The organism is Microbacterium sp. NPDC089189 (genome assembly GCF_040685095.1).
GTDB lineage: Bacteria > Actinomycetota > Actinomycetes > Actinomycetales > Microbacteriaceae > Microbacterium.
The window spans coordinates 1-93,935 of sequence record NZ_JBFBHG010000015.1 but is presented as its reverse complement, the minus strand read 5'-3'; the positions used below and the strand labels follow the sequence as shown (position 1 = coordinate 93,935).

General features: G+C 71.6%; 98 protein-coding genes, 1 tRNA gene and 1 pseudogene. 56 read left to right on the top strand and 44 right to left on the bottom strand.

Annotated elements, in window-relative coordinates:
* Positions 1-61 precede the first annotated feature (61 nt).
* Positions 62-1,987 carry an acyltransferase family protein gene (locus tag AB0N73_RS10455; RefSeq protein WP_363563115.1) on the bottom strand — a complete coding sequence of 642 codons (1,926 nt, stop codon included), beginning with the start codon at positions 1,985-1,987 and terminating at the stop codon, positions 62-64.
* 89 nt (positions 1,988-2,076) lie between these two features.
* Here AB0N73_RS10455 and truA point away from each other — a divergent pair, with 89 nt between their 5' ends.
* Entirely contained in the window at positions 2,077-2,916 is an 840-nt protein-coding gene (gene truA, locus AB0N73_RS10450) for a tRNA pseudouridine(38-40) synthase TruA (RefSeq protein WP_363563113.1), read from the top strand.
* 65 nt (positions 2,917-2,981) lie between these two features.
* Positions 2,982-3,680, top strand: coding sequence for an endonuclease/exonuclease/phosphatase family protein (locus AB0N73_RS10445; protein ID WP_363563111.1), 699 nt, complete (start codon positions 2,982-2,984; stop codon positions 3,678-3,680).
* 6 nt (positions 3,681-3,686) lie between these two features.
* Here the strand turns inward: AB0N73_RS10445 and AB0N73_RS10440 are convergent, their stop codons facing one another.
* Entirely contained in the window at positions 3,687-5,468 is a 1,782-nt protein-coding gene (locus AB0N73_RS10440) for a DUF4012 domain-containing protein (RefSeq protein WP_363563109.1), read from the bottom strand.
* A 69-nt stretch (positions 5,469-5,537) separates the two neighbouring features.
* On the opposite strand from AB0N73_RS10440, the gene AB0N73_RS10435 reads away from it, so the two are divergent.
* The 3 genes from AB0N73_RS10435 (at position 5,538) to AB0N73_RS10425 (ending at position 8,680) form a co-directional block, all read left to right on the top strand.
* Complete coding sequence (locus tag AB0N73_RS10435) at positions 5,538-6,155, top strand: hypothetical protein (protein WP_363563107.1); 618 nt, start codon at positions 5,538-5,540, stop codon at positions 6,153-6,155.
* Positions 6,156-6,311: 156 nt separating this feature from the next.
* Positions 6,312-7,031, top strand: coding sequence for a fructose 1,6-bisphosphatase (locus AB0N73_RS10430; protein WP_363563105.1), 720 nt, complete (start codon positions 6,312-6,314; stop codon positions 7,029-7,031).
* 233 nt (positions 7,032-7,264) lie between these two features.
* Entirely contained in the window at positions 7,265-8,680 is a 1,416-nt protein-coding gene (locus tag AB0N73_RS10425; RefSeq protein WP_363563125.1) for a glycosyltransferase family 2 protein, read from the top strand.
* Position 8,681: 1 nt separating this feature from the next.
* Here AB0N73_RS10425 and AB0N73_RS10420 read toward each other — a convergent pair whose 3' ends face one another.
* Positions 8,682-9,677 carry a response regulator transcription factor gene (locus AB0N73_RS10420; RefSeq protein WP_363563103.1) on the bottom strand — a complete coding sequence of 332 codons (996 nt, stop codon included), beginning with the start codon at positions 9,675-9,677 and terminating at the stop codon, positions 8,682-8,684.
* Between the two features lie 112 nt (positions 9,678-9,789).
* The gene (locus AB0N73_RS10415; RefSeq protein WP_363563101.1) at positions 9,790-10,821 is read right to left on the bottom strand and encodes a glycoside hydrolase family 6 protein; all 1,032 of its coding nucleotides are present in this window, start codon (positions 10,819-10,821) and stop codon (positions 9,790-9,792) included.
* Positions 10,822-10,879: 58 nt separating this feature from the next.
* Here AB0N73_RS10415 and AB0N73_RS10410 point away from each other — a divergent pair, with 58 nt between their 5' ends.
* The 7 genes from AB0N73_RS10410 (at position 10,880) to AB0N73_RS10380 (ending at position 18,063) form a co-directional block, all read left to right on the top strand.
* On the top strand, positions 10,880-11,704 hold the full coding sequence (locus AB0N73_RS10410) for a universal stress protein (RefSeq protein ID WP_363563099.1): 825 nt from the start codon (positions 10,880-10,882) through the stop codon (positions 11,702-11,704).
* A 244-nt stretch (positions 11,705-11,948) separates the two neighbouring features.
* Entirely contained in the window at positions 11,949-12,086 is a 138-nt protein-coding gene (locus tag AB0N73_RS10405) for a hypothetical protein (protein ID WP_363563097.1), read from the top strand.
* 70 nt (positions 12,087-12,156) lie between these two features.
* Positions 12,157-13,194 (top strand): LacI family DNA-binding transcriptional regulator, encoded by a 1,038-nt coding sequence (locus AB0N73_RS10400; protein ID WP_363563095.1) that lies wholly within the window; start codon positions 12,157-12,159, stop codon positions 13,192-13,194.
* Between the two features lie 65 nt (positions 13,195-13,259).
* Positions 13,260-13,982, top strand: coding sequence for an L-ribulose-5-phosphate 4-epimerase (locus tag AB0N73_RS10395; protein ID WP_363563093.1), 723 nt, complete (start codon positions 13,260-13,262; stop codon positions 13,980-13,982).
* Positions 13,979-15,580 (top strand): FGGY-family carbohydrate kinase, encoded by a 1,602-nt coding sequence (locus AB0N73_RS10390; protein ID WP_363563091.1) that lies wholly within the window; start codon positions 13,979-13,981, stop codon positions 15,578-15,580. The genes AB0N73_RS10395 and AB0N73_RS10390 overlap by 4 nt, the downstream gene beginning before the upstream one ends.
* Positions 15,581-15,607: 27 nt before the next feature.
* On the top strand, positions 15,608-17,119 hold the full coding sequence (gene araA / locus AB0N73_RS10385) for an L-arabinose isomerase (protein WP_363563089.1): 1,512 nt from the start codon (positions 15,608-15,610) through the stop codon (positions 17,117-17,119).
* Entirely contained in the window at positions 17,119-18,063 is a 945-nt protein-coding gene (locus tag AB0N73_RS10380; protein ID WP_363563087.1) for an aldose 1-epimerase family protein, read from the top strand. The genes araA and AB0N73_RS10380 overlap by 1 nt, the downstream gene beginning before the upstream one ends.
* Before the next feature lie 24 nt (positions 18,064-18,087).
* Here AB0N73_RS10380 and AB0N73_RS10375 read toward each other — a convergent pair whose 3' ends face one another.
* The 3 genes from AB0N73_RS10375 to AB0N73_RS10365 form a co-directional block, all read right to left on the bottom strand.
* Positions 18,088-18,645 carry a hypothetical protein gene (locus AB0N73_RS10375; RefSeq protein ID WP_363563085.1) on the bottom strand — a complete coding sequence of 186 codons (558 nt, stop codon included), beginning with the start codon at positions 18,643-18,645 and terminating at the stop codon, positions 18,088-18,090.
* The gene (locus tag AB0N73_RS10370; protein WP_363563083.1) at positions 18,642-19,043 is read right to left on the bottom strand and encodes a DUF4383 domain-containing protein; all 402 of its coding nucleotides are present in this window, start codon (positions 19,041-19,043) and stop codon (positions 18,642-18,644) included. Before AB0N73_RS10370 ends, AB0N73_RS10375 begins: the two co-directional genes overlap by 4 nt.
* Positions 19,044-19,154: 111 nt before the next feature.
* Entirely contained in the window at positions 19,155-19,352 is a 198-nt protein-coding gene (locus AB0N73_RS10365; RefSeq protein ID WP_363563081.1) for a hypothetical protein, read from the bottom strand.
* A 126-nt stretch (positions 19,353-19,478) separates the two neighbouring features.
* Here AB0N73_RS10365 and AB0N73_RS10360 point away from each other — a divergent pair, with 126 nt between their 5' ends.
* The 4 genes from AB0N73_RS10360 to AB0N73_RS10345 all read left to right on the top strand — a co-directional run bounded on the left by AB0N73_RS10360 (position 19,479) and on the right by AB0N73_RS10345 (position 21,247).
* Positions 19,479-19,910: a YdeI/OmpD-associated family protein gene (locus AB0N73_RS10360; protein ID WP_363563079.1), complete on the top strand. Its 432-nt coding sequence runs from the start codon at positions 19,479-19,481 to the stop codon at positions 19,908-19,910.
* A 100-nt stretch (positions 19,911-20,010) separates the two neighbouring features.
* The gene (locus tag AB0N73_RS10355; protein ID WP_363563077.1) at positions 20,011-20,709 is read left to right on the top strand and encodes an asparagine synthase; all 699 of its coding nucleotides are present in this window, start codon (positions 20,011-20,013) and stop codon (positions 20,707-20,709) included.
* Positions 20,710-20,786: 77 nt separating this feature from the next.
* Positions 20,787-20,859, top strand: a tRNA-Arg gene (locus AB0N73_RS10350).
* A gap of 73 nt (positions 20,860-20,932) precedes the next feature.
* Positions 20,933-21,247 (top strand): hypothetical protein, encoded by a 315-nt coding sequence (locus AB0N73_RS10345; protein WP_363563075.1) that lies wholly within the window; start codon positions 20,933-20,935, stop codon positions 21,245-21,247.
* A gap of 6 nt (positions 21,248-21,253) precedes the next feature.
* On the opposite strand, the gene AB0N73_RS10340 is transcribed toward AB0N73_RS10345, so the two are convergent.
* Positions 21,254-21,688: a MarR family transcriptional regulator gene (locus tag AB0N73_RS10340; RefSeq protein WP_363563073.1), complete on the bottom strand. Its 435-nt coding sequence runs from the start codon at positions 21,686-21,688 to the stop codon at positions 21,254-21,256.
* A 120-nt stretch (positions 21,689-21,808) separates the two neighbouring features.
* Here AB0N73_RS10340 and AB0N73_RS10335 point away from each other — a divergent pair, with 120 nt between their 5' ends.
* Entirely contained in the window at positions 21,809-23,092 is a 1,284-nt protein-coding gene (locus tag AB0N73_RS10335) for an MFS transporter (protein WP_363563071.1), read from the top strand.
* 302 nt (positions 23,093-23,394) lie between these two features.
* On the opposite strand, the gene AB0N73_RS10330 is transcribed toward AB0N73_RS10335, so the two are convergent.
* Positions 23,395-23,640 (bottom strand): hypothetical protein, encoded by a 246-nt coding sequence (locus tag AB0N73_RS10330; protein ID WP_363563069.1) that lies wholly within the window; start codon positions 23,638-23,640, stop codon positions 23,395-23,397.
* Positions 23,641-23,665: 25 nt separating this feature from the next.
* On the opposite strand from AB0N73_RS10330, the gene AB0N73_RS10325 reads away from it, so the two are divergent.
* Positions 23,666-24,196: a CGNR zinc finger domain-containing protein gene (locus AB0N73_RS10325; RefSeq protein WP_363563067.1), complete on the top strand. Its 531-nt coding sequence runs from the start codon at positions 23,666-23,668 to the stop codon at positions 24,194-24,196.
* Between the two features lie 83 nt (positions 24,197-24,279).
* Here AB0N73_RS10325 and AB0N73_RS10320 read toward each other — a convergent pair whose 3' ends face one another.
* Positions 24,280-24,828, bottom strand: coding sequence for a small multidrug efflux protein (locus AB0N73_RS10320; protein WP_363563065.1), 549 nt, complete (start codon positions 24,826-24,828; stop codon positions 24,280-24,282).
* A 161-nt stretch (positions 24,829-24,989) separates the two neighbouring features.
* On the opposite strand from AB0N73_RS10320, the gene AB0N73_RS10315 reads away from it, so the two are divergent.
* Together AB0N73_RS10315 and AB0N73_RS10310 are read left to right on the top strand one after the other, a co-directional pair.
* Complete coding sequence (locus tag AB0N73_RS10315) at positions 24,990-26,195, top strand: histidine kinase (RefSeq protein ID WP_363563063.1); 1,206 nt, start codon at positions 24,990-24,992, stop codon at positions 26,193-26,195.
* Positions 26,192-26,794, top strand: a complete 603-nt coding sequence (locus tag AB0N73_RS10310) for a response regulator transcription factor (protein WP_363563061.1) — start codon at positions 26,192-26,194, stop codon at positions 26,792-26,794. Before AB0N73_RS10315 ends, AB0N73_RS10310 begins: the two co-directional genes overlap by 4 nt.
* Before the next feature lie 376 nt (positions 26,795-27,170).
* Here AB0N73_RS10310 and AB0N73_RS10305 read toward each other — a convergent pair whose 3' ends face one another.
* From AB0N73_RS10305 to AB0N73_RS10285, 5 genes are all read right to left on the bottom strand, one after another.
* Positions 27,171-28,052, bottom strand: coding sequence for a DUF1295 domain-containing protein (locus AB0N73_RS10305; RefSeq protein ID WP_363563059.1), 882 nt, complete (start codon positions 28,050-28,052; stop codon positions 27,171-27,173).
* A 75-nt stretch (positions 28,053-28,127) separates the two neighbouring features.
* Positions 28,128-29,933 (bottom strand): AMP-dependent synthetase/ligase, encoded by a 1,806-nt coding sequence (locus AB0N73_RS10300; protein ID WP_363563057.1) that lies wholly within the window; start codon positions 29,931-29,933, stop codon positions 28,128-28,130.
* Positions 29,934-30,177: 244 nt separating this feature from the next.
* Positions 30,178-31,041, bottom strand: coding sequence for a hypothetical protein (locus AB0N73_RS10295; RefSeq protein ID WP_363563055.1), 864 nt, complete (start codon positions 31,039-31,041; stop codon positions 30,178-30,180).
* A complete protein-coding gene (locus AB0N73_RS10290; protein ID WP_363563053.1) occupies positions 31,038-31,730 on the bottom strand; it encodes a response regulator transcription factor in 693 nt (230 codons plus the stop codon). Before AB0N73_RS10290 ends, AB0N73_RS10295 begins: the two co-directional genes overlap by 4 nt.
* Positions 31,718-32,983, bottom strand: a complete 1,266-nt coding sequence (locus tag AB0N73_RS10285) for a histidine kinase (protein ID WP_363563051.1) — start codon at positions 32,981-32,983, stop codon at positions 31,718-31,720. Before AB0N73_RS10285 ends, AB0N73_RS10290 begins: the two co-directional genes overlap by 13 nt.
* Before the next feature lie 146 nt (positions 32,984-33,129).
* Between AB0N73_RS10285 and AB0N73_RS10280 the strand changes: the two genes are divergently transcribed.
* Entirely contained in the window at positions 33,130-34,509 is a 1,380-nt protein-coding gene (locus tag AB0N73_RS10280) for an MFS transporter (protein WP_363563049.1), read from the top strand.
* 1 nt (position 34,510) lies between these two features.
* Here AB0N73_RS10280 and AB0N73_RS10275 read toward each other — a convergent pair whose 3' ends face one another.
* Together AB0N73_RS10275 and AB0N73_RS10270 are read right to left on the bottom strand one after the other, a co-directional pair.
* Positions 34,511-34,954 (bottom strand): carboxymuconolactone decarboxylase family protein, encoded by a 444-nt coding sequence (locus tag AB0N73_RS10275; RefSeq protein ID WP_363563047.1) that lies wholly within the window; start codon positions 34,952-34,954, stop codon positions 34,511-34,513.
* A gap of 46 nt (positions 34,955-35,000) precedes the next feature.
* Complete coding sequence (locus tag AB0N73_RS10270; protein WP_363563045.1) at positions 35,001-36,002, bottom strand: GTP-binding protein; 1,002 nt, start codon at positions 36,000-36,002, stop codon at positions 35,001-35,003.
* Between the two features lie 120 nt (positions 36,003-36,122).
* Between AB0N73_RS10270 and AB0N73_RS10265 the strand changes: the two genes are divergently transcribed.
* Positions 36,123-36,938: a Cof-type HAD-IIB family hydrolase gene (locus AB0N73_RS10265; protein ID WP_363563043.1), complete on the top strand. Its 816-nt coding sequence runs from the start codon at positions 36,123-36,125 to the stop codon at positions 36,936-36,938.
* A gap of 22 nt (positions 36,939-36,960) precedes the next feature.
* On the opposite strand, the gene AB0N73_RS10260 is transcribed toward AB0N73_RS10265, so the two are convergent.
* From AB0N73_RS10260 to AB0N73_RS10240, 5 genes are all read right to left on the bottom strand, one after another.
* Positions 36,961-38,559, bottom strand: a complete 1,599-nt coding sequence (locus tag AB0N73_RS10260; RefSeq protein WP_363563041.1) for a hypothetical protein — start codon at positions 38,557-38,559, stop codon at positions 36,961-36,963.
* Positions 38,541-39,341, bottom strand: coding sequence for an ABC transporter ATP-binding protein (locus AB0N73_RS10255; protein WP_363563039.1), 801 nt, complete (start codon positions 39,339-39,341; stop codon positions 38,541-38,543). The genes AB0N73_RS10260 and AB0N73_RS10255 overlap by 19 nt, the downstream gene beginning before the upstream one ends.
* A 72-nt stretch (positions 39,342-39,413) precedes the next feature.
* Complete coding sequence (locus tag AB0N73_RS10250; RefSeq protein WP_363563037.1) at positions 39,414-39,638, bottom strand: hypothetical protein; 225 nt, start codon at positions 39,636-39,638, stop codon at positions 39,414-39,416.
* 36 nt (positions 39,639-39,674) lie between these two features.
* Positions 39,675-40,655 (bottom strand): DNA-3-methyladenine glycosylase 2 family protein, encoded by a 981-nt coding sequence (locus AB0N73_RS10245; RefSeq protein WP_363563035.1) that lies wholly within the window; start codon positions 40,653-40,655, stop codon positions 39,675-39,677.
* Positions 40,656-40,845: 190 nt separating this feature from the next.
* Positions 40,846-41,574 carry a winged helix-turn-helix domain-containing protein gene (locus tag AB0N73_RS10240; protein ID WP_363563033.1) on the bottom strand — a complete coding sequence of 243 codons (729 nt, stop codon included), beginning with the start codon at positions 41,572-41,574 and terminating at the stop codon, positions 40,846-40,848.
* Between the two features lie 346 nt (positions 41,575-41,920).
* Here AB0N73_RS10240 and AB0N73_RS10235 point away from each other — a divergent pair, with 346 nt between their 5' ends.
* The 5 genes from AB0N73_RS10235 (at position 41,921) to AB0N73_RS10215 (ending at position 44,896) form a co-directional block, all read left to right on the top strand.
* Positions 41,921-42,085, top strand: a complete 165-nt coding sequence (locus AB0N73_RS10235; protein ID WP_363563031.1) for a hypothetical protein — start codon at positions 41,921-41,923, stop codon at positions 42,083-42,085.
* Between the two features lie 449 nt (positions 42,086-42,534).
* Entirely contained in the window at positions 42,535-43,980 is a 1,446-nt protein-coding gene (locus AB0N73_RS10230; RefSeq protein WP_363563123.1) for a GH1 family beta-glucosidase, read from the top strand.
* Between the two features lie 52 nt (positions 43,981-44,032).
* Complete coding sequence (locus AB0N73_RS10225) at positions 44,033-44,326, top strand: N-acetyltransferase (protein ID WP_363563029.1); 294 nt, start codon at positions 44,033-44,035, stop codon at positions 44,324-44,326.
* Between the two features lie 91 nt (positions 44,327-44,417).
* Positions 44,418-44,606, top strand: coding sequence for a hypothetical protein (locus AB0N73_RS10220; RefSeq protein ID WP_363563027.1), 189 nt, complete (start codon positions 44,418-44,420; stop codon positions 44,604-44,606).
* A complete protein-coding gene (locus AB0N73_RS10215) occupies positions 44,603-44,896 on the top strand; it encodes a hypothetical protein (RefSeq protein ID WP_363563025.1) in 294 nt (97 codons plus the stop codon). The genes AB0N73_RS10220 and AB0N73_RS10215 overlap by 4 nt, the downstream gene beginning before the upstream one ends.
* 34 nt (positions 44,897-44,930) lie before the next feature.
* On the opposite strand, the gene AB0N73_RS10210 is transcribed toward AB0N73_RS10215, so the two are convergent.
* The gene (locus tag AB0N73_RS10210) at positions 44,931-45,428 is read right to left on the bottom strand and encodes an 8-oxo-dGTP diphosphatase (protein ID WP_363563023.1); all 498 of its coding nucleotides are present in this window, start codon (positions 45,426-45,428) and stop codon (positions 44,931-44,933) included.
* Positions 45,429-45,510: 82 nt separating this feature from the next.
* Between AB0N73_RS10210 and AB0N73_RS10205 the strand changes: the two genes are divergently transcribed.
* From AB0N73_RS10205 to AB0N73_RS10190, 4 genes are read left to right on the top strand one after another with little or no spacing between them, the layout of a single operon-like run.
* Positions 45,511-46,671 carry an exonuclease SbcCD subunit D gene (locus AB0N73_RS10205; protein WP_363563021.1) on the top strand — a complete coding sequence of 387 codons (1,161 nt, stop codon included), beginning with the start codon at positions 45,511-45,513 and terminating at the stop codon, positions 46,669-46,671.
* Positions 46,668-49,643, top strand: a complete 2,976-nt coding sequence (locus AB0N73_RS10200; protein ID WP_363563019.1) for an SMC family ATPase — start codon at positions 46,668-46,670, stop codon at positions 49,641-49,643. Before AB0N73_RS10205 ends, AB0N73_RS10200 begins: the two co-directional genes overlap by 4 nt.
* Positions 49,644-49,652: 9 nt before the next feature.
* Entirely contained in the window at positions 49,653-49,835 is a 183-nt protein-coding gene (locus tag AB0N73_RS10195; protein WP_363563017.1) for a hypothetical protein, read from the top strand.
* Positions 49,832-51,334: an MFS transporter gene (locus AB0N73_RS10190; protein WP_363563015.1), complete on the top strand. Its 1,503-nt coding sequence runs from the start codon at positions 49,832-49,834 to the stop codon at positions 51,332-51,334. Before AB0N73_RS10195 ends, AB0N73_RS10190 begins: the two co-directional genes overlap by 4 nt.
* Before the next feature lie 12 nt (positions 51,335-51,346).
* Here the strand turns inward: AB0N73_RS10190 and AB0N73_RS10185 are convergent, their stop codons facing one another.
* From AB0N73_RS10185 to AB0N73_RS10175, 3 genes are all read right to left on the bottom strand, one after another.
* Complete coding sequence (locus AB0N73_RS10185) at positions 51,347-51,904, bottom strand: nucleoside phosphorylase (protein ID WP_363563013.1); 558 nt, start codon at positions 51,902-51,904, stop codon at positions 51,347-51,349.
* Position 51,905: 1 nt separating this feature from the next.
* Complete coding sequence (locus tag AB0N73_RS10180; RefSeq protein WP_363563011.1) at positions 51,906-52,049, bottom strand: hypothetical protein; 144 nt, start codon at positions 52,047-52,049, stop codon at positions 51,906-51,908.
* Positions 52,050-52,110: 61 nt separating this feature from the next.
* Positions 52,111-53,061, bottom strand: a complete 951-nt coding sequence (locus tag AB0N73_RS10175) for an aldo/keto reductase (protein ID WP_363563009.1) — start codon at positions 53,059-53,061, stop codon at positions 52,111-52,113.
* Positions 53,062-53,190: 129 nt separating this feature from the next.
* On the opposite strand from AB0N73_RS10175, the gene AB0N73_RS10170 reads away from it, so the two are divergent.
* Positions 53,191-53,772 (top strand): hypothetical protein, encoded by a 582-nt coding sequence (locus AB0N73_RS10170; RefSeq protein WP_363563007.1) that lies wholly within the window; start codon positions 53,191-53,193, stop codon positions 53,770-53,772.
* A gap of 1 nt (position 53,773) precedes the next feature.
* Here AB0N73_RS10170 and AB0N73_RS10165 read toward each other — a convergent pair whose 3' ends face one another.
* Complete coding sequence (locus tag AB0N73_RS10165) at positions 53,774-55,840, bottom strand: NAD(+) synthase (RefSeq protein ID WP_363563005.1); 2,067 nt, start codon at positions 55,838-55,840, stop codon at positions 53,774-53,776.
* A 115-nt stretch (positions 55,841-55,955) separates the two neighbouring features.
* On the opposite strand from AB0N73_RS10165, the gene AB0N73_RS10160 reads away from it, so the two are divergent.
* Positions 55,956-59,510, top strand: coding sequence for a TM0106 family RecB-like putative nuclease (locus AB0N73_RS10160; protein ID WP_363563003.1), 3,555 nt, complete (start codon positions 55,956-55,958; stop codon positions 59,508-59,510).
* Between the two features lie 76 nt (positions 59,511-59,586).
* Positions 59,587-60,591, top strand: a complete 1,005-nt coding sequence (locus tag AB0N73_RS10155) for a magnesium and cobalt transport protein CorA (protein ID WP_363563001.1) — start codon at positions 59,587-59,589, stop codon at positions 60,589-60,591.
* 10 nt (positions 60,592-60,601) lie between these two features.
* On the opposite strand, the gene upp is transcribed toward AB0N73_RS10155, so the two are convergent.
* On the bottom strand, positions 60,602-61,234 hold the full coding sequence (upp, locus tag AB0N73_RS10150; RefSeq protein ID WP_363562999.1) for a uracil phosphoribosyltransferase: 633 nt from the start codon (positions 61,232-61,234) through the stop codon (positions 60,602-60,604).
* A 116-nt stretch (positions 61,235-61,350) separates the two neighbouring features.
* On the opposite strand from upp, the gene tadA reads away from it, so the two are divergent.
* Positions 61,351-61,782: a tRNA adenosine(34) deaminase TadA gene (gene tadA, locus AB0N73_RS10145; protein WP_363563121.1), complete on the top strand. Its 432-nt coding sequence runs from the start codon at positions 61,351-61,353 to the stop codon at positions 61,780-61,782.
* A gap of 13 nt (positions 61,783-61,795) precedes the next feature.
* Here tadA and AB0N73_RS10140 read toward each other — a convergent pair whose 3' ends face one another.
* From AB0N73_RS10140 to AB0N73_RS10130, 3 genes are read right to left on the bottom strand one after another with little or no spacing between them, the layout of a single operon-like run.
* Complete coding sequence (locus AB0N73_RS10140) at positions 61,796-62,722, bottom strand: LLM class F420-dependent oxidoreductase (protein WP_363562997.1); 927 nt, start codon at positions 62,720-62,722, stop codon at positions 61,796-61,798.
* Positions 62,723-62,756: 34 nt separating this feature from the next.
* The gene (locus tag AB0N73_RS10135) at positions 62,757-63,716 is read right to left on the bottom strand and encodes a cation diffusion facilitator family transporter (RefSeq protein WP_363562995.1); all 960 of its coding nucleotides are present in this window, start codon (positions 63,714-63,716) and stop codon (positions 62,757-62,759) included.
* A gap of 9 nt (positions 63,717-63,725) precedes the next feature.
* The gene (locus AB0N73_RS10130) at positions 63,726-64,853 is read right to left on the bottom strand and encodes an alpha/beta fold hydrolase (RefSeq protein ID WP_363562993.1); all 1,128 of its coding nucleotides are present in this window, start codon (positions 64,851-64,853) and stop codon (positions 63,726-63,728) included.
* An 87-nt stretch (positions 64,854-64,940) separates the two neighbouring features.
* Here AB0N73_RS10130 and proC point away from each other — a divergent pair, with 87 nt between their 5' ends.
* Positions 64,941-65,768 carry a pyrroline-5-carboxylate reductase gene (proC, locus tag AB0N73_RS10125; protein WP_363562991.1) on the top strand — a complete coding sequence of 276 codons (828 nt, stop codon included), beginning with the start codon at positions 64,941-64,943 and terminating at the stop codon, positions 65,766-65,768.
* A 108-nt stretch (positions 65,769-65,876) separates the two neighbouring features.
* Here proC and AB0N73_RS10120 read toward each other — a convergent pair whose 3' ends face one another.
* On the bottom strand, positions 65,877-66,815 hold the full coding sequence (locus AB0N73_RS10120) for a helix-turn-helix domain-containing protein (RefSeq protein WP_363562989.1): 939 nt from the start codon (positions 66,813-66,815) through the stop codon (positions 65,877-65,879).
* Between the two features lie 116 nt (positions 66,816-66,931).
* Here AB0N73_RS10120 and AB0N73_RS10115 point away from each other — a divergent pair, with 116 nt between their 5' ends.
* The gene (locus AB0N73_RS10115; RefSeq protein WP_363562987.1) at positions 66,932-67,633 is read left to right on the top strand and encodes an alpha/beta fold hydrolase; all 702 of its coding nucleotides are present in this window, start codon (positions 66,932-66,934) and stop codon (positions 67,631-67,633) included.
* Positions 67,634-67,744: 111 nt separating this feature from the next.
* On the opposite strand, the gene AB0N73_RS10110 is transcribed toward AB0N73_RS10115, so the two are convergent.
* Together AB0N73_RS10110 and AB0N73_RS10105 are read right to left on the bottom strand one after the other, a co-directional pair.
* Positions 67,745-68,416 (bottom strand): TrkA family potassium uptake protein, encoded by a 672-nt coding sequence (locus tag AB0N73_RS10110; protein ID WP_363562985.1) that lies wholly within the window; start codon positions 68,414-68,416, stop codon positions 67,745-67,747.
* A complete protein-coding gene (locus AB0N73_RS10105; protein WP_363562983.1) occupies positions 68,409-69,851 on the bottom strand; it encodes a potassium transporter TrkG in 1,443 nt (480 codons plus the stop codon). Before AB0N73_RS10105 ends, AB0N73_RS10110 begins: the two co-directional genes overlap by 8 nt.
* Positions 69,852-69,936: 85 nt before the next feature.
* Between AB0N73_RS10105 and AB0N73_RS10100 the strand changes: the two genes are divergently transcribed.
* Entirely contained in the window at positions 69,937-70,341 is a 405-nt protein-coding gene (locus AB0N73_RS10100; protein WP_363562981.1) for a metalloregulator ArsR/SmtB family transcription factor, read from the top strand.
* 7 nt (positions 70,342-70,348) lie between these two features.
* Here the strand turns inward: AB0N73_RS10100 and AB0N73_RS10095 are convergent, their stop codons facing one another.
* Positions 70,349-70,711: a hypothetical protein gene (locus AB0N73_RS10095; RefSeq protein ID WP_363562979.1), complete on the bottom strand. Its 363-nt coding sequence runs from the start codon at positions 70,709-70,711 to the stop codon at positions 70,349-70,351.
* A gap of 158 nt (positions 70,712-70,869) precedes the next feature.
* Here AB0N73_RS10095 and AB0N73_RS10090 point away from each other — a divergent pair, with 158 nt between their 5' ends.
* From AB0N73_RS10090 to AB0N73_RS10070, 5 genes are all read left to right on the top strand, one after another.
* Positions 70,870-71,061: a helix-turn-helix domain-containing protein gene (locus tag AB0N73_RS10090; protein ID WP_363562977.1), complete on the top strand. Its 192-nt coding sequence runs from the start codon at positions 70,870-70,872 to the stop codon at positions 71,059-71,061.
* A gap of 83 nt (positions 71,062-71,144) precedes the next feature.
* Positions 71,145-71,243 (top strand): AURKAIP1/COX24 domain-containing protein, encoded by a 99-nt coding sequence (locus AB0N73_RS10085; protein ID WP_003792170.1) that lies wholly within the window; start codon positions 71,145-71,147, stop codon positions 71,241-71,243.
* A gap of 73 nt (positions 71,244-71,316) precedes the next feature.
* Positions 71,317-71,610, top strand: a complete 294-nt coding sequence (locus AB0N73_RS10080; RefSeq protein ID WP_363562975.1) for a rhodanese-like domain-containing protein — start codon at positions 71,317-71,319, stop codon at positions 71,608-71,610.
* Positions 71,611-71,679: 69 nt separating this feature from the next.
* Complete coding sequence (locus AB0N73_RS10075; protein ID WP_363562973.1) at positions 71,680-71,967, top strand: glutaredoxin family protein; 288 nt, start codon at positions 71,680-71,682, stop codon at positions 71,965-71,967.
* Positions 71,964-72,263, top strand: a complete 300-nt coding sequence (locus AB0N73_RS10070; RefSeq protein ID WP_363562971.1) for a Dabb family protein — start codon at positions 71,964-71,966, stop codon at positions 72,261-72,263. Before AB0N73_RS10075 ends, AB0N73_RS10070 begins: the two co-directional genes overlap by 4 nt.
* On the opposite strand, the gene AB0N73_RS10065 is transcribed toward AB0N73_RS10070, so the two are convergent.
* The 7 genes from AB0N73_RS10065 to aspS form a co-directional block, all read right to left on the bottom strand.
* Positions 72,212-73,423, bottom strand: coding sequence for a mechanosensitive ion channel domain-containing protein (locus tag AB0N73_RS10065; RefSeq protein ID WP_363562969.1), 1,212 nt, complete (start codon positions 73,421-73,423; stop codon positions 72,212-72,214). The genes AB0N73_RS10070 and AB0N73_RS10065 overlap by 52 nt on opposite strands.
* 98 nt (positions 73,424-73,521) lie before the next feature.
* Positions 73,522-74,628 (bottom strand): ABC transporter ATP-binding protein, encoded by a 1,107-nt coding sequence (locus tag AB0N73_RS10060; protein ID WP_363562967.1) that lies wholly within the window; start codon positions 74,626-74,628, stop codon positions 73,522-73,524.
* On the bottom strand, positions 74,625-75,428 hold the full coding sequence (locus tag AB0N73_RS10055) for an ABC transporter permease subunit (RefSeq protein WP_363562965.1): 804 nt from the start codon (positions 75,426-75,428) through the stop codon (positions 74,625-74,627). Before AB0N73_RS10055 ends, AB0N73_RS10060 begins: the two co-directional genes overlap by 4 nt.
* Positions 75,425-76,303, bottom strand: a complete 879-nt coding sequence (locus AB0N73_RS10050; RefSeq protein WP_363563119.1) for an ABC transporter permease subunit — start codon at positions 76,301-76,303, stop codon at positions 75,425-75,427. Before AB0N73_RS10050 ends, AB0N73_RS10055 begins: the two co-directional genes overlap by 4 nt.
* A gap of 50 nt (positions 76,304-76,353) precedes the next feature.
* Positions 76,354-77,490, bottom strand: a complete 1,137-nt coding sequence (locus tag AB0N73_RS10045; RefSeq protein WP_363562963.1) for an extracellular solute-binding protein — start codon at positions 77,488-77,490, stop codon at positions 76,354-76,356.
* 178 nt (positions 77,491-77,668) lie between these two features.
* Positions 77,669-78,499, bottom strand: a complete 831-nt coding sequence (locus AB0N73_RS10040; protein ID WP_363562961.1) for a tyrosine-protein phosphatase — start codon at positions 78,497-78,499, stop codon at positions 77,669-77,671.
* Positions 78,500-78,524: 25 nt separating this feature from the next.
* On the bottom strand, positions 78,525-79,868 hold the full coding sequence (aspS, locus tag AB0N73_RS10035; protein ID WP_363562959.1) for an aspartate--tRNA(Asn) ligase: 1,344 nt from the start codon (positions 79,866-79,868) through the stop codon (positions 78,525-78,527).
* A gap of 46 nt (positions 79,869-79,914) precedes the next feature.
* Here aspS and AB0N73_RS10030 point away from each other — a divergent pair, with 46 nt between their 5' ends.
* The 7 genes from AB0N73_RS10030 to ccsB all read left to right on the top strand — a co-directional run bounded on the left by AB0N73_RS10030 (position 79,915) and on the right by ccsB (position 86,171).
* Positions 79,915-80,430 carry a hypothetical protein gene (locus AB0N73_RS10030; RefSeq protein WP_363562957.1) on the top strand — a complete coding sequence of 172 codons (516 nt, stop codon included), beginning with the start codon at positions 79,915-79,917 and terminating at the stop codon, positions 80,428-80,430.
* A gap of 90 nt (positions 80,431-80,520) precedes the next feature.
* Entirely contained in the window at positions 80,521-81,204 is a 684-nt protein-coding gene (locus tag AB0N73_RS10025) for a DedA family protein (RefSeq protein ID WP_363562955.1), read from the top strand.
* A gap of 65 nt (positions 81,205-81,269) precedes the next feature.
* Positions 81,270-81,899: a histidine phosphatase family protein gene (locus AB0N73_RS10020; RefSeq protein WP_363562953.1), complete on the top strand. Its 630-nt coding sequence runs from the start codon at positions 81,270-81,272 to the stop codon at positions 81,897-81,899.
* The gene (locus AB0N73_RS10015; RefSeq protein ID WP_363562951.1) at positions 81,896-82,501 is read left to right on the top strand and encodes a TlpA disulfide reductase family protein; all 606 of its coding nucleotides are present in this window, start codon (positions 81,896-81,898) and stop codon (positions 82,499-82,501) included. The genes AB0N73_RS10020 and AB0N73_RS10015 overlap by 4 nt, the downstream gene beginning before the upstream one ends.
* Positions 82,498-83,232 carry a cytochrome c biogenesis protein CcdA gene (locus AB0N73_RS10010; protein WP_363562949.1) on the top strand — a complete coding sequence of 245 codons (735 nt, stop codon included), beginning with the start codon at positions 82,498-82,500 and terminating at the stop codon, positions 83,230-83,232. The genes AB0N73_RS10015 and AB0N73_RS10010 overlap by 4 nt, the downstream gene beginning before the upstream one ends.
* Positions 83,213-85,144: a cytochrome c biogenesis protein ResB gene (locus AB0N73_RS10005; RefSeq protein WP_363562947.1), complete on the top strand. Its 1,932-nt coding sequence runs from the start codon at positions 83,213-83,215 to the stop codon at positions 85,142-85,144. The genes AB0N73_RS10010 and AB0N73_RS10005 overlap by 20 nt, the downstream gene beginning before the upstream one ends.
* 4 nt (positions 85,145-85,148) lie before the next feature.
* Entirely contained in the window at positions 85,149-86,171 is a 1,023-nt protein-coding gene (gene ccsB, locus AB0N73_RS10000; protein ID WP_363562945.1) for a c-type cytochrome biogenesis protein CcsB, read from the top strand.
* 107 nt (positions 86,172-86,278) lie between these two features.
* Here ccsB and AB0N73_RS09995 read toward each other — a convergent pair.
* Positions 86,279-87,204: pseudogene (locus tag AB0N73_RS09995) on the bottom strand (o-succinylbenzoate synthase).
* 144 nt (positions 87,205-87,348) lie between these two features.
* Between AB0N73_RS09995 and AB0N73_RS09990 the strand changes: the two are divergent.
* From AB0N73_RS09990 to AB0N73_RS09975, 4 genes are all read left to right on the top strand, one after another.
* Complete coding sequence (locus tag AB0N73_RS09990; RefSeq protein WP_363562943.1) at positions 87,349-88,155, top strand: LLM class F420-dependent oxidoreductase; 807 nt, start codon at positions 87,349-87,351, stop codon at positions 88,153-88,155.
* The gene (locus AB0N73_RS09985; RefSeq protein ID WP_363562941.1) at positions 88,152-89,054 is read left to right on the top strand and encodes a 1,4-dihydroxy-2-naphthoyl-CoA synthase; all 903 of its coding nucleotides are present in this window, start codon (positions 88,152-88,154) and stop codon (positions 89,052-89,054) included. The genes AB0N73_RS09990 and AB0N73_RS09985 overlap by 4 nt, the downstream gene beginning before the upstream one ends.
* Positions 89,055-89,115: 61 nt before the next feature.
* Entirely contained in the window at positions 89,116-90,204 is a 1,089-nt protein-coding gene (locus AB0N73_RS09980; protein WP_363563117.1) for an AMP-binding protein, read from the top strand.
* Positions 90,205-90,270: 66 nt separating this feature from the next.
* On the top strand, positions 90,271-91,248 hold the full coding sequence (locus AB0N73_RS09975; protein ID WP_363562939.1) for a 1,4-dihydroxy-2-naphthoate polyprenyltransferase: 978 nt from the start codon (positions 90,271-90,273) through the stop codon (positions 91,246-91,248).
* 18 nt (positions 91,249-91,266) lie between these two features.
* Here AB0N73_RS09975 and AB0N73_RS09970 read toward each other — a convergent pair whose 3' ends face one another.
* Positions 91,267-91,560, bottom strand: coding sequence for a DUF4229 domain-containing protein (locus tag AB0N73_RS09970; protein WP_363562937.1), 294 nt, complete (start codon positions 91,558-91,560; stop codon positions 91,267-91,269).
* A gap of 72 nt (positions 91,561-91,632) precedes the next feature.
* Between AB0N73_RS09970 and AB0N73_RS09965 the strand changes: the two genes are divergently transcribed.
* The gene (locus AB0N73_RS09965) at positions 91,633-92,037 is read left to right on the top strand and encodes a PLDc N-terminal domain-containing protein (RefSeq protein WP_363562935.1); all 405 of its coding nucleotides are present in this window, start codon (positions 91,633-91,635) and stop codon (positions 92,035-92,037) included.
* A gap of 1 nt (position 92,038) precedes the next feature.
* Positions 92,039-93,859, top strand: coding sequence for a 2-succinyl-5-enolpyruvyl-6-hydroxy-3-cyclohexene-1-carboxylic-acid synthase (gene menD / locus AB0N73_RS09960; protein ID WP_363562933.1), 1,821 nt, complete (start codon positions 92,039-92,041; stop codon positions 93,857-93,859).
* Positions 93,860-93,935 lie beyond the last annotated feature (76 nt).

Below are 93,935 nucleotides of genomic sequence, written 5' to 3'. Positions count from 1 at the left end.
GGGTAAGACCCACTGTCTCGGCGCGAAAGTGCTGTCTCGCGGGTCTGGCGGCGCGCGGGGGTCAGGAGAGGGCGGGGGCGCCGGGGGGCTGGAAGAGCTGCTGACGGCGCAGCTCCTGCTCGAAGAGGCGCTGCTCGGTGAAGGCCGCGAGGCGGGCGCGGGCACGCTCGGCGCGCATGATCGCATCGGCCACCGCGGAGGCGTAGATCTCGCCGCCCGCGTCGCCCGGATGCACCTGGTCGCCGGCCAGCAGGTCGGTGCGCGGTGCGATCGCCGCCGCCCAGTCTGCGACCTGCACGCTGCGGTGCGTCCGTGCGAAGGTCGCGAGATCGGCGTTGACGCCGGCGATCCAGTCGCGGGGCGCGGATGCGGTCACCACGATCAACTGTCGATCGGGCCCGATGATCTGGACGATCTCGTCGAGGGTACGCGTGGAGATCGACCCGTTCGTGCCGAGACCCACCACGACGTAGGGGCGCAACGCTCCGGCGGCGGCGAGCGTGCGAAGGATGCCGGGCGCGGCATACATGGAGCGCGAGACCGCCGCGTCGACCTCGATGCCGGGAAAGCGCGCGAGAAGACCGGATGCGGAGGCCAGCATCACGGAGTCGCCCACGGCGGTGATCTGGTCGCCCGAGACGGTTGTCCCCGCGGCGTCGCTCTCGGGCTGCGCGGGTTCCTGGTCCTCGAGCGCGTCGATGCCCGCCTCCACGACCGCCTCGCTGGTCGAGACGCTGGGGGCGGCGACGATCGCCGCGGTCGTCCCGGCCAGGAGCACGACGGTGACGACGCCGGCGGTCAGCGGGACGGGGCGCACGGCGCGGATGCCGCGCCACAGCGCGCGGGCGGCGGCGCGCAGACCATGGCGGCGGATGGGGGTCTCGACCAGGCGGTAGGACACCTCCGCGACTACGACCGTGATCAGGAGCGTGAGCGCACCGATCCACACCGGGAAGGCGTGGTCGGCGCCGGTGCCCTGCGTGGCGGCGACGACGAGCACGAGTACCGGCCAGTGCCAGAGATACAGTCCGTACGACCGATCGCCCACCCACCGCAGCGGCCGGACGTCGATGGCGCGGCCGAACCACGACCCCGGCCAGCACCCCGCGACGATCGCGAGCGCCGTCAGCGCGCTGGCGCCCAGCAGCGCGCCCGGGAAGGTCGCGATGCCGCTGGTCTCGGGCAGCGCCGCGATGAGGATGATCCCGACGGTGGCGGCGACGCCGACGACGAGGGACCCGCCGCGGGCGAGCGGATGCCGCATCCACCCGGGGGAGAGGCGGCTGGTCCGCTGCCAGACGAGGGCCAGGGCGACCCCGAGGAGCAACCCGAACGCGTGGGTGTCGGTGCCGAAGTAGGCCCGCGTGACGTCCCCGCCGATCGCGAGCGGATCCTGCGCGCCCTGTGCCACGGTGACGCCCATCCAGGCGGCGGATGCCAGCGCGACGACCGCGGCGGCGCCCGCCCGCATCCACGTGCGAGGAAGGAGCAGCAGGACGGGGAGCAGGAGCGGCCACAGCAGGTAGAACTGCTCCTCGACGGCGAGCGACCAGAGGTTGCGGAACAGCTCTCCGCCGCCCGAGGAGAAGTAGTCGGCGCCGTCGACCACGGCGAGCCAGTTGTAGCTGAACGTGACCGCACCCAGGAGCTGGCGGCGCAGGTCGACGAGCACGTCTCCGCCGATCGCCCACGCGACGCTCGAGCAGACGGCGAGCAGCAGCGCCAGGGCGGGGAGCAGGCGTCGCGCCCGTCGGCGCCAGAACGCGCCGAGCGAGATCCGCGACGTGTCCTCGCGCTCTCGCAGCAGGAGCGACGTGATGAGGAATCCGCTGATGACGAAGAAGACGTCGACGCCGATGAAGCCGCCCTTCAGCCACCCCGTCGGGAACAGGTGATAGACGATCACCAGGGTGACCGCGACGGCGCGCAGGCCGTCGAGTCCCGCGAAGCGGGCGCGCGGCAGCGTATCTGTGAAGTGGGGGAGCATGTCCGGAGGGGGCCGGGAGCGACGGCCGGTACCAGTGTAGGCGGCGGGCTCCGACACGGCCCTGAGAGCGCGGGCCGTAGGCTGGACGGGTGCGCATCCGGTTCGATATCGCCTACGACGGGACGCATTTCCGCGGCTGGGCGCGCCAGCCGGGGCTCCGCACCGTGCAGGGCACGCTGGAAGCCGCCCTCGCCCGCATCCTGGCCGGCTCTCCCACGCTCGTCGTCGCCGGACGCACCGACGCGGGAGTCCACGCCAGCGGCCAGGTCGCGCATCTCGATCTGGACGATGCGCAGGTCGGGCGCCTGGCGCAGGGGCGTCGAACAGCGGGCGACCCCGTCGAGGCGCTCGCGCGTCGGCTGCGCGGCGTGCTCGGGGCCTATCCGGATGTGACGGTGCGCCGCACGAGCGCCGCGCCCGCCGGGTTCGACGCGCGGTTCTCCGCGGTGTGGCGGCGGTACTCGTACCGCATCGCCGACGAGATTACCGGCTACGACCCCTTGCAGCGCGAGCGCACCACGTCCGTCCGCGCCGCGCTGGACGTCGAGGCGATGGATGCGGCCGCGCGTTCGCTCATCGGACTCCACGACTTCGCCGCCTACTGCAAGCCGCGCGAAGAGGCGACCACCATCCGCACGCTGCTCGAGTTCGACTGGAGCCGTGACGCCGACGCCGCGATCGTGGCGAACGTGCGGGCCGATGCGTTCTGCCACAGCATGGTGCGCGCCCTCGTCGGCGCCTGCGTGGCCGTGGGCGAAGGACGCCTCTCGGTCGCGGATGCCGCCCGGCTCCGGGACGAGGGCGCGCGCACGAGCGCGTTCAAGGTGCTCGCCGCCCGCGGCCTCGTGCTCGCCGAGGTCGGCTATCCCGCCGACGACCTGCTCGCCACCCGGGCGGAGCAGACACGGGCTCGGCGCGAGATCGAATGAGTCTGCTCTGCGTTCGCGCAAGCGTCATGCCGTAGCCACGCCACGGGCCTAGGGTGGGGATTCTGATGAAGGTGATCTCGTACAACCTGCGCAAGCACCGTGCCGCCGGCGAGCTGGGCGAGCTGGCAGAGAGGCACGGCGTCGACGTGCTGTGTCTGCAAGAGGCCGACACCACGGACATCCCCGCCGAGCTGGGCGGGCTCCGGTTGGCCGACGCGACCAGCCGCAATCGTCTGGGGCTCGCGGTCTACTACCGCGAGAGCAGTTTCCGGCTGCATTCGGTGCGCGCGCTCTCGTTGAAGAAGTCGCTGCACGATCGGGTGCTCAAGCCCGCCGAGGAGCGGATGCTGGGCGTCCGGCTCCACGACATCGACGCGGGACGCGAAATCATCGTCGCCTCGTTCCATGCGGCCCCGCTGACCGCGCTGAACTCGCTCCGGCGCCATCAGATCCGCACCGCGCTCGCGGAGCTGCAGGACCTCGGACCCGGGCTTCCCGCTCTCATGGTGGGGGACTACAACTACCCGGTCTTCAAGGAGCGCCTCGGCCAGCAGGTGCGCGACCAGGGCTACGAGCTGACGCTGAGCGATGCGCGCACCTACACCCGTTACCGCTTCTTCCGAGGGCACTACGACTTCGCGACCTCATCGGGTTTCGACATCGCCCACATCCGGACGCTCCCGCAGGGTCTGAGCGATCATCTGCCGATCGTGGTCACCGCGACGGTCACCACTCCTGCGCGGGCGACGTCGCCCGAGGGCTGAGCCTGGTCAGCCGATCTCGGCGCAGGGCGCCGGCACCGTCCCCGACATGGCGGGGATGACGGGCGTCGCACGGACGGCGAGGGCATCCGTCATCGGGGTACGCGCGCGCAGCTGTGCCGTCGCCGTCTCGCCCGGGGCGAGCTTCGTGGCCCAGGTCAGGACGGTGCGTCCGCTGTCGGTGGACTCTCTGAATCCCGCGCCGCCCTCGTTCGCCGTGAGCCGGGACGAGAGCAGTTCCGCGCCCTCGGGCAGGTAGAGGTACGCGATCGTCTCGGTGATACCGGGCTCGACCCCGAAGCTGCCGTTGCCCGTGATGTACGCGGGAAGCGTGGCGGCATCCGCGGGCGCCTCGCTGCGCAGCGTCACGGTGAGTGTGGCGTCGGTTGCGCCGGTGTCGTCGGTGCACCACGCGACGCCCGTGTCGAGTCCCGTGTAGTAGTCCATCTTCGAGCCGGTGCCGTCGTTGACGTACACCCCGAAGCTCGTCTGCTCCGCATCGGTCTGGGGGAGCAGGCCCTGAAGGTTCGTGCCGTCGAGGATCGCCTGGTCGGCCTCGTCGGCGTTCCAGATCAGCAGACGGTTCTGCTCGCCCGCCCCCGCCAGCGCGCCCACGAGCTCGCCGGGGGATGCCGCGCCGTTCGCGAGCGCGTCGAAGACGGATGCGGCGGCCGCTTCGAAGAAGAGGTCCTGATCGGCGGGCCGCTCGTACCGTAGATAGACCTCGTTGAGCAGCAGCGAGACGGCGTTGTCGCTCGAGAGGACGTCCCCGGTGGGCAGCGTGATCGGCCCGGTCGCCCGCAGCAGGTAGGACAGGGCCACCGGGTCGAGCGAGATGACGCCGTCGACGCGTGTGCCGAACTGCCGCGCCCACATCTCCTGGGCGATCTGGCCGGCCACGGGGAACGATGTGACCTGCGTGGCGTTCTGGATGTAGCGGGCCGCCTTCTGATCGGTGAGACCGGCGAGCTCGGGGCCGATGTCGATCACGGGATCGCCGAAGGGGTCGAAGTCCGCGGTCGAGGCCTGCTGCGTCAGCGAGAGCGAGCCGCCCTCCGTGCTGATCATGGCCATCGCGCCCACGATCCCGCCGAGCGAGCGCCATTCGGCGTTGTTCTGGAACACGACCAGATAGTTGCGGGGGCCCTCGGCGCCGAGCATCGCCGGCATCAGCGCCGTCGCCCGGCTCACCGCATCCGCGGCCGTCTCGACCGTGCCCAGCAGGGTGTCGAGCTCGGTCATCGCGTCCGCGAGGGGCGGGAGGAGTGCGGAGCGATCGATGTCGTCGAGGTCGGCCATGGCGGAGGAGACCTGCGCGGCGCTCGCCGAGGCGGCGTCGTGCATGGCCGGGAAGTCCGTGAGGTCGATCCGCCCGTCGACGGGACGAAGGCCGTCGACCGAGAAATCCGACGCGACGGCGACGAGAGGCGAGAGCGCATCCCCGGCGACGCGGTCGAGCGCGACGGTCACGGCGGAGACGGCGCGGAGCTGGTCGCCGATCCAGGGGAGGGTCTCGGCGGCCTGCCACACCGGGTCGGAGGTCAGCGCACGCGCCGCGGCGGTGTCTTCGGCCACGGCGGGGATGGCCGCCGCGAGGGCCGCGGGGTCGTCGACGGTATCGGCGAGATCGCGCGCCGCCGACTCGGCGGCGCGCAGGTGACCGTAGGCCAGGGTGCCGCGCACGCCGAGCCACACGGCGCCGGCGACGGTCAGCAGGACGAGGGCGACGAGCACCCAGACCGTCACGCGTCCCGCGGTCCGGGCCGGGCGCGGCAACAGCGGATTGGTCACGCCTTCACCCTACGCGGTGGGGTGGCCCCCTTAGAATGAGAGCCACGCTCACGGCGAGAAGGGGATCGGATGGCGCGCGCACGGATGAGGTCGTTCGTCGTCGCCGGGGTTCTCCTCGCGGCTCTCGCAGCCACCGGCTGCGGTCCGGCCCCGTGGAACGCCGACGGCGCGGGCCCGACCCCGAGTGCCACGCCCACCCGCACGAGCACACCGGTGCCGACACCCGTCTCGAACGACCTCTCGAGCGGGTCCACCCAGCGCCAGGTCACGGCCGGCGCCGTGTCGGCCACGATCGACTACTGGTCGACGCTGTCGATGGACCGGTGGACTCCCACGGCCCTCAAGCCCATCAGCGTCTCGATGGTGACCACGGTCACACCTGATGACGGGCAGAAGGTCTTCCTCCAGAAGGCGACGATGGTCGCCGTTCCCGGCAACGCATCGACCTCGTTCGACCCGCTCGCGCCGCAGAGCGACCAGTCCTCGGTCAGCCCGGGGTATCTGGTCCTCTCTCCCTACAGCTACTCGCAGACCTTCAACGTGGGGGATGTGCCCGCCGAGGCGACGATGGTGACGGTGCAGTTCACGTACGACTTCCTCGTACAGACGACCCCCACCTCCACCGAGTACGCGAAGCAGACGGGCAGCGACACGCTCACCATCGCGATCTCCGGCGGCGGTCAGTAACCCCGCCCGGCAGAGCAGTTCGACGTCCTCCGGGGTCGATGCGGCGAATCGTCGCGTATACTTTCGGCGCTGTACGAGATTTCGTCGATCCCGACGCGTCAGCGATACCCGAATCCCTGCCGCCGTCGCCGGCGGCCCCTCTCCGAGGAGCGGCCCGTGAGCCTTCCCGTCCCTTCCGGTCGCCGTGTGCGCCGGGTCGCCGTGGGGGCGACCCTCGCACTCGTCGCCGGCCTGGCCCTGTCCGGCTGCTCGCAGCTGGTCGACACCTTCAACGGTCTCCAGGGCATCGAGTCCACGCCCGCGCCCGAGCCGACGGTCGTGCGTCCCTCCGCCAGCGCGGAGCCGATGGTGTTCAACTCGCAGTTCACCTACGACGGCTCCGTCGAACTGCGCACGGACGTCGCGGATGAGCTCGAGCTCGTCCTCAACGTCTGGGCGGTGAACCCCAAGCGCACGAACGAGTGGACGCCGTCCAACGAGAAGACGTTCGGCCTGTCGGTCAACGTCTACGACCACCGCACCGATGAGAAGGCCGTGCTGACCGAGAAGCGGCGGGTGTACATCTCGTCGATCCAGATCCGCTCGACCACGACGCAGACGTCGGGTCAGATGCAGTCGCCGTACCAGTTCAGCGCCGATCCGCGCACGCTGGTGCCCGTCGACACGCTGCGCTCCGACCGCGGTCTGCTGCTCAACAGCTACCAGGGCGGTCTGTACGTCCCCGAGCAGTCGATCCACCAGCTGCCGGCCGACACGACCGGACTGACCCTCGAGTTCGCGCTGACGATCTCGGTCGAAGGCACCGCCAACACCGACTCGTCGTTCCAGCAGCAGACGGTGTACCAGTACCTGCCGATCGCGATCTTCGCGGATTGACCGTGGGCTTCCGGCGGGGCCGGGGGTAATCTTGCGGGAAAATTGCAGTTCCCCTCGGGAGAACTGTGGCGACGGTTGCGGCGGGACGGGCATTGTGGGTCCTGCGTCACTCGACGCACCCGCATCGGCCGCACGGTGGCCGTAGACACTCAGGAAGTGAAATCGTGTCGGATCCTCGGATGACGTACTCCTCGCAGCCTCAGCGCGGCCAGATCGAGCCCGCCCACGAGCCGATGGCGGGAGCCGAGCTCGAGGGGCACTTCGAGCAGGACTTCATGTCCGTGCTCGAGAACACCACGGTCCACCGCTCGACCATCGGCTGCATCATCCCCGCGTACAACGAGGAGGAATCGATCGCCGATGTGATCCAGGGCCTCCTGACGCAGACCCGTGTGCCCGATGTCATCCACGTGGTCGTGAACAACACGTCCGACAACACCGTGAAGATCGCCTCCGAGTTCGCGGGACCCCACGAGGTCACCACCGATCTGGGCGAGCAGTTCACCGAGGTGTTCGTCCACGACATCGGCAAGAACCCCGACAAGAAGGTCGGCGCGCTCAACTACGGCTACTCGCTGGTCGAGGGCTGCGACTATCTGCTCGGCGTCGACGGCGACACGATCGCGGACTCACGTGCCGTCGAGTACCTCGAGACCGAGGCCGTCAGCGACTCGCGCATCGGCGGGATCTCGGCGATCTACTCGATCGACGACAAGCCGATCAAGGGCACGATCGCGAAGTGGCTGATCGCCGGCCAGCGCACCCAGTTCGCCGCCTTCAACCTGCAGAACCTGCTGCGCGGGCGCAACATGGCCGTGCTGGGCGGGCAGTTCTCGATCTTCTCCACCAACGCGCTGCGCGACGCCATGAAGGCGAACCACCAGAGCACGCCGTGGGTCAAGGACAGCGAGGTCGAGGACTCGCTCCTCTCGCTGCAGATCAAGAGCGCCGGCTACCTGACGAAGATCAGCCCGTACGCCCGGGCCGACGTGGGCGGGATGACGACGCTCAAGGGCTACGACGCGCAGCAGGTCAAGTGGACCTTCGGTGCCATCGAGCTGATGTGGCCGGGTCAGCGCGGCGACACGAAGGGCCAGCCCTTCCACCCGAACCTGCGCCTGCGATGGTTCGAGAACTTCGGCATGCTCACGAACCTGTTCGTGCGCGTGGCCTTCCTCATGCTGCTGGCGGGATCGCTGTCGATCAACGCCTTCGTGTTCTCGCCGCTCTGGTTGATCCCGGTCGGCGCGGCCATCCTGCTGAACATCCGCATCGCCCGCACGATGAAGAACTGCAACCAGCGCGACATCGCCTTCGCGGCCCTGGGGTTCCCCGCCGAGATCTTCATGTGGATCCGGCTGAGTCACTTCATCCGGTCGTGGACGCGGTTCCTCTCGCGCAAGAAGGTCGACAACTGGGCGATGCAGGCCAAGGCCGAGCGCGGCGGTGCGTCGATCGGGCACTGGGCGCCGTTCATCATCCTGGCCCTCGTGCTGGTCGCGACGGCCGTGATCTGGAACATGCTCGGACCCGTCGTCCAGTCCTCGATCCTCTGGATCGGCTGGCCGATCGTCGGTGTCGTGACCGTGCTGCAGACGCTCCTGATGCTGACGAAGCTCTTCCGTCGCTACCAGGGCTACAAGGTCTGACTCAGGGAGCGAGCAGCTCCGTCGTCAGGCGATACCCGACACCGCGCACCGTCTCGATGTAGCGCGGGTTCGTCGGGTTGTCGCCGATCTTGCGGCGGAGGTTGGTCATATGGGCCTCGACCGCGCGCTTGTCGGCTTCGCCGACGTAGTACGAGGTGACATACGACTCGCCGCGCAGGACCAGGGTCAGATCGGCCTTGCTGCGCACCCGGCGCTTGGACTCGAGCAGCGTCGCCAGCAGGTCGAACTCGGTGCGCGTCAGCTCGACCTCCTGACCGCTCGACATCACGATGCGCGTCTCGGGGTTCAACTGCAGATCGCGGTGCGTCACCCAGTAGCCGCCACCGGGCACCACGGCACGCGAGGGCTGCGCGACGAGCTCGGTGCCGGCCGCCGGCGCTGAGGCGGCGGGGACGACCACGGCACGCGTGGGCTCGGGCGCGATCGGCTCGGGCATGGCCGCCGCGGGCGGATAGGCGTTGACGTCGGGGTAGTCCTGCGCGCTCACGATCGGGCGCGCCTGCTGCACGGGAACGGCCTGGGTCTGCGGACGTGCGCCGGGGAACGAGGGGCCCACGCTCTCCTGCCGCGGGCTGGCCTGCGACTCCGCCTCGGGGCGCGGGCGGCGCAGCAGCGCCTCGACCCGCGCGCGGAACTCGCGCGGCCGGAAGGGCTTGACGATGTACTCGTCGGCGCCGGCGCCCAGCCCCAGGACGACGTCGGCCTCGTCGGCGAGGCCGGTGAGCATGATGATGAAGGTGTTCGACTTCTCGCGGATGCGGCGGGCGGCCTCGAAGCCGTCGATGCCGGGCATGTTCACGTCGAGCGTCGTGATGAGCGGCTGGTAGGCGAGCACGGCGCGGACGCCGTCGATGCCGTTGCCCACCGACACGGTCGAGAATCCGGCCGCTTCGAGCACCTCGGCGAGCAGGTGCCGGACGTCCGGATCGTCCTCGACGATGACGGCCGTCTTCGTTCCGTCCTGTCCGTCGCTCATATCCCCCGGTCCTCGCTCTTCCCTGAGTTCGTGCCCCGCCCTGCGGGAACCCATGGGAGGTAATTGTTCCACACTCCTCCGCCCCTCCCGTCGTCCGAGAGCGGTCGGGTGGTCAGCGTGCGTCGCGGGTGAGCTCGACCGATCCTTCGGGCCACCACTGACCGGCCCGCGGTCCGCCGTTGCAGGCTCCGTCGCTCTCGCCCGGAGGCTTGATCCACAGGTTGGTGTCGACCACGTCGTCGCCGTACATGCCGCCGGCATCGCCCACGCGTGCCCCGGGGCTGTTGCACCACTCGCTGGTCGAGACGCCGGCGCCGTTGCGCGAGGTGTCGATGAGGGCGTGCGCGCCGCCGAGCTGCTGCGAGAGCTCGTGCGCATAGGTGAACTCGGAGGCGGTGGGGTTGTAGTTCGAGACGTTGGTGGCGAAGCCGCGGATGCGGTCGGTCACCCCGACGCGCTCGATGAGCTGCGCCATCTCGGTCGCCGGTCGCCAGTTGGAGTGACCGCCGTCGAGGTACACCCACGTGTCCGTCCCGGTGAGCCGCAGCGTCGCGTCGTGGAGCGCCGTCATCCGCGCGTCGATGTTGGCGTCGCAGTCGGGGGCCTGGGCGAGGCTGTCCGGCTCGAGGATCACGATCTTCTGGACGTCCTTGATGCTGGACAGCGCCTCGCCGATCTCGGTCGTCCACGTCGCGTACGCGGCGTCGTCGAGTCCGCCCGCCGATTCGCTGCCGCAGTCCCGCTCGGGCAGCCCGTAGACCACGACCGCGAGCGACGCGTCCTGCGCCCGCGCCTCGACCGCGAGGTTCAGCACGCGCGCGCCGACCTCACCGACCGGATCGATCTCGGGAGTCAGCCAGTAGGCGGTCGGCTGCGCGGCGAGATACTCCGCCGCTGCCTGCTGCTCGCCCGCCAGCTCGCCCGATGTCGCGGCCTTCGCGGCCTTCGACTCCTCGGGGGTGACGATGCGCGTTCCGACGGCGGGTGCCTGCGCCCCGAGTGCCTGGATTCCTGTGGTCACGAGCCAGCCGATCGCTCCGATGATGACGAGCACGAGCACGAGCGCCGTCGCGATGAGGGTCAGCAGCAGCCAGCGAGGCATCCCGCGGCGCCGCCGACGAGCCGAAGCGGGGGCCGAGGTCACCCCGCGATTGTAACCCGACGCCGCGCTACCCTGACGGGAGATGCGAGGAGGGTTTCTCATGGCCAACACGATCATCGTCGGCGTCACGGACGACGCGGCGTCCCGCTCGGCACTCGAGTGGGCGACCGAACGCGCTCGCGCCGGTGCGCAACCGCTTCTGCTGGTCTCCGTCGTGGGCGGCGCCGTGGGCGCGGTGGGCGAGGAGGAGGTCGTGGATGCGGCCGTCGCCGGCGTGCGCGAACGACTCGAGGCGACCGCCGCCACCGTGCGGGCGACCGGACTCCCGGTCGAGGTGCGCGTCACGCACGGCAACCCGGTGGCGGAGCTGATCGATGCCTCAGAGGACGGTGCCCTGCTCGTCATCGGAGGCGCGCCGCGCGGCCACGGTCGCGGGCGTCACGGCGGACGCATCGCGGCGGGAGCGAAGTGCCCGGTCGTCATCGTTCCGGCGGCATCGACGCCCGGCACGGGTGTGATCGTGGGCGTGGACGGTTCGGAGGTGTCGGATGCGGCGGTGACCTTCGCCGCCGACGAGGCCGCGCGCGCGGGCGAGACCCTCACGGTCGTGTCGACGTGGATGCCCGTCGCCGTCGCCGGGGACTTCGGCGTCTACCCCGACCTGTACCTCGCGGATCTGAACGGCATCACGGCGTCGGGCGTCGACCGTGTCGTCGAGGCCGTGCGCGCCGCGCACCCCGACCTCGACGTCCACACCCACGTGACCGAGGGCGATCCGGCCACCGTGATCGTCGAGCAATCCGCCGGCGCGAGGCTCGTCGTGGTCGGCTCGCACGGCCGCGGCGCGTTCGCCCGGTTCCTGCTGGGGTCCGTCAGCGAAGAGGTCGTCGCGCATCTGGTCACGGCCACCGCTGTCGTGCGCTGAGCACGCATGAGAGGAGGCTCCTCCGGCTGGGGGACCGGAGAAGCCTCCTCTGCACATGCGGCTTGCGCCTGCCATGTCTTCACGCGTGTCGACCGTGACCCGAACACTGTCGCTGCGCGGTGTTGCTTGCTCCAGTATGTGAATGCTGTGCGTCGCTCGAAGAGGGGTTGACAGATCGGTCATTCCGCGGCATGAGTCCGCGCGTGGTGAGCGCCGGCGCCGCTTTCTCAGTACGATGCTGGCTATGACGCGTGAGGGGCAACGCAACCCGGACGAGAGAAGCTCGAGATGGCTCATCTATCTCGGGGTGGCTCTGTTGGCCGTCGGTGTGGGCGCTCTGGTCTACGCGTCGATCATCAGCTATCTGAACGCCATCCTCTGAGGCTCATCGCCGACGCCTGACGGCGGATGCCGGCACGGGCCCGCGTCCCGCCCGGGATAGCCTGTGGGCCATGAGCGGAGGCGAGACGGCGCGAGGCCGCGTGGGCGTGCGCGATGTGGCGCGCGTCGCGGGTGTCTCGGCACAGACGGTCTCGCGGGTGCTCAACGACAATCCGCGCATCCGCGAGGAGACCCGACGTCGGGTGCTCGAGGCCATGGCGCAGCTGGATTACCGCATGAACAACGCGGCGCGCTCGCTCGGCACGAAGACGTCGCGCACGATCGGGCTGATCGTCTCGGACGCCACTCTCTACGGCCCCGCGGTGGCGGTCGCCGCGATCGAGGCGGCGGCGCGCGATGCGGGTCGGTGGGTCGCCGCGGTGTACGCCGACGCCGCAGATGCGACGTCGGTCGGCGACGCCGCACGGCATCTGTTCGGTCAGGGCGTCGACGGCGTCATCGTCGTCGCCGCGCACGGGCGGACCGTCGCCGTCGCGACCGAGGTGGCGGGCGGGGTCCCCGTCGTGCCGTTCCACGCGCACGATGCCGGGTCCGCGCAGCGGGCGGCGGTCGAGAGCACGGTCGCGCACCTGGTCGATCTGGGGCACGAGCGCCTGGCTCGGGTCGCCGGCCCCGCCGACTGGATCGACGAGATCGCCCGCGCCGACGGCTACGCCGATGCGGTCCGCGCCCACGGGGCCAGGAGCGTCGGACAGTGGCGCGGCGACTGGTCGGCCGCCGCGGGCAGCGCTCTGGCCGCCGAGGTCGCCGACGCCGTGCGTGCCCGGCGCGGCCCGACGGCCATCGTCTGCGCGAACGACCAGTTGGCCCTCGGCCTGATCGCGGGACTGGCCGAGGCGGGCGTCGACGTGCCGCGCGACGTCAGCGTGGTCGGGTTCGATGACAACCCGGACGCCGCGTTCTACCGGCCCGCGCTCACGACGGTGCGACTGGACGTGACGGGCGAGGCGCGGCGGTGCGTCGCCGAGGTCCTGGGCGCGGAACCCGTCGAGGGGGGTGTCGCGTCGACGCTGATCGTGCGGTCCTCCACGGCGCGTCCCCGCACGGCGTCCGGCGATGCGGGCCTGCTTGCGTCCTCCACCATGTGACCGGTAACATGCTCATGCCGGGCGCCCCAGGGCGCCCGGCATTCCACGAGAGCGACGGAGACCCCGTGACGAGCAGCGAAGCCGCGACCTTTTCCCCCGACATCCAGGCGTCGATCGACGCCGTCCGCGCGGATGTCGCACGACTGCACGGCGAGCTCGTGCGCTACGGGCTGGTGATCTGGACCGGCGGCAACGTGTCGGGCCGCGTGCCCGGTGCCGATCTGTTCGTGATCAAACCTTCGGGCGTCTCGTACGACGACCTCGCACCCGAGAACATGATCCTCTGCGATCTCGACGGCAACGCGATCCCCGGAGCCCCGGGCAGCGACCGGGCGCCGTCGTCCGACACGGCAGCCCACGCCTACGTGTACCGCCACATGCCCGAGGTCGGCGGCGTCGTGCACACCCACTCCACCTACGCCGTCGCCTGGGCCGCCCGCGGCGAGGAGATCCCCTGCGTCATCACCGCCATGGCGGACGAGTTCGGCGGCCCCATCCCGGTGGGTCCGTTCGCGATCATCGGCGACGACTCGATCGGTCGCGGCATCGTGCAGACCCTGACCGGACACCGCTCCCGCGCGGTGTTGATGCAGAACCACGGGCCGTTCACGATCGGCGCGTCGGCGAAGGACGCCGTGAAGGCGGCCGTCATGGTCGAGGATGTGGCGCGCACCGTGCATCTCGCCCGTGAGGCGGGCGAGCTGATCCCCCTGCCCCAGGAGGCGATCGACAGCCTCTTCGACCGCTATCAGAACGTGTACGGGCAGAGCGGGGACGACCGCCGATGACCGCCTCGCACACCGCCGCCGCCGAGGCGATCCGCACCGGACGCGCCACGCTCGGCATCGAGCTCGGCTCGACGCGCATCAAGGCCTGCCTCATCGGCGACGACCCCACCGAGGTGCTCGCCGTCGGCGGGCACGCGTGGGAGAACAGCTTCGTCGACCGGCGCTGGACGTACGGGCTCGACGAGGTCTGGTCGGGACTCCAGGCGGCGTACGCCGACCTGGTGGCGGATGCGGAGCGTCGCCACGGCGTGCGCGTCGAGAGCCTCGGCGCCATCGGGGTCTCGGCCATGATGCACGGCTACCTCGCGTTCGACGCGGCGGGGGAGCTGCTCGTGCCGTTCCGCACATGGCGCAACACCAGCACCGGGCCCGCCGCCGAGGCTCTGACGGCCTCGTTCGGCGTCAACATCCCGCTCCGGTGGTCGGTCGCGCACCTGTACCAGGCGGTCCTCGACGATGAGTCCCACGTGGCCGACATCGACACGGTGACGACCCTGGCGGGCTACGTCCACCGGCAGCTCACCGGGCGTCACGTACTGGGCGTCGGAGACGCCTCGGGGATGTTCCCGATCGACAGTGCGACCGGCGGGTATGACGCCGAGATGCTGTCGCGCTTCGATGCGCTGGTCGCCGATCGCGCCCCCGGTCTGAACCTCGCCGCGGTGCTCCCCGAGGTGCTCCCCGCGGGGCGCGCAGCGGGGGTGCTCACCCCCGACGGCGCGGCCCTGCTCGACCCGACCGGCGCGCTGCGTCCCGGGGCCGCGTTCTGCCCGCCCGAGGGCGACGCGGGCACCGGCATGGTCGCCACCAACGCCGTCGCCCCGCGCACCGGAAACGTCAGTGCCGGCACCAGCATCTTCGCCATGGTCGTGCTCGAGAAGCCGCTGGAGCGGGTGCACCATGAACTCGACCTGGTCACGACCCCGGCCGGCCACGCGGTGGCCATGGTGCACTGCAACAACGGTGCCAGCGAGCTCGCGGCGTGGGCCGACATGTTCGCACGGTTCGCCCAGGCGGCCGGGGCACCCGTCGAGCCCGACGCCGTGTACGAGACGCTCTTCCGCGAGGCGCTCGCCGGTGAGCCCGACGCGGGTGGTCTGCTCGCCTACAACCACCTCGCGGGCGAGCCCATCGCCGGCCTCGACGAGGGTCGCCCGCTGTTCGTGCGCACTCCTGACAGCCGGCTGACGCTGGCCAACTTCATCCGCGCGCAGCTCTACGGCGTGTTCGGGACGCTGAGTCTCGGCATGCGGGTGCTCGAGGAGGAGGGCGTGCGGCTCGAGCGCATGTTCGCGCACGGGGGCATGTTCCGCACCGCGGGCGTCGCGCAGCGGTTCCTCGCCGGCGCCCTCGATGCGCCCGTCGCGGTCGGAGAGACCGCGTCCGAGGGCGGGGCCTGGGGGATCGCGGTGCTTGCCGCCTACCTCGCCGCCGCCGACGAGCTCGATCTCAGCACCTACCTCGACACGCGTGTCTTCGCGGGTGCCGACATCACGGTCGCCGAGCCCCTCCCCGACGACGTCGCGGGTTTCGCGACGTACCTCGACCGTTACCGCGCAGGTCTGGCCGTCGAAGCGGCCGCCGTGTCCGCGCTCTGATCACCACCGTTCCAAGGAGTCCCGCTCATGACCCGCACGCCCCTCTCCACCTCGCTCGACGTCTACGAGGTCTGGTTCGTCACCGGCAGCCAGAACCTCTACGGCGAGGAGACCCTCCGTCAGGTCGCCGAGCAGTCCCAGCAGGTCGTCGACGGCCTCGCGGGCCTCCCGGTGAAGGTCGTCTGGAAGCCCGTCCTCAAGGACGCCGACTCCATCCGCCGTCTGGCGCTGGAGGTCAACGGGCGCGACGACGTCATCGGTGTCATGGCGTGGATGCACACGTTCAGCCCCGCCAAGATGTGGATCTCGGGCCTCGACGCTCTGCGCAAGCCCCTGCTGCACCTGCACACGCAGGCCAACGTCGAGCTGCCCTGGGCCGACATCGACTTCGACTTCATGAACCTCAACCAGGCCGCGCACGGCGACCGCGAGTTCGGCTACATCCAGACGCGTCTCGGCGTCGCCCGCAAGACCGTCGTCGGTCACGTGTCGAACCCCGTCGTGCGCCAGCAGATCGAGGACTGGGAGCGGGCGGCCGCCGGGTGGGCCGCCGCCCGGAGCCTCAAGCTCGCCCGCTTCGGCGACAACATGCGCTACGTCGCGGTCACAGAGGGCGACAAGACCGAGGCCGAGCTCCGGTTCGGCGTCCAGGTGAACACGTGGGGTGTGAACGAGCTCGCGGAGGCGGTCGAGAACGCGGCGGATGCGGACGTCGACGCGCTCGTGCAGGAGTACATCGACACGTACGACGTCGTCGACGAACTGCTCCCCGGCGGCGCGCGCCACCAGTCGCTGCGCGACGGCGCGGCGATCGAGCTGGGTCTGCGCTCGTTCCTCGAGGAGGGCGGCTTCGGTGCCTTCACCACCTCGTTCGAAGACCTCGGCGCACTGACGCAGCTCCCCGGTCTCGCGGTGCAGCGTCTGATGGCCGAGGGGTACGGCTTCGGCGCCGAGGGCGATTGGAAGACGGCGATCCTCGTGCGCGTCGCGAACGTCATGGGCGCGGGCCTGCCCGGTGGCGCGAGCCTCATGGAGGACTACACCTACGATCTGGTTCCCGGCTCGGAGCGGATCCTCGGTGCGCACATGCTCGAGGTGTCGCCGTCGCTCACGTCGGCGAAGCCGCGGCTGGAGATCCACGCGCTCGGCATCGGCGGCAAGCAGGACCCGGTGCGCCTCGTCTTCACCGCCGACCCCGGGCCCGCCGTCGTCGTCGCGATGAGCGACATGCGGGACCGTTTCCGGCTGGTCGCCAACGTGGTCGAGAACGTGAGCGCCCCGGACCTCCCGAAGCTGCCCGTCGGTCGCGCGGTCTGGAAGCCGGCGCCCGACTTCGCCACCTCGGCGGCGTGCTGGCTCGCCGCCGGCGCCGCGCACCACACCGTGATGTCGACCGCCGTCGGCATCGAGGTGTTCCGCGACTTCGCCGAGATCGCGAAGACCGAGCTCGTCGTGATCGACGAGCACACGACGGTGCGCGACTTCCAGCGCGAGCTCCGTTGGAACCAGGCCTACTACCGGCTGGCGCAGGGCCTGTGATGTCGACGGCGCTGCCGCTGTCGGGCGCGCAGCACCTGCTGCGGTCCGGTGACTACGAGGCGATCATCGCGAGCGTGGGCGCGTCATTGCGCGCGCTGACGTTCGGCGGTCGCCACCTCGTGGTGCCGTTCGATGCGGATGAGGTGCGTCCCGCCTTCCGCGGAGCGACCCTCGCCCCTTGGCCCAACCGGGTGGTCGACGGCGTCTACACGTTCGGAGGCGAGGAGCATCAGCTCTCGCTGACCGAGCCCGCACGCGGTCACGCCCTCCACGGCCTGGCCGCCTGGCTCGACTTCCAGGTCGTCGACAAGGGCTCCGACCACGTCACCCTCTCGGCCGTCGTCGAGGCGCAGGCCGGGTATCCCTGGCGGGTGCGCATCGACAGCCGGTTCGCGCTCGGGCCGGACGGTCTCACCCAGACCGTCACCGCGACGAACGAGTCGCAGGACCCCGCTCCCTTCGGCACCGGCCCGCATCCGTATCTGGTGGCCGGCGACGGGATCGTCGACGACTGGGAGTTGGAGCTGCCCGCGGACGCCGTCCTGCAGGTCACGCCCGATCGGCTCGCGCCGACGGAGCTGCGTCCGGTGGACGCCGATGACGCGGCGCGCTTCGACTACCGCGTCGCGCGGCGGATCGCGGACGCGGCGATCGACCACGCCTATACGGGTCTCTCGCGCGATGGCGAGGGCATCGCCACGGTCCGGGTGACCGACGCGAGCGGTGCCGGCGTGCAGATGCGGTGGGATGCGGCGTGCCCGTGGGTGCAGATCCACACCGCGGACCGTCCGGGGCTTCCGATCGACCGCATCGGCCTCGCCGTCGAGCCGATGACCTGCGCCCCCGATGCGTTCAACGCCGCGAGGTACGGGTTCGACGCCGGGCTTGTGACGCTGAGCCCGGGCGAATCCGCCTCGGCCGGCTGGACGATCGCCGCTCTCTGAGCCGTCTCGGTCCGCCCGCGCGGCTCAATGCCCGTGGTCGACCACGGGCAGGGTGCCGTCCTCACGCAGCAGGACGGCATCCTGGATGCTGGCGAGAGCCGGCGTGACCAGGACGGCCACGAGGGCGGCGGCGACGAGCAGCCCCAGGATGCCGATGGCGCCCGGGTCGCGGGCTTCCCCGGACGCCGCGGTCCGGCGGCGTCGGCGCAGCACCGTGGCCACCGTCGCGCCGACCACGACCAGGAGCCCGATACCGACGGCCGCGGCATTGACGCTCGTGCGGGCCGGGGCGAGGACGAGCAGCGCGGTCACGAGCAGCACGCTGCCCAACGACAGCGCCAGCGCGGCGCGCAGGGCGACCAGCGCGCCGCGGGTGAGGACGACGGCGCCCCAGACGAGGAGCCCGAGACCGGCGAGCACGAGCACGAGCCCGACCCCGCGTGCCGCGCGCGTGCTGTCGGCGGCGATCACCGCTCCCGCGCCGAGCGCCGCCTGGATGAGTCCCGCGCCCCAGGCGGCAGCGCTCGGCCAGGACCGGAGGAACGTCGTCCCGGTCGTGGCCGAGCGTGCCGCGGTGCTCACGCCGTGCGCACCGCGCGGTCGGCGCCGAGACCCACGCCCAGCAGGATGATCGCGCTGCCGAGGTGGAGGAAGTGGTCGGCCACGTTCAGCGCCAGGAAGTTGGCGGGCGTGCCGACCAGGAAGAAGCCGACGATGCCGAGCAGCAGGTAGGCGGCGCCGACGACGACGTTGACGCTGCGTGCCGCACGGACGCCGGCGATGCCGCCGATCAGCAGTGCGGCGCCGATCAGCAGGTGGGCGACGTTGTGCAGGGGGTTCACCTCGAAGATCCCGAGGAGGAGCCCGCCCTTCGTGGCCAAGAACTCGACGCCGCTCGTGACGGTGAAGCCGAGCAGGCCCACCAGCACGTAGACCGCGCCGAAGATCACCGCGACGAGGCGGTTGGGTGATGACGTCATGATCCGTACTCCTTTGTATGCGGATACCAGAAGACCCCGGAGCCGTGCGGTGACGTTCTCCGGGGTCTGGTGCGGCGGATGCCGCGGTGGCCGGTCTATGACCGGCCGGGGTCAGTTGTCGCGCAACTCTTCCTTGACCTCGTTGCGCTTCTCCACGCGGTCGCGGTCGGCTTCGGCCTTCTTCACGTCGGCGTTGGCCTTCGCCTCGTCGACCTTGTCGCCGATGCGGTCGGTGGTGTCCTCGAACGCATCCTTGATCTTGCGGCCGGCCGTCTCGGCCGTGCTCTTCGCGTCATCAATGAAACCCATGATGTGCTCCCTTCCTCGAACGCTGGACTCCGAGAGTACGCCGGGCCGCGCGGGCGAGGCCGGGGGGTTGCGTCGGCATTCGCGGATTGCTAGCCGACGGGGCCTCGGGCCCGCCATACTGAGCGCGTGCGCTACGAGACCACGATGTCGTCGATCGGCAACAACACCGGCATCGAGGTGCCGCCCGAGGTGATCGAGCAGCTCGGTGGAGGCAAGCGTCCCCCCGTCGTCGTGACGGTGAACGGGTTCCGCTATGCGTCGACGGTGGGGGTGATGGGTGGGCGGTTCCTCATCCCGTTCAGTGCGGACAAGCGCGCCGCGACCGGGATCGCCGGCGGTGACGCGATCGCGGTCGACCTCGCGCTCGACACCGCGCCGCGCACCGTGGACGTGCCGGACGATCTCGCGGCCGCGCTCGCCGCCGCCGGGGTCAGGGCCGCCTTCGACGCCCTCGCTCCCAGCGCACGGAAGGCGCATGTCACCGGCATCCTCGGCGCGAAGGCGCCCGAGACGCGTGCGCGCCGCGTGGCGGCCGTGGTCACGGCGCTCTCGGCCTGATCGGGGCGGCGGGCGGGTTCATCGCCCCGGGCGGCCGTCTCGTGGCCGCTCACCCGGTCACGGAGGGTCGCCGCGCGATACCCTGGAGGGAGGGGGTGCCGTGGGATCCGAACACGACCGGCCGAAGCCGCGCACGCGTATCGACGCGGTGCGCGCCAAGCTCGGTTCCCGGCCCAAGCTCGCGGACGTCGTCGCGGAGGGTGTCTACATCGCTGCCGCCGCCACGCGCCTCGCCCTGAAGAACCGGATCCTCGTCGACATCCTGTCGGCGGGGGAGGGCTTCGACGCCGACCGGTTCCTCCCCGACGCCGAGCAGACGCTGCGGGATCTCGCCGACGAGGCAGAGGCGGACGCGGAGCGCGCCGAACGCGAACGCAAGCTCGCCCGCCGGCGCTACAGCGACTCCGGCGGGACGCATGACTACCGCAGCCGGGACGTGCGCAATCTGCGGCGGCGTCGCAAGCAGTCCGAACGCATCGCCCAGGAGCTGCGCACCCGCGCCGAGGACCGCGAGGAGCTGCGCGCGCTCGTCGAGGCCGCGCGCGAGGCCGCGTGGGCGGAGGTCGCTCGCAACATCGACAGCACGCTGCGGATCGAGGCGGCGCGCCCCGACCTCGAGCCCGGCTACGACCGCATGCGCCAGGCGCGGATGCAGAGTCTGCGCCTCGTGGACCTGCCCCGCCTCGCCGCCCACCGGCGCCGCGTCCGGGAGCACGACGCCGCGCCCGCGCCCGCTCCCGCCGCGCCCGCGGATGAGCCGTCGCGGCAGGCGGGCATCGATCTCAGCGAGCTCGAATAGCGCCTCGATTCGCGAGTGGGCCCCGGTGTGCGGTAGTGTCTTCTAGTGCCCGCGCGCAGGAAACTGAGCCGGCACGAGCGCCCGTAGCTCAATGGATAGAGCATCTGACTACGGATCAGAAGGTTAGGGGTTCGAGTCCCTTCGGGCGCACACTGTGTTGAGACAGTGAATCGACGGCCTCCGCTTCGGCGGGGGCCGTCGTCTTTTCTCCCAGGAGGAGCGCATGCCGATCGAAGACGGCGTCGAGCCCGCCTCGCTGCACCTCGAGGCCCGGGTGGAGGACCGCCGGCAGTCGCGGTCGGCGCGGTGGATGCGGGTCGCCCTGGCGGCGGCGTTCACCGGCCTGTTCGGCGACGGCAACGACCTCCTGCCCGGCATGGAGCTGGTCGTCACCCGTCGCTCCACCGGTCGCGAGGTGCTGCGCGTGAAGGCCGGCGGACTCGAAGAGGCGTCGCGTCTGCTCGCCCAGGTGCGGCGCGAGCTCGACGAGCAGAGCGTCGCGGAGTTCGTCCGCGCGTGGCGCCGTCTCGAGGACTGACCCCGGTCAGGGGCAGGCGGGGCGGAGCTTCGCGGTGAGATCGCGGAGCGCGCGCAGCTCTTCGTCGTTCAGGGTCGACATCTGCGCGGCGATGGCGCGACCGTGCTTCGCGGCGATGGCGCGGAACGCCCGTGCTCCGGCCTCGGTCGCGGTGACGAGCGAGCCGCGACCGTCATCCGGGTCGGCGCACTTGGTGACGAGCCCGCGGGTCACCATCCTGTCGACGAGGCGGGAGACGCTCGGCTGGCTGATGAGCATGTTGCGGGTGACGTCGCGCAGCCGGGCGGTCATGTCCGGGGCCCGCGTGACGGTGAGCAGCACGTCGTACTCGCCCTGGTGCAATCCGGAATCGTCGAAGTCCGCGCTGACGAGCGCGAAGATCTCGTGCTGTGCGCGGAACAGGCTCTCCCAGGCATCGATGGCCAGGCGGCGATCCGTCATGCCGAATAGCGTACGCGCCCTGCGGTCGTCGGCGGCGCCATGTGCCCCGCGAACACGCGGTCGTAGGATGGAGGGGATGTCGCCCGTCGCCCCCGTCCCCCGTTCGAGCGGATCGGAGCGGTGACCGACTTCGGAGCCCCCACGGGCACCATCCGGGTTCCGGCCCCGCAGCGCATCCGCGGAGCGCTGCCGTGGATCATCCTCGTCGCGGGCACGCTCACCTATCTCGCGGCGATCATGGGGCGCAGCTCGCTCGCGGGCCTCGGTACCGACATGGCGCTGCGCTTCGACGCGGACTCCGCCACCCTCGCCCTCTTCACGACGCTGCAGCTCGCCGTCTACGGCGCCATGCAGATCCCGGCGGGGCTCCTGCTGGACCGGTGGGGCGCCCGGGTCGTCGTCGCGGCGGGGATGCTGACGATGGCGGCCGGCTCGGTGTGGCTCGCGTTCGCTCCCGACGTGCTGTCGGCCGTCCTCGCGCGCGTGCTGACGGGTGCCGGCGACGCCATGATCTTCCCCAGCGTGCTGCGTCTGCTCGCCCTGTGGTTCCCCGCCCGGCGGGTGCCGTTCCTGCAGCAGATCACCGCGCAGATCGGTCAGCTCGGCCAGATCCTGAGTGTGGTCGTGCTCACCACGTTCGCGCACGGATGGGGCTGGCAGATCGCGTTCTGCGGTCTCGGCGGGGTCTTCGTGCTGTTCGCGATCCTCGACGCGGCCCTCATCCGCGAACGCCGCGGGTCGGTGGCGCCGGACGCGCCGCGCCCCCGTCAGCTCGCGCTCCTCGGTGCGGCCGTCCGCGAGCCGGGCACCCGTCTCGCCTTCTGGATCCACTTCGTCACGCCCTTCGCCGGCACCGCCTTCGCGCTGCTCTGGGGCATCCCGTTCCTCACGGCGGGCGAGGGCCTCTCCCGCGACGTCGCCGCGCTCCTCATCACGGTCTTCGTGCTGGGCGGCGCCGTGTTCGCCCCGGTCATGGGGCTGCTCTCGGGCGCCCATCCCGACCGCCGGCCGCTCATCGCGGTGTGCTCGGTCCTCGCGCAGGCGGGCGCGCTCGCCGCGGTGCTGCTGACCCCCGGGCCCGCGCCGGTGTGGCTGCTCGTGATGTGGGTCGTCACGCTGTCCAGCGGCGGCGCCGCATCCATGGTCGCGTTCGATGTGACGCGGCGCGACAACCCGCTCGCGCGGCTGTCGACAGCGACGGGTGTGGTGAACATCGGCGGCTTCCTCGCGGCGCTGCTGCTCGTCTACGCGATCGGGCTGCTGCTCGACCTGCAGCACGCCGACCCCGCCGCGTACACGCGCGATCAGCTGCGCCTGGCCATGTCGGCCACGTTCGTCTTCTGGGGCGTAGGCCTCGTCGGGGTGCTGGTCGAATCGTGGCGGCGCCGGCGCGCACACCGCTGACCGACCCGCGGCATCCGCCCGCCTCGGCACCCGTTCTCGGAGAACGGCACCGTTCTCGGAGATGCAGTAAGGGCCGGTCGGAGAGGCTTCCGACCGGCCCTTGTCCCTTTGCACCAAGAGTGTCCTGCAATCACATGTCGGTGACCGCCACAGCAAAACGATCACCGTGCGAGCACTCTATAACGGAAAGGTAACGGAGGGGAAGACGTTCCCGTTATCTTTTCGTGATTCTTTTCCCGCCCCCCCGCCCCCCCGCATCCCGAGTGAGCATCCATTTAGCGAGCGCGCACCCGATCGGATGCTCACTCACGAAATGCATGCTCACTCGGCGCCGGGGCGTCGCGCGGAGCGCGCGGCGTCGGGTGGCTGGCGGCCTCGGGCACGGCGGTGGCGGTGCGGCGGATGTCGACGCGGAGCGCCGCGCATCGCACGCAGGCGACGTACGAGACGAACCCTTCGGAGGTGCGGTGCGTCGATCGGGTCGCCCAGGCGTGCTCGCAGGCGGTGCCCACCGCTTCGGCGGTCACGGGGAGGGGAGCGCGGGTCATGCCTCCACGATGATGTAATGCCCTTATGCATCTCAACCCTTACGGAGAGTATGCGGTTCTGCTGGCCGCATCCCTGGCCAACGACTGGCCCGCCGACCGTCGCGGCATCGATGACCGCACCCGGGAGTTCGGTATGACGATGGCCTTCCCCGAGGCGCCCGATGACCATGCGGCGACGCGCGCGGTCCTCGATCGATGGCTCGGGGTGGTGGATGCCGCATCCGAGAACGAACGGGCCGCCCGGCTCAATGCGCTCATGGCGACGGCGACGGCGTATCCGCGGCTCACCGACCACGACGGTGAGGGGTGGCACCTGCACTACCGCGACGACGACCAGGCCATGCCCCGCGTGCTGCTGGCCGTCATCGGCGTCGGCACGGCCCTGCACCTCACGACGCGGGGCATGAGCCGACTCGGCCGGTGCGAGGCGGCCTGGGCCTCCGGCGGTCGGTGCGACCGGGTGGTCGTGGATGTGACCCGCAACGGTCGCCAGCGCTACTGCTCCGTGCGCTGCGCCAACCGCGACGCCGTCCGGCGCCACCGCGCCCGACACTGACCCCGCCCCGCGCATCGCGAACGCCGCGCGGATGCGGCAGGCGCCAGCGCCCCACCGCACCCGCATCCGCACCCGCGCGCGGGTCAGCGCACGGCGTAGACGACGCCACCGATCAGCGCCGAGACCAGCACGGTCCAGCCGACGATCGCCACGCCCTGCCAGAGCAGGATGCGGCCGCGTCCCACACCGGAGGCGGCGAGCATGGTCGCGGTGAACTGGGTGGGCAGCAGCAGGGGGCCGAGCAGGCTCACGCCGGGCACGCCGTAGCGCTCGAAGGCGCGCTGGAACTTGGCCCTGCGCGTGCTGCCGTGCTCACCCGCGGGGATCGCCTCCGCCGGCGCTGCGGCCGCCCCGCCGCCGGACGCCGCGCGCACCTGCACCCGCTCGCGGTGACGGTTCACGACCGCGCGCCGTGCGCCGGAGCCGAGGAACACCACGGCGGCGACGCACGCGAAGTTGCCGACGATGGCGGCGATCACCGCGACGACCGGGTGGATGCCGCCGATGATGCCGATGGCGGCGGCGCCCTCGCCCTCGATGAACGGCACGGCGCCGGCGAGGGCGACGATGAGGGGCTGCACGAACTCCGGCACCTGCGCGACCATGTCCTGGAACGTGTCGATGAGGGTCATGGTGTTCTCCTGTCGAGATCGGGACCGGCGAGGGGGATCGTCGTGCCGGTCCTTCGAGTACACCTCCCGGCGAATCGCCGCAGAAGTGCCGGGTCGTCACCGCTTTCCGGGTGCATCGCCTGCCCCATCCATGACATTCGTCACGCCTCTAGGGTGGACGGATGAGCTCCCAGCGACCCATCCTCGGCGCGCCGATCGCCACGCGCGGTGATCGTCGGCTGACGCGCGGCATCACCGTGGCCTGGTGGTACACGGTCGTCGGCGTGATGTTCTTCGAGTTCATGCTGGTCTTCGTGTGGGTGTCGGCGGCGCTCGCACTCGGGCTCGGCGTCGGCGCGATCGTCACGATCGGCGCCGGCGGGCTCCTCTGGGTGGCGGCGACCTACCCGCTGCTGCAGGACTACCGCCATCGCTCGCACGACGGGCCGATGGCGTCGTGGCGGCGGGCCCTCGGCCCGTTCCTCGTCGCCGCCGTGTACGGCGTGGTCGTCGGCGCGCTCAGCGGCACCTGGTTCATGGGCGCGCTCCCGCTCGCGCAGTTCGTGCTGCTGCTCAACTGGCCGCCCGGGATGCGGGTGCGCGTCGTGGCGATCGCCACGGTCGCTCTCGGCGGCGTCTGGATCCTCGACATGCGGGTGCTCCTCGAGGCCGACCGAGGGCTCAACGTCTGGTTCCTGGGCCTTTACTCTGTGCTGCTTCCGGCCGTGACGGTGCTGTCGCTCTGGTGGTGGGACGTGCTGTTCCTGCTCGACCGCGCTCGGGCCTCCGACGCCCGGCTGGCGGCGACGCAGGAGCGACTGCGCGTCGCCACCGACGTGCACGATCTGCAGGGCCACCATCTGCAGGTCATCGCGCTGCAGCTCGAGCTGGCCGACCGGCTGATCGAGCGCGACCCGACCGAGGCGGCCGCGCACCTGCGCGCCGCCCGCGCGAGCGTGGATGAGGCGCGTCAGGGCACGCGCGATCTCGCGCTGCGCTTCCGCTCGGTACCGCTGGGCGATGAGATCGCCAACGCGGTCGACCTGCTGCGGGCCGCCGGTACTTCGGCCGAGGCCGTGGTGGCCGTCGACGCCGACGACGCCCCCGGTGACGTGCTGGGGCCCGTGATCCGCGAGACCACGACCAATGTGCTGCGCCACGGCGGCGGACGACGGGCGAGTCTGTCGCTCACGCGCACCGGCACCGCCTGGCGTTACGAGATCTCGAACGACGCGGATGCCGCGGGGCCGGCGGTGGGCGACGGGTCGGGCCTCGACGGCATCCGTCGGCGGGCCCAGGATGCCGGCGGCACGCTCGAGGTGCGCCGTGAGCGGCAGATGTTCGTGGTGGTCGTCGAGGTCCCCGACCTCGCAGAGGGAGTCCGATGATCCGCGTGCTGCTCGCCGACGACGAGGCGATGATCCGCTCGGCGCTCGCCGCCCTGCTGCGCCTGGAGGACGACATCGACGTCGTCGCCGAGTGCGCGGACGGCGAGCAGGCGGTGGCCGCGGCGCTCCGCCTCGAACCCGATGTGTGCCTGCTCGATCTCGAGATGCCGGGCCTGGACGGCGTGCAGGTGAGCGAGAAGCTGTCGCGCACGATCTCGACCCGCTGCATCGTGGTGACCCGCCACGCGCGACCCGGTGTGCTGCGCCGTGCGCTCAGCTCGGGGGTGTCGGGTTTCCTGCCGAAGTCGCGGGGCGCGGATGAGGTGGCCGCCGTCATCCGCCGGGTCGCCGCCGGAGGCCGGTACGTCGACCCGGAGGTCGCCGCCGATGCGCTGAGCGACGAGCGCTGCCCGCTGACCGACCGCGAGCTGGACGTGCTGCGGGCGGGACGCCGCGGCGAGACCACCGGTCAGATCGCTCGCACGCTGTCGCTCGCCTCGGGGACGGTGCGCAACCACGTGTCCGCGATCCTCGCCAAGCTCGCCGTCGGCACGCGCCAGCAGGCCGTCCTCATGGCCGAGGAGCGCGGCTGGATCTGACCGCCGCCGCTCGATCCGGGCGCCGACGCGCCCCATCCGTCACCGCTTCTCGGAGATTCGGCCCGATCTCGGAGCCGCCGGCCGGAATCCTCCGAGAAACGTCCGATCCTCCGAGAAGCGTGCGCGGTGGCATCCCGCCCGCATTCGAACGGGTGACGCAGTAAGGGCCGGTCGGAGAGGAAATCCGACCGGCCCTTGTCCCTTTGCACCAAGAGTGTCCTGCAATCACATGTCGGTAGCTGCCACAGCAAAACAACTACCGTGCGAGCACTCTATAACGACGGGATAACGGAACGGAAGAGGTTTCCGTTACCTTTTTGTGATTCTTTGCCGACGCATAGGTGGCGCCCAGGCGACGGTCGCGCCGGGCCCTCCCTCAGCGGCCTCGGGACAGTCGCGGCAGGAGAACGGGCGTGCGCTGCTTGTACGCCTCGTAGTCGTCGTCGCCGCCCCACTTCCTGTCGGCCTTCGCCTCGAGCAGCGGGATGCCGCTCACCCGCGTGAGCAGCAGGATGACGAAGAGCGGCGAGATCACGGCGACCCACTGCCACCCCGACAGCACGGGCGCGGCGACGAGGAAGACCCCGACCCAGAGCACGATCTCGCCGAAGTAGTTGGGGTGACGCGAGCGCGACCAGAGCCCCGAGGCGATGAAGCGCCCCTCGTGGGCGGCGTCCGCCTTGAAGGCGCTCTTCTGCGCGTCGGCGACGACCTCGATCGTCATGCCGAGCACCCAGACGGCCACCCCGACGATCGCGAGCCATCCGATCGGCTCGCGAGCGCTGCCGCTCATCGCGATCCACGCGGCGGATGCGGTGAGGCTCACCCACGCCCCCTGGATCACCCAGACCTGGAGGAACCGCACCGGGTCGCCCTTGATGTCGTCGAAACGGTCGTCGGCGCCGGAGCGGCGGATCCGCAGGAACAGGAACGAGCCGAGCCGCACGGCCCAGAGCGTCACCATCGCAGCCAGGATCCAGCTGCGCGCGTCGGCGGCGGGCGAGAGCACGAGCAGCCCGATCGAGATGAGCGTGAAGGTCAGCGCACCGGTGAGGTCGAAGAAGCGCTCGGTGCGCGCGATCACCGAGGGGATGTAGACGAGCACCTGGATGCCGAACGCGGCGGCGACGGCGATCGCGAAGAGCGGGAAGCCGCCGAGCGTCGCGCCGTTCGCGCTGCCGGCGAGGGCGACGAGGGCGCCGATCACGAGGGCGACGACGATGGCGACGACCGAGGCGCGGGTCTTCTTGGTGGACATGGGTCGGATGCCTTTCGGAGCAGGTGCAGGAGCAGATGCAGGTGCGGGATGCGGGGCCGAGGCGGCGCCCGCGGCTCAGCGGTAGAGGTTCTCGATCGCCGCCGACGCCCGCGCGAGGACGGTGCGTCGCTTGATCTTCAGGGTCTGGGTCACGAGCTCGGTGTCGTCGAGGTCGGCGAGCACGAGGGCGAAGCGGCGCACCTGCTCGCTGCGCGACACCCGCGCGTTGGCGGCGTCGACGATGCCCTGCAGGTGCTCGCGGAGCCGTGCGTCTGTCACCTCGGTGAGGGCGCCCGACGCGTCGCGCTCGAGAGCCGCGCCCACCGCATCCGCCCAGGCGCCGGCGGCGACCGGGTCGAGGACGAGGAGGGCGGAGAGGTAGGAGCGCCCCTCGCCGATCATGACGGCGTGGGCGACGAGCGGGCTGGTCTCGACGGCGCGTTCCCAGACGCTCGGCACGACGGTCTTGCCGTTGCTCGTGACGATGACGTCCTTGAGGCGCCCCTCGAGCACGACCCGGCCGGCCGGGTCGATGTGGCCGAGGTCGCCCGTGCGGAAGAAGCCGTCGACGAAGGCGTCGGCGGTGTGGGCGGGGTCGCGGTAGCCCGCGAACACGCCGACGCCCCGCGCGAGGATCTCGCCCTCGGCCGAGATGCGCACGGTCGACCCCGGGAGGGGGCGTCCGACCGTGCCGGAGCGGATGTCGTGGGGCAGGTTGCCGGTGAGGGGCGCCGTGGTCTCGGTGAGCCCGTAGCCCTCGATGACCGGCACCCCGATGCCGCGGAAGAACAGCGACAGCTCGGGGTCGAGGGCCGCGCCGCCCGAGAGCACGTAGTCGACGCGCCCGCCCATCACGGCGCGGAGCCGCGCGAAGAACAACCGGTCGAAGAGCGCGCGACGCGCCCGCAGGGGGAGCGGCACCCGCGCGTGGTCCTCGGCGGCCGTGCCCCACGCGACGGCGGTCGAGGCGGCGGCCGACCACACCGCACCGAGGCGCGCATCGGCGGCCTTCTGCGCCGCGGCGGCCTGGATCTTCTCGAGCACGCGCGGGACGGCGACGAGGAAGGTGGGGCGGATGGTACCGAGCGTCTCGACGACGCGCGACGTGTCGGAGAGGTGGGCGATCCGCATCCCGCTCGCGAGACAGATGAGCTGCAGTCCGCGCGCCAGCACGTGGGCGAGCGGCAGGAAGATGATCGTGTTGCCGCCGGGGTGCACGACCTCGCGGTAGGCCGCCGCGATGTTCAGCACCTGGCCGACGAAGTTGCGATGGGTGAGGATGGCGCCCTTCGGCTCGCCGGTGGTGCCGGAGGTGTAGACGATCGTCGCGGGGGCGTCGAGGTCGGCGTGGATGCGGCGTCGCTCGAGCTCGTCGTCGCCGACTGCCGCGCCGCGTGCCGCGAGTCGGGCGACCCCGTCCGGCGCATCCATTGACCACGCCCCGAGCGCTCCCGTCCCGGTCTCGGCGAACGCGTCGCGCAGCACCTCGATCTGGTCTGCGCCCCCGATGGCGAGACGCACCCGGGCGTCCCGCACGATGGCCGCGACCTGGGCGGGCGAGGACGTCTCGTAAACCGGCACGACGACGCCGCCCGCGAACCACGCCGCGAGGTCGGCGACCGCCCAGGCGTATCGCGTCGGCGCCATGATCGCGATCGCGTCGCCCGGTGCGATCCCGGTCGCGATCAGCCCTTTGGCGAGGTCCTGCACGTCGGCCAGGAACGCGGCCGTGGTGACCGGTCGCCACGGTGCCGCGGGGTCCGCATCCGGCACCTCGAAGGCGATGTGCGCGGGGGCCGCCACGGCCCGATCGACGAGCAGATCGGTCACGTTGCGCCGCCCGTCGATGTCGACGAGCGGTTCGGTGGTGTGCTCCTGCATTGCGCGTGCGCCCTTCTGCCCTGACCGCGCACCGGTCGGGCCCGGTGCGACGAATTCCGGGCGCGACCGACCATCGCGGGTGCGCCCGTATGGTCTTCGGAGCGGTGGGCGCACCGGATGGGCGCTCTCTTCGACCCGGCCGCACGGGGGCACGCAGACGCAGATCCGACACCGCGCGTCATCGGACGGGCGGTGCCGGATGCGGCAGGGTCGCCCGCCCGGGAGGACCGGGCGGGCGACGTGATCAGTTGGCGGGGCGCAGGGTCACATCGCCCGCGGAGACACGGACCTCGACCGGGATGCGGGTGCCGCTGCCCGAGGGGAGGCGGTTGTCGACCTCGCCCGCCGAGACGTCGGATCGCACGTCGTAGGCGCCGTCCGGGAGGGTCAGATCGAGCGACCCGGCGCTGACCTCGATCGACACCTCGCGCGGCGCGCGCCCGGTGAGGTGGGCGTCCATGTCGCCCGCCGCGACCTCGAACTCTGCCTCGGATACGCCCGCGAGGCGGAGGTCAGCGCTCCCCGCGCCGACGGTGGCCGAGAGCGACCGCGCGTCGCCCGAGACGGTCAGCCCGCCGGCCGAGACGTCGACATCCAACTCGCCGAACCGGCCGTCCGCGACGAGCTCGCCGGCGCCCACGGTGAACGACGCGTCGACGCCCTCGAGGGAGCGGGGGAGCGTGAGGGTCGCCCGGCCGTCGCCGTTGAACGGGCTCCAGCCGAACGAGAACCAGCTCCCGGAGGGGCTCGAGACCTGCAGTTCGTCGCCATCGCGCTCCAGGCGCCATCCGCCCGGGGTGTCGACGAGGTCCAGTCGCGCCTCGTCGACGTCGGCGAACACGACGTCGAGGTTCACGGCCGCGACCTCGACATCGATCTCGGTGACGCCGTCCGTCGGAGCGGAGAGGGTCTCGGTCACCGAGGCCGAGGAGGAGGCCACGGTCGTGGCGACACCCGCGACGACCGTGCCGACGATCAGTGCGGCGCCGAGGACCGAGAGGATCACCGTGACCGGGATGGCGGCCGGGTGGCGCGGGGGCTTTCCGCCGGGCTCCGGGGAGCGAGGGGCGTCCGCGGTGGGCGGGGTCGGGGGAGTGAGGGTGGTCATCGGGGTGCTCCTGTCTGGGGCGGGCGGGAGGGGCCGTCGCCCGCGCCGTGCTCGACGTGGGCGAGCGCGGCGAGCACCCGGCGGTTGCCGGACTCGCCGGGCTCGAGTTCGAGCTTCTGGAAGATGGCAGTGATGTGCTTCTCGACGGACGCTTCCGAGAGGAAGAGCGTCGCGGCGATCGCCTGGTTCGACCGGCCCTCCGCGATCAGGGCCAGCACGGTGGATTCGCGCTCGGTGAGTCGCTGCATGCGGGTGTCGCGGGTGCGCCGGTTGAGCAGCTGCGCCACGACCTCCGGGTCGAGCACGGTGGCGCCGGACCCGATGCGCTGCACCGTCTCGAGGAACTCGGCCACATCCGCCACCCGGTCCTTCAGCAGGTAGCCCAGCGCGCCGCCCTGTCCGGTGATGAGTTCGCTGGCGTAGCGCTCCTCGACGTACTGCGAGAGCACGAGGACCGGCAGGTGGGGGCGTTCCGCGCGGAGACGGACGGCGGCGCGGATGCCCTCGTCGGTGAATGTCGGGGGCAGTCGCACATCGAGGATGCACAGCTCGGGGGCAGCGGCGGCCACCGTCTCGTCCAGGGTGGATGCGTCGGGCAGGGCCGCGACGACGTCGTGTCCCGCGTCGTCGAGCAGCCGCACGAGCCCCTCGCGCAGCAGCACGGAGTCCTCGCAGATCAGGATGCGCACGGGACGCTCACCTCCAACGCGGTGGGACCGCCGACGGGGCTGTCCAGGCGCACGGTGCCGCCCGCGGCGAGCACCCGGTTCGAGATGCCGTCGAGTCCGCCGCCGGGCAGGACCCGGGCGCCGCCGATGCCGTTGTCCTCGATGCGCGCCCACAGGGTGCCGCCGTCGCGCACCCGCACGACCACGCGGCATTCCGCGGCGCGCGAGTGCTTCGCGGCGTTGGTCAGCGACTCGGCGATCGAGAAGTACAGCGCGGTCTCGGCATCACGCGAGCACCGCCCGTCGAGGCGCACGTCCAGCACCACCGGCACGTGCGAGCGGGCCGCGAGCGCCGACAGGGCCGCATCCAGCCCGCGGTCGTCGAGCACCGAGGCGTGGATGCCGCGCGCCAGCTGACGGAGCTCCGTGATCGCGGACTTCGTCGAGGTGTGGGCCTCTTCGATGAGAGCCTTGGCCGCCGCCGGGTCGTTGTCGATCTTCTGCTGCGCGAGGCCGAGCGTCATGCCCACCGACACGAGTCGCGGCTGGACGCCGTCGTGCAGGTCGCGTTCGATGCGGGTGCGCTCGACCTCCGACGCGCGGATGGCGCCGACGCGCTGCAGGTCGGACGTGCGCGCCTGGGCCGTCAGGGTGGCGGTGCGCGAGGGCAGGAGCAGGGCCCGCGAGAGCACGCCGTGGAGGACGCCGAGCCCGATCAGCGCCGCGACGCAGAGGAGGGCGGCGAGGATGCCGACCAGCGGCGCCCAGGCGAGCGCGACGGCGAAGCCGGCCCAGATGCGCACGGCGTCGGTGCTGGCGAAGAGCGGCGCGAAGGCGAGCGCGATGGCGCCGCTCATGATCGAGACGAGGGGGATGACGACCAGGCCGAGGGCACTGGCGATCGCGAGGTTCGCGACGGCCCGCCACATCGACGGATCGATGAGCTGATGCCAGAGCGACAGCAGGTAGCCGCCGAATCCGGGTCGCGGGCGGGGGCGTAGGCGCAGCGCGGGCAGGCCCAGTCGGTAGAGGCCGTCGATGCGGGCGGTCTCGAGCCAGGCGATCCCGAAGAGGGCATAGACGAACCCGACCAGGAAGATCAGCCCGATGCCGAGCGCCGGGATGAGCCCGATGCCGGTGCCGAGGAACCCGATCATGGCGGTGAGGATGGCCGGGCCGACGACGCCGAGCAGGGCCATCTGTGCGATGGCGCCGGCCAGGGGTACCGGCGCGAGCGGGCGGGCCCGCGGGGGCGCGGGAGGTGCGGAAGTCATGTCTCCACGCTAGGGCCGCGCCCGCATCGCCACATCGGAGGCATCCCGATCACCGCGTTCGGGAAAACCCGAAGATCCTCCCTCTCGCGGATGTCGGGAGCCGGGGTCATGATGGTCTCGTCCACACCGCCGATCCGGAGCCGACCATGAGCGATCGCACCGCAGCGCCCGCCACCGCGACGACGTCGGGCATGCGCAGCTTCTACGCCGTGCTGCTCAACACGCTGATCGCCAACGTCACGACGAGCTACCTCTGGTTCGCCCTGACCTTCTGGGCGTATCTCGAGACGAAGTCCGTGCTGGCCACATCCATCGTCGGCGGCAGCTACATGCTGCTAGTCGCCGTGTTCGGCATCGTGTTCGGCGCTCTGGTCGACCACATGAAGAAGAAGGCCGTGATGATGCTCTCGAGCATGATCACGCTGTCGACGTATCTGCTGGCGGGGGCTCTGTTCCTCGCCTTCCCCGAGGCGACGCTCGTGGATTGGGGCGGGCCCTGGTTCTGGGCGTTCGCCGGCGTCATCCTCATCGGCGGCGTGGTCGAGAACCTGCGCAACATCGCCCTGTCGACGACGGTGACGCTGCTGGTGCCCGCGGGCCGGCGGGATCGGGCCAACGGTCTGGTCGGCACCGTGCAGGGCGTCGCCTTCATGGTGACGAGCGTGTTCTCGGGGCTCTCGGTCGGGCTCCTCGGCATGGGGCCCACCGTCATGATCGCCATCGTGGCGACCGCCGTGGCCTCGGTCCACCTGCTGTTCGTGTCGATCCCCGAGAAGGGGATCGCCCGCGACCCCGACGCGCCCGCCCGGCGGTTCACGATGCGCGGCGTCATCCCGGCGATCCGCTCCGTCCCGGGGCTCATGCCGTTGATCCTCTTCACGACGCTGAACAACCTCGTGGGCGGCGTCTTCATGGCCCTGATGGATCCCTACGGTCTGACGCTCTTCTCGGTCGAGATCTGGGGCGTGGTGCTGGGCGTCACGAGCATCGGCTTCATCATCGGCGGCGCTCTGGTGGCGAAGTTCGGCCTCGGCGCCAATCCGGTGCGCACCCTGCTGCTGGTCAATGTGGGGGTGTCCGCGCTCGGTCTGGTGTTCGCGATCCGGGAATGGTGGTGGCTGTACGCGCTCGGCATGCTGCTGTTCATGGCGCTCATGCCGATCGCCGAGGCGGCCGAGCAGACGATCATCCAACGGGTGGTGCCGTTCGAGACGCAGGGTCGTGTGTTCGGTTTCGCCGCGAGCATCGAGTCGGCGGCCTCGCCCGTGTCGGCCTTCCTCATCGGGCCGCTGGCGCAGTTCTGGCTGATCCCGTACATGAACACCGACGTCGGTCGGCAGACGTGGGGATGGCTGCTGGGCGAGGGGGAGGCGCGCGGGATGGCTCTCGTCTTCGTCGCGGCGAGCCTGGTCATGCTGGTGCTGGTCGCGGCGGCGTTCCTGTCGCCGCCCTACCGTCGTCTGTCGCTCGCCTACGCGTCGACGCCCGCGCCGGCACCGTCGTCGACGGGCGCGGTCACCGCCTGAGTCAGCGAGCGTCCGCCGCGGGTGCGGCGCCGGGCCGATCGCCGCCGACCGGCAGCAGGCCGCGCTCCGCGAACACCCGCTTGGCGATGCCCACCGCGTTGATCGCGCGCGGGAAACCGCAGTACAGCACCGCGTGCAGCAGACCCTCGATGATCTCGTCGGGGGTGAGGCCGACGGTGAGCGCCGCGCCGATGTGCACTTCCAGCTCGGGGTCGCAGTCGCCGAGAGCCGTGAGCATGCCGAGCGTCATCAGCTGACGGTCGCGCGGCGAGAGTCCGGGGCGGGCGTAGATCTCGCCGTAGGCCCACGACACGACCTGATGGCTCATCTCCGGCGCCACATCCGACAGCGACGCCAGCAGTCGCTCGCCGGATGTGCCGTCGACGGCCTCGAGCACCTCCCAGCCCTTGTCGAACCGCTGCTGCCGCGTGGTCGCCTCGTCCATGCATCCCCCTCGGTGGCGGCCGGTCGACGGCGCCTCGACCCAGACCCTATCGTCGTCCGCCGCCGGGCAGGTCGTCCTCCGGCGCGGCGGCATCGACGGTGTCCCATGCGGGGAACGGGTCGGCGAGACCCTGCCATACGGCGGGCCCGGCGGCGAACTCGGCGTCGTCCAGCGCGGCGGCGTCCAGCGCGCGCCGGAGCGCGTCACCGTCGAGTCCTCGGCCGGTCAGGGCGAGGTCCTGGCCGATGGCCAGCGGGTCGCCCTCGTCGGCGGGGATGGGGTTCAGCCACAGCGCGGATCCGACCTGATCCCACTGGGCGATGCCGAGGCGCGTGGCCAGCCGGGCGAAGCCCGCCGAGCGCACGACGCGGCCGTAGGTGCCCTCGTCGATGTCGTCGAGGGTGTCGCGCAGCCGCTCGGGGTGGAACGGACGCACCTGCTCGTAGCGCAGCGTCGAGACGTTCCGGTGCGTCATGGTCGGATCGTGCTCGCCGTTCAGAGCACGCACCCAGCCGGGTCGCGCGTGTGTGGGCGCCGGCTCCGTGGTGCGCGCGCCGAGGAGGTCGAGGGCGGGATCCCGGCTGAGGCGCAACCGGGCGCACGGTGCGAGGTGGGAGACGAGCGCCATCGTCTCGGCGAGATGGGCGGTGGGCACGGTCTCCCAATTGACCAGCACGACGACGGTGGCGTACTCCAGGGCGAGAGCGGCCTGCAGTCCCCGGGAGCCCGGATGGGCCAGCGGGCCGCGGGCGAGGGCCAGGGGGTCGGCGGGGTCGTCTCGCATCAGGTCGTCGAGGGCGTGGACCGCGTCGACGACGCACACGACGTCACCGCCCCCGCCGGATTCGAGGAGCGCGGCGATGCGCAGCGGCGATTCGGCGGTACCGGCTTCGAGCACGAGCTGCTCGGACCGGTCCACGCGGCTCCCGTCGAGTCCGGCTGGCCCGATGACGAGGCGGCGGGCTGCCGTCGTGGCGAGACGGCGGGCATAGGCGTGGCGCTCGGGGGCGCAGACGCCCATCACGGCGATGATGTCGGGGCTCGGCATGGGGTCTCCGGGGCGATCACGGGTTTAATGAGAAACGTTCTCAATAGCAACACTACGCCATGACGGAGCCGGCGCGGGGATGGCGACGGGGTGCGGCACGGCCTGGGGGAGGATGGGGGGATGACCCGTTCGGAATCCGCTGCTCCCGACATCCGCCTCGTCGCCGTCGACATGGACGGCACGCTGCTCGACGAGAACGGCGTGGTGCCCGCGGACCTCTGGCCGCTTCTCGCCCGGATGACCGAGCGCGGCATCGTCTTCGCGCCCGCGAGCGGACGCCAGTACGCGACGCTGCGCCGCGAGTTCGGTGCCCACGGCGACGACATGGTGTTCATCGCCGAGAACGGCACGTTCGTCGTTCAGCACGACGCCGAGCTGAGTTCGGACGTCCTCGCCCCCGCTGCCGTGGCCGATGTGATCGCACGCGTCCGCGCCATGACGCACGACGTGGTGGCGGTGGTGTGCGGCAAGCGCTCGGCCTACATCGAACGCATCGGCGACGCGTTCCGGGCCGAGGTCGACCGGTACTACGCGCGTCTCACCGTCGTCGACGACCTCGCCGACGTGGATGACGACGTGCTCAAGATGGCGGTCTTCACCTTCGAGGATGCCGAGGTCACGACGGCCCCCGCGCTCGGCGAGATCGCCGACGCATTGCAGGTGGTCGTCTCGGGTCACCACTGGGTCGACGTCATGAACCCGGGCGTCAACAAGGGCGTCGCGCTGCGGCGCCTCCAGGCGGTTCTCGGAGTCACCCCCGCGCAGACCGTGGCCTTCGGCGACTACCTCAACGACCTCGAGATGATGGATGCCGCCGAGCACTCCTACGCCATGGCGAACGCGCACGAGGACGTGGCCGCCCGCGCGCGCTTCCGAGCCCCCTCGAACCGCGACCACGGTGTGGTGCGCGTGCTCGAGGGGCTCCTCGGCGTCTGATCCGGCCGCAGGGACTCGGGCGTCAGACGCCCTTGAAGCTGCGCAGCCGTGCGAGCAGTGCGGGGGCGTTCTGGTCGAAGATCTTGCCGCCCACGAAGATGCCGGTGACCAGGAACGCCGATCCGAGCACGAGGCCCGCGGCGAGGGAGATCCATCCGAAGATCGCCTGACCCGAGACCCCGGCGATGATCGCGGTGACGAGCGAGGGTGCCGACAGGACGGCGATGCCCACCCAGATGCCGAGCATCGCGAAGGCGATGAGCGGGCTGCTGCCCGGCACTCGCTTGAAGGGGCTGTCACCCGGAGACGGCACCGGCGTGACGATGAGCGCGGAGCTCACGGCGCACACGCCGAAACCGGTGAGGAGCAGCCCGAAGCTCGCACCCAGCACGGCGGGCAGCAGGTTCCAGAGTCCCGACAGGCCGACCGTGATGAACGCGACGACCAGCAGCAGCGGAATGCTCACGACCAGCGCACCCAGCAGGCGCCCGGCGCGGTCCTGGCGTCCGCGGATGCCGGAGGCCAGCACGCTCGCGAAGGCCGTGCCGTCGTACGACACGTCCGCGTAGGGCACGACCGCCAGGACGAACGCGGCGAGCACGGCCGAGTAGGCGAAGAGCGGGCTGGTGATGTCGCCGCCCGAGTAGAACAGCATCAGGATCGGGAAGATCGGCACGGTCAGCAGCTGGCGGAGGTAGCGCGGGTCGTGGAACCAGTAGGTCTGCGCGCGGGCCCAGGTGGCACCGACGCCGCCGGTGGGCATGCGACCGAACCAGCCGATCTTGCCGGCCTTGACCTTGGCCGTGTGGGTCTGCGGCGGCGACACGAGGGCCGCGACGAGCGAGCGGCGCCACAGCCACCAGAGCGCGGCGACCGTCGCGACGGCGATCGCGAACTTGCCGAGGGCCGGCAGCACGGCGCCGGCGGCCAGGTCTCCCGGCACCGCCCAGGCTGCCGCGATCGGAGTCCACGACACGGCCGCGACGACGCCCTCGATGCGCTGCAGCGGGTCGGGACCCGCCGACACCCCGGCCTCGACGAGGTTGAGGATGCCCAGCATGATCGGGCCGGCCAGGATGATCACGAACAGGGCGACGCCGCCGATGAGCTCGCGCACCTTGCGGTTGCCGCCGGCTCCGCTCGAGAGGGCCGCGACCAGGCGCGACGCGATCACGCAGGTCAGGATCCCCAGCGGGATGCAGACGACGGCGGCCACGGCGGCCAGCGGCCAGCGGTAGAGCGCCAGGAAGATCCCGAGCGCGCCCGCGGTCGTGGCGATGCCCGGGACGCCGGTCAGGCCCGCGGCCGTCAGGGCGACCATGAGCTTGTTGGTCGACAGCGGGAAGGGCGCGAGCTTCGCGGGATCGAGCGTCGTGTCGACACCCGCGATGAACAGCGGGCCGAGCGTCCACCCGAGCACGAGCACGCCGCCGCCGATCGTGACGATCAGGCGCACCGCATCCAGTCCGGCCGCGCCGGAGAAGAAGAGCGCGATCCAGACGCCGAAGAGCAGGCCCACGGCCGAGAGCGTGCCGAGGATGAAGCCGACGAGCTGCGCGGGGCTCGAGAGCAGGTTGTTGCCGAGGACGCGGAAGCGCAGCCTCAGGAGAGTCGCAACCACTGCGGTCCTTCCGTGTGGTGACGACCGCCGACCAGATCGACGAAACGGTCCTGCAGGGTCTGCCCCGCGCGGACCTCGTCGACCGTCCCGGCGGCGAGCACGCGGCCCGTCGCGATGACGGCGACGTGGTCGCACATGCGCTGCACGAGATCCATGGAGTGGCTGGACACGATCACCGTGCCGCCGCTGCCGGCGTAGCTGCGAAGGACGTCCTCGATGTTGGCCGCCGACACCGGGTCGACCGACTCGAACGGCTCATCGAGCACGAGGATGCGGGGGGCGTGCACGAGCGCGCAGGCCAGGGCGACCTTCTTGGTCATACCGGCCGAGTAGTCGACGACGGCGGTGCCGGCGGCCTCGCCCAGGTCCATGAGCGTGAGCAGATCGCCGGTGCGGGAGGCCACCTCGTCGCGCGTGAGGCCGAACATCATGCCGGTGTAGGTGATGAGCTGCTCGCCGGTCAGGCGGTCGAAGAGGCGCACGCCGTCGGCGAGGTTGCCGATCATCGCCTTGGCGGCGACCGGATCGCGCCACACGTCGACGCCGTGCAGCACCGCGGTGCCCGCGTCGGGGCGCAGCAGGCCCGTCGCCATCGACAGCGTCGTCGTCTTGCCCGCACCGTTGGGTCCGACCAGGCCGTAGAACGAGCCCGACGGCACGCTCAGCGAGAGGTCAGCCACGGCGACCTTCTCGCCGAAGCGCTTGGTCAGGCCGGTCAGCTGCAGCGCCGGGCCGGTCGTGTCAGGCGGTTCGATCGGGGGGAGAGAGTCCGGAATCGTCACGCGCCCCATCCTAGGAGGTAGCTGAGAACGCCCCCAGGGTCTTGCGGAGAACTGCTCAGCGCGTCCGAGCGGTCAGAGCTGTGCGCCGTCGTCGTCGCGGTTGTAGATGCCGACGTTCCGGCCCCGCCACGACTCGTACGCGATGACCCAGCCGATCGACACGGCGGCGGCGATGAGAAGGCCCACCCACACGCTGCCCAGCGCGATGCCGACGAGGACCCCCGCGGCGAACAGCACGATCGTGCCGATGATCCAGGAGGTGCGGCCGCGCGGCCAGCCGGTGCCGGAAGTGGTCATGCCCTCAGCGTAGGGGACCGGCGCGCGCGAGCGCGGTCATCGATCGCGATGATCCTCGGGATGCAGCCGCGCTCCGCGGCGCGGCTCGTGCACACCGCTCAGAGCCAGCAACCGGATGACGCGCTGGCGGTGGCCCGCCCACGGGGCGAGGAGGAGCAGCATCCCGTCGTCGTCGGTCCGCGAGCCGGCCAGCGCGTGGCCCACCTCGTGTGCGAGGTGGTAGTCGCCCACGCTGACGGCGTCCGGATCCCCGTAGGCGCGGATGCGGGTCTCGGCCGAGGTCCACGCGCCGACGCCGCGGAGGCTCGTCAGCACGCGTTCGCGGCTCGCGCCGTCGGAGGCGGCGTCCACCGCCCGCACGAGGGAGTCCCCGCGTGCGGCGGCCTCGACCACGGTGCGCGACTGGGGAGGCTCGAGGCCCGCGCGGTGCCAGGCCCACGACGGGATCCGCCGCCATTCGTCGATGGACGGGGGTGCGAACATCGGCCGCGGCGTCGGGCCCGGAGCGCGTGTGCCGAACCACGTGATGATGCGTCGCCATGCTCCGAAGGCCTGCAGCGCCGTGACCTTCTGCTCGAAGATCGCGCTCGCCAGCGCGTCGAAGACGAGGTCGGTGCGGCCGAGCCTCAAGCCGGGATGACGGTGGTGGCTGGTGGCGACGAGGGGGTGGCGCGCGGCGTCGAAGTCGGAGGCGTCGTCATCCGCACCGCAGAGCGCCGGCACCTGATCGAGCGCCCACTCGGCGCCCGGGCCCCAGGCGGCCGCGCGCACTGACGAACCGGTGGCGCGCAGGGCGACGGTCGCGATGCCGGCGGGCGTGCGGCTGGCCCGCCAGATGACCGGGCCGTCGACGACGAGCGTCGGGTCGTGCGTGCCGCGACGCTGGAACACCACGGTGCGCGGCAGATCGAGGACGTGCGCCGGGCGGTACTCGCTCTCGCGCGGCGGGCTGTGCACCAACCCCCGTGGGGCCGGGGTGCGCGCGGGTCCGCGTCGTGCCGTCGTTCCCGCATCCATCTGCACACCCTACGTCGCACCGCCGACGCACCCCCTGCATCCCGGGGCGCGACGGGTGCACGACCGGTGGGGCGGGATGCGTCTGCGGAGTCACACGGGGTGACTTCTGCACCACGGGTCGTGCATCTGTCGCGCCACGACGGGATGCAGCGCAGCGCGGGCGGATGCCCGGGACGGGCCGGGGCCCAGGTCAGAAGCGGTCGGGCGAGGGGGTGCCGTGGCCGTAGCGGATGACGACGTCGGCGTGCCGGTCGAACCGGTAGCCCACGCCGCGCACGGTGCGCACGATGTCCTCGAAGCGCCCGAGCTTGGCGCGCAGGCGCCGCACGTGCACGTCGATCGTGCGCTCGCCGGGTGCCTCGTCGTCCCCCTGCTGCCAGAGCGAGGAGACGAGCTCGGTGCGCTCGATCGTGCGACCCTCGCGCAGCACCAGGTACTGTAGGAGCTCGAACTCCTTGAAGGTGAAGGCGGCGGACTCGCCGTCGATCAGCACGCGCTTGCGCGAGATGTCGACGACCACGCCGGCCTCGGCGCGCTCCTCGACCTCGATCTCGGGCTTGGTGCGGGCGACGGCCGACGGCTCGTGCAGGGCGAGGCGCACGACGTCGACGTCGCGGCCGCCGGCGCCGGCCGGAGCCAGGGCGACGGTCGCGTAGGTCTCGGCCTCGGGGGCCAGATCGTTGAGGGTGCGGCGCAGCGCCTCGACGATCGTGCCGAGCGAGACGCCGGATGCGGCGGCCTTGGCCTCGTCGAAGCCGACGTACAGGGCGAAACCGCGGGGAGCGGTGCCGACGGGGATGCTGCGTTCGGCATCGGTGGTCGCGGGGGCCTCGGCGGACGAAGCGCCGGATGCGGGGGCGTCGACGAGGCGGAGAGCGGGGCGGGGGGCGGTGCGGTCGAGCAGAGCAGACGTGGACATGTGCGGATTCCTTGCCGGAGGGGAATCGGTGCGGGGGACCGATTCGGGGTGTCGTCGTTCTCGGCCCGTCGTGGGGGCCGGGTGCGCAGCATCCGCAGAGCGCGAGGATGCTGGGGACTCGGGGCGGACGATGTCCGGAGTCGAGTCGGGCGGGGTCACCGGGTCAGCGGCACATTCGACAACACATGACAACGCGGCCGGCCATCATCAGGCCAGCGGTCCCGTTCGCCTCCCAGGCGGACAGAGAACGTGCGGAGTCAGTCATGGGGCCGATTATGGCCGCTCATGACACGATCCGTCAATTCGGGCGTGTCGCGCGAGTTTGTTGTTCAATCCGCTAAAAGCCTTGCGTCCCGCCGGACGGTACGCGTACAGCGAGTTCTTCCAGGCCCAGCAGGTCGGGTACGGCGCGACGATCGCCACGGCGCTGACCGTCGTGATCGCGATCGTCTCCATTCTGTTCATCCGCGCGCAGAACGCTGCGGAGCGCAAGGAAAGGGCGGGACTCTGATGGCCACCACGATGGCGGTGATCACCCCCACGGGGCGCAAGACGCGCCTCGGCAAGCCCCGCGGCGGAATGACCAAGAAGCGCGGCATCGACTGGCTCCTCGTCGCGTTCGCGGTCGTCGCGGCGCTGCTCATCATCGCGCCGTTCTACCTGATCCTCGTGAACTCGTTCAAGTCGCCCTCGGACTACTCCAACTCGGGCCCGCTCTCCCTGCCCACGGGGCTGTACTTCGACGGGATCGCCGCGTTCTGGGAACGCGTGAACTTCCCCGAGAAGGTGTGGAACTCGTTCTTCATCTCGGGCATGGTCGCCGTGCTCGCGGTGCTGATCTCGGTGCTGAACGCCTTCGCGATCGGCATCGGCCGGGTGCGCGGCCGGTCGTGGATCGTCCTGCTCTTCCTGCTGGCGAACCTGCTGCCGCAGGAGGCCCTGCTGTACCCGCTGTACTACATGTTCAAAGCGGTCGGGCTCTACAACAACGTGTGGTCGGTCATCATCGTCTTCACCGTCATCCAGGCCGCGTTCGGCACCTACCAGGTGGAAGGGGCGGCGGACGAGGACGGCCGCGGTCCCTCGATCTGGGACACCTTCAGCCGCACACCCGGAAAGGTCTGGAACGGCGACACCGGGGATGTCGCCTGCGATCACTACCACCGGTGGGAGAGCGACCTCGACCTCATGGCCGAGCTGGGACTCGACGCCTACCGGTTCTCGATCGCGTGGTCGCGGATCCTGCCCACCGGCACGGGCGAGATCAACCGCGCCGGCGTGGACTTCTACTCGCGGCTGGTCGACGGGCTCCTGGCCCGCGGCATCCGGCCCGTCGCGACCCTGTACCACTGGGACCTGCCGCAGCCGCTGGAGGACGCGGGCGGATGGCCGGAGCGCGCCACCGCGGATGCGTTCGAGCGGTACGCGGAGGTCGTGGGCGCGGCGCTCGGCGACCGCATCCACACCTGGACGACGCTCAATGAACCCTGGTGCTCGGCCTACCTCGGCTACGGGCAGGGCGGTCATGCCCCCGGCCGCCACGAACCCGCCGCAGCGCTCGCCGCCGTCCACCACCTGAACCTCGCCCACGGCCGCGCGATCCAGGCCCTCCGGGCGACCTCGACGGGGGCGCCCGAGTACTCGGTGACCTTGAACTTCCACGTCCTGCGCGGCCGCGGCGCGGGCGCGGACGAGGCGGTGCGCCGGATCGATGCGCTCGCCAACCGCGCCTTCACCGGCCCGATGCTGCGCGGCGCCTACCCGGACGACCTCCTGGCCGACACCGCCGGGGTGACCGACTGGGCGTTCGTGCGCGAGGGCGATCTCGCCGTCATCGCCCAGCCGATCGACGTGCTCGGCGTCAACTACTACTCGACCGCCACGGTGAGCCTCTGGGACGGCGTCGCCGAGCAGCAGCAGAACGACGGGCACAAGGGAGCCGCCGGCGGGACGGCGTGGCCGGGCAGCGATCGGATCGTGGAGTTCGTCGCCCAGGATCCGCCCTTCACGGACATGGGGTGGAACATCGCGCCCGACGGGCTCGAAGAGCTCCTCGTGTCGCTGTCGGAGCAGTTCCCCCAGCAGCCGCTCATGATCACCGAGAACGGCGCCGCCTTCCCCGACGAGGTCGCCCCCGGTGGAGCGGTGCACGACGCCGCGCGCGTCGACTACCTCCAGCGCCACCTGACGGCCGCCCACCGCGCCATCGCCCGCGGCGTCGACCTGCGCGGGTACTTCGTGTGGTCGCTCCTCGACAACTTCGAGTGGGGCTACGGGTACGCCAAACGGTTCGGTGTGGTCAGGGTCGACTTCGACACGCTCGAGCGCACCGTCAAGGACTCCGGTCACTGGTACGCGGCGCTGACGCAGACCCGCAGCATCCCCGCACCGACCCGGGTCGGATGAGGGGCGTCGCGGGTCCGGCGCCCGCCGGCGCGGGGCGGCGTACCCTGAACGCATGAGCGAGTTCCGGTTCTCCGACGACAAAGACGCGTCGCGGTACACCCTGCATCGCGGTGACGATCTCGTCAGCGTGCTCGACTACCGCGACGACGGCCGCAGCGTGTCGATGGTGCGGGCGTTCACGATCCCGACCTTCCGCGGGCACGGGTACGCGGCCGAGATCGTCGATCGTGCGGTGACCGCCCTGGAGGCCGCGGGCGATCGTGAGGTCATCCCGATGTGCTGGTACGTCGCCGACTGGTTCGCCGCCCATCCCGAGCGCGCCGGGATCCTCCGCGCCCGCGCCTGACGCGCCTAGTGCCGGGTTCCCCTCCCGTCAATCCCATGACCGCTGTGCGGGTCCATCCCGCACAGTGGAGGCATTCGAGAGGAGCACCATCATGGCCGAGCGTGATCTGCCTGAGGGCGTCATCAATGCGAACCCGCCCGGGGGCTGGGAGAGTTCAGCGACCGCGGACGACGAGACCGCCGATCAGAACGCCCAGGCGATCGACTCGCCCGAGCTGATCGAGTCCGACGAACCCGGTCAGGGCGCCGACCCCGACCTCGCGGTCGGAGACGACGCATGAGCGGCGGCGGCGAGTTCGCCGACCCGGGGAGCAACCGTCCCGACACCGACGGCGCCCCCGATCCGGACGTCGTGAGCCCGCAGGGCACGCAGGACGCCCCGGTGATGGACGTGCACACCGCGACCGACGAGGAGAAGATCGACGGCATCGTCGACCAGACCCGGGTCGATGTGGGGGACAAGCCCCACGCGCGCGTCGTCGACGTGCTGAATCAGCGGTTCGCGGACGCCGGCCTCGAGGTCGCGCCCGACGATGTCGCCGCGCTCGCCGATCGGGTGCTGCGTCGCTGACGGCCCACGGGTCCACGACGCCGATGAGCCTCCGTCACCGCGCGGAGGCCATCGGCCTGCCCGGCTCCTCGGCGACGACGGTCGCCCGATCGGCGCCGAACGTATAGGTGGCGCGGACGCGCCCGCCGCGGAGCACTCCGGGAAGCCAGCGTCGCGCGTCGTCCCACATCCGCTCGAACGGCACCTCGTCCATCCGGAACCACGCCGGGACGATCTCGTCGGTCTCGACCGGGTCGCCCACCGGAGCGCGGTAGAGGAAGACGTGCGAGCGCTGCGACCAGGCCGGGGCGGTGGGGAACAGGTAGTCGAGCACTCCCGCCTCCTCCAGAAGGTCGGCGGAGATCTCCAGACCCGTCTCCTCGTGCATCTCGCGCACGGCCGCCGCGCGCACCGTCTCGCCCGCCTCGACCTTGCCGCCGATCCCGACGACCCGGCCGAGCCCCAGCCCCGTGCGCTTGTAACCGAGCAGCACGTCGACGCCGTCCGTGCGCTCACGCAGCACGTAGACGACGCAGACGTCGGGCAGGTCCATGTCCGCCACCCTACGCGCGCAATGTTTCGCCTCTGTGGCGCGGCCACCGCCGCGTGTCCGACCCTCGCCGTACCGTGGAAACATGCGCATCCTGCACACCTCCGACTGGCACATCGGGCGCACCTTCCACGGGTACGCCACGGTCGATGCGCTGCGTGACGTGCTGGCCGAGCTCGTGGTCCAGACGCGCGAGAACGACGTCGACCTGGTGATCGTCGCCGGCGACGTGTTCGACTCCGCGACGCCCGCGGCCGAGTGCTACCAGGTGCTCACCGACACCCTGGTGGCGCTGCGCGAGACGGGCGCGCAGGTCGTGGTCACCAGCGGCAATCACGACTCCGCGGCGCGCCTCGGCTTCCAGGCGGCTCTGCTCCGGGACGGCATCTCGGTGCTCACCGATCCGACCCGCCTCGCCGACCCTCTCACCCTCCACGACGCGGCAGGTCCCGTCCACGTCTACGGCATCCCGTACCTCGAGCCCGCTCGCGTGCGTCATCTGTGGCCCGACGTGCCGATGCGCACGCAGGAGCAGGCCATCGACCACGCCATGCATCTCATCCGCGCCGACCAGGCCGAACGCGGCGGTCGCTCCGTCGTGGTGTCGCACTGCTTCGCGGCGGGCATCGAGGCCACCCCCGGCGTGGAGCGCGAGATCCGCCAGGGCAGCCTGGATGTGGTGCCGCTCTCGGTGTTCGACGGGCCGGATTACGTGGCGCTCGGCCACATCCACGGGCGCCAGCGTCTCTCCGACCGGGTGCGGTACGCGGGTGCGCCGCTGCACTACGGATTCGGCGAGAAGGGCCGTGCGCGCGGGGCGTGGCTCGTCGAGCTCACGGCCGAAGGGCTGGGAGAGGTCGCCTGGCTCGACCTGCCCGTGCCGCGTGCGCTCGAGGTGGTGCGCGGCGCGCTCGACGACCTGCTGAGCGATGAGCGCTTCGCGTACGCCGAGGACGCGTGGGTCAGCGCGGAGTACACCGACCGGCTTCCGCAGCGCGACGTCATGCGCCGTCTGCAGGAGCGTTTCCCGCACTGCGCCACGGTGGCGCACACTCCCGAGCATGCGCGGGTCGATGACGAGCGCACCTACGTGCAGCGGGTGCGCGCGGCGCGGAGCGACCGCGACCTGATCGATGCGTTCCTCGAGCACGTGCGCGAGGGCGAGGGCGTGACGGCCGCCGAGGCCGAGCTCCTCGCCGATGTGGTCATCGACGAGCGTCCCGCGCTCGTCGAGGCATCCGCGTGAAGCTGCACCGTCTCGAGCTCGCGGGGTTCGGGCCGTTCCGAGACCGGCAGGTGGTCGATTTCGACGCCTTCGACGGCGACGGCATCTTCCTCATCTCGGGCCGCACCGGCGCCGGCAAGTCGAGCGTGCTCGACGGCGTCTCGTTCGCGCTCTACGGCAACGTGCCGCGATACGACGGCGGCGACAAGCGGCTGCGCAGCGATCACTGCGCGCCCGAGGACCCCACCGAGGCCGTGCTCGAGTTCACCGTCGGCGGCTCGCGGTGGCGCGTCACTCGATCGCCCGAGTACGAGCGCCCCAAGCGACGCGGCGACGGAACGACCACCGAGCAGCCCCGCGCGGAGCTGTTCGAACGCGTCGACGGCGCGTGGATCGGGCGGGCCTCGCGACCCCGCGACGTCGCCGAGGTGCTCGATCAGGTGCTGGGTCTCAACCTGCAGCAGTTCCAGCAGGTGATCCTGCTGGCGCAGAACAAGTTCTCGCGCTTCCTGCTCGCGAAGAACGACGAGCGGCAGGGACTGCTCCGCACGCTCTTCGGCACCCGTCGCTACGAGGACTACGCGCGCCTGTTCGACGATCGTCGCCGCGAGGTGGGGCAGCGCCTGCGCGAGAGGGGGGTGCTCGCCGAGGCCCTGCTGACGGAGGCGGAACGGACGGCGCAGGACGGCGGCGTCGACTCCGAGCCCGGAACCGTACCCGACGACGACCTCGCGGCGCGACGCGCGGGACTCCTCACCGCCGTGCAGCGCGCGCAGTACCGCGCCGAGACCGCGGTGCACGAGCGTCGGGCGGCCGAGGAGCGTGCGCTCGCCGCCGAACGGGACCTCGCCCGGCTGACGCAGGTGCGCACCGCGCAGCGAGCGCGCGACGCGGCGGCAGAGACCCTCGCGGCCCTCGAGCGCCGCGCCGACGAGATGACGATCGAGCGCGGCCTCCTCGACGCGGCCGTCGCGGCGGAGACGCTGCGCCCGAGCCTCGACGCCCATGCCCGCGCGGCGGCGGAGGAGACCGCGGCGCGCGCGGCCGCGGAGGCCGCCCGCGAGGCCTGGCTCGCCGCCGGCGAGGACGTCGACGCCGACCTGGCCGCCGTCGACGACCTGCTGACGGGAGAGATCGCCCACGCCGAGTCGGCGGCCGAGGCGGAACGGGTGTGGGACGACGCCGTCCGCGACCTCGCCGCCCACGGCGAGCGCATCACCGCCCTCGAGGCCGAGATCCACGACGCGGGGCGCCGTCTGGCCGAGATCCCCGCCGCACGCGCGCAGCTGGAGCTCGACATCGACACCGTCGACCGGGAGATCGCCGCGTCGGCCGGCGCGGGTGCCGACCGGGATGCCATCCAGGACCGGCTCGAGGCCGCCCGCCGCGCCGAGACGCTCGCGCAGCAGGCGGCGGTGGCGGACGCCGCCCACGCCGACGCGCTCGATGCCGTCCAGTCCGCCGTCGCCGCCGTCGCGCACCTGCTGCGACGCCGCGTGGCCGAACGCGCGGGCGAACTGGCATCCGCGCTCGTGGCCGGAGAACGCTGCCCGGTCTGCGGGTCCTCCGAGCATCCGCATCCCGCCGCGGTCTCGGACGATCCCGTCACAGACGACGCGCTCGCGGCCGCGGAGGCGACGCGCGAGGGCGCCGTCGGCCGGGAGGCCGCCGCGGCCGCCGCCGCGCGCGAGGTGCACGGCGCCTTCGTGGCGGCACGCGAGCGCTCGGGCGGCGCCGACGTCGCCCAGCTCGAGAGCGAGCAGGCCGCGGCCGAAGCGGCCGTCGCCGCCGCGTCCGCCGCCGGTCGCCGCCGTGACGACCTGCGCGGCCGCATCGAGGCGCTGCGCGCCCGGGAGGACGAGGCCCGTGCCGCCCACGACGACCGGAGCGCCGCGCTGCAGGAGGTGCGGCTGCGCGTCTCGGCGCTGACCGCGACGGCGGATGCCGCGCGGGAGCGGGTGCTCGCCGCCCGCGGGGCGCACGCGAACGTCGCCGACCGCCTCCGCGACCTGCGTGCGCGACGTGAATCGGCGCGGGCCCTGCGCGGCGCCGTCATGGCTGCCGAGAGCGCCGCGGCCGTCGCGGCCACGACGGCCGGAGATCTTGCGGCGCGGGTCGAGGCGTCCGCGTTCCCGAGCGTCGACGACGTCTCGGCGGCGCTGCGCCCTGCCGCCGAGACCGCCGCCCGACGCACCCGGGTCGACACGCACGACCGCGAGCTCGCGGTGGTCCGGGCGCGACTGCTCGAACTGCAGCTCGAGCTCGCCGGCACGCCCGACGAGCCGGTCGATCTCGCGGCGGCCGAGGCCGCGGTGGCGGCGACCAGTGCGGAGCGGTCGGCGGCGATCGCCGCCGAGTCCCGCACCGCCTCCGCCCGGGAGCGGCTGCAGGATCTCGCCGTCCGGGCAGACGAGGCCTATGCCGGCGTCGAGTCGCTCGCCGCGCACGCCGCCGCCGTGACCCGCCTCGCCGACACCCTGCAGGGGCGGGCACCGAACACCCGCCGGATGACGCTGGAGACCTTCGTGCTGGCGGCCGAGCTCGAGGAGATCGTGGTGGCGGCGAATCTCCGCCTCGCCGAGATGTCCGCCGGTCGGTACTCCCTGCACCACAGCGACTCGCTCGCCGCGCGCGGGGCCGCATCCGGCCTCGGCATCGAGGTCATGGATGCCTTCACGGGGCGCCTGCGGCCACCGCAGTCGTTGTCGGGCGGCGAGACCTTCCTCGCCTCCCTGTCGCTCGCGCTGGGCCTCGCCGAGGTCGTGACCGCGCGCGCCGGCGGCGTGCGGCTCGACACGCTGTTCGTCGACGAGGGATTCGGCTCGCTCGACGGCGAGACGCTGGAGCTGGCCATGCGCGTGCTCGACGAACTGCGCACCGGCGGGCGCACGGTGGGCGTCATCAGCCACGTCGAGGCGATGAAGGAGCAGCTCGCGGCCCAACTGGTGGTCGAAGCCACATCCGCCGGGCCCAGCGTCATCCGTCAGCCGTAGGCTGGCACGGTGACGAAAAGCTCTCTCTGGACCATCCTCGGCGTCGTCCTCGCGGTCGTGATCGGATGGATCCTCGTGAACATCCTGTTCTCGCTCGTCGCCTTCATCGTCAAGCTCGTGCTCGTCGCGATCGTGGCGCTCATCGTCTTCGTCGTGCTGCGCGTGGTGTTCTCCCGCCGGGACGCCGAATGAGCGCTGCCGAGCCGTCGGGCGCAGCCCACCCGGTCACCACCGACATCCCGCTCACGCCTGCTCGTCGGTGGCGGGCGTTCTGGGTGTGCGTCACGGTCGCGGGCATCACCATCCTCGACCTCTCGAAGGTCAACGTCGCGCTGCCCTCGATCGAGGCGGCGTTCGGTGCCGGCGCGACCGAGCTGCAGCTCATCGTCTCGGGCTACGTCCTCACCTTCGGTCTCTTCCTCGTGCCGATGGGACGCATCGGCGACCAGCGCTCGCGCCGCGCCCTGTTCCTCGTCGGGCTGTCGGTGTTCACGCTCGCCAGCGTCGCGTGCGCGCTCGCGCCCAACACCACCGTGCTGCTCGTCGCCCGCCTGGTGCAGGGGATGGCCGCGGGCACGCAGATGCCGCAGGTCATCGGCCTCATCCAGCAGCTCTTCCAGGGCAAGGAGCGCGGTCGCGCCTTCGGGCTCTTCGGCGCGACGATCGGTGTGGCGACCGCGTTCGGCCCCACTCTCGGCGGCCTGCTCATCGCGGTCGGCGGCGACCAGGACGGGTGGCGCTGGATCTTCTGGATGAACCTCCCGCTGGGCATCGTCGCCATCGCGCTGGCCGCGCTCATGCTCCCCGAGACGCGCACCCGGTCGAGCCGCAAGCTCGCGCTCGACCCGATCGGCGTCGTGCTGTTCGCGCTGACGATCATCGCGCTCATGTGGCCGTTCCTGTTCACCACGGGATCGCCGGACGACGATCCCCGCCGGTGGTGGCTGCTCGTGCTCTTCGTCCTCTTCGCGGCCGGGTTCGTGGCGTGGGAGCGCCAGTACGCCTCCCAGGGCAAGGACCCGCTCATCCCGCTGCAGCTGTTCCGGATCGCCTCCTACCGCAACGGCACGCTGCTGCAGGCGACCTACTTCGCCGCCGCGCCCGCCATGTTCCTGCTGACGACCCTGTACCTGCAGAGCGGGCTGCACATCGAGCCGGTGTTCGCGGGCATGGTCACGATCGGGTTCGCCCTGGCGAGCGCGGTGTCCTCGTGGGTGGGCGGAAACCTCGTGACCCGCTACGGGCGACCCGTCGTGGTGTGGGGTCTGGGGCTCGTCCTCGCCTGCGTCATCGGGCTCGTCGCGACGGCCCTGTACGTGCCCGACGACGCCACCCCCTTCGTGATGGCGGGGGCCATGGTCATCGGAGGCGTGGGCGGAGGCCTCGTCATCTCTCCCAACCAGACCCTGACGCTCGCCGACATCCCGGTGCGCCAGGGAGGTCTCGCGGGGTCGGTCGGCCAGCTCGGTCAGCGCATCGGCACCGCGGTCGGCACGGCGATCGCCCTCGCGTTGTTCTACGCGACCGTGTACCGCGAGCAGGGCGGCGCCGCGGAGGAAGCGGTCGTCTTCCACGACGCGTACGGGTTCGGCATGGTCACCGTCGGCATGTTCGTCGCGGTGGCGTTCGTCATCGCCCTCGCGGACCTCGGCGCCCGGCGTCGGTCCCGCATCCACGACGCGGCATCCTGAGGGCGGGGCGTCTCAGACGCCGTACTCCTCGCGGATGCGCTCGCGCAGCAGGTGGCTGCACGCGGTGACCGTCGCGTTCCAGTCGGTGTGCGCGTCGTCCTGCGCGCGATCGGAGATCGCCTTGAACACGCGGATCGGCACGCCGAGCTGATCGGCGACCCAGAAGTAGGCGTAGGTCTCCATGTCGACCAGGCTCGCGCCCAGGGGGCGGATGCGGAGGACCGCCTCCGCGTCGTCGACGAAGTGGTCGCCGGTGGCGATCACGACGCCGTCCCCGTCGCTGCCGATGCGCGCGGGCAGCGACACGTGCTGGCCGACGATGCCGTCGATGTCGGTGACGTCGTGCTGCAGCGCGGCCACCACGTCGTGCACGTCGCCCTGCAGCAGCGGATCGATGCATCCCGCGGTTCCCACCACGACGATCTCCTCGTAGGAGCCGGCGTCGAGCGTGCGCGTGAGGGCGACGGCGGCCTGCAGCTTGCCGGGCCCGGTGATCAGGCGCTCGAAACCGGGCAGGTCGGCGGGGAAGGCCACGACTTCGGATTCGAGCGCGGCGACGAGCAGGCGCATCTCAGTTGCCCCCGGACACGATGCCGATGACGCCCGAGGCGAGCATGAACACGCCGATGCCGCCCACCACGATCCAGATGCCGATACGGGCGGGGGAGGGCTTCTGAGGGTCGCTGCCGTCGGGCCCGTTTCCGAGAAAACTCACCTGTCGAGCGTAGACGAGGCCGCGGCCCCCGGGAGCCGCGGCCTCGTCGCGTCGTCTCCGCTCAGGCGGAGGGCGTCCAGTCCGAGACGCGGTCGAGCTCCGCGATCTGCTCGGAGGTCAGCGTGATCCGCGCGCTCGCGAGCAGATCCGGCACCTGCTCGACCCGCGACGCGCTCGCGATGGGAGCGGCCACCGTCGGCCGCTGACGCAGCCACGCGAGGGCGGTGGCGGCGATGGAGGCCCCGTGGGCGGCGCCGACCTCCTCCAGGGTGTCGATGACGCGCAGGCCCTGCGGCGTCGCGTACGCGGCCGCGCCCTGGGCGCGCGGGGATCCGGCCTCGGCCGGCTCGGCCGAGCGGTACTTGCCGGTGAGGAAGCCGGACGCCAGCCCGTAGTACGGCACGAGGCTCAGGTCGAACTCCTCGGCGACGGGCACGATCGTGTCCTCGACCTCATTGCGGTGCACGAGGTTGTAGTGCGGCTGCACCGCGACGGGCAGGTCGAAGCCCGCGGCCTGGGCGAGCTCGACCCATGAGCGGATGCGGTCGGCCGAGTAGTTCGACACCGCCGTGTAGCGCACGAGCCCGTCCTTGACGAGATCGGCGAAGGCGGCGACGGTCTCCTCGAGCGGCGTCTCGGGGTCGTCGAAGTGGGCGTAGTACAGGTCGAGCGTCTCGACGCCGAGACGCTTGAGCGAGGCCTCCGCCGCGGCGCGGATGTTCCGCGCGGACAGTCCGCGGAACTCGGGGTGCGTGCTCACCTTCGTCGCCACGACGACGCGGGAGGGCTTGCGCGATGCCAGCCACTCGCCGATGAGCGTCTCGCTCTCGCCGCCGCTGTTACCCGGGACCCACGCGCTGTATCCATCGGCGGTGTCGATCAGATCGCCGCCGCCGGCGTGGAAGGCGTCGAGGATGGCGAACGATGCGTCGCGGTCGGCCGTCCAGCCGAACACGTTGCCGCCGAGGGCCAGGGGGAAGACGTCGAGGTCACTGCGTCCGATGCGTGTCATGACGGATGAAAGAGCGCCGGCCGCGCGGGCATTCCCTCATTTCTCCCGGTGACATCCGCGGGCGGCGAGGGGTCATCGGTCTACGCTGGTCCGACGGGCGCGCTCGTGCCCTCATCCGGGAGGTTGACGATGGAATCTGTCGTTCTCGACACGCCCGCGGGCATCGACGCGCGGCTGGGATGGGACCCCTCGGTCACACCCCACGACCGCAAACGGATCCTGGCGAAGGCCCTCATCTCGGCACGGCTCGGCGTCGACGCCACAGCCGTCCGGATCGAGCGGGAGGCACCGACGACCTTCGGCCATCACACCCGGCTGATCGCCTCCGTGGACGGTGCCGAGTCGGCGCTGGTCGTGACGGTCGCGGAGTACCGTGCCGCCACCGTGGTGTCCGTGAGCGAGCCCGGCATCCACGTCGGGCTGGATCTGCGCGACCTGCATCCCGACGCGCAGACGCTGGCCGTGATGCGCGCGCAGAGCATGCTGTGGACCGGTGCCACCGACCTCGACGTGGTGCGCCACTGGACGCGCGTGCAGGCCGTCCTCGCAGCGGACGGCCGGGGGCCGCGGCTGCCCGGGACGTCGGTCAAACTCGACCAGGGACTCCACCGCGGCTGGGTGCGCGACCGCCCGCAGCACTACGCGATCGAGGACCTGTCGCGGAACGCCTTCATCATCACGCTCGCCTGGGCCGCGCCCGACGCGGACTGAGTCAGGCGCCCGTGCCGCTCAGCGCGGCGTCGAGCTCGGCCAGCCACGCGCGTGCGTTGCCGTCGCTCGGCGCACGCCAGTCGCCGCGCGGAGACAGCGAGCCGGCGGGGGACACCTTCGGCCCGTTGGGGATCGCGGAGCGCTTGAACTGCGCGAAGCCGAAGTAGCGGCCGAGGAACACCCGGAGCCACCGCACCACGGTCTCGCGGTCGTAGGCGTACCGCTCGTCCTCGGGGAACCCGGCCGGCCAGGTCCCGGCGTCCGCCTCGCCGAAGGCGCGGGAGGCCAGGAACGCGATCTTCGAGGGCCGCATGCCGTAACGCAGCACGTGGAAGAGCGTGAAGTCGTGCAGCGCGTACGGACCGATCGTGTCCTCGGTCGACTGCACCTTGCCGTCCGCGTCGGCGGGGACGAGCTCGGGGCTGATCTCGGTGTCGAGGACGGCGCGGAGCACTGCCGCCGTGCGGTCGTCGACTCCCTCGCGGGCCGTGATGACCCATCGGATGACGTGCTGGATGAGGGTCTTGGGGACACCCGCGTTGACCGCGTAGTGGCTCATCTGGTCACCGACGCCGTAGGTCGCCCATCCGAGGGCGAGCTCGGAGAGATCCGACGTGCCGATGACGATGCCGTTGTGCCTGTTCGCGAGCCGGAACAGCAGATCCGTCCGGACGCCGGCCTGCACGTTCTCGTACGTCACGTCGTAGACCGGTGATCCGTCGGCCGCGGGGTGGTCGATGCCGCGCAGGATCTCGGTGGCGGTGGGGCGGATGTCGATGGTCTCGATCGTCGCCCCGACGGCCTCGGCGAGTTCGATCGCGTTGGAGCGCGTCTCGTCGCCGGTCGCGAAGCCGGGCATCGTGTACGCGAGGATGTCGCTGCGCGGGCGACCCATGCGATCCATCGCGCGGGCGACGACGAGCAGGGCATGGGTCGAATCGAGCCCGCCCGAGACGCCGATGACCGGGCGCGGGCCGCCGATCGCCCGCAGCCGCTGCTCGAGCCCCGAGACCTGGATGTTGAAGGCCTCGTAGCAGTCCTGCGCGAGACGGGCGGGGTCGGCGGGGACGAAGGGGAAGCGTGCGATCGCGCGGCGGAGGCCGATGTCGGAGCGGGGCGGGTCGAGGCGGAAGTGCACGGTGCGGAACGCGCCCGTCCGCGCGTTGAGCGTGCGGCGGTTGTCGTCGAAGGTGCCCTGCCGCTGGCGGTCCTGGCGGAGCCGGTCGAGGTCCACATCCGCCACCGCACGCCGCGGCCCGTCGGGGAAGCGCTCGGTCTCGGCGAGCAGCTGGCCGCCCTCGTAGATCATGGTCTGGCCGTCCCACGAGACGTCGTTGGTCGACTCCCCGGCTCCCGCGGCGGCGTACGCGTAGGCGGCGAGGCACCGCAGGGACTGGGAGCTCGCGAGCAGCTTGCGGTCATCGGCGCGGGCGATCGTGATGGGGCTGCCGCTGAGGTTCAGCAGCACCGTCGCCCCGGCGAGGGCCGCCTCGGACGACGGCGGCACCGGCACCCACATGTCCTCGCAGATCTCGGCGTGCACGACGAGACCCGGAACGTCGAGCGCCGCGAACAGCAGGTCGGGCCCGAAGGGGGCGAACCGGTCGCCCACACGGATGTCCTGGCCGCGCTGGTCGTCGCCCGGGGCGTACCAGCGCCGCTCGTAGAACTCGCGGTAGGTCGGCAGAGCGGACTTGGGGACGACGCCGAGGAGCTCGCCGCGGTGGATCACGACCGCGCAGTTGTACAGGCGCGTGCCGTGCCGGAGCGGTGCCCCCACCACGAGGACCGGAAGGAGGTCGACGGATGCGGCCACGAGCTGTTCGACGGCCGTCTCCACGGCGTCGAGCAGCACGTCCTGCAGCACGAGGTCGTCGATGGCGTAGCCGCTGAGCGCGAGCTCGGGGAAGAGGGCCACGGCGACGCCGTCCTCGTGGCAGGCGCGGGCCTCGGCCAGCACGGCCTCTGCGTTGGCGCGAGGGTCGGCGATGGCGATCGGCGTCGTGCAGGCCGCGATCCGGGCGAAGCCGTGCCGGTAGGCGCTGTCGAAGGGCAGGTCGGCGCTCATTCGTTCAGTCTGGCACTTCCGACGCCTCCACGACGGGGGTTCGGCCGTGATCCCGCGGGCGCGCTGCGGCCGTGTCGGTGCGCGCGGTTAGGGTCGAGGGCGGAGAGAGGATCACATGCGCTACATCGAGGCCACCCCGCTCCGGGCGGCACGCGTCGTCTGGAGCGCCAGCGATCTCAAGGCGGCGGCCGAGTGCGAGTTCGCCTGGCTGCGTCAGCTCGATGCGCGTCTGGGCCGGGTGCCCGCCGTGGCCGACCCGGAAGACCTCATGCTCGAGCGGGCCGCGCGTCTCGGGACGCGTCACGAGATCGCCGTGCTGGAGCGCTATCGCGCGGACCTCGGTGACGCCGTCGTCGAGATCGACGAAACGCGCTCGGCGGACGCTGCCGGCATGACGGCGGCGGTGGCGGCGACGCGGGCCGCACTGTCCGACCCGTCGGCGACCGTCGTCTACCAGGCCGCGTTCCAGACCGACGAGTTCGTGGGTTTCGCGGACTTCCTGGTGCGAGACGACGACGGACGCTGGATCGTGCAGGACACCAAGCTCGCACGCCATGCGCGCGTGACCGCGCTCATGCAGCTTGCGGCATACGTCGATCAGCTCGATGGGCTCGGCGTCCCCCGCGCCGATCGCGTCGAACTGCTGCTCGGCGACGGCACGGTCAGCGCGCACCGTGTCGTCGACCTCCTGCCGGTGTACGCGCACCGGCGTCGTCGCCTGCGCGCGCTCATCGCCGACCGCGACCTCGCGGCCGGCGTCGACGGCGCCCCCCTCGCCTGGGGAGATCCCCGCGGCGCGCTGCAGGTCGTGGCGTGCGGGCGCTGCGCGACGTGCGAGCAGGAGGTCATCGCGCACCGCGATCTGCTGCTGGTCGCCGGCATGCGGCCGGTGCAGCGCGAGCGGCTGCAGCGGGGCGGCATCCGCACGATCGACGACCTGGCGGCGGCTTCCGCGCCGCCCGAGCGCATGAGCGACGAGGTGTTCGCCTCGCTGCGCACCCAGGCCCGGCTGCAGCTCGACAGCCCCGCGGGGGTTCCGGGCGTCGACGGCAGCATCCCCGCCGATGCGCTGCCGACCTACGAGGTCGTCCTGCCGCAGGCGCTGGCGGCGCTTCCCCGGCGCGACGAGGGCGACCTCTTCTTCGACTTCGAGGGCGACCCGCTCTACAGCGAGGGCGCGGGCGGTGCGTGGGGCATCGACTACCTCTTCGGGTGGGTCGACAACCGGCTGCAGTACACCGCGCTGTGGGCGCACACCTTCGCCGACGAGAAGACGACCTTCGAGACCTTCGTCGACCTCGTCGACCTTCGTCGTCGCGCCCACCCCGGCATGCACATCTACCACTACGCGCCCTACGAGACCACGCACCTGCTGGCCATGGCCGCGCGGTACGGCACGCGCGAGGCCGAGATCGACCGGATGCTGCGCGACGGCGTCTTCGTCGACCTCTACCCGGTCGTGCGGCGCGCACTCCGCGTCGGCTCGCGCTCGTACTCGATCAAGAAGCTCGAGCCGCTCTACATGGGCGCCGACCGGCGCACGAGCGAGGTGCAGCGCGGCGACGACTCCATCGTGCGCTACGTCGAGGCGCGCGCGCTGCGCGAGTCCGGCGACGCCGCGGCCGCCGCCCGCATCCTCGACGACCTCGCCGAGTACAACCGCGACGACTGCGTCTCGACGCTGCGTCTGCGCGACTGGCTCGTCGATCGGGCGCGCGAGTCGGGGCTGATGCCCTCGGGCGACCCGCTCGAGGCGTTCGGCGGCTACGAGCCGTCGCTGCGGGCACTCGCCCTGGAACGGTGGGCGGCATCCGAGCGGGACGCCGACGCCCCCAGCTCGGACGACGCGCACGAGCGCGACGCGGTGGCGCTGCGGCTCGCGGCCGCCGCCATCGACTACTACCCGCGCGAGGCGAAGACGTTCTGGGCGTCGCACTACCTGCGGCTGCGCGAGCCCGCGTCGATCTGGGAGGACACGCGCGACGTCGTCGTGGTCGATCCCGGGCGCAGCCGCGTGGTCACCGACTGGCACGCCGGGGAAGGGCGCCGCCGTGCCGTGCGGCGCATCATCGAGCTGCGCGGCGACGCCGCCCCGGGCACCCGGCTGAGCGCGGGCGGACAGCCGTTCCTGCTCTATCCGGTGCCGACGCCGTTCACGACCGACTCGTCGCCGCGGTGGATCCACGCGGCGCGCACCGCCCGCGTGGTCGAGACGCTCGACGACGGCGCGGTCATCGAAGAGCTCGCCGCCGACGGCGAGACCTGGCAGGAGCTGCCCTTCGCCCTCGCTCCCGCGGCTCCGCCCGCAGCCGGCAACCAGCAGGCGTCCATCGACGCCTGGGCCGACACGGTGCTCGAAGCGGCGCCCCGCTTCCCCGCCGACCCCGCGACCGACATCCTGCGCCGGGTGCCTCCGCGCACGCGCGGTGACGGACTCGCGCCCGCCGACGGCAACGACATCGCCGCGATCACGCGCAGCATCCTGGATCTCGACCACAGCTACCTCGCGGTGCAGGGCCCGCCGGGCACGGGCAAGACATACGTCGGATCGCACGTCATCGCCCGCCTGGTGCGCGAGCGCGGGTTCCGGGTCGGCGTCGTGGCGCAGTCCCACGCGGTCATCGAGCACATGCTGGCGCGCATCGTCGACGCCGGTGTGCCGGCCGCGTCGGTCGGCAAGGCGCTGAAGGATCCGTCGGCCGCGGGCAGCGTGCCGTTCACCGTCTTCGAGAAGAACGCGCTGGCGGCCTTCACGCAGGATCGACCCGACGGCTTCGTGGTCGGCGGGACGGCGTGGGACTTCAGCCACCCGGGGCGGGTGCCGCGCGGCAGCCTGGACCTGCTCGTGATCGACGAGGCCGGTCAGTTCTCGCTCGCCTCCACGATCGCGGTCTCGCGGGCGGCGGAGCGGCTGCTGCTGCTCGGCGACCCGCAGCAGCTGCCGCAGGTCAGCCAGGGCACGCACCCCGAGCCCGTCGACACCTCGGCCCTCGGCTGGGTGATGGACGGCGAGGCCGTGCTGCCGCCCACGCACGGCTACTTCCTCTCGCGTTCCTGGCGGATGCATCCCGCGCTCGCCGCGCCCGTCTCCGACCTCTCGTACGACGGCGAGCTCGCCTCGGCGCCGGTGACGGCGCATCGCGTGCTCGACGGGATCGCCCCCGGCGTGCACCCGCGTCCGGTCCCGCACACCGGCAACGCGGTGGTCTCGATCGAGGAGTCCGCCGAGGTCGTGCGGCTGGTCGCCGATCTGCTCGGCCGGTCGTGGGTGGACGTCGACGAGGACGGCGAGGGCGTCCGTCTCCATCCGCCGCGCGCTCTCGTCGAGGCCGACATCATCGTGGTGACGCCCTACAACGGTCAGCAGGTCGAGGTCGAAGAGGCCCTGGCCCGTGCCGGTCACCCGGAGGTCCGGGTGGGGACGGTCGACAAGTTCCAGGGGCAGGAGGCGGTCGTGGCGATCGTCTCGCTCGCCGCATCCTCCGGTCGCGAAGCGCCGCGAGGGCTGGAGTTCCTGCTGCTGCAGAACCGCCTGAACGTCGCCGTTTCGCGCGCGCAGTTCGCCGCGTACGTCGTCTACTCGCCGGGGCTCCTGGACGACCTCCCGCGCACGCCCGAAGGAGTGGCCCGGCTCAGTGCCTTCGCGCGGCTGGTGGGGGAGAGCCGGTGACGCAGGTGCCGGTCATGCCGGTCGGCTAGGCTTCCCGCTCGGATCCCGCGAACGCGCCCGGACGATCGGAAACACCATGGCCCCTCTCATCGACAACGCCATCTACGTCGACGGGCAGCGCGTGCACAGCCCGCGCAACCTTGACGAGACCTTCGAGATCCTCGACGAGTCGGGCGGGCTCGCCTGGATCGGCCTGTATCGCCCCGATGCCGACGAGCTCGCGTCCGTGGCACGGGAGTTCGACCTGCATCCGCTCGCGGTCGAGGACGCGCTCACCGGCCATCAGCGCTCGAAGGTGGAACGGTACGGCGACACGCTCTTCGTCGTGCTGCTCCCCGCGCACTACATCGACGACCGCGAAGAGGTCGAGTTCGGCGAACTGCACATCTTCGTCGGCCCCAACGTCGTCATCACGATCCGTCACGCCGAATCGCCCAACCTCTCGGCGGTGCGCCAGCGCCTCGAATCGCAGCCGGAGCTGCTCTCGCTCGGCTCGGAGGCGGTGCTCTACGCGATCGTCGACCGCGTCGTCGACGAGTACGAGCCCGTCGTGGCCGGTATCGAGAACGACATCGACGAGATCGAGGACCAGCTGTTCGGCGAGAGCGACGACGACGCACTGTCGCGGCGCATCTACGAGCTGTTCGGCGAGGTCATCAGCTTCGGGCGTGCCGTGCAGCCCCTCGGCGGCATGCTGGAGTGGCTGCGCCGCGGGTACGAGAAGTACGACGTCGACCTCGAGGTGCAGCGGAGCCTCCGCGACGTGCAGGACCACACCATCCGCATCGGGGACCGCATCGAGGGGTTCCGCGCGCTGCTCGACAAGGCCCTCACCGTGCACTCAGCGCTCGTCGCACGGCGTCAGACCGAGGCGAGTCTGGCGCAGAACGACGAGATCAAGAAGATCTCGTCGTGGGCGGCGATCATCTTCGCCCCGGGCCTGATCGGCACGATCTACGGCATGAACTTCGACTACATGCCCGAGCTGCACTGGACGTTCGGCTACCCGCTCGCGGTCGCCGCGATGGGCGCGTTCGCCGTCGGGCTCTACGCCATCTTCAAGAAGAAGAAGTGGCTGTGAGCCCCGCGGGTCAGACCGTCCCGTAGAGGCGGTCGCCGGCGTCGCCGAGACCGGGCACGATGTAGCCCTTCTCGTTCAGACGCTCGTCGAGCGCGCCGAGGACCAGCGTCACGTCGCGGTCGCCGATCTGCTTCTCGATCGCGGCGACGCCCTCGGGGGCGCCGAGCAGGCAGATCGCGGTGACGTCCTGCGCACCGCGGCGGAAGAGGAAGTCGATCGCCGCGCCGAGCGAGCCACCCGTGGCGAGCATCGGGTCGAGCACGAAGCACTGGCGGTCGCTCAGATCGTCCGGGAGCCGCTCCGCGTACGTCGCCGGCTGCAGGGTCTTCTCGTCGCGCAGCATGCCGAGGAACCCGACCTCCGCGGTGGGGAGGAGCTTGACCATGCCCTCCAGCATCCCGAGGCCCGCACGCAGGATCGGCACCACGAGCGGACGCGGCTCGCTGATGCGCACCCCCTGGGTGACCGTGACGGGAGTCTCGATCTCGACCGGCTCGACCTGCACATTGCGGGTGGCCTCGTAGGCCAGGAGCGTGACGAGTTCTTCGGTGAGCTGACGGAACACCGGGGATGGGGTGCTCTTGTCGCGCAGCACCGTGAGCTTGTGGGTGATGAGCGGGTGATCGGCGACGTGCAAACGCATGAGACCCAGGCTAGAGCACGTACCGCCGCCTCCCCACCGTGAGAACTCCGACGGTCGGGGACGGCGGCTAGCCTGGGGCGGTGAGCTTGCCGGTGGGACCTTCGGACGACGACGCGATGGTGCGCGCCCTCGTCCTCGCCGAGACGGCGGCCGCGCACGGCGACGTGCCGGTGGGCGCCGTCGTGCTGGATGCGGCGGGCCGTGTCCTCGCGGACGGCGCCAACGAGCGGGAGCTCACCGGCGACCCCACCGCTCACGCCGAGATCGTGGCGCTGCGCCGCGCGGCGGCCGTGGCCGCGTCCTGGCACCTCGAGGACTGCACGCTCGTCGTCACGCTGGAGCCGTGCGTCATGTGCGCCGGCGCCATCCTGCAGGCGCGCATCGGCCGCGTCGTGTTCGGGGCGTGGGACGACAAGGCCGGCGCCGCGGGGTCGATGTACGACGTGCTGCGCGACCGCCGTCTGCCCCACCGCGTCGAGGTGGTCGGCGGGGTGCGCGAGGCGGCCGCATCCGCGCAGCTGCAGTCGTTCTTCGCGTCGCGCCGCTGACGACGCGGGCCGGTCAGCGGGGGAGCTGCGGCAGGGCCTCGCCGAGCAGGGCGAGGTGCTCGAGATCGCGCATGTCCATCAGCTGGAAGTAGACCCGCGTCGCACCGAGCGCCGCGAGCCGCTCGACGCGTTCGGCGACGACCGACACGTCGCCGGTGATGTTGGCCCCGTTGTCGAACGCGGCGGCGTCGGTGCCGATCGCGGCGGCGCGCCGCTCGCGCTCGTCGGCGGTGCGGCCGAGCAGCGTCGGCAGGGCGACCGAGAGCTTCAGCGTCGCGGGGTCGCGGTCGATGGCCTCGGCGGCGGCGCGGACGGTCGCGAACTTCTCGGCCACGACCTCGTCGGGCACGAATCCGATGTTGAACTCGGAGGCGAAGCGCGCCGCGATCGCGGGAGTCCGGCGCGGGCCGCCGCCGCCGACGATGATCGGCACACGGGACTGCACGGGCTTCGGGAGCGCCGGGCTCTCGTCGAGCCGATGATGGGCGCCCTCGAACGAGAAGGTGTCGCCGACGGGGGTCTGCCACAGGCCGGTGAGGATCTCGAGCTGCTCCTCGAGCAGGCCGAAGCGCTTCTCGGGGAAGGGGATGCCGTAGGCATGGTGCTCGCGCTCGAACCATCCGGTGCCGAGCCCGAGCTCGACGCGTCCACCCGACATCGCGTCGACCTGCGCGACCTGCACGGCCAGAACGCCGGGCACGCGATAGGTCACCGACGAGACGAGCGTGCCGAGGCGGATGCGCGAGGTCTCCCGGGCGAGGCCCGCCAGGGTGGTCCAGGCGTCCGTGGGTCCCGGCAGCGGGTCGCCGTCCCCCATCCGCAGGTAGTGGTCCGAGCGGAAGAACCCGGTGAACCCGAGTTCTTCGGCCAGGCGGGCGAAGGCCAGCTGGTCGTCGTAGCTGAATCCCTGCTGAGGTTCGGTGAAGACGCAGTACTCCATGCGCCCAGTCTGCCCGGTCGAGCGGCGGCGCGCGTCAGTCCGAGGACTTCAGGATGATGGCGTCGGTCGGCGGGGCCGGTTCGTCCGGGTGGAAGACGTCCGGTTCGAGGTAGATCACGCGTGCGGCGGGGACGGCCGCGCGGATGCGGCTCTCGATCTCGTCGATGCGTCCCGCGACGACCACGAGCGGACTGTCCCCGTCGAAGCCGAGCTTGGCGGCCACCATGAGCTCGTCGGGGCCGAGGTACAGGGTCTTCATGTGGATGAGGCGGGCTCCGGGCTGCGCCTCGATCGCCGCGAGAATCGCCGCGTGGTCGCCGTCGTTCGCGCCCTCGCCGACGAGCAGGCTCTTCGTCTCGACGCCCAGGGTGATGGCGACGAGGATCAGCAGCGTGCCGATCATGAGCGTGCCGATCGCATCGAACACCACGTTGCCGGTGATCGCCGACAGCCCGACGCCGAGCAGCGCGAACGCGAGCCCGGTGAGGGCGGCGACGTCCTCGAGCAGCACGACGGGAAGCTCCGGCGCCTTGGCGTGACGGATGAACGCCGTCCACGACTCGCCGGGTTTGCGGACGCGGTTCGACTCGCGCACGGCCGTGCGCAGCGAGAAGCTCTCGAGGCCGATGGCGATCACGAGGACCACGATCGGAACCCACACGTTCTCGAGCTCGTGCGGGTGCGTGAGCTTGTCGACACCCTCGTAGATCGAGAACAGCCCGCCGACCGAGAACAGGATGATCGACACGACGAACGCGTAGACGTACCGCTCCCGCCCGTACCCGAACGGGTGGGCGGTGTCGGCGCGGCGCCGGGACCGGCGCCCGCCGAACATGAGCAGCAGCTGGTTCCCCGAGTCGGCGAGCGAGTGGATGCCCTCCGCGAGCATGGACGCCGAGCCCGAGAAGAACCAGGCGACGAATTTCGCCAGGGCGATCCCGAGGTTCGCGAGGAACGCCGCGAGGATGGCGGTGGCGCCGCCGGATGCGCTCACGCCCGCGCCTCAGTCGGCCGAACGCAGGATGATGGCCTCGGTGGGCGGCGCCGGGTTCTGGGCCGCTCCGATGTACCCGATGGCCTCGAGGATGGCGCGGCGGACCACGCTCGGACGCTCGAGATGGGGCGTGTGGCCCACGCCCTCCAGCACGACGTCCTGCACCGTGCCGCCGGACGCGGCGTAGGCGGCGAACGCGTCCGTGAGCTGCGCGATCATCGGCTGCGCGGGGGCGACGTCGGCGCCGGGCCAGTCGGGCGCGATGCCCAGCGCGCCGAGGTGGTTGGGGTCGAGGAACGAGCCGTCGGCGACGATGGCGTCGAGGGATCCCCGCACCCACAGCACGGGCGGCTTCGGATCAAGCGACGCGAGGGCGTCGGCGTCCAGGTAACGGGGTGCGAGCGCGTTCAGCACGCCCGTCGCCCCGGCCGCCGTGCCCGGCCAGTTCGGGCTGCTCACGACCTCGCCGGGGTAGTTGCCCGGGGCGGTCGAGGTGGTCAGCATCGCGTGGATCCACACGTCCTCGTCGGAGGACGTGTACCCCGACGCGACGAACTCGGATCGGAAGACGCTCCGCGGCGATGCCGCGGAATCCGTGCCGCTGTCGCGGTCGTTGAGGCGACGGACGAACTCCGGGTTGGCCGTGGCCGCGCCGCATCCGGCGTCGTCGTCGGTCAGGCGCGTGCCGTCGCGGCGCGTGCCGCCCAGGCCGAACGGCGAGAACGGCGCGAGCAGCGTGAGCGAGAGCGCGGGGCGCAGACGCGCGAGGGCGATGGCCACGGTCGCGCCCAGGTCCCATCCCACGAGGTGCGCGGTCGGCACCTCGAGCGCGTCGAGCGCGGCGGCCACGTCCTCGGCGAAGTCGGCCACGCCGCGGGTCGCGTCGACGGGCAGGCCCTCGGTGCCGCCGAACCCGCGCAGGTCGACGGCGACGACGCGCAGATCGCTCGGCAGGTCCTCCATGAACGGCTGCCAGATCAGCGACGACGAGAGGAGTCCGTGCAGCAGCACGAGCGTGCGCTCGGCGGGTGTGGCCGGGTCGTCGCTGGCTCGTTCGATCACCCGCACCGCGATGCGCGGGGTGTCCAGAGTGCGTGCGACGAGGCCGTCGAACAGGTCGGTGGTCGGTTCGGTCATGAAGATCCTCCGGGCGGGGCGTCCTGCCCCGGCGGTTCCGATGATAGACCTCGCACCTCTCCGCGACCCGACGCCTAGGGTGGAAAAATGACCTCGCTCCCCTCTCTCGCGATCATCGGTGCCGGTTCGATGGGAGGCGCCATCCTCCAGGGCGTGGTCGCCTCGGGCCGGGCCGGCAGCATCCACGTCACCAATCGGTCCCGGGCGAAGGCGGAGCCCCTCGCGGACCTCGCCGGCGTCACGAGCATCGCCCTCGAGGACCACCCCGACGGCAACGCGCAGGCCGTCGCGGCCGCCGATGTCGTGCTGGTGGGGGTCAAGCCCGCCATGGTGCCGGATCTCCTGACCGAGATCGCCCCGCACCTGCGCCCGCACGCGATCGTCGTCAGCCTCGCCGCCGGGGTCACCGTCGCGACCTTCGAGCGGATCCTTGGACCGGAGGCGGTCGTCGTGCGGTCGATGCCCAACACCCCGGCCGTCGTCGGCAAGGCCGTCACGGGCATCGCTCCGGGGACGCGCGCCGATGCGACGGTGCTCGGCACGGTGCGCGCGGTCTTCGAGACCGTCGGCACGGTCGTCGAGGTGCCGGAGTCGCAGATCGACGCGCTGTCGACCATCTCGGGCTCGGGCCCGGCCTATGTGTTCCTGCTGATCGAGGAGCTCACCTCCGCCGCGGTCGGCAAGGGCTTCGCCCCGGATGTGGCGCGCACGATGGCCGAGCAGACCTTCATCGGCGCGGCGGCACTGCTCGACGCGACCGGCGAGGATCCGGCCGAGCTGCGGCGGCGGGTCACGAGCCCCAAGGGCACCACTGAGCGGGCGGTCGCGGTGCTGCAGGAGGCGCACCTCGACCGCGTGTTCGCCGAAGCGACGGATGCGGCCCTGGCCCGCGCGCGGGAGCTCGCCGCCGGCTGACCCCGCGCACCCGCATCCCCGTTCTCGGAGATTCCGTCGTTTCTCGGAGGATTCCGCGTCACGGCTCCGAGAACCGCGCGATTCTCCGAGAAGGCGCGGAGGGGAGGGTCAGCGGTCCGCGCCGGGGCTGCGGCCGAAGCGTGCGCGGTAGGCGCGGTGGAACGTCCCGGTGTCGCCGAAGCCCGTCTCGCGGGCGATCGCGGCGATCGACCGGGATGCGGCCGCCGGCCGGCTGAGCTCGGATCGCGCGAGATCGAGCCGCTCCGCGCGCAGCCAGACCGAGAACGCCTCGCCCTCGCGGGCGAACGCGGCCTGCACGGTGCGCGTCGTGCATCCGAACGCCCGGGCGAGCGCGCCGATGCCGAAGGACGGATCGCGCAGCCGGGTGCGGGCGTAGGCACGGAACGCGTCCGCGCGGGTGGGGGAGGTCGGGGCGAGGTCGGGGCGGCTGACCGCGTCGAGCATCTCGATCACGGTGGTCGTCATCGCCGTCGCCACCTGCGGCATCCCGGTGCGCACCGCCTGCGCCAGCAGACCGACCTGAGCGCCGAGCTGCACGCCGTAGCCCGTCGCGGTGAGCCGGTCGTCGAGCGCGGGCAGGGCCCTCCGGGCGGTCGCGGGCAGCACGTCGCGCGGAATGCGCAACGACACCAGGTCGAGCCGGCGCCGCGGGTCGGCGAAGACATCGAAGGGGACGGCGTTGTCGAGCACCGCGGCCGATCCCGCCGCCACGCTCCACGTCCGTCCGGCCTGCGCGAGTCCCCACGGCTTCGCGCTGTGGTTCACGAAGAGGGCGTCGTCGGCCACGCGCGAGATGGAACGCCGGTCCCGGCGCGCGCTCACCCCCGGGGTCGAGATGACGCCGAGGTCGAGCGCGCCCACGTGCGTCAGCGAGAAGTCGGCGGCGAAGCCGCCGGTGGCGGGACGGGTCGGTCGCACCCCGACGTAGACCTCGGCGATGCCGTCGCAGAAATGGTCGTAGGCCTCGGCGTCCGGCAGGCCGCGCGTCGTGCCGACGACGAAGGGTGCGCCCGGAGTTTCGCGCATCGCCACCTCTTCTCGCCGAGCGCCACTGCTCGGTCCCTCACGTCCTCATATCGTGGGGCGCGCGCCATCCGCGGTCAAGCGGTCACCCGGGCGCAACCGACGAAGGTGAGACAACGATGTCCGTCCGACCCACGATCCTGCTCGTCCACGGCGCCTGGCACGGCTCCTGGTGCTGGGAGCATGTCTCCGACATCCTGCGCGCCGATGGATGGCAGGTGCAGACGATCGATCTGCCGACCGTGCACGCGCCCGACAAGGCGGCGCTGGGCATGCAGGACGACGCGGATGCGGTCGCTGCGGCCGTTGCCCGCATCGAGGGTCCGGTGGTCGTCGTCGCGCATTCCTACGGCGGCGTCCCGACCACCCAGGGGGCGGACCTGCCGCAGGTGCGTCACATCGTGTACGTCGCCGCGTTCGTGCTCGACGAGGGCGAATCGCTGCTCGCGGCCGTGGGCGGCGTCGAGCCGGACTGGTGGCACATCGACGGCGCGCTGGCGACCGCGGGCGACGAGACCCGGCCGCCGAGCGAGCTGTTCTTCGCCGACGCGGCCCCGGACGAGGCGGCCCGGGCGAGCGCGCGCCTCCTGCCGCAGGCGGCGCGCGCGTTCCGCGACGAGGTCGGCGTTGTCGCCTGGCGGGGCCGGCCCACGACCTACGTCGTCACGGAGCAGGACGCCATCTTCCCCGTGCCAGGGCAGGAGGCGCTCGCCGCCCGCGCCGGGTCGGCGGTGCGCCGCCTCGACACGAGCCACTCGCCGTTCCTGTCGCAGCCCGCGGCGCTGGCCACCCTCATCGAAGAGGCCGCCGCATCCGTCTGAGACCCCATCCGGTTCTCGGAGATCCCGTCGGTTCTCGGAGGTTTCCTCGCGGATCCTCCGAGAATCGCGCGTCTCTCCGAGAAGCGGCGGCGGGCCGGGCCGACGGCGGGCTCAGCGGTCGAGCGAGGCGAAGCGTTCGATGTCGCTGTTGGTGCCCGAGACGATGATGAGGTCGTGGTTGGTGACCACGGTGTTGGCCTCGGCGTAGCGGAAGGGTCGGCCGGGGCTCTTCACGCCCACGACGGTGACGTTGTACCGGGTGCGGACGCCCGACTCGTTGAGCCCGACGCCGCGGATGAAGCGGGGCGGATACATCTTGGCCAGCACGAAGTCGTCGTCGAACCGGATGAAGTCGAGCATGCGCCCGCTGACCAGGTGCGCGACGCGCTCGCCCGCCTCGCGCTCCGGGTAGATCACGTGGTTCGCGCCGACGCGGGCCAGGATCTTGCCGTGCGACTGCGACACCGCTTTGGCCCAGATCTGCGGCACCTTGAGGTCGACGAGGTTGGCGGTGATGAGCACCGAGGCCTCGATCGAGGAGCCGACGGCGACGACGGCCACCTGGAAGTCCTGGGCGCCGATCTGCGTCAGCGCCTCGATGGCGCGGGCATCGGCCTGCACCGCGTGCGTGACGCGCTCCGACCACTTCTGCACGAGCTCGAGGTTGTCGTCGATCGCGAGCACCTCGCGGTCGAGGCGGTCGAGCTCGCCGGCGCAGGCGGCGCCGAAACGGCCCAGGCCGATCACGAGCACGGGAGCGTCGGAACGGAGTTTCTCAACCAACGATCGGCCTTTCCACCGGCAATGAGTACAGCTGCGATCGGGACGATGCGGCGACGGCCGCGGCGAGAGTCACTGTACCAACGCGCCCCATGAACATCGTCACCGCGAGGACGTACACCGCGCTGTCGGGAAGCTCGGTCGTGAGGCCCGTCGACAGGCCCACCGTGGCGAACCCCGACACGACCTCGAACAGCACCTCGTCGACGGGCGCCTTGGTGATCTGGGCGATCGTGATCGTCGAGATCGCGACGATGGTGGCACCCCACGCGACGACCGAGAGCGCCACCCGCTGCACGTCGCTCGGGATGCGGCGGCCGAACGCCTGCACCGACGGGCGCCCCTTGGCCTCCGACCAGACCGCGAGGGCCAGCACCGCGAGCGTCGTCACCTTGATGCCGCCGGCGGTGGATGCGGAGCCGCCGCCGACGAACATCAGCATGGCGCCGACCAGGAGCGACGATCCGTGCAGATCGCCGATGTCGATCACCGAGAAGCCGCCCGAGCGCGTCATCGCCGACAGGAACAGCGACTGGAACGTGGTGTCCCACGCATCCATCCCGCCGAAGGTCTTCGGGTTGCCGTACTCGAGGGTGACGAAGACGACCGCGCCCGCGAAGAAGAGGATGACGGTGGTGATGAGGGTGAGCTTGGTGTGCAGCGACCAGCGGCGCACGTGCCACTGGTGACGCCAGAGGGTGAAGATGACGGGGAAGCCGATCGACCCCAGGAACACGCCCACCATCAGCACGCTCATGAACAGGTAGTCGGTGGCGAAGGGGGCCAGCCCGTCGGCGTTCGGCGTGAAGCCGGTGTTCGTGAACGCCATGGCGGCGAAGTACGGCGCCTCCCACAGTGCGGTGAGGGGCGGCACGCCGCCGACCAGCAGCGACGGGTAGAGCAGGATCGCCAGGCCCGCTTCGATGACGAGGGTCGAGAGGGCGACCGTCCGCAGCAGCTGACCGACCTCGCCGAGACGGACGGTCTGCCCCTCGTTGACGGGGCCGCCGTGGATGCGCAGCGGGTTGGTGTCGCCGGCGGCGATGAGCTTGGCCCGCAGGCCCAGACGCTTCGAGATGACCAGGCCCAGGATCGAGGCCAGCGTCAGCACACCCAGCGCGCCGACGTTGACGCCGATGTAGATGATCACCTGGCCCAGCGGCGACCAGTGCGCGCCCATGTTCACCGTCGACAGGCCGGTCACGCAAATGGTCGACACCGCGGTGAAGAGGGCGTCGGCGAGGGGCGTGGCCCGCCCGTCCGCCGCGGCCGCCGGCAGGGAGAGGAGCGCCGTGAACACGAGGATGAGACTCGAGAACACGAGCACCGCGAACCGGGCGGGCGACGACGTGGTGAACGTGCGCAGCGCATCGCGTCCGCGCTGGAGGGATGCGCTGAGACGGCGCCGCGAGGCGGACCTCGCGGAGTCGGACGTCATCCGAGCACCTTTCGGTCAGGCGGGAGGTCTGCGACCGGAACGCGTGTCATGGTACTCCGCCCGGCGCCCGACTAACCTAAAGCGCATGGCGGACATCTTCGGTGTGATCGCGGACGCGACACGACGCGACATCCTGCGTCTCCTCCTCGACCGTTCCGTCGAGGGCGAGGACGGCACGAGCGTGTCGCACATCGTGCACGAGCTCGGTGTCAGCCAGCCCACCGTGTCGAAGCACCTCAAGGTGCTCCGGGAGGCGGAGCTCGTCTCGGTGCGCGAGGAGGGCCAGCACCGCTACTACAGCCTGTCGCGCGCGCCGCTCGACGACGTCGACGCCTGGCTCATGCCGTTCCTCACCGAGGATCAGGATGCCGAGGCGGCCTTCGTGAGCGCTCTGCCCGAGCCCGCGGCGCACGCGGCCGATGTCGTCGGTCGCGCGGCCGCCTCCGTCAACCGCGCCGTCGCCGCCGCGTTCGGCAAGCGCGGACGCTGACCTCCCGTCACGAGTCGTCGTCGGTCGACCCGGAGTCGTCCGACTGATCGTCGGGGCGCGTCGGGAGTGTTCCCTGGTCGGGGCGGACGCCGCCCTGCCCCATCTGCGGTCCGCCACCGGGCATCTCGCCGGGCGTGAAGCCGGCGGGTCCCTGCGACGACGACACCGCCCAGCCGGTGGCGACACCGCCGCCGAATGTGAGCCCCAGGACCAGGACGACCCCGGCGGCGACGCCGCCGATGACGAGCGGGCGTCGGCGCCGCGGGGCGGCGGCGGCTGCCGGCGCGGGCGCGGACGAGGGGGCGGTCAGGGGCACGGCGGGGGCGGCGCCGGTCGTCGTGGGCGGGGTCTGGGGCTGATCGCTGCTCATGACCCCAGCGTGAGCGCCCCGCCGAGGTCGGAGCCCTGAGCGCGCTATGCGCCCCGTCTGTGTCGCGCGGGCCGATCACATCCGTCACAGCGGTTTACACGCGTCGCTCCCACACCCTAGAGTGTGCTCAGCCCAGGGGGGCGCGGGGGAGGTGGGACATGGCCGAACTGCCGGACGTGACGTTTCTGACGGTTGCCGAGGTGGCGCAGATCATGCGTGTGTCGAAGATGACGGTCTACCGTCTCGTCCACTCCGGCGAACTGCCTGCGGTGAGGTTCGGGCGCAGCTATCGGGTGCTCGAATCGGCCGTCACAGAAGCTGTGCAGCGGCCCGCAGCCGACGTCGGCTAGACTTATCCGAGGCATTTTTTTCGATGCCTCGTTCCCGGGCGCAGGCGACCCTGTACCCAGACCGCTGATCTGTGAGGTTTTCCGTGGGTTCTGTCATCAAGAAGCGCCGCAAGCGCATGGCGAAGAAGAAGCACCGCAAGCTGCTTCGTAAGACTCGCCACCAGCGCCGCAACAAGAAGTAAACGCGGCATCGACACCAAGCGCCTGTCCTGAAGGACGGGCGCTTCGTGTCTGTGGGCGGTCTAGCCTGGACGCATGAAGTCGATCAGCGTGCAGCAGTTGCGAGAGCGTCAGGACGTCCCCCTCATCGACGTCCGCGAGGTCGAGGAGTTCGCCGCGGGGCACGTCCCCGGCGCCGTGAACCTCCCGATGTCGACGATCGGCGAGCAGCTCGACACCCTCCCCGAGGGACCGTTCGATGTGATCTGCCAGGTCGGCGGTCGCTCGGCGCGCGTCGTGCAGGCGCTCGAGGCGCGGGGCCACGACGCCACGAACGTCGACGGCGGCACCGGGGCGTGGGCCGAGGCCGGCTTCCCCCTCGAGCGCTGACGCCCACCGGGCGCCGGACCCTCCGTCATGCTCGCCCTCGGTGTCGGAGGCCGTGCCTAGGATGAGAATGTGACCACCCTCACGCTCATCGGCAAAGACGGCTGCCACCTGTGCGATGTCGCTCGCGGCGTCATCGAGCACGTGCTGGCCGATCTTCCCGAGGCCATCGCCGACACCGTGACCGTCGACGAGAAGTCGATCCACGATGATCCGGCGCTCCATGCGGCGTGGTGGGAGAAGATCCCGGTCATCCTCATCGACGGCGAGCCGCATGCGCACTGGCGTGTGAATCCCGACCGCCTGCGCACCGCGGTGCTCGAATCCACCGACGCCCGTACCCGAGGAGCCCTGCGATGACCCTCCGCCACATCGTCACGTGGAAGCTGGCGTCCGAATCCGCCGAGGAACGCGCTGAGCAGGCCGCGCGGATCACCCGTGAGCTACGGGGCCTCGTCGGGGTCGTGCCGACGATTCAGACCCTCTCGGTCGGCGCCGACGTCGTGGGCGGCGGCAACTGGGACCTCGCGCTGGTGGCCGACTTCGCCGACGCGGATGCCCTCGACGCCTACCAGACGCATCCCGCGCACCAGGCGATCGTCGGTTACGTGCGCTCGGTCGTGTCGAGCCGCTCCGCCGTCGACTTCGAGCTCTGACCCTCCGCCGCGTCATCCGCTGAGATGACGGGGATCGCCTGCGTGAACGTGCTGGCGCGGGCCTCGGCCTCTGCGCTGCCGGTGAACAGGCCCACCGCGTCGGTGGGGGTCGGCTCGTGCACGGTGCGCGGCTCGGCGTCCGTCATGAGAAGGCGCTGCACGGGGAGCGCCGAGGGCATCGCCGACTGCACCCACGACACCATCGCCTCGCGGACGAGGCAGCGCAGGTCGAAGAGGGTCGGCGCGTCTCGTGCCGTGACCAGGATGCGGACGCGCACGAGCCCGCCCGTAGCCTCGGTCACCTGCAGGACGCTCGCGCGGCCGTCCCAGAGATCGGTGCCGGCGAGCACCTCCTCGAGGTGCTCGCGCATGCGGCCGGGTGACACCCGCCAGTCGAGGTCGAGCTCCACCGATCCCAGCAGCTCCGAACCCTGTCGCGTCCAGTTCTGGAACGGCGTCGTCGTGAAGTACGTGCACGGCAGCACGAGACGACGGTCGTCCCACAGGTCGAGCACGACGTAGCTCAGGGTGATCTCGCCCACCCGGCCCCACTCGCCCTCGACCACGACGACGTCGTCGACCCGCAGTGCATCGCTGAAGGCCAGCTGCACGCCGGCGAAGATGTTTGCGAGAACCGACTGCGCGGCGAGGCCCGCGACGATCGAGGCGACACCGGCGGAGGCCAGGACGCTGGCGCCGATGGTCTGCACGGCCGGGAAGGTGAGCAGGATGGCGCCGAGCGCGATGATCACGATGAGGGCGATCGCCAGCCTGCGGACGATCAGCGTCTGCGTGCGGATGCGGCGCGCCACGCGGTTGTCGGGCACGTCGATCCGGTAGCGACCGAGCGTGAGATCCGTCAGGAAGGTGACCAGCGCCCCGAGGAGCCAGGCCGCGGCCAGGATCAGCAGGATCCGGAACACCTGGTCGAACACCGGCATGGCGTCCCGGTCGGGGAAGGCGAGGGTGACGGCCGACCAGAGGGCGACGACGAGCACCAGCGCGCGGAACGGGCGGCGCGCCCGGCGCACGAGATCTCGCGGCCAGGCCTTCCGGCGCGCGGCGAGCCGGGTCGCGAGCATCACGACGACGGTGACGGCGACCGCGGCGACGATGGCGATCGCCAGCGTGATCGCGAACTGCAACCAGGGGTCGAGCATGGGCCTCCTCGGGTCGGGCTCCCCACGCTAACGGCCCCGCCCCCGCGTGCGTGCCGGGTCGACACGTGCGCGGGGGCGGGGTACGTTGCCGCCTCGGGTCAGCTCAGAGGGCGCGTGCTGACCGGTTCCGCATCCAATACGAGACGCACGGCGTCGCCGTACTCGACGCGTTCGCCGGCGCCGTGCTGCACGTTCAGCAGGGTGCCGTCGGCGGTGCGGACGACCGAGCGGCGGAAGCTCCCGAGGAAGGTGCTCTCCTGCACGACGGCGTCCACGCCCGGCTGATCGGCCGCGACGAGCCGCACGTTCTCGGGTCGGATGAACACCTCGACCTCACCGGTCTCGGCGGGCCCCTGCAGCGGCAGGCGGTGCCCCCAGACCTCGACCGCGTCGCCCGAGACGGTGCCGCGGACGATGCTCGACACGCCCACGAAGGCCGCGACGGTGGCGGAGGCGGGACGCAGGTACAGCTCCTCGGGTGAGCCGATCTGCTCGATGCGTCCGGCGTCCATCACCGCGATCCGGTCGGAGACGGCCAGGGCCTCCTCCTGGTCGTGGGTGACGAAGACGGTGGTGATGCCCAGGCGGAGCTGGATGCGGCGGATCTCGTCGCGCAGCTGCACGCGCACCTTCGCGTCGAGCGCGGAGAGCGGCTCGTCGAGCAGCAGCACGCGGGGCTCGGTCACCAGGGCGCGTGCGAGGGCGACGCGCTGCTGCTGACCGCCGGAGAGCTGATGCGGGAACCGGTCGGCGAGGTGCCCGAGCCCGACGAGCTCGAGGGCGTCGCCCGCGCGTCGCGCCGCCTCGGCCTTGCCGACGCCTCGGCGGCGCAGCCCGAACGCCGTGTTCTCGAGGACCCGCAGGTGCGGGAAGAGCGAGTACGACTGGAACACCATCCCGATGTCGCGCTTGTTGGTCGGCACGCGCGAGACGTCGCTCCCGCCCAGCAGCACCTGACCGCCGGTGGAGCGCTCGAGGCCCGCGAGCACGCGGAGGGCGGTGGTCTTGCCGCATCCGGACGGCCCCAGCAGCGAGACGAACTCCCCGGGGGCGACGTCGAGGTCGACGCCGTGGAGGACGCGGGTGGTGCCGTAGTCCTTCACGACGCCGCGGAACTCGACGCGCGTGCCGGAGCCCGCCTCGGCGAGCAGGAGGTTGTCGGAGGTCTGCGGCAGCGTGCGCAGCGGGGTGTCGGCGGTGGTCATGAGGTCTTCCTTCCGGCGCCGACGCGTCCCGCGCGGCCGATGATGAGCAGCAGCACGAACGCGAAGGCGAGCGCGAGCAGGGTGAAGATGGCGGCCGCATACGCGTCCTGACGGTTGATCACGACGAGAGCCGTCTGCAGCACCTGGCGGTTCAGGAGCGACGCGATCGTGAACTCGCCCAGCACCACGGCGACCGAGATCAGGGCGCCCGCGAGCAGTCCCTGTCGGAGGTTCGGCACGATCACCCGCAGCAGGACCGTGAACCATCCGGCGCCGAGCGTGCGCGCCGCCTCGGAGAGGGTCTTCAGATCGATCGCGTCGATCGACGCCTGGATCGAGCGGTACGTGAAGGGCAGCACGAGGATGCCGTACGCGAACGCGAGCGTCCAGGCGCCGGTCCCGAATGTGCGCCCGATCTGCAGGTAGATCGGAGCGAGGCCGACCACCAGCACGATGGCCGGGATGGAGATCGGCAGCAGGGCCAGGAACTCGAAGCCGCGGCGCAGCCTCGGGAACTTCAGCGCCACGAGCACCATCGTGGGGGTGAACAGGAGCAGCACGAGCGCCACCGTGACCGCCGCGAGCGCGAGCGAGTTGCCGAGACCCGTCCAGATGGGGGCGTACTTCGCGGCGTTCGCGGGGTCGAAGAGCGCGACCCAGCGATCGAACGTGTATCCCTCGGATCCCGCGGGCGTCGAGAGGGTGAAGATCAGGGTGGCGCCGAACGGGATCGCGAACAGCAGGCCGACGAGGATCCCGATGACCCAGCGGACGACGGGGGAGGGGGCGAGGCCGTTCATGCCTGCCACCGCGCAGCCCGCTTCTGGATGAGCGCGTAGACCCACATCACGACGGCGACCACGACGATCATCCCGAAAGCCAGCGCGCCGGCCAGGTTCTCGCGACCGAGCAGCGTCTCGCTCGTCAGCGCCGTACGGATCTGGAGGGGCACGATCTGCGAGCCCTGGCTGGCGAGGGCGGCCGCCGTCGCGTACGAGGAGAACGCGTTGGCGAACAGCAGCAGGAGGCTCGCGAGGAACGACGGGGCGAGCACGGGGAACCCGACGTGCCGCCAGAAGTTCATGCGCGTGCCGCCCAGCGTGAGGTGGGCTTCGGCCCACTGGGGCTTGAGGGCCGCGAGGGCGGGCATGAAGGTGATGACCATGAGGGGGACCTGGAACAGGAAGTAGGCGGGGATGAGGCCGGGCAGTGAGTAGATCCACGCGCCGTCGGCGTAGGGGTCGAACCCCAGCGCGTTCTTGAGGAAGAGGGTCACGACCCCCTGCGTGCCGATGGCGGCGACGATCGTGAACGCCAGCATGACGCCGCCGAACTGTGCGAGCACGCCGGATGCGGCGTCGACCGTGGTGCGCACGAATCCGGTCTCGGGCAGCCCGAGCATCGCGTAGCAGACGAAGGCGCCGACCACGGCGCCGAGCGCCGCGGTGACCACGGACACCCAGGTGGAGTTCCAGAACGTCGCGAGGATCACCGGGTCGCCGAGCGCTGCGATGTTGTCGAACGTGAGGTCGCCGTCGAAGAGTCCCGAGCCGAGCGCGAGGACCGTCGGCAGCACCAGGAACAGGACGACGTAGACGCCGAAGGGGAGCAGACCCGCCCAGGACCAGTCGACACGGGCGACGCCCCGCCGCGCCGGAGCCGAAGGCTCCGACACGACGGGGCGCGCCACGTGGTCCTGGTCGGGACCGGTGAGGACCGTCTGGGTCACTGGACCGCCGCGGCCCAGCCGGCACCGAGGAGGGTGCCCGCGGCCGTGCTCTGCGCCTCGGTGGGCACGACCGTCTCCTCCGGCGATGCGGGGAGCGCGGCGGCGAGGGCCTCGTCGAGCGTGCCGGCCTCGAGCATCGCGTCCATGCGGGCGGGACGCGCCCCGCCCTTCAGCCACAGGTTCTGCACCTCGTCGCTGTAGAGGAACTCCTGCCACAGACGTGCCGCCGCGGGGTGCGGGGCGTCGATGTTGATGGCCTGGTTGTAGTAGCCGGCGTAGCCCGTGCCGGGGAACACCACGACCTCCCAGTTGGGGTTCGACTCGGTGTGCGAGGCGTTCAGGTAGTCCCAGTCGAAGACGACGGGCGTCTCGCCGGTCGCGACGGTGGCGCTGGTCACGTCGAGCTTGAGCATGTTGCCCGCGGCGTTCAGCTCCGAGAAGAAGTCGATGCCGGGCTGGAAGTCGTCGAGCGTGCCGCCCGACTGCACCGTGGCCAGACCCACCGCGGCGAAGGCGGCACCGGCCTGCGTCGGGTCGCCGTTGATGGCCACCGCGCCGCGGTACTGATCGCCCAGGAGGTCGTCGAGCGTGGTGGGGGCGTCGAAGCGCGAGCTGTCGAATCCGACCGACATGTATCCGCCGTAGTCGCCGACGTACAGGCCCGTGGCCTCCTTGAGCGCGTCGGGGATGTCGTCCCAGGTCTCGACCTTGTACGGCGCGAACGACTCGGTGTTCTGCAGGGCGACGGTCAGGCCCAGGTCGAACACGTCGGGCGCGGTGTCGAGGCCCTTGTTGGTCTCGGCGGCCTGGATCTCCTCGGCGCTCGAGATGTCGGGGGACTGCTCCTCGATCGAGATCTCGGGGTAGCGCTCGGCGAACAGGTCGAGGATCTCGCCGTAGTTCGCCCAGTCACGCGGCAGGGCGATGACGTTGAGCTTGCCCTCGGCCTTCGCGGCGGCCTCCAGGTCGGCGAAGGTGCCGAAGTCGGCGACGCTCGTGGCGGTCGCTGCGTCGGTGCCACCCTCGGGGGTGGCCTCGGCGGCACCGGAGCAGCCGGCGAGCGTGACGGCGGCGATGGCGGCCAGGGCGATGCCCGCGGCCATGCGGCCGCGGCGCGGGGAAACGATGGTCATGCGTGTTCCTCTCGGGTGAGTCGATGCATCCGGGCACGCGGGCGTGCCGTGGAGTATCGGGACGAGAGGACGCTAGATGCGCCGGGTGGCCGACGTTCTCGGGTCGGGTGAACAGCCGGTGAGCGACCGGTGAGCACTCGGGATGCCGCCGGCGGAACGCCGCGCGACGGGCATCGTCTCAGGCGGTCAGACGCGCCCGGAGCGCCGCCAGCTCGAGGTCGCCGAACCCGCCCGAGGCGAGGTAGGCGGCCGAGCCGCCGCGGTCGTCGAGCCAGGCGAGCGCCTGTTCGATGGCGGCGGGCGGGGTGCCGCCGATGAGCTCGGCGAGGCCGGGGGTCACCTCGACGCCGAGACCCTGCACCATCCCCGTCATGCGGGCCAGCCACGGCCCGCGCAGATTCTCCTCCGACGAGGCGTAGTCGGCGACGATGGCGGAGCGCTCGACGCCCACGGCATCCAACAGCACGGCCGCGCAGACGCCCGTGCGGTCCTTGCCCGCCGTGCAGTGGAAGAGCACCGCATCCGCTCCCGCGCCGGGGGATGCGGCATCCTCCGCCCCGGAGACGACCAGGCGCGCGACGCGGGCGAACGACGCCGCCCCGTGCTCGAGCATCGAGACGTACAGCTCGCCGAGCGTTGGGAGGTTCGCCATCGCCGCTTCGGCGGCGCGCCCGGCGGCCGTGTGATCGCCGAGGACGCGAGCCTTCAGCGCCTCCTCGACCAGGTGCGACATGGCGCCCTCGAGCAGCGGCAGGTGGAGGTCGGCGATGTGCCGGCCGTGCGGCAGGCGGTCGCGTGCGGTGTCGCGCTCGGCCGCCGTGCGGAAGTCCACGACCACCCCGATGGGCAGATCGGCGAAGATCGCCTCTCCCTCGGGCGTCAGCGCGTGAAGGGCATCCGAGCGGTACAGCACCCCCGCCGCCGTCTCGCCGCCCGCGGTGAGCGGCAGGCCGCCCAGATCGCGGAAGTTGTAGGTCCCCGGTACGTCGATCTTCCCCCGTGTCGTCACGGGGTCAGCGTACCGGGGCCCGCGATTACGGCGCGAGCCGGGTGGGGCCGCGGAAGAGGAAGGTCACCTCGCGGATCGACGACTCGCCCAGCAGCAGCATGAGCACGCGCGCGAGCCCCATGCCGAAGCCGCCGTGCGGCGGCGCGCCGAAGCGGAAGAAGTCGAGGTAGAAGTCGAGGTGCTCGGGGTCGAGCCCCTTCTCCTTCGCCTGCTCGATCAGCACGTCGACGCGGTGCTCGCGCTGCGCGCCGGTCGTGATCTCGACGCCGCGGAAGAGCAGGTCGTAGCTCTTGGTGAGCCCGGTCTCCTCGTCGCGCATGTGGTAGAACGCCCGGATCGACGGGTGGTAGTCCGTGATGAACACGAACTGGTGGCCGTAGGTCTCCTCGACGTACGCCGCGATCTGACGCTCGCCCTCGGGGTCGAGGTCGCCGTCGGTGCGCGGCACCTCGTAGCCGCGGGACTTGACGATCTCGAGCGCCTCGGCGAGCGGGATGCGCGGGAACGGGATGGCCGGAACCTGCACCTCGACGTCGAAGAGCTCCGCGATCTCGTCGCCGTGCTTGTCCTTGACGGCCTGGAAGGCGAACTGCAGGATCTCCTCCTGCATGCGCGCGACGTCCTCGTGGGAGTCGATCCAGCTGATCTCGGCGTCGATCGAGGTGAACTCGGTCGCGTGTCGGCTCGTGAACGACGGGTCGGCGCGGAAGGCGGGAGCGATCTCGAAGATCTTGCCGAAGCCGGCGGACTGCGCCATCTGCTTGAAAAACTGCGGCGACTGCGCGAGGTACGCCGTCTTGTCCTCGAAGTAGGGGACCTCGAAGAGCTCGGCGTTGGACTCCGACGGGCTCGCCATCAGCTTCGGCGAGTGCACCTCGATGTAGTCGCGCTCGATCCAGTAGGTGCGGAGGGCGTGCTCGAAGGTCGTCTGCACGCGGAAGATCAGGTTGTTGCGGCGCTGACGCAGGTCGAGGAAGCGCCAGTCCATGCGCTTGTCGACGCTGGAGTCCGCCGCGATGGGCGTCTCGGGGTTGGCGGCGGCGGCCACATCCAGAGCGGCGATCTTGACCTCGACCCCGCCGAGCTTCACGCGCTCGTCGTGCTTCAGCTCGCCGGTGACGGTGAGGAAGGTGCCGGTCGCGAGCGCCGAGATGGTCTCGGTCAGCCCGAGCGCCGCCGACTGCTCCGGCGTCTGGTCGTCACCGAGCTCGCGGGTGGCCGGATTGACCAGCTGCACCGCCCCGGTTTCATCGCGGAGGATGATGAACTGCACCTTCTTCTGGTCACGGACGGTCTCGACCCATCCGGACACGGAGACGGTGCCCGCGGGGAGGGACTTCAGCTGGTTGACGAGGACGCGTTCGTTCACGAGAAGCCAGTCTACGGGGGTGCCCGCGCGCCCGTACGATGGGCGCGTGAGCAGCGAGCGTCCCGACGGCGATCCCGAGGTCTATCGGATGCCGCCGGAAGCCTTCCGCGTCGCGTCCGACGGCGTCGCCCCGCCGGCCGCGGAGCGCCCCTCCCCGCCCCGTGCTCCCGAGGCGCGCCGGCCCCGCCCGGCGGCGCCGCGGCCGGACCGCCCCGCGCGCCCGACCGTCGAACGGCGGCGCAAGGGATGGGACATCGCCCTGACGATCGTCCTGCTGGTCGTGCTTCTCGCGGTCGCGGGCGGGGCATCCCTGCTCGGGTTCGCGCTGGGGCTCGGTTCGGACGCCTGCGGTGCCGACGGTCGCATCTGCCGCGAGGGACTGCTCGTGGTCGGCGTCTGGATCGCCCTCACCGCGCCGTGGCTGGTCGCCGCCGTCGCCGTGTTCGTCGCGATCGTGCGGCTGGTGGTGCGACGCCGGGCGTTCTGGGTCCCTCTGGTGGGCATGGCGTTCGTCGCCGGGCTGTGGTGGATCGGCGCCGCCGTGGTGTGGGCCGCCACCTGACCCGCTCCCAGGCGCGGTTCACCTTCACGCCCTAGCGTGGAACGGCGTCCGGTCGGGCGCGACGATCACCGAGACCCCCTGAGGACCCCGATGACCGCGATCGCCTCCACGTCCGCCACGCCATCCGAGTCCTGGCTCACCAGGATCATGGAGTATCTCGTCGAGCTGATGGAGCTCATCGGCCCGGCCGGGGCGGGCATCGCGATCGCGCTGGAGAACCTCTTCCCGCCGCTGCCCAGCGAGGCGATCCTGCCGCTCGCGGGCATCGCGGCCAGCCTCGGCACGTTCACGCTCGCCGAGGCGCTGCTGTGGACGACGGCGGGGTCCCTCGTGGGCGCGCTCATCCTCTACGGGCTCGGTCGCTGGCTGGGCGTCGATCGCCTTCGGCGCATCGCGGTCAAGGTGCCGCTGCTGCATCCCGAGGACATCGACCGCACGGTCGCCTGGTTCACGCGACACGGCGGCAAGGCCGTCTTCTTCGGGCGGATGGTGCCGCTGTTCCGCAGTCTCATCTCCATCCCGGCCGGTGTCACCCGCATGCCCGTCTGGAAGTTCACGCTGCTGACCGCCGCGGGCAGCCTCATCTGGAACGCGATCTTCGTGCTCGCCGGGTTCTTCCTGGGCGAGTCGTGGCACATCGTCGAGGAGTACGCCGAGGTGTTCCAGGTGATCGTGATCGTGGCCGTCGTGATCGGTGTGGCGACGTTCGTGTACCTGCGCACGCGGTCGCTGCTGCGCCAGCGCCGACGCTCGAACACCGCGGCCACCGACTGAGTCGAGCACCCGGTGCGGCCCGACGTTCAGCCAATCCAGAGAACCCGCCGACGTAGAATTGCGGCGTGCCCGCCGAACGCCTTCATCTCGTGCGCCACGGAGAGGTCCACAACCCCTCCCGCGTGCTCTACGGACGGCTCCCGGACTTCCGGTTGAGCGCCGATGGTCGACGGATGACGCGCCAGGCCGCGGAGTACGTGCACGGGCTCGAGCGTCCCGTGACGGGACTCGTCTGCTCGCCGCTGCAGCGCACGCAGGAGTCGGCGGAGCCCTTCACCGAGCTGTTCGGGCTCGACCCGGTCATCGACCCCGACGTGATCGAGCCGTGGAACGTCTTCGAGGGCAAGCAGATGCGCCGGGCCCTCATGAACCCGCTCAACTGGCGGCACCTGGTGCGCCCCGCGCAGCCCAGCTGGGGCGAGCCCTACCGTGACGTCGTCGCCCGTATGCAGGCGGCGATGGGACGACTGTGGGATGCGGTGCCCGCGGGCGACGTCGTCATCGTCAGCCACCAGCTGCCGATCTGGATCACGCACCTCGCGATCGCCGGCGCCCCCCTCAAGCACGACCCGCGCACCCGCCGGTGCGCGCTCTCGAGCGTCACCAGCTTCGAGGGCGGACCCGGCGCCTGGCGCGAGGTCGCCTATGCGGAGCCGGCCGCATCCGCCGGCGCGATCGACGTGGGAGCAGTATGAGATTCCGTCCAGCACGTGCCGCATCCGCCCTGCTGGCGGTGGTGCTGGCGGCGACGCTGGCCGCGTGCACGAACGACACGCTGGCCGACCAGTACCGCGAGGGCTCGAACAAGGGCTACATCGGAGCGGACGGGCTCCAGGTGGTCGAGTACCCCGCCGACGAACGGTCGGAGCCCGTCGTGTTCACGGGCGTCACCGAGGACGGCGAGACACTGACCAACGAGGACTTCACCGACCAGGTGCTGGTCGTGAACTTCTGGTACGCCGCGTGCGGTCCGTGCATCGTGGAGGCGCCGCGCCTCGAGGAGTCGTACCAGTCGTTCGAGGGCCAGCCGGTGTCGTTCGTCGGCATCAACACCTACGACCAGGCGGCGACGGCGCAGGCCTTCGCCCGCGACAACGGCGTCAGCTACCCGAGCATGCTCGCCGTCGACGACAGCAAGCTCAAGCTCGCCTTCGCGAACGCCACCCCGCTCAGCGCCACCCCGACGACCCTCGTCCTCGACACCCAGGGCCGCGTCGCCGCCCGCGTGGTGGGCGAGCTGGCGGACGCCTCCATCCTCTCCACCCTCGTACGCGACACGCTCGCGGAATCCTCGTGACGGGCGTCGTCGCCGAAGGCGCGCTCTGGCTGGCCGTCCCCCTCGCCCTCGCGGCGGGACTCGTGTCGTTCCTCTCGCCCTGCGTCCTGCCGCTCGTGCCCGGATACCTCGGGTTCATCGGGGGAGCGGCCGGCACCTCCGCCGGGAACAAGGGCCGCGGGCGGCTGCTGCTGGGCGTACTGCTGTTCATCTCGGGATTCACCGTCGTGTTCATGGCGGTCACCGTGCTCGGCGGGACCCTCGGGCGCTTCTTCCTCGAGTACGCCGACCTGATCACCCGGGTCATGGGCGTCGTCGTGATCCTCCTGGGCTTCGTGTTCCTCGGCCTCTTCGGATTCGCCCAGCGCACCCTCAAGCCGCAGGTGCGCGGCAACGTCGGACTCGTGGGTGCGCCGCTGCTCGGACTCGCCATGGGCATCGGCTGGGCGCCGTGCATCGGCCCCACGCTCGGCGCGATCATCGCCGTCTCGTGGAACATGGGCGACCCGGGCCGCGCCGCCGTGCTGGGTCTCGCCTACTCGCTCGGCCTCGGCATCCCGTTCCTCTTGATCGCCGCCGGCTTCGGCTGGGCCTCGCGGTCGGTCGCGTTCCTGCGCCGCCACATCCGCGCCGTCAACATCATCGGCGGCATCCTTCTCATCGCCCTCGGCCTCGCCATGGTCACCGGCGTCTGGGGAGCCCTCATGTCCCACCTCCAGGGGGTGTTCCTGAATGTCCCGCTCCCGCTCTGACCGACCGGACGACGACGGATCCGAGCCGCTGCGGCCCTCCGACCACGTCGACGGTCACGCCGCGCCGTCCGCGAACGCCGACGGTTCGGTCACCGCGCCGCGTCTGGGACCGATCGAGTGGCTGCGCTGGGGATGGCGTCAGCTCACGAGCATGCGCACCGCGCTCGTGCTGCTGCTGCTGCTGGCCATCGCCGCCGTTCCCGGGTCGATCTTCCCGCAGCGTTCCGCCGACCCGAACGGCGTCACCCAGTTCCGCGCCGACAACCCGGATCTGTACCCGATCCTCGACCAGATCCAGCTGTTCGACGTGTACACGTCGGCATGGTTCTCCGCCATCTACCTGCTGCTGTTCCTCTCGCTGATCGGCTGCGTCATCCCGCGGATGAAGCATCACGCCAAGGCGCTCCGGGCCCGCCCGCCGCGCACGCCCGCGCGGCTGTCCCGGCTCGACGACCACCGCACGACCGAGCTGCAGCTGTCGGCCGACGCGGATGTGGAGGCGGCCGCCCAGCGGGTCGTCGACCTCGCTCAGCAGCAGCTGCGCGGCGCCCGGTACCGCGTCGAACGCTACGACGCGCGCGGGTCGCTCTCGGTCTCGGCCGAGCGCGGCTACCTGCGCGAGACCGGCAACCTGCTCTTCCACATCGCCCTGGTCGGTGTGCTGATCGGCGTCGGCGTGGGCGGGGCGCTCACCTACACCGGCCAGCGGGCGATCGTCCAGGACACGAGCTTCGTCAACGCCCTGACCGACTACTCCTCGTTCAACCCCGGCCGTTTCGTGAACGCCGACGTGCTCTCGCCGTACACGATCACGCTCGACCGCTTCGACCTCACCTACCAGCCCGCCGGCACCGCCGCATCCGGTCAGGCCGGCGATTTCGTCGCCCACGTGACCACGCAGCAGCCGGGCGAGGACGAGCAGACCGGCGAGGTGCGGGTCAATCACCCGCTCGACATCGCCGGCGACCGCGTCTACCTGATGGGCAACGGCTACGCGCCGACCATCACGGTGCGCGACGCCGAGGGCCAGGTCGTCTTCCGGGATGCGGTGCCGTTCCTACCGCAGGACAACAACATGACCTCGCTCGGCGTCGTCAAGATCGCCGACGGCCTGCCCGAGCAGGTCGGCCTGGTGGGCTTCTTCTACCCGACGATGCAGGAGCTGGAGACGGGGGCGAAGACCTCGGTCTACCCGGCGCTGGTGTTCCCCGTGCTCTCGCTCGACGTGTACTCGGGTGATCTCGGCATCGACGACGGCACGCCCCGCTCGGTCTACACGCTCGACCCGGAGGGCATGACCAAGCTCGCCGGGCGCGACACCGACACCCCCTCGATCGAGCTGCTGCCCGGGCAGACCACGGCGCTGCCCGACGGCCTCGGCACGATCACCTTCGAGAACGCCAACGCCCCCGACACGGTGGAGGTCACCGACGGCACGCTGCAGTCGCTGTCGCCGACCGCCGACTACGACGAGTCCGTGAAGCGCTACGTGTCGCTGTCGATCCACCACGACGTCGGTGCCCCGTGGGTGCTCCTCTTCGCGGTCCTGGCGCTGCTCGGCCTGCTGCTGGCGCTGTTCGTGCCGCGTCGGCGCATGTGGGTCAAGGTCACCCCCGTCGGGAAGACCCTGCGCATCGAGTACGCGGGACTCGCCCGCGGCGAGGACCCGCAACTGGCCGTCGCCGTCGCGCAGTTCGCCGACCGCCACCGCGAGAGCGTGGAGGCCGCGCTGGCCGCCGACATCGCCGCCCCGGCCGCATCCGCGGGCGACGGCCCGGATGGCGGCGCCGTCGCCGGTGCCGCCCGGGACGGAGCAGCCCGCTCCGCGGAACCCGCCCCGGCCGCATCCGAAGACACCGACCCGGCCGCATCCGCCGACCGGCCGCCCCGCTCGTCCCCGAAAGTAGACTGACGCCATGACCGACCAGCTCTCGCTCGACGACGTCTCGGTTCTCCTCGTCTGGACCGCCGTCGTCATCTACGCGCTCGCGTTCATCGCGTACGCGATCGACCTCGCGCGGCGGTCGGCGCAGGCCGTCGACGCGCAGGACTCCGCGGTGCGCGAGCGTCAGCTCGTCGCCGCCGGCGGCGAGACGATCGCCGAGGTGCGCGCGAGCGAATCGGCGGCGGCCGCATCCCTCGCCGCTCGCGGACGCGACCGTTCCCGCCCGCTCTGGGCGCGCATCGGCACGTCGCTCATCTGGCTCGGCTTCCTGTTCCACCTGGGGGCGACCGTCACCCGCGGCATCGCGGCCGAGCGGGTGCCGTGGTCCAACATGTACGAGTTCGCGATGACCGGGACGCTGCTGATCATCGCGGTGTACCTGGGCGTGCTGTTCCGGTACGACCTCCGCTTCCTCGGCGCGTTCATCTCCGGACTCGTCGTGCTGCTGCTGGGCGGCACGCTGGTCGGCCAGCTCTACGTCGAGGTCACGCCGCTGTCGGATCCGCTGAAGAGCATCTGGCTGGTCATCCACGTGTTCGTCGCGTCGCTGGCGACCGCGCTGTTCGCGCTCGCGTTCGCGTTGTCGGTGCTGCAGCTGCTGCAGGCTCGCCGTGAGCGCAAGGCCGAGACCGCCGAGGCGGGCGCGAAGACCGGGCCCGGATTCCTGCGCCTGGTGCCGAGCGCCGACAACCTCGAGTCGCTCGCCTACCGCTTCGCGATCATCGGCTTCATCTTCTGGACCTTCACGCTCATCGCCGGCGCCATCTGGGCCAACGACGCGTGGGGCCGGTACTGGGGCTTCGACACGAAGGAAGTCTGGACCTTCGTGATCTGGGTGCTCTACGCCGGGTACATCCACGCCCGCGCGACCCGCGGATGGCGCGGCACCCGTTCGGCGTGGCTCTCGATCATCGGTTTCGCCGCCGTGATGTTCAACTTCACCATCGTGAACATGTTCTTCAAGGGCCTCCACGTCTACAGCGGCCTCAACTAGCCCCCCCGACCCCGACCCCGACCCGCGAGACAGCACTTTCGCGCCGAGACCGCGGGTTAAACCCACCGTCTCGGCGCGAAAGTGCTGTCTCGGCGGTCCAGCGATCGTCAGGGGGCGAGGAGGGCGTGGCAGCGCTCGAGGCGGGCGAGCCACCAGCCGCGCCGCTCGGCGGGGGCAGCGAGCCGGCGCAGGCGATCGGGGGATGGGGTCGCCCGCCGCACCTCGATCGCACCGTCGACCGCGCGCAACGGCTCGTCGGTGACGTCCTCGGCCAGCAGCGACGACGTGCCCAGACCGCAGTCGAACGACAGGTCCGGCAGCGCGGCCGCGAGCGCGAGCCCCATGCCGAGCCCGACGGAGGTGTCGAGCGCGCTCGACACGAACGCTGAAGCCCCGCCTCCGCCACGATCCCGAGCGCCCGGCGCACTCCGCCCAACGGCGCCGCCTTCACGACGAGAAGGTCGGCGGCGCCCTCGCGCGCGACGAGGAGCGGATCGTCGGCACGGCGCACGCTCTCATCGGCCGCGATCAGGATGTCGGTGCGGTGCACCCGCGTGCGCAGCTCCGACAGCTCGGCCACCGTGGCGCACGGCTGCTCCGCGTACTCCAGGTCGAACACCGCGAGCGCCCGCAGCGCGCGCTCCGCCTCGTCCACGTTCCACGCGCCGTTCGCGTCGACGCGGATGCGGCCGGCCGCCCCCATCGCGTCGCGCACCGCGGCGACCCGCGCCAGGTCGTCGGCGAGCGTCTGCCCGCGTTCGGCGACCTTGACCTTCGCCGTGCGGCATCCGTCGAAGTGGCCGAGGACGCGCGGCACCTCGGCCGCATCCACCGCCGGGATCGTGGCGTTCACCGGGATGCGGTCGCGCACCGGCTCGGGCTGCGGTCGCCAGGCGAAGTCCACCGCCGCGGCGAGCCAGGCGGCCGCCTCGGCGTCGTCGTACTCGGCGAACGGCGAGAACTCGGCCCATCCCTCCGGCCCTTCGAACAGCAGCGCTTCGCGGGTCTCGAGGCCCCGGAACCGGGTGCGCATCGGAAGGGAGACGACGTGCGCGCCGCGGCGCAGTTCGCTGAAGGACGGGATCACATCCCCATCCTGCCCCCGCCTCCGTCGGTGCGCACCCCTCTGCGCCGTGGATGCAGCTCCCCCGGGGCGGGAGGGTCCTAGGCTGGCGGCATGCCTCTTCTTGACACTCCGGTCCGTCTCGGGATCCAGATCCAGCCGCAGCACGCCACGTACGCGGACATCCGCGACGCCGTCCTCCGCTTCGAGGACATGGGCGTGGACATCCTCTTCAACTGGGACCACTTCTTCCCGCTCTACGGCGACCCGGACGGCGCGCACTTCGAGGCGTGGACGATGCTCGCCGCGTGGGCCGAGCAGACCGAGCGGGTCGAGTTCGGCACGCTCGTCAACTGCAACAGCTACCGCAACCCCGACCTGCAGGCCGACATGGCGCGGACGATCGACCACATCAGCGCCAAGGGCGGCGAGGGACGGTTCGTGTTCGGCACCGGCTCGGGCTGGTTCGAGCGCGACTACGACGAGTACGGCTACGAGTTCGGCACGGCGGGGTCGCGTCTGAACGACCTCGGCGACGGGCTCGCGCGCGTCACCGCCCGCTGGGACGCGCTCAACCCGGCGCCGACCCGCCGCATCCCCATCCTCATCGGCGGCCAGGGCGAGAAGAAGACGCTCCGCCTCGTGGCGCGGTACGCCGACATCTGGCACAGCTTCGTCTCGCCCGACGAGATGGCGCGCAAGCTCGGCGTCATCGAGACGTGGGCCGAGACGGAGGGCCGCGACGTGTCGGGTCTGATCGTGTCGAACGAGCTCAAGGACCGCGACGAGGCGCTGGCCGATGCGATGTTCGACGCAGGCGCGCGTCTGTTCACCCTCGGCATCAACGGCCCCGACTACGACGCCGACATCGTGCGCCAGTGGCTGCGGTGGCGCGACGCCAAGAACGGCACCGCGGCGTGAGCGTCTCGGAGCTGTTCGACGAGGCCGAGTGGGAGCTCGCGTCGGGTGCCGAGGGCTTCACCGACATCACCTCCCACGTCTCACGCGACGGACGCATCGCCCGCATCGCGTTCGACCGGCCCGAGGTGCGCAACGCCTTCCGCCCGCACACGGTGGACGAGTTGTACCGCGCGCTCGACGCCGCCCGCCAGAACCCGCGCATCGGCGTCGTGCTGCTCACCGGCAACGGCCCGAGCCCGAAGGACGGCGGCTGGGCGTTCTGCTCCGGCGGCGACCAGCGCATCCGCGGGCGCGACGGCTACAAGTACTCGGACGAGGAGACCACGGTGCAGGACCCGGCGCGCGCCGGTCGCCTGCACATCCTCGAGGTGCAGCGCCTCATCCGCTTCATGCCCAAGGTCGTCATCGCGGTCATCCCGGGATGGGCTGCCGGGGGCGGGCACTCGCTGCACATCGTCGCCGACCTGTCGATCGCCTCGGCCGAGCACGGCCGCTTCAAGCAGACCGACGCGGATGTGGGATCGTTCGACGCGGGGTACGGCTCGGCGTACATGGCCCGGCAGGTGGGGCAGAAGGTGGCCCGCGAGGTGTTCTTCCTCGCCGAGGAGTACTCCGCCCAGCGCGCGTACGAGATGGGCGCGGTCAACCGCGTGGTGCCGCATGCCGACCTCGAACGCGAGGCGATCGCCATGGCCCGTACCATCCTCGGCAAGTCGCCCACCGCCATCCGGATGCTGAAGTTCGCGTTCAACGCGGTGGATGACGGCCTGGTCGGCCAGCAGGTGTTCGCGGGCGAGGCCACGCGGCTCGCCTACGGCACCGATGAGGCGGTCGAGGGGCGCGACGCGTTCCTCGAGAAGCGCGATCCCGACTGGGCGCCCTATCCGTGGCAGTACTAATGTCGCTGTGAGCGGCTACCTCACGGCGCGCGCCCCGCGCGGGGCGGGTGCCGTCGACGTGATGGATGCGGTCCGTGCCGTCCTCGACGGCTCGGGGCCGGCGGTGCATCTCGGCGGCGGGGACGACGTGGCGGTGCCCGCGGGCACCGCGGCGGTGGTCACCACATCCGGCTCGACGGGGTACCCGAAGAACGTGGCGCTCAGCCGCGTCGCGCTGCTCGCCAGCGCCCGCGCGACGGCGCAGCGCATCGGCGAGGGTGCCTGGCTGCTGGCGCTGCCGCCCACGTATGTGGCGGGCCTGCAGGTGATCGTGCGCTCGGTGCGCGCGGGGCACCTGCCCGCCGTCATCGAGGGCCACTTCACGGCCGAGGCGTTCGTCGCCGCGACCCGGGCGCTGACCGAGCGTGCGGGTGGGCAGCGGCTGCTCACCTCGCTCGTGCCGACGCAGCTGACGCGGTTGATCGAGGCGGGTGACGACCCGCGGGTGCGCGCGGCGCTCGCCGCCTACGACGCGATCCTCGTCGGCGGCCAGGCGTTGCCCGACGCCGTCTCGGCGCGCGCGACCGAGCAGGGTGCCCGCATCATCCGCACCTACGGGGCGAGCGAGACGAGCGGGGGATGCGTCTACGACGGTCGGCCGCTCGAGGGGGTGCGCGTCGCGGTCGTCGACGGCGAGATCCGTCTCGCGGGGCCGACGCTCGCCGACGGCTACCTCGGCGACGCGGAGCGCACGGCGGCGGCGTTCGTGCGCGACGACGGGATGCGCTGGTATCGCACCGGCGACGCCGGTGTCTTCGCCGACGGGCTGCTGCAGGTCACCGGTCGCATCGACAACGTGATCATCTCGGGCGGCATCAACGTGTCGCTCGACCGCGTGGAGCGCGCAGTCCGCGCCCTCCCGGGGCTCTCCGGGGCCGTCGTGATCGGCGTGGACGATGAGCGGTGGGGTGAGGCGTCGGTCGTCGTCGTGCCCCGTGGCGACGGTCCGCACGGGGATGCCGCGGCCGACCGCCTGGCCGAGGTGCGGGCGGCCGTCGGCCGGGACGTCGGCGCCCCCGCCCGACCGCAGCGCATCGAGGTCGTCGACGCACTGCCGGTGCTCGCCAGCGGCAAGCCCGACCGCGTGGCCCTCCGCCGCCGGCTCTCCTGACCGCGGTGGCACCCGCATCCGAGCCCGAGGGATGGGGGAGAGGGCGGGGGAATAGGATGTCTCCTCGTGGCAGGTAAGACGAAGAAGCGCCGCGGCGCCGGCGCGAAGCGCCCCCGTTCGCACGGCAACCCGCAGCGGGTGCACGAGTCGGGCGACCCTCGCGTGCGTCCCAAGGCGACCGCGCGCGACTGGATCGGCGGGGCGCGACTGCGGACGCTCCCGCTGGCCGTCTCGCCGGTGCTGATCGGTACGGGCGCGGCCCGCCTGGTCGACAACGAGTTCCACTGGCTCCTCGCGCTCGGGTGCCTCGCGGTCGCCGTGCTGCTGCAGATCGGCGTCAACTACGCCAACGACTACAGCGACGGGGTGCGGGGGACCGACGACGTGCGCGTCGGCCCGGCCCGGCTCACCGGCGGCGGCAAGGCGAAGCCGCGCACGGTGCTGATCGTCACCCTCACCTTCTTCGCGCTCGCCGCGCTGTCGGGGCTCGCGGTGACCATCCGCACCCAGCAGTGGTGGTTCCTCGCCGTCGGCGCGGTGTGCATCATCGGCGCCTGGTTCTACACCGGCGGCAAGCGCCCGTACGGGTACAACGCGCTCGGTGAGCTGTTCGTCTTCATCTTCTTCGGGCTCGTCGCGACGCTCGGCACCACGTGGGTGCAGGTGCAGGCCATCCCGCAGGAGGCCTGGTTCGGCGCGGTGGCGGCGGGGCTGTTCGCCTGCGCCGTGCTGCTCGCCAACAACCTGCGCGACATCGAGCAGGACAGAGAAGCGGGCAAGCGCACACTCAGCGTGCTCATCGGCAAGCGGGCCACGCAGGTCGTGTTCACGCTCTTCGTGCTCGCGCCCATCGGCATCGGCGTGTTCCTGGCGGTGTTCTACCCGATTGCCTGGCTGACGCTCATGGTGCTGCTGCTCGTGCTGCCGGCCGCGCTCATCGTGTGGACCTTCCAGCGACCGAAGGAGCTCATCGTCGCGCTGAGCCTCACCTCGCTCGGCTCGCTCGCCTACGCGGGCCTGCTCTTCTGGGCCTTCGTGGGCTGAACGCCCGGCGCGAGGCCGTCAGGAGGTGGTGTCGCGCTCGCCGGCGGGGGCGTCCAGCGCGGCATCCTCGGCATCCGCGTCCTCCGCGCCCGCGGGACGGCGGGGGCTGCGCGGCGCGCCGAGACTGGCGGTCGCCTCGGCCAGCGGCCGACGCAGGAAGAGGATCGAGAGGCTGAGCCCGATGAGCGCCGCGAAGATCGCGGCGAGCCAGTAGAGCTCCCGGAAGATCGGGAACAGCATGAGCACGGCGAACGGGATGATGAACGCCAGGATGCGCAGCACCGAGTAGACGATCGCGGGTCGAGCCTTCACCCCCTCATCCTACGTCGCGCGCCCGCCGCGGCTCCCGGGCCGAGTCCAGGCTGCGCAGCCTAGGATGGGGGCATGGTCCGGCTCCTGCTCATTCTGGCGCTCGTGGCCGTGGTCTTCTGGGTCTACAGCATCGTCGACTGCGCGATGCAGCCGTCGACACGGCACCGCGGCGTCAGCAAGGGTGCATGGGTGCTGATCGTCGTGCTGCTGCCGGTCGTGGGCGGCATCCTCTGGTTCACCGCCGGTCGCATCGGCAAGCGGGCGATCGCGGCGCGACGCGCCCCTGACGACGACCCCGAGTTCCTGCGCACGATCGGATCGATCAGCGACCAGGACGAGCGCATCCGCCGCCTCGAAGAGGAGCTCGCGCAGCTCGACGCCGAGGCCGAGCCCGACAGCATCCCCGACGTTCCGGGCGAGACCCCCTCGGGTCGTGCGACACCGCAGCAGCCCGATGACGAGGACGATTCGCGCTGATATGAGCGGGAACGACACCGCGGGTCGCGCACCGGCGACGGATGCGGCCGCGGCACTGCTGCAGCGCCTGGTGCGGCGCGGCGTCGCCCACATCGTCGTCAGCCCCGGTTCGCGCTCCCAGGCGCTCGCCCTCGCCGCCGCCGACCTCGAACGGCGCGGGCTCGTGCGCGTGCACGTGCGGATCGACGAGCGGGTCGCCGGCTTCACCGCGTTGGGCATCGGGCGCGAGACCGGGGCGCCGGCCGTCGTCATCTGCACCTCGGGCACGGCCGTCGCCAACCTGCTGCCCGCGGCCCTCGAGGCCCACCACGCCGGCGTGCCGATGATCCTCGTGACCGGCGACAGGCCGCCCGAGCTGCGCGGCGTCGGCGCCAACCAGACCACGCGGCAGCCGGGGCTGTTCGCCGCGGCGGCGCGCCTCGAGGCGGACGCCCCGGTGCCCGACGCGCTCGACGACGGCGACGGCGAGCAGTCGATCATCTTCCGACGCCTCGCCGACGACGCGGTGGACGCGGCGCTCGGTGCGGGCACCCGCTCCGCCGGGCCCGTGCACTTGAACCTCCCCTTCCGCGAGCCGCTGGCGGGCGCGCTGCCGGCCTGGTTCGTCGATGCCGTGACCGAGGAGATCGACGGCGGAGCCGACGAGCTCGATGCGAGCGAGTCGGACGACGCCGCCGCCGCGGACGACGCCGAGCTCGCCTCAGGGGCGCTGTACCAGGGCGGCGGCGGCATCGGGGGATCCGATGTGCCGGCCGAGTGCGCACCCGAGCCGATGCTGCTCGAGCGCGGACCCCGCACCGTCGTGATCGCGGGAGCCGACGGCGGCCCGGATGCCGAGCGTCTCGCGCACGAGGGCGGGTGGCCGCTGATCGCCGAGATCGTGAGCGGGGCGCGCTTCGGCCGGTACCTCGTGCACGGGTACCGCGGTCTGCTCGCCGACCGGGGTCTGGGCGGCCGCATCGAGCGGGCCGTCGTGTTCGGACACCCGACGCTGAGCCGCGAGGTCACGGCGCTGCTGAGCCGCGACGACGTCGAGGTGCTCGCGGTGCGTGGACCGGGCGAACCGTTGAACCTCAACGGTTCGACCTCCGCGGTCGATGACGTGGCGGTCGCCGACGGCCCGGCCGACCGAGAATGGCTGGGCGCGTGGATGCAGGCGGCCCGCGCCGCATCCGTCGACCTCTCTCCACCGGCGCCGGACGCCGACGGCCTGGCCTCGGCGGTGCCCGCCGAGCGGCTCGGCGCGATCTCGGCCGAACTCGACGTGATGCGGCGCCCGCTCGATCGTGCGGCGCTCGTGGATGCCGTGTGGCGGGCGACGTGGCCGCACGATCGACTGATGTTCGGATCGTCGCGCCTGGTGCGTGTGGCCGATCAGGTGCTCGGCGGCAAGAAGGTGCCCGTGCACGCCAACCGGGGTCTCGCCGGCATCGACGGCACGATCGCGACGGCCATGGGCATCGCGATCGCCAGCCAGGGCGAAGGACGGCCCGGCGTGACCCGCGTCATCCTGGGCGATCTGACGCTGCTCCACGACGTGGGGGCGCTGCTGCTGCCCGCGATCGAGCACGAACCCCGCATCCAGGTCGTCGTCGGCAACGACGGCGGCGGCACGATCTTCGACGGGCTCGAGGTGGCCGCGGTCGCCGAAGCCGCCGACATGGACCGGATGCTCTACACGCCGCAGTCGGTGCGCCTCGAGCAGCTCGCGCTCGCCTACGGCTGGGAGTACCAGCGCGTCACGACCCGCTCGGCGCTCGATCAGGCCCTGACTTCGCCCGTCGGCGGCCGCCAGCTCATCGAGGTCCCCCTCCCGCGCTGACCCCCGCGGTGGCTGACAGGTGACGGTATTTGATTTGTTGCCCGCCAAACGACCGATGTGTTTCAATTTTCTGTAG

Coding starts and splice junctions, on each gene's coding strand:
- AB0N73_RS10455 (WP_363563115.1), bottom strand. CDS start 1,987: ATGCTCCCCCACTTCACAGATACGCTGCCGCGCGCCCGCTTCGCGGGA.
- AB0N73_RS10445 (WP_363563111.1), top strand. CDS start 2,982: ATGAAGGTGATCTCGTACAACCTGCGCAAGCACCGTGCCGCCGGCGAG.
- AB0N73_RS10435 (WP_363563107.1), top strand. CDS start 5,538: ATGGCGCGCGCACGGATGAGGTCGTTCGTCGTCGCCGGGGTTCTCCTC.
- AB0N73_RS10425 (WP_363563125.1), top strand. CDS start 7,265: ATGGCGGGAGCCGAGCTCGAGGGGCACTTCGAGCAGGACTTCATGTCC.
- AB0N73_RS10420 (WP_363563103.1), bottom strand. CDS start 9,677: ATGAGCGACGGACAGGACGGAACGAAGACGGCCGTCATCGTCGAGGAC.
- AB0N73_RS10410 (WP_363563099.1), top strand. CDS start 10,880: ATGGCCAACACGATCATCGTCGGCGTCACGGACGACGCGGCGTCCCGC.
- AB0N73_RS10405 (WP_363563097.1), top strand. CDS start 11,949: ATGACGCGTGAGGGGCAACGCAACCCGGACGAGAGAAGCTCGAGATGG.
- AB0N73_RS10400 (WP_363563095.1), top strand. CDS start 12,157: ATGAGCGGAGGCGAGACGGCGCGAGGCCGCGTGGGCGTGCGCGATGTG.
- AB0N73_RS10390 (WP_363563091.1), top strand. CDS start 13,979: ATGACCGCCTCGCACACCGCCGCCGCCGAGGCGATCCGCACCGGACGC.
- araA (WP_363563089.1), top strand. CDS start 15,608: ATGACCCGCACGCCCCTCTCCACCTCGCTCGACGTCTACGAGGTCTGG.
- AB0N73_RS10380 (WP_363563087.1), top strand. CDS start 17,119: ATGTCGACGGCGCTGCCGCTGTCGGGCGCGCAGCACCTGCTGCGGTCC.
- AB0N73_RS10370 (WP_363563083.1), bottom strand. CDS start 19,043: ATGACGTCATCACCCAACCGCCTCGTCGCGGTGATCTTCGGCGCGGTC.
- AB0N73_RS10365 (WP_363563081.1), bottom strand. CDS start 19,352: ATGGGTTTCATTGATGACGCGAAGAGCACGGCCGAGACGGCCGGCCGC.
- AB0N73_RS10345 (WP_363563075.1), top strand. CDS start 20,933: ATGCCGATCGAAGACGGCGTCGAGCCCGCCTCGCTGCACCTCGAGGCC.
- AB0N73_RS10340 (WP_363563073.1), bottom strand. CDS start 21,688: ATGACGGATCGCCGCCTGGCCATCGATGCCTGGGAGAGCCTGTTCCGC.
- AB0N73_RS10330 (WP_363563069.1), bottom strand. CDS start 23,640: ATGACCCGCGCTCCCCTCCCCGTGACCGCCGAAGCGGTGGGCACCGCC.
- AB0N73_RS10325 (WP_363563067.1), top strand. CDS start 23,666: ATGCATCTCAACCCTTACGGAGAGTATGCGGTTCTGCTGGCCGCATCC.
- AB0N73_RS10320 (WP_363563065.1), bottom strand. CDS start 24,828: ATGACCCTCATCGACACGTTCCAGGACATGGTCGCGCAGGTGCCGGAG.
- AB0N73_RS10315 (WP_363563063.1), top strand. CDS start 24,990: ATGAGCTCCCAGCGACCCATCCTCGGCGCGCCGATCGCCACGCGCGGT.
- AB0N73_RS10310 (WP_363563061.1), top strand. CDS start 26,192: ATGATCCGCGTGCTGCTCGCCGACGACGAGGCGATGATCCGCTCGGCG.
- AB0N73_RS10305 (WP_363563059.1), bottom strand. CDS start 28,052: ATGTCCACCAAGAAGACCCGCGCCTCGGTCGTCGCCATCGTCGTCGCC.
- AB0N73_RS10300 (WP_363563057.1), bottom strand. CDS start 29,933: ATGCAGGAGCACACCACCGAACCGCTCGTCGACATCGACGGGCGGCGC.
- AB0N73_RS10295 (WP_363563055.1), bottom strand. CDS start 31,041: ATGACCACCCTCACTCCCCCGACCCCGCCCACCGCGGACGCCCCTCGC.
- AB0N73_RS10285 (WP_363563051.1), bottom strand. CDS start 32,983: ATGACTTCCGCACCTCCCGCGCCCCCGCGGGCCCGCCCGCTCGCGCCG.
- AB0N73_RS10280 (WP_363563049.1), top strand. CDS start 33,130: ATGAGCGATCGCACCGCAGCGCCCGCCACCGCGACGACGTCGGGCATG.
- AB0N73_RS10275 (WP_363563047.1), bottom strand. CDS start 34,954: ATGGACGAGGCGACCACGCGGCAGCAGCGGTTCGACAAGGGCTGGGAG.
- AB0N73_RS10270 (WP_363563045.1), bottom strand. CDS start 36,002: ATGCCGAGCCCCGACATCATCGCCGTGATGGGCGTCTGCGCCCCCGAG.
- AB0N73_RS10265 (WP_363563043.1), top strand. CDS start 36,123: ATGACCCGTTCGGAATCCGCTGCTCCCGACATCCGCCTCGTCGCCGTC.
- AB0N73_RS10250 (WP_363563037.1), bottom strand. CDS start 39,638: ATGACCACTTCCGGCACCGGCTGGCCGCGCGGCCGCACCTCCTGGATC.
- AB0N73_RS10245 (WP_363563035.1), bottom strand. CDS start 40,655: ATGGATGCGGGAACGACGGCACGACGCGGACCCGCGCGCACCCCGGCC.
- AB0N73_RS10240 (WP_363563033.1), bottom strand. CDS start 41,574: ATGTCCACGTCTGCTCTGCTCGACCGCACCGCCCCCCGCCCCGCTCTC.
- AB0N73_RS10230 (WP_363563123.1), top strand. CDS start 42,535: ATGTTCAAAGCGGTCGGGCTCTACAACAACGTGTGGTCGGTCATCATC.
- AB0N73_RS10225 (WP_363563029.1), top strand. CDS start 44,033: ATGAGCGAGTTCCGGTTCTCCGACGACAAAGACGCGTCGCGGTACACC.
- AB0N73_RS10220 (WP_363563027.1), top strand. CDS start 44,418: ATGGCCGAGCGTGATCTGCCTGAGGGCGTCATCAATGCGAACCCGCCC.
- AB0N73_RS10215 (WP_363563025.1), top strand. CDS start 44,603: ATGAGCGGCGGCGGCGAGTTCGCCGACCCGGGGAGCAACCGTCCCGAC.
- AB0N73_RS10210 (WP_363563023.1), bottom strand. CDS start 45,428: ATGGACCTGCCCGACGTCTGCGTCGTCTACGTGCTGCGTGAGCGCACG.
- AB0N73_RS10205 (WP_363563021.1), top strand. CDS start 45,511: ATGCGCATCCTGCACACCTCCGACTGGCACATCGGGCGCACCTTCCAC.
- AB0N73_RS10190 (WP_363563015.1), top strand. CDS start 49,832: ATGAGCGCTGCCGAGCCGTCGGGCGCAGCCCACCCGGTCACCACCGAC.
- AB0N73_RS10185 (WP_363563013.1), bottom strand. CDS start 51,904: ATGCGCCTGCTCGTCGCCGCGCTCGAATCCGAAGTCGTGGCCTTCCCC.
- AB0N73_RS10175 (WP_363563009.1), bottom strand. CDS start 53,061: ATGACACGCATCGGACGCAGTGACCTCGACGTCTTCCCCCTGGCCCTC.
- AB0N73_RS10170 (WP_363563007.1), top strand. CDS start 53,191: ATGGAATCTGTCGTTCTCGACACGCCCGCGGGCATCGACGCGCGGCTG.
- AB0N73_RS10165 (WP_363563005.1), bottom strand. CDS start 55,840: ATGAGCGCCGACCTGCCCTTCGACAGCGCCTACCGGCACGGCTTCGCC.
- AB0N73_RS10160 (WP_363563003.1), top strand. CDS start 55,956: ATGCGCTACATCGAGGCCACCCCGCTCCGGGCGGCACGCGTCGTCTGG.
- AB0N73_RS10155 (WP_363563001.1), top strand. CDS start 59,587: ATGGCCCCTCTCATCGACAACGCCATCTACGTCGACGGGCAGCGCGTG.
- upp (WP_363562999.1), bottom strand. CDS start 61,234: ATGCGTTTGCACGTCGCCGATCACCCGCTCATCACCCACAAGCTCACG.
- tadA (WP_363563121.1), top strand. CDS start 61,351: ATGGTGCGCGCCCTCGTCCTCGCCGAGACGGCGGCCGCGCACGGCGAC.
- AB0N73_RS10140 (WP_363562997.1), bottom strand. CDS start 62,722: ATGGAGTACTGCGTCTTCACCGAACCTCAGCAGGGATTCAGCTACGAC.
- AB0N73_RS10130 (WP_363562993.1), bottom strand. CDS start 64,853: ATGACCGAACCGACCACCGACCTGTTCGACGGCCTCGTCGCACGCACT.
- proC (WP_363562991.1), top strand. CDS start 64,941: ATGACCTCGCTCCCCTCTCTCGCGATCATCGGTGCCGGTTCGATGGGA.
- AB0N73_RS10120 (WP_363562989.1), bottom strand. CDS start 66,815: ATGCGCGAAACTCCGGGCGCACCCTTCGTCGTCGGCACGACGCGCGGC.
- AB0N73_RS10115 (WP_363562987.1), top strand. CDS start 66,932: ATGTCCGTCCGACCCACGATCCTGCTCGTCCACGGCGCCTGGCACGGC.
- AB0N73_RS10105 (WP_363562983.1), bottom strand. CDS start 69,851: ATGACGTCCGACTCCGCGAGGTCCGCCTCGCGGCGCCGTCTCAGCGCA.
- AB0N73_RS10100 (WP_363562981.1), top strand. CDS start 69,937: ATGGCGGACATCTTCGGTGTGATCGCGGACGCGACACGACGCGACATC.
- AB0N73_RS10095 (WP_363562979.1), bottom strand. CDS start 70,711: ATGAGCAGCGATCAGCCCCAGACCCCGCCCACGACGACCGGCGCCGCC.
- AB0N73_RS10090 (WP_363562977.1), top strand. CDS start 70,870: ATGGCCGAACTGCCGGACGTGACGTTTCTGACGGTTGCCGAGGTGGCG.
- AB0N73_RS10080 (WP_363562975.1), top strand. CDS start 71,317: ATGAAGTCGATCAGCGTGCAGCAGTTGCGAGAGCGTCAGGACGTCCCC.
- AB0N73_RS10070 (WP_363562971.1), top strand. CDS start 71,964: ATGACCCTCCGCCACATCGTCACGTGGAAGCTGGCGTCCGAATCCGCC.
- AB0N73_RS10065 (WP_363562969.1), bottom strand. CDS start 73,423: ATGCTCGACCCCTGGTTGCAGTTCGCGATCACGCTGGCGATCGCCATC.
- AB0N73_RS10060 (WP_363562967.1), bottom strand. CDS start 74,628: ATGACCACCGCCGACACCCCGCTGCGCACGCTGCCGCAGACCTCCGAC.
- AB0N73_RS10055 (WP_363562965.1), bottom strand. CDS start 75,428: ATGAACGGCCTCGCCCCCTCCCCCGTCGTCCGCTGGGTCATCGGGATC.
- AB0N73_RS10045 (WP_363562963.1), bottom strand. CDS start 77,490: ATGACCATCGTTTCCCCGCGCCGCGGCCGCATGGCCGCGGGCATCGCC.
- AB0N73_RS10025 (WP_363562955.1), top strand. CDS start 80,521: ATGACCGCGATCGCCTCCACGTCCGCCACGCCATCCGAGTCCTGGCTC.
- AB0N73_RS10015 (WP_363562951.1), top strand. CDS start 81,896: ATGAGATTCCGTCCAGCACGTGCCGCATCCGCCCTGCTGGCGGTGGTG.
- AB0N73_RS10005 (WP_363562947.1), top strand. CDS start 83,213: ATGTCCCGCTCCCGCTCTGACCGACCGGACGACGACGGATCCGAGCCG.
- ccsB (WP_363562945.1), top strand. CDS start 85,149: ATGACCGACCAGCTCTCGCTCGACGACGTCTCGGTTCTCCTCGTCTGG.
- AB0N73_RS09990 (WP_363562943.1), top strand. CDS start 87,349: ATGCCTCTTCTTGACACTCCGGTCCGTCTCGGGATCCAGATCCAGCCG.
- AB0N73_RS09980 (WP_363563117.1), top strand. CDS start 89,116: ATGGATGCGGTCCGTGCCGTCCTCGACGGCTCGGGGCCGGCGGTGCAT.
- AB0N73_RS09965 (WP_363562935.1), top strand. CDS start 91,633: ATGGTCCGGCTCCTGCTCATTCTGGCGCTCGTGGCCGTGGTCTTCTGG.
- menD (WP_363562933.1), top strand. CDS start 92,039: ATGAGCGGGAACGACACCGCGGGTCGCGCACCGGCGACGGATGCGGCC.